This window comes from Enterobacter sp. BWH64 (assembly GCF_001037645.1).
Classification (GTDB): Bacteria; Pseudomonadota; Gammaproteobacteria; order Enterobacterales; family Enterobacteriaceae; genus Enterobacter; species Enterobacter hormaechei_C.
Map to the genome: position 1 here is coordinate 1,993,776 of NZ_KQ089922.1, position 115,343 is coordinate 2,109,118.

Here is a 115,343-nt window from a genome sequence, read left to right on the forward strand (position 1 = left end):
AAACGGCACGCTGACCGTGCGGGAGTCGGTCCGGCGGATACGTCAGGGGAAACGACGTACCGCCGTAGAGCGGGAAGGGCTGTACGACGGTTAAGCCATGCCCAGCGCGCGCCTGCCGTGGATGTTGAGATCGGCCACGGTAAAGCGGCCCTGCCAGCTTTTCTCATAATCCTCGCGCGGGAAATCGCCCGGTGACGCGCCGGTTTCCAGCGCTTCCTTGACCTTTTTCGCATAGGCGAGATTCTTCTCGCACATTGGCGCGGCAGGAATATACATCACGTTGCCCCAGCCCTGCTGATTTTCCACCGGCGCGACGGAGTGGATCACATCGCAGTGCCACCACACGGAATCACCGGCTTCCAGCGCCGGAATGCTGGTTAACGCTTCGATCAGCAGCGGATGCCACTTCTCAGAAATCGGCAGCACGCGCCCCGGCGCCACGCCGCACAGCTCGTCTTCCGGCACGTCGTTCAGCAGCGGACGCAGCAGAATATAGGCCATTGCCTCCGGGATCGGCACCACGTGCAGCAAGCCCTGTCCGGGGATCATGTCCGACAGCGCCGTCCAGCCCTGGAAGGTGCGGAACACCGAGCATTTGGTGGTATTATCGACGGTGTACTCTTCCACTTCGGTACGATGCGCGGCATTCCACGGATCGTATTTCTCGACGTTGCCGTCAAACACGCGGGCAAAGACCTGCTGATAAGCGGGCAGCAGCCAGCGCTCCAGCGCGCCAGAATCGGTGTGTGCGCCAAGTCCTTTCGAGGTGGTTCCCGGCGGGCGGCGGCGGATGCGGTCAGGGTAAATCACGCTCACGTCCGGGTCGAACCACTGTTTACCGTTGCTCTCAAATGTCCATAAACGGTTCAGGAATGACTGTACCTGCGCCATCTCTTCACTCTGGCGCGCCTGCATTTGCGCCTGAGACCAGTAGATCGGATAAATCTCCGGACGAGAGGCCGTTAAGGTGCCGAAGAAGTTATCGCCGGGTCCTTTGTACACCTCGTCAAATTTGTTCAGATCGAGGTAGTCGAGCATCGACTGATCCCACGCCAGCGCCTGCTCGCGCGGGAAGTGGCCTTTGATTACCGCGCAGCCGCGACGTTTAACGGCTTCGCGCTGTTCGGTGGTGATCGTGCCGTTTTTCACGTCGGCAAAAGGGATCACTGGCCAGACGGTTTCGCCTTTGTTTTTGAGAGCGTTGATTTCCGCCACGCGGGTGGCGATTTTATCGCTGAGCCGGTCGAACAGCGCCTGCACGTCGCCGATCTGCGCGCGTAATTCACGTTTCATCTGACGGATTGCCGCTTTATGGTCCGCTGGCAACGTTTCGCTGGTAAAGGTCATAACTGCCTCGCATCTTTCATTCGAAAGTAAAAGTGTCTACAAGTGATACTTTAAGTTAAAAAAAAGTTAATGCAAGTTTAAAACCTTGACGGGTGCCACAGGATGGGAAAAGAGTGAGAGGCCGGAGCGAGGCTCCGGCAGGTAGGGGGATCAGGCGTCGAACGGGGAGTGCGCGTCGAGCACGGCCTGAATCACATTCAGCGCGCCCTGATGGTTGTTATCGTCGGTAGTGTAACGGCTGACCTCTTTAATGCTGTCCGCCGCGTTGCCCATCGCAAAGGAGTATTTCACCAGCTTCAGCATTTCCGCATCGTTGCCGCTGTCGCCAATGCCGACGCACGCCTGAGGTGAGACTTTCCAGCGTTTAAGCAGGCGGCTGATGCCGTTGGCCTTGTGCAGGCCGGGGATAATCAAATCGACAAAACCGAAGCCGCTGGTGACCGGCTTCATGATGCCGTCCAGGGAGACATGCAGTTTATCAACCAGATTCGGGATATCGCTGTCCGGCAGGTTCAGGGAGAATTTAAACAGCACGTCGTCAATTTCGCGGTAATCGCTGATGGGTTTTAAGCGATGGTAGTGTTTCGACATCAGCTTCACGAACGCTTCTGGTGCTTTATCGCTGACGTACGCGCTCTCCAGCCCGCAGGCCACAAAGTTCAGCCCTTTGTCTTTCAGCAACTCGCCAATGACGATCTGCGACTCATGACGCGTCAGTTCGCCGTGGAAAATCTGTTCGCCGTGATCGAAGACCAGCGCGCCGTTTTCCGCGACGAAGGAGATCTGATCTTTCAGCTCCGGGAAGAAGGAGATGAGCTGGTAATACTGGTTGCCGCTGGCGACAACAAATTCAATGTCGCGGGCTTTAAGCTGCTCAAACTGTGCCTGGAAGCGGTCACGATCGTACTGCTTGGCATCATCAAGGAAAGTTCCGTCCATATCGGTGACGATAACTTTTACGGTCATACTGTGCTCCTGGGTCACTGCGTTTGAAACATTCTAATAACAAGGTGACGGGGAGCACAAATTTAATTTCGAATGAAAGTCAGAAAGCCGGGTGGCGGCTTCGCCTTACCCGGCCTACGGGGGGACAATGTAGGCCCGGTAAGCGAAGCGCCACCGGGCGTTTTTTTACAGCGTATGCTCAGTACGGGCGATAATATCGTCCTGCGCATCCGGCGACAGGGCGGTGAAGAACGCCGAGTAACCCGCGACGCGCACCACCAGGTCACGATACTGATCCGGGTGTTTCTTCGCTTCCAGCAGCGTTTCGCGGGAGACGATGTTGTACTGAATATGCCAGCCTTTATGCACCTCGAAGAAGGTGCGCAGCAGCACCATCAGCTTCTGGCGATCGCTGTCGTTTTCCAGCGTCGACGGGTTCAGCTTCTGGTTTAGCAGCACGCCGCCGAGAATCGCTTCCGTCGGCAGTTTACCCACGGAGCCAATCACCGCCGTCGGGCCGAGGTGGTCGGTACCGGAGGCCGGGCTTGCCCCTTCCGCCAGCGGGGTGTGGGCTTTACGGCCGTCCGGCGTTGCCATGGTTGCTGCGCCAAACGGCACGTTTGCGGAGATAGACGACGTGCCCGCATAGTAGTTACCCCCAATCGGGCCGCGGCCGTAGCGTGGATTATGGTACTGCTTCAGCTCTTCAATGTAGGTTTCGTAGGCACGGGTCAGCAGCAGGTCCACGCTGTCGTCGTCGTTGCCGTACTTCGGCGCGCCGTTGATCAGGCGCTGGCGCAGCTGCTCGTGGGTCAGCCCCTCGAAGTCATCCGCCAGCGCCGCCGCCAGCTGTTGCTGACCGATAACGCCCTGGTCAAACACCAGCTTCTTCACCGCTGCCAGGCTGTTGCCGAGGTTGGCGATCCCCACCTGTAGGCCGGAAACCCAGTCATACTTCGCGCCGCCCTGCTTAATGCTTTTCGCGCGTTCGATACAGTCGTCCACCAGCGCCGAGCAGAGAATATCGTGGACGTTCTCTTCCAGCATGGTGTCCACCACGTACTCGATCTCAATGGATTTGCGGGTGTAGTAGCGGATCTGGTTATCCCACGCCGCCATGACCTCATCGAAATTCCCGAAGTTACCGGCAGAAAGCGCTTTTTCCTGCGGCAGGAACACCTGGCCGCTGGTGGCGTCGCGACCGCCTTCCAGCGCCGCCAGCATCACGCGGGCGAAGTTGATAAAGCTCATGCCGGTGCAGCGATAGCCCCACTTGCCGCCGACGGCGGTTTCGATGCAGCCAATCGCCGCATAGTCATACGCGTCCTCTCGTTCCACGCCGAGCTTGATAAATTCCGGGATCACGATTTCATCGTTGTTAAACGCCGGCATCCCGAAGCCGCAGCGGATCACCTGCACGCAGGCGTCGAGGAAGTCGTTGCTCATGCCCGCGTGGTAGCGCACGCTCAGGTTCGGCTGGGTGGAGCGCAGACGGCCGCAGGATTCGAGAATGGCGTAAGAGAGCGGGTTGACCGCGTCCATCGGTTCACCGTTGACCAGCTTCTGGCCGCCGATGGTGACGTTCTGATACAGCGGGCTGCCCGCAGAGGCTTTGGAGTGCGAGCCGGAGCGGATTTTGTTCACTTCCAGCAGCTTCAGCCAGCAGCTGTGCAGCAGCTCAATGGCGTGCTCGCGATCCAGACTCTGGTCCAGCTCCACGTCGCGGCGGTAGTACGGGTAAAGGTACTGGTCCATACGGGCAAAGGAGACGGAGTGACCGTTGGACTCAATTTGCAGGATCAGCTGAATGAAGTAGCACAGCTGTAGCGCCTGCCAGAAGGTTTTTGGCGGTTGGTGGGCGATGATGTCGCAGTTTTCCGCCATGGCCAGCAGCTCGTCGCGGCGGCTGTCGCGGGTTTCTGTTGCGGCCATTTCACGCGCCAGGTCGGCAAAGCGTTTGATGTGCAGGCTTACGGCTTCCAGCACGATATCAATGGCTTTCAGGAACTGGTCGCCGTGCAGATCGTCCAGCACCGTCAGGTTGATGCGCGACCGGCGCTCGGCCACTTTCGCGCGCAGGCCGTCGAGACCTTTCTCCAGCACCAGCGGGAAATTCACCGCCAGGTGTGCGTCACCGGAGGTCATGTTGCCTTCCGCTTTGATGATGCCGGTTTCCAGCAGGCCTTTCTGCTCGTCGGTAAACATACCGTAGCAGCGATCCTGCACCGTCTGGCCGCGCCACCACGGGCAGATCGCATGCAGGACGCGCTTGTTCTCTTCGCTCACCGCAAAGCCCGCGCCCGGACGGTCCGCCAGATCGTCAATCTCTTTCTCAATCCAGGAGACGGTATATTCCGGGAAAATCGGCGCGGCGCGCACTTCGCTTGCCTGGTTACCGATAATCAGCTCGTCGTGTTTGATCCAGATGGTGCGTTTTGCCAGGTGATGCGCCAGCGCCAGCGCGCGACGTACCGGGATCGGCTTGTCCAGATGCTGCTGATACATTTCGGTATAGTGCTGCGCGCGCTCGGTACAGACCGGCGGCTTAACGATATGTACCAGCGCCGTTTTGTGCGCCTTGATGCGCTCGCTGAGGGTGTTGAGATTCAGGGTGGTCATAAGTTTATCCTCGTAAGGTCGCGGTTAACCCTTTCTGGCAGGCATACTGCTGTGCGAAGTCCAGCAGGGCAGGGTTATCCAGCGGTTTGTCAGGGGCAGAGTAGGGTTGGCCGAGCAGGGTGTATTTGTTCATGCCCAGCGTGTGATACGGCAGAAAATGAATATCGTGAACGCCGAGTTCGTCGGCGGCGAAATTGGTAATGGCGGTAACCGACGCTTCATCGGCGTTAAAGCCCTGGATCAGCGGCACGCGAATGGTGATTTTTTTCCCGGCGGCAGCCAGGCGCTTCAGGTTGTCCAGGATCCGTCTGGCTGAGCCATTGGTCCACTGTTTGAATACGTCACTATCCACATGCTTCAGGTCCGCCAGGAACAGATCGACATACGGCAGTGACGGCTCGATATAATGCCAGGGCACGTGAAGGCAGGTTTCAACGGCGGTATGAATGCCTTGTTCATGGCTGGCTTTAAACAGGGCATGTGCCAGCGCCGGGTTCATGAACGGCTCGCCGCCGGAGAGGGTGATCCCGCCGCCGCTGCGGTCGTAGAAGGGCTTGTCGCGCAGCACGGTGGCCATAATCTCCTCCACCTGCTTCTCTTCACCGCAGACGGTAAGCGCCTGGGTCGGGCAGCAGTCGGTAAGGGCAGTGAGCGTCTCGTCGTTAAGCTTCTCACGATGAATGACCAGCCCGTTCAGCGCGCGTTCAACACACCCCGGCGCGGCCTGCTGACAGAGGTCACAGCCGTCCAGGCACAGGCGGGCATCAAACAGGACGTCCCGCGTGCGGGAGCGGCTTTCCGGGTTCTGACACCAGCGACAGCCCAGCGAGCAGCCTTTCAGGAATACCACGGTTCGAATACCGGGACCGTCGTGGGTGGAGTAACGCTGTATATTGAAGATCATTTTCTTGCCCTCGAATTACATATGAAGATTAAATTACTTTCGAATGAAAGTTATCTTGATATGGGTCAATTCCTGAGCAGGTTTTGCTGTGATAGGGTAAGTGCAGGCTAATTTTGAGGGTGACATCATGGAACTTTATCTCGACACATCTGACGTTGCGGCAGTCAAAAAGCTGGCGCGTATCTTCCCGCTGGCGGGCGTGACCACTAACCCAAGCATTGTGGCGGCGGGTAAAACGCCTCTGGAAGAGCTGCTGCCCGCGCTGCACGACGCGCTGGGCGGCAAGGGCCGGCTGTTCGCTCAGGTGATGGCGAAGACCGCCGAGGGAATGGTGGAAGACGCACGTAAGCTGCGCGCGATAATCAATGACCTGGTGGTGAAAGTGCCCGTGACCGCTGAAGGGCTGGCGGCGATCAAAATGCTGAAAGCAGAAGGGATCCCGACGCTGGGTACGGCGGTGTACGGCGCAGCACAGGGGTTGCTCTCCGCACTGGCGGGGGCTGAGTATGTGGCTCCTTATGTGAACCGCGTGGACGCGCAGGGCGGGGACGGGATCCAGACGGTAGTCGAACTGCAACAGCTGCTGACCCTGCATGCCCCGCAGTCAAAAGTGCTGGCGGCGAGCTTTAAAACCCCGCGCCAGGCGCTGGACTGCCTGCTGGCAGGGTGCGAGTCCATCACGCTGCCGCTGGACGTGGCGCAGCAGTTTATTACCTCTCCGGCCGTGGATGCGGCAATTGTGAAGTTTGAGCAGGACTGGCAGGGGGCGTTTGGACGGACGTCTGTCTGATGCGGTTGCCGGGTGGCGCTAACGCTTACCCGGCCTACGTTTGCATCGCTGTTGCCGGGTGGCGCTGACGCTTACCCGGCCTACGTTGCATCGCTGTTGCCGGGTGGCGCTGACGCTTACCCGGCCTACGTTTGCATCGCTGTTGCCGGGTGGCGCTAACGCTTACCCGGCCTACGTTTGCATCGCTGTTGCCGGGTGGCGCCGTTCGAGCCGTTGTAGGTCGGGTAAGGCAAAGCCGCCACCCGACTTTTTTATTTGCTGCACACCTCACACCCCGGATTACGCATCAGCTTCATCTCGCGGAACTGGCAGGTCATCGCGTCATACATCACGATTTTACCCGCTGCGGGCGTGCCGTAGTGTGCCAGCACTTTGATCGCCTCCATCGCCTGCAAGGAACCGATAACGCCAACCAGTGGCGCCATCACGCCCGCCTCGACGCAGGTCAGCGCATTCTCGCCAAACAGACGGCTCAGGCAGCGGTAGCAGGGCTCTCCTTCAGCGTAGGTGAAGACGGTGATTTGCCCCTCCATGCGGATGGCCGCGCCGGAAATCAGCGGCGTTTTATGGGCAAAGCAACCCGCATTGAGCTGGTTGCGAATGGCGACGTTATCGGTGCAGTCCAGCACCAGGTCATGCCGTGCAATCTGCGCAAACAGCGCGTCGTCATCCAGCATCGCGTCAATCAGGGTGAACTGAACGTTGGGGTTAATGCGCGCCAGCGCCGTGCGTGCTGATTCCACTTTAGGCTGACCGACCGTCGCGTCGCTGTGCAGCGTCTGGCGTTGCAGGTTGGACACCGACACGGTGTCGAAATCCAGCAGCGTCATGCTGCCGACGCCCGCCGCAGCCAGATATTGCGCCGCCGCGCAGCCCAGCCCGCCCAGACCCACAACCAGCACGCTGGCCGCCTTGAGCGCTTCCTGGCCCTCGAAATCAAACCCGCGCAGCACGATCTGGCGGTTATAGCGCATCATCTCCGGGTCGCTCAGTTCCACCGTCATGTCAGCCTCCGAACAGGTGGTTAAAGCGTTCCACTTCAACCCATTCGCCCGCCTCAACGTGGCCGCGATCGCGCTCCAGTACGATAAAGCAGTTCCCCTGACTGAAGGAGCTAAAGATGTGCGAACCCTGATGCCCGGTGGTGCTCACCTCCAGCTCGCCGTCGGCGTTGCGCGCCAGAATGCCGCGCTGGAAATCGAGACGGCCCGGTGATTTTTTGAGGCGCGTTGCCGCCCGCACGCGCACACGCTCCGGCAGCGGGCTGGCATTGTTGCCTGAAAGCTTCGCCAGCAGCGGGATCACCAGCTGGTAGAAGGTCAGCGCGGCAGAGACCGGGTTACCCGGCAGGCCACAGAACCAGCTGTGCGGAAGTTTGCCAAACGCGAACGGTTTGCCCGGTTTAATCGCCAGCTTCCAGAAGGCGATTTCGCCCAGCTCTTCAAGCAGGGTTTTGGTGTAATCCGCTTCGCCAACCGATACGCCGCCGGAGCTGATCACCACGTCGGCAGAGGCGTCAGCGTCGATAAACGCCGCGCGCAGTTTTTGCGGATCGTCAGGAATGATACCGAGGTTAATCACCTCACAGCCCAGCTGCTCAAGCATCAGGTGCACCGCCAGACGGTTGGTGTCGTAAATCTGCCCCTCGTTCAGCGGCTGACCCGGAAGCTGTAGCTCATCTCCCGTGGAGAACACCGCCACGCGCACTTTGCGGACCACGTCAATCTCCGCGATGCCAAGCGATGCCAGCACCGGCAGTTCGGCGACCGTCAGCTTTTGCCCGGCGGCAAAGACCGTTGCGCCCAGGGTAATGTCTTCCCCGATGTGGCGGATATTCTGTCCCGCTTTGACGCTGGCGGTAAAGCGCACGCCGTCGTCCGTTTGTTCGGTCTCTTCCTGCATCACCACGGCTTCACAGCCCTTTGGCACCGGTGCCCCGGTCATAATGCGCACGCAGGTGCCCGCTGGCCACTCACCGTTAAACGGCTGCCCGGCAAACGCTTTACCTGTCACCGGCAGCGGCTGACCCGTTTGCAGATCCGCCAGACGTACGGCATAGCCGTCCATCGCCGCGTTATCGAACCCCGGCACGTTCAGCGGCGAGACGATATCGCGCGCGGCAATACGGCCAAAACAGCGCACAAGCGGCAGTGTCTCAACGTCGTGCAGTGGAGTAATACGATCAAGCATCTGCGAGAGTGCCGTCTCAAGCGGCATCAGTCCGGCGGTAAAATCCATGGTGGGCTCCTGCGGAGTAACAACGAAAGCGCTCATTATGGCAGAAAAGTGCGGCTAACTGTATGACCCGATGGGTGTACGCTTTACATCACAGTTGCGTCTTTCTATATTCAAAAATCATCTGAAGATTCGTCGACGATAATGATATTTATAGAAAAAGCAGCCAGCCAGGCTGATGGGTGATGCGAAATGAGTAAAGCGGTTATCGCAATTCATGGCGGTGCCGGGGCAATCACCCGTGCACAGCTCAGTCCCGAGCAGGAGAAGCGTTATATTGATGCGCTGAACGCCATTGTGGAAACAGGCCAGCGGATGCTGGAAGCGGGCGACAGCGCGCTGGACGTGGTGACCGAAGCAGTACGTCTGCTGGAGGAGTGCCCGCTGTTTAATGCCGGTATTGGCTCGGTCTTTACGCGCGATGAAACGCACGAGCTGGATGCCTGCGTGATGGACGGCGTCACCCTGAAGGCGGGCGCGGTAGCGGGCGTCAGCCGTCTGCGTAATCCGGTGCTGGCCGCGCGTTTGGTGATGGAACAAAGCCCGCATGTGCTGCTGGCCGGGGCGGGGGCGGAAAAATTTGCCGTTGAGCACGGGATGGACACGGTCTCGCCCGATCTTTTTTCCACCGAGGAGCGTTACCGGCAACTGCTGGACGCCCGTACAGCGGGGATGACGCAGCTGGACCATGCCGCGCCGCTCGATGAACGCAGCAAAATGGGCACGGTAGGCGCGGTGGCGCTGGATAAAGCCGGTAATCTCGCCGCCGCGACGTCGACAGGCGGTATGACCAACAAACTTCCCGGTCGCGTCGGCGACAGCCCGCTGCCGGGGGCCGGGTGTTACGCCAATAACGCCACCGCGGCGGTGTCATGCACCGGCACCGGCGAAGTGTTTATCCGCGCGCTGGCGGCCTACGACATTACCGCGCTAATGGATTACGGCGGATTAAGCCTGAGTGAGGCCTGCGAGCGGGTAGTGATGGAGAAACTGCCGGCGCTGGGCGGGATTGGCGGCTTAATTGCGGTGGATCGGGAGGGCAACGTGGCTCTGCCGTTCAACAGTGAAGGGATGTACCGGGCGTGGGGGTATGCCGGCGATGCGCCCAGCACAGGCATTTATCGTGAATAAGGGGGCATTGCGTGCCGCACCGTGAAGAGCTGGACAACTGCGAAGTGCTGGCTGTCCACCAACTGAATATTGCGTTTCAGGAAGAGCGGCAGTTCATCCCCGCAGTACAGAATTTATCGTTTTCGCTCAGGCGCGGCGAGACGCTGGCGATTGTTGGCGAATCAGGTTCCGGTAAATCCGTTACCGCGCTGGCGCTGATGCGTCTGCTTGAGCAGACGGGCGGGCAGGTCACCAGCGAGCGGATGCTGTTGCGCCGTCGCAACCGTCAGGTTATCGATCTCAACGAGCTGAGTGCGTCCCAGATGCAGGGGGTGCGCGGGGCAGATATTGCGATGATTTTTCAGGAGCCGATGACCTCCCTGAACCCGGTTTTTCCGGTGGGCGAGCAGATTGCCGAATCTATCCGCCTGCATCAGGGACTGAGCGGTGATGAGGCGCTCAATGAAGCAAAACGGATGCTGGAGCTGGTGCGTATCCCTGAGGCGCACGCGATTTTGTCCCGCTATCCGCATCAGCTTTCCGGCGGCATGCGCCAGCGGGTGATGATTGCGATGGCGCTGTCGTGCCGTCCGGCGGTGCTCATTGCGGACGAACCCACCACGGCGCTGGATGTCACCATTCAGGCCCAGATCCTGCAATTGATTAAGGTATTGCAGCAGGAGATGGAGATGGGGGTGATTTTCATCACCCACGATATGGGGGTGGTGGCGGATATTGCCGATCGGGTGCTGGTTATGCATCAGGGCAATGCCGTGGAAACCGGCACGGTGGAGCAGGTCTTTCATGCGCCGGTGCATCCTTATACCAAAGCGCTGCTGGCGGCGGTCCCGCGTCTGGGGGCCATGAATGGCAGTGATTTTCCGCGCCGTTTTCCGCTGTTCTCACAGACCGAACAGGGCCAGCAGGAAGACGAAACCGAACAGGATACGGTGGTTCCCGGCAGGCCAATTCTCGAAGTGCGTGACCTGGTGACCCGTTTCCCGCTGCGTAGCGGGATCCTCAATCGCGTGAAGCGCGAAGTGCATGCGGTTGAAAACGTCAGTTTTGATCTCTGGCCGGGCGAAACGCTGGCGCTGGTGGGGGAGTCCGGCTGCGGTAAATCCACCACCGGACGGGCGCTGCTCAGGCTGGTGGCGTCGCAGGAGGGGAGCATCACCTTCAACGGTGAGCGCATCGACACGCTCCCTAACAGTAAATTGCAGGCGGTGCGCCGGGATATTCAGTTTATATTCCAGGATCCTTATGCGTCGCTCGATCCGCGCCATACGGTGGGGTACTCGATTATGGAGCCGCTGCGGGTGCATAACCTGCTCGACGGTGAAGCCGCGCAGCGCCGCGTCGCATGGCTGCTGGAGCGCGTGGGCCTGAAGTCGGAGCATGCCTGGCGTTATCCGCACGAATTTTCTGGCGGTCAGCGTCAGCGTATCTGCATTGCGAGGGCATTGGCCCTCAATCCGAAAGTGGTGATTGCGGATGAGTCCGTGTCAGCGCTGGATGTCTCTATCCGCGCGCAAATTATCAATCTCCTGCTCGATTTACAGCGGGATTTGGGCATTGCGTTTCTGTTTATCTCCCACGATATGGCGGTGGTGGAGCGGATCAGCCATCGCGTGGCGGTGATGTACATGGGGCAAATTGTTGAAATCGGCCCCCGTCGGGCGGTGTTTGAAAACCCGCAGCACCCTTACACCCGCAAGCTGATGGCTGCCGTACCGGTTGCCGATCCTGAGCATCGTCACGCCCAGCGCGTGCTGTTGCAGGACGAAATGCCGAGCAATATTCGTAAACGGGGCGAAACCCTGGAGCGCGTGGCGCTGCGTGAGGTGGGACCCGGTCATTTTGTCGCACCACCGCGTCAGGGCAATGCATTCTCGCGGTTATAACTTACAACAGGCAGGAGAACACAATGGTTCCTTTTGTTGCTCGTAAATGGCTGCTGGCCGCGAGCGTGACGGCTGCGCTGGCCGCCGCCCCCGCGTTCGCGGCGAAAGATGTGGTGGTGGCTGTGGGGTCTAACTTCACGACCCTGGATCCGTATGATGCCAACGACACTCTTTCTCAGGCGGTGGCAAAATCCTTCTACCAGGGGCTGTTCGGCCTGGACCGCGAAATGAAGCTGAAAAACGTGCTGGCGGAAGGCTATACCGTGTCGGACGACGGGCTGGTCTATACCGTTAAGCTCCGTACCGGCGTGAAGTTCCAGGATGGCACCGACTTCAACGCCGAGGCGGTTAAGGTCAACCTGGATCGTGCCAGCAATCCGGAAAACGGTCTTAAACGCTACAACCTGTATAAAAATATCGCCCAAACCGAGGTGGTTGATCCGGCAACGGTGAAGATCACCCTCAAAGAGCCGTTCTCGGCGTTTATCAATATCCTGGCGCATCCCGCGACGGCGATGATTTCGCCCGCCGCCCTGAAAAAATACGGCAAAGAGATTGGATTCCACCCGGTGGGGACCGGACCGTACGAACTGCTCACCTGGAACCAGACCGATTTTGTGAAGGTGAAAAAATTCGCCGGATACTGGCAGCAGGGGCTGCCGAAGCTGGATACCATCACCTGGCGGCCGGTAGTGGACAATAATACCCGCGCCGCAATGCTGCAAACCGGCGAAGCGCAGTTTGCCTTCCCGATCCCGTACGAACAGGCGGCGCTGCTGGCGAAAAACAGCAAGCTGGAACTGGTGGCCAGCCCGTCGATCATGCAGCGCTACATCAGCATGAACGTTACGCAGAAACCGTTTGATAACCCGAAGGTGCGTGAAGCCATCAACTACGCCATTAACCGCCAGGCGCTGGTGAAGGTGGCCTTTGCCGGCTACGCCACCCCGGCGACGGGCGTGATGCCGCCAACCATTGAGTACGCGCAAAGCTATCAGCCGTGGCCTTACGATCCGGCGAAAGCGCGGGAACTGCTGAAAGAGGCGGGCTATACGAACGGCTTTAGCACTACGCTGTGGTCGTCGCATAACCACAGTACCGCGCAGAAGGTGCTGCAATTTACCCAGCAGCAGTTGGCGCAGGTGGGCATTAAAGCCAGGGTTACGGCGATGGATGCCGGACAGCGAGCGGCGGAAGTGGAAGGCAAAGGACAGAAAGAGAGCGGCGTGCGGATGTTCTACACCGGCTGGACGGCTTCAACCGGAGAAGCGGACTGGTCCCTGTCGCCGCTGTTTGCTTCCCAGAACTGGCCGCCAACGCTGTTCAATACCGCGTTCTACAGTAATCCGCAGGTGGATAAAGATCTGGCCGATGCCCTGAAAACCACCAAACCGGAAGAGAAAGCACGCCTGTACAAAGAGGCGCAGGACATTATCTGGAAAGAGTCGCCGTGGGTGCCGCTGGTGGTGGAAAAACTGGTCTCAGCCCACAACAAAGCGCTGACCGGTTTTTACATCATGCCGGATACGGGCTTTAGCTTTGATGACGCGGATTTGAAATAAAACTCATGCTGAATTATGTGTGTAAACGCCTGCTGGGGCTTATCCCGACGCTGCTGATTGTGGCCGTGCTGGTGTTTTTGTTTGTCCATATGCTGCCCGGCGATCCGGCGCGTTTGATTGCCGGACCGGAAGCGGATGCGACGGTTATTGAACTGGTGCGTAAACAGCTCGGTCTTGACCAGCCGCTGTACAGGCAATTTCTGCGTTACATTGGCAATGTCCTTCAGGGCGATTTCGGCATCTCAATGGTGTCGCGTCGTCCGGTGTCGGAGGAGATTGCCAGCCGCTTTATGCCTACCTTCTGGTTAACGATTGCCAGTATGAGCTGGGCGGTTGTCTTTGGCCTGGGCGCGGGGATTGTCGCCGCCGTCTGGCGCAACCGCTGGCCGGATAAGCTCGGTATGGCGCTGGCGGTCACCGGCATCTCTTTCCCGGCGTTTGCGCTGGGCATGCTGCTGATGCAGATTTTCTCCGTCGAGCTGGGCTGGTTGCCGACCGTCGGGGCCGACACCTGGAAGCACTACATTCTGCCCTCTATGACGCTAGGCGCGGCCGTTGCGGCGGTTATGGCCCGATTTACCCGCGCCTCGTTTGTCGACGTGCTGAGCGAAGATTACATTCGCACCGCGCGGGCAAAAGGGGTGAGTGAGAAATGGGTCATTCTGAAGCATGGTTTTCGTAATGCGATGATCCCGGTGGTCACGATGATGGGGCTACAGTTCGGCTTCCTGCTGGGGGGCTCTATCGTGGTTGAGAAGGTCTTTAACTGGCCGGGGCTGGGGCGCCTGCTGGTCGACTCGGTCGATATGCGTGACTATCCGGTTATTCAGGCTGAAGTCCTGCTTTTCTCGCTGGAGTTTATTCTTATCAACTTAGTGGTGGATGTGCTGTACGCCGCCATTAACCCGGCCATCAGGTATAAGTAAGATGCGATTACTGAACTGGCGTCGCCAGGCCATTTTAAACGCTATGCCGGGGATCAGGCCGGACCATATTCGCACCCCGTGGGTTGAGTTCTGGCGTCGATTCCGTCGTCAGCCCGTCGCTATGGTCGCCGGGTTGTTTGTGTTACTGCTGATCCTGGTGGCGATTATCGCCCCCTGGATAGCCCCGTTTGATGCGGAAAACTACTTCGACTACGACCGGCTGAACGATGGTCCGTCGATGATGCACTGGTTTGGCGTGGACTCGCTCGGGCGCGATATTTTTAGCCGCGTGCTGGTAGGGGCGCAGATCTCACTGGCGGCCGGGGTCTTCGCGGTGCTGATGGGCGCAGCAATTGGCACCGTGCTGGGGCTGGTGGCCGGGTACTACGAAGGCTGGTGGGACCGCATCATCATGCGTATCTGCGACGTGCTGTTTGCCTTTCCCGGTATTCTGCTGGCGATTGCCGTGGTGGCGGTGATGGGCAGCGGCATGGCGAACGTCATTATCGCCGTGGCGGTATTCTCGATTCCCGCTTTCGCGCGTCTGGTACGTGGCAACACGCTGGTGCTGAAGCAGCAGACCTTTATCGAGTCGGCGCGCAGCATGGGAGCCAGCGATGCCACCATCCTGTTCAGCCATATTCTGCCGGGAACGGTCTCGTCTATCGTGGTCTATTTCACCATGCGCATAGGCGTGTCGATTATCTCGGCGGCCAGCCTGTCGTTTCTGGGGTTAGGGGCACAGCCGCCGACGCCGGAGTGGGGGGCGATGCTGAACGAGGCGCGGGCGGATATGGTGATTGCGCCACACGTGGCGATCTTCCCGAGCCTGGCGATTTTCCTGACCGTGCTGGCGTTTAACCTGCTGGGGGATGGGCTGCGCGACGCGCTGGATCCGAGGATTAAGGGGTAGTGCAGTGAAATGTGCCGGGTGGCGGCTACGCCTTACCCGGCCTACAAAAGGGAAGCAGGGTGTTTAAACCCGGCTACCCCACAGGTCATACTCATCCGCGTTTTCAACCTTCACGCGAATAATATCACCCGGCTTAACCTGTGTTTCGCCGTTCAGGTACACCGCGCCGTCGATTTCAGGCGCATCCGCCATGCTGCGGCCAATCGCGCCTTCTTCGTCCACTTCGTCGATAATCACCAGAATTTCGCGGCCCACTTTCTCCTGCAAGCGTTCAGCCGAGATCTGCTGTTGCAGCTGCATAAAGCGGTTCCAGCGCTCCTCTTTTACCTCTTCCGGCACCTGGTCCGCCAGCTCGTTGGCGGTTGCGCCTTCAACCGGGCTGTACTTGAAGCAGCCGACGCGATCCAGACGCGCCTCTTTCAGGAAGTCGAGCAGCATCTGGAAATCTTCTTCGGTTTCACCCGGGAAGCCGACAATAAAGGTGGAGCGCAGGGTCAGATCCGGGCAGATCTCACGCCACTGCTTGATGCGCGCCAGTTGGCGATCCACGGAGCCAGGACGTTTCATCAGCTTCAGAATACGCGGGCTGGCGTGCTGTAGCGGGATATCCAGATACGGCAGGATTTTGCCTTCCGCCATCAGCGGGATCACATCGTCAACGTGCGGGTAAGGATAGACGTAGTGCAGGCGCGTCCAGATCCCGAGCTTAGCCAGCTGCTCGCACAGGCCGACCATGCTGGTTTTCACCGGCTCGCCGTTGTGGAAACCGGAGCGGTGTTTGACGTCCACACCGTAGGCGGAGGTGTCCTGGGAGATGACCAGCAGCTCCTTCACGCCCGCGTCGGCCAGGCGTTTGGCTTCTGCCAGCACCTCGCCAATCGGACGGCTCACCAGATCGCCACGCATCGACGGGATGATGCAGAAGGTACAGCGGTGGTTGCAGCCTTCGGAAATTTTCAGGTAGGCGTAGTGGCGCGGCGTCAGCTTCACGCCCTGTTCCGGCACCAGGCTCAGGAACGGGTTGTGCTTTGGTTTGGGGACGTAGTGATGAACATGTTCCAGCACCTGCTCGTAGCTGTGCGGGCCTGTGATCTCAAGCACTTTCGGGTGCACTTCGCGGATCTGATCCACCTTCGCGCCCAGGCAGCCGGTGACAATCACTTTGCCGTTTTCCGTCAGGGCTTCACCAATGGCTTCCAGTGACTCCTGGACCGCGCTGTCGATGAACCCGCAGGTGTTGACGATCACCATGTCGGCGTTGTCGTAGCTTGGCACCACGTCATAGCCTTCAGTGCGAAGTTCAGTCAGGATGCGTTCGGAGTCCACCAGGTTCTTCGGGCAGCCGAGGGAGACAAAGCCGATTTTCGGCGGGTGCGTAACATTGCTCATAGGTTAAAAATTCATCAATTATGGAGTTATCAGGGCGGGATTTTACAGCGTATCGCGGGGGATTTATACACTCTTGATGGCGCAGTTGAGGCGGGCAATCGTTGTAACATTGTAAAGAATGTTAATCAGTTATCGTTTATTGATCTCAGGCATTACATTGTACAAAAAATGACCTTATCCTTAATAAGGTAACATGGCTGACAGGGGAGGAAGTAGCATGTCCGTTGACAGACTGAAACGCGATCTGCTTAACAAGCTGATCAACGCCCGAATCGACCTGGCCGCATATCTGCAACTCCGCAAGGCGAAAGGGTATATGTCAGTCAGCGAAAGCGAAAATCTGCGTGATAACTTCTTTGAACTTTGCAATTTCATGCGTGAAAAAGCACCCATCCTGAAAGCGCACTGCGCTGAAAGCGAATTAGTGGCGCTGCGCCGCGCCGCCGAGGTGCTCTCCATCGCCGGAGTCTGTTTGATGAACGGACGTCACGACTGCCCGAATTTTATTGCCGTTAACGCGGAGAAGCTTGAAAACTGCCTGACCACGCTCGCGCTTTGCATCATGTGTCTGAACAAGCCGGAAACGCTTGCCCGGCACTGAACCCGGGGGAGGCAACTCCCCCTTCTGATTAAGCTTTTGTAAAAGTGGTAACGCACCCGGGAACAGTGGCTAATCTTTAAGCCATATGTCGATAAAGGAGTGCGTTATGCCTCGATCCTCGTTGATTTTCCTTCCAGTCTTGTTATTCCCGCTTTCACTGCTTGCAGCGCCTGAGACGGTTAAAGTCGACGTGCTACAGACAAAACTGGATCACCCCTGGTCGCTGGCGTTTTTGCCAGATAACAAGGGGCTGCTCATCACGCTCAAAGACGGGCAGCTTAAGCACTGGCAGGCTGGAAAAGGGCTCTCCGATCCGATTGTCGGCGTGCCGAAAGTGTGGGCGAGCGGCCAGGGCGGACTGCTGGACGTCGCGCTGGCCCCGGATTTTGCACAGTCACGGCGGGTCTGGCTCAGCTTCGCCGAGGCAGGTAATGATGGCAAAGCGGGTACCGCCGTGGGCTACGGGCGGTTGAGCGATGACATTTCGCGCATTGAGGGCTTCCAGGTGGTGTTCCGACAGATGCCGAAGCTCTCTACCGGCAACCACTTTGGCGGACGGCTGGTGTTCGACGGCAAAGGCTATCTCTTTATTGGCCTGGGTGAAAACAACCAGCGCCCGACGGCGCAGGAGCTGGACAAGCTTCAGGGCAAGGTGGTGCGCCTGACGGAGGACGGAAAAGTGCCGCCGGATAATCCGTTTGTGAACACCGCCGGTGCGCGCCCTGAAATCTGGTCCTATGGCATTCGCAACCCGCAGGGGATGGCGATGAATCCGTGGAGCGACACGCTGTGGCTCAACGAACACGGACCACGCGGTGGGGATGAGATTAACATTCCTGAGAAGGGCAAAAACTACGGCTGGCCCCGGCGACGCACGGGATTAATTACAGCGGCCTGAAAATCCCGGAAGCGAAAGGCGAGCACGTTGAGGGCACCGAAAAACCGCTGTTTGTCTGGAAAGTATCGCCCGCCGTCAGCGGCATGGCGTTCTACAACAGCGACGTCTTCCCGCAGTGGAAAAACAAGCTGTTTATCGGCGCGTTGAAGGAGAAAGACGTCATTGTGCTGAGCGTGAAGGGCAATACCGTGACGGAGGACGGACGCATTCTGGGCGATAAAGATCAGCGTATTCGCGATGTGCGCGTCGGGCCGGATGGCTATCTGTACGTGCTGACTGACGAGACGGACGGGCAGCTGCTGAAAGTCAGCCCGTCCGGGTCGTAATCAGGTCACCGGGATCATCACCACGTTGCGATACGCCGGGCGCTCGCTAAGCTGCTGGATCCAGCGCTCCAGGTGAGGGCGCGGGGTCCAGTTGAGACCCATGTTAGTGAGGTTCCAGACGAAGGGGGCGACGGCGATATCACCCACGCCGAAGGTGTCGCCGGAGAACCAGGTGTGCTTCGCCAGTTCGTCGTCCATCATCGCGAACAGGGATTCGCAGGCGTCCTGGGCGGCATGAATGGCGGGATAATCACGTTCGGCTTCCGGCGTGCGGATCAGCCCCATCAGGATCACCCGGTGCGTGGGGGAAAGCGTCTGGTTTGCCCAGTCCATCCATTTTTCGCCCTGCGCGCGCCGGGCCGGATTTTCCACCCACAGGCGACCCTGGCCGTATTGCGCGGCGAGATAACGCACGATGGTGTTGGACTCCCACAGCGTGGCGTCTGTCTCGTCATCGCGCAGCAACGGCACCAGTCCGTTTGGGTTCATCGCCAGATAGTCGGCGTCTTTATTCACCCCGAACGCCATGCCAGCCATGATTTGGTTGAACGGTAAATCCAGTTCCTCCAGCGTCCAGAGCACTTTCTTCACGTTAGTCGAATTGTTCCTGCCCCACAGCGTAATCATATTTACTCCCGATGAGATGTGAATCCGAGTCAGCTTTTCGCCATGGTGAGATAAACCTAACAATTACGCAACAGATGCTAAAAAAAACGCCGCAATCAAAGCGTATCTGAATGTTATTGCATAAACTTTAAAAACTTTACCTGGAACAGGTTTCTTTGAACGCTGTAGTGCGCTATTACTCATCGCTTCTTGCGACACGGTGATTGTGACGTGATTTTTAGAATGGACACTCGGGTGGCATTTATGACGCAAAAAACTTCTTCTCTGCGCAGCCTGGCGGCAGGCTCGGCGCTGCTTTTCCTTTTTGCCCCAACGCTCCATGCGGCGGAACAGACGGCGCCCGAAGCGCCGCCTGTCGATGCGCGCGCCTGGATCCTGATGGATTACGCCAGCGGGAAAGTGCTGGCGGAAGGTAACGCCGACGAAAAACTCGACCCGGCGAGCCTGACGAAAATTATGACCAGCTATGTTGTCGGCCAGGCGTTGAAAGCGGGCAAGATCAAGCTGGATGACATGGTCACCGTCGGCAAAGATGCCTGGGCGACGGGTAACCCGGCGCTGCGCGGCTCGTCCGTCATGTTCCTGAAGCCCGGCGATCAGGTCTCCGTTTCCGATCTGAATAAAGGGGTCATTATTCAGTCGGGAAATGATGCCTGTATTGCGCTGGCCGATTACGTCGCAGGCAGTCAGGACTCATTCATTGGGTTGATGAATGGCTACGCGCAAAAACTGGGTCTGACCAACACCACCTTTAAAACCGTTCACGGCCTGGATGCGCCCGGTCAGTTCAGTACCGCGCGCGATATGGCGCTGCTGGGCAAAGCGCTGATCCATGACGTGCCGGATGAGTACGCCATCCATAAAGAGAAAGAGTTTACCTTCAACAATATCCGCCAGCCTAACCGTAACCGTCTGCTCTGGAGCAGTAACGTTAACGTGGACGGCATGAAAACGGGGACGACCGCCGGGGCCGGATACAACCTGGTGGCTTCTGCGACGCAGGGCGACATGCGCCTGATCTCGGTGGTGCTGGGGACGAAAACCGACCGCATTCGTTTTAATGAATCCGAAAAACTGCTGACCTGGGGTTTCCGCTTCTTTGAAACCGTCACGCCGATTAAGCCGGACGCCACCTTCGTCAGCCAGCGCGTCTGGTTTGGGGATAAAAGTGAAGTGAACCTGGGGGCAGGTGAAGCGGGGTCCGTCACCATTCCACGCGGTCAGCTGAAAAACCTGAAAGCCAGCTATACCCTGACCGAGCCACAGCTGACCGCGCCGTTGAAAAAAGGCCAGGTGGTCGGGACGATAGATTTCCAGCTTAACGGCAAATCCATTGAGCAGCGTCCGCTGGTGGTGATGGAAGCGGTGGAAGAGGGGGGCTTCTTCAGCCGGATGTGGGACTTTGTGTTAATGAAGTTCCACGGCTGGTTTGGCAGCTGGTTCAGCTAGGTTTTTGCCGGGTGGCGCTGCGCTTACCCGGCCTTCGTTCGAGCTGTTGTAGGCCGGGTAAGCGAAGCGCCACCCGGCATAACCTCAATACATCAACTTCACCTGCTGCGCCTTTGCATACGACACCAGCTCGTCATCCGGGCGGCAATCACTGACGATGGCGTCAAAGCGCGACAGTTCCCCCATCCTTGCCGGACGAACCTTGCCAAATTTACTGTGATCAACCACCAGCACATGCTGCTGTGCGGCGTTGAGCGCCCACTGTTTCACCGGTAACTCTTCAAGATTAAAACAGGTTGCCCCCTGTTTCACATTCACACCCGCCGCAGAGTAAAAGGCGATATCCGGACATACATTGCTCAGCGTGTCCTGAATATTCAGCGGCTTGAAGATGGCGTTGCTGGCATGAAACTCGCCGCCGCACAAAATCACCCGGCACGCCGGTTTCTCCTGCAAGGCCAGGAAGGTGTTTAGCGAATAACAGACGGCGGTAAAGGGAACGGTGCTGTCGATGGCCTCGATGATCCACGGGGTTGTCGTACCGCAGTCAAAAAACAGCGTTTGATGCGGCTGCACCAGCGAGGCGGCGAGCCGCGCGGCTTTGCGCTTCTCTTCCACCAGGCGTGTTTTTTGATCGCTTAACAGATAATGGCTGGCGCTACGCGGCTCCAGAACAATATACCCGCCAAGCAGCACAACGGGGGCGCTGTCGCTGTTCAGATCGCGACGAATGGTCATTTCAGACACGCCAAGCAGGGTAGCGGCTTCCTTAAGATGCAGCTTATCGCTGCGCTTCAGCGCCTGAAGCAGCTGAGCAATGCGGTCATCGCGACGTGTTTCCATAGATCCTCGGGCTAAAAAAGTGAGCCCCCGCAGGGCGGGGGCTCAAGTGTAACCTGACGGACCGGGGTTAGTCACGTATCCAGCCTTTGCGGATCGGAAGGGCAAACAGAACGCGATAGGCCTGTGATAATCCACGATAAAGCGCCGGACCAAAGAGGCTCCACAGGATGGCTGCGCTGACGCAGCCCATCAGCCCCACCAGGAAACCGCCGACCATATCCAGCGGCCAGTGCACGCCCAGGTAGACGCGGGACCAGGCGATGGCGACCGCCACCCCCATCAGCACCATGCCAGACCACAGGCGATGCCAGAACAGGAAGGCCAGCGCAAAGGTGAAGATCACCGTGCCGTGATCGCTCGGGAACGAGTCATCCGGCGCATGGTGCAGGAAGTTGTAGCCGACGCGATCGACAAACGGACGATCGTGCGGAAAGGCGTGGCCCAGCACGTAGCTTGCCAGCACGCTCACGCCGATCGCCATCGCCATTTTGATCACCAGATGGCGCTGGGCGGTGACCTGTGTACGAGGTCCCCATAACCAGAGGATCACCGCCAGCGCCGGTACAATGCTGATCACATCTTTCGCAATGAAGGTGGCGAGATCGATCATCCATTCCGGTGATGCTGGCGTGGCGTTGAGCAGGTAAAACAGTTCGTAGTTCAGATTTTCTAACATAATCTCGTTACTCTTTAGCAAACCAGGTGGAAACCAGCCCGTAAACCAGCACCTGGGAAAACCAGACCCACCACCCGGCCCACAGGTTGTGAGAGAAAAAATGCGCGCCGCGCATGACCTGCCCGAATCCCATCAGCAGCCCCATAACAACGCCTAACGCGACAAAGGACCATGCCAGGCGCGGACGTTCACGCCAGAAGGCAAAAAACAACCCCATCACCATAAACCCGCTTGAGGCGTGGCCGCCGGGAAAGCAGCGTCCCGGTCCGCTGTCTGCCGGAACGGCGCTGAACAGGGGATACGAGACGGCTTTGCCGCCATACTCCACCAGATCCCACGGACAGCTGTGGTGGCTTATGCTTTTCAGCACCCCAACTACCAGCGCCCCCAGCCCCATCAGAAGCGCGGCCGTCACCAGCCGGGCATTGCGTTTGTAAGCGCCGTAAATCAGCGATGCGGCAGCCAGCGCAATGGTCACATATTTCGCCAGCCGATGGTTCAGCAGATCCAGCAGCGGGTTTTGCTGTAGCGGGAAATGGTGCGTCGCCGCGTCATACCAGAAGCCGGTTATCCATCGGTCAAGCGATTCATCGCGCGAAAGCCAGGTAAAAAGCAGCGCAAGGACGATCAGCCCGAAAAGCTGATAACCATAAAAGCGGGCAGACAAACGGTAAAGGCTTTTTGTCTTATTTGTCGGTAACTTAGATAATTCTGAAGGGCTGACGGCGTGTGTCATAGTTTCGGTCAATAACGTGAAATAGCACTATCATAGGGAGGGCAACTTAAGGAAACCTTAAACAACAACGATAAGTGCCTTATTTCTGTGTTTTCACGTGATTATGCTATCTCAGACAGCGGCAATTCATTACACTCATCGCGATTTTTTCATACTAAAGAGATTGCATGATAAACCGTTCTTCTTCCGGTAATCGTCTGGGTCGTCAGGCGTTACTTTTTCCTCTGTGTCTGGTGCTTTACGAATTCTCTACCTACATCGGCAACGACATGATCCAGCCAGGCATGCTGGCTGTGGTTGAGCAGTACAACGCAGGTATTGAGTGGGTACCTACATCCATGACCGCCTATCTGGCGGGCGGCATGTTTTTACAGTGGCTTTTAGGGCCGCTGTCGGATCGTATTGGCCGCCGCCCGGTGATGCTGACGGGCGTGGTGTGGTTTATCGTCACCTGTCTCGCCACGCTGCTGGCGCAGAACATTGAGCAATTCACGCTGCTGCGTTTCCTTCAGGGCGTGAGCCTGTGCTTTATTGGCGCCGTGGGCTACGCCGCTATTCAGGAGTCGTTTGAGGAGGCGGTATGTATCAAAATAACCGCGCTGATGGCGAACGTGGCGCTGATTGCGCCGCTTCTGGGGCCGCTGGTCGGAGCCGCATGGGTCCACGTTGCGCCGTGGGAAGGGATGTTCGTCCTCTTTGCCGCGCTTGCGGCCATCTCTTTCTTTGGGCTGCACCGTGCGATGCCGGAGACCGCCACCCGCCTGGGCGAAAAGCTCTCGCTTAAAGAGCTGGGGCGTGATTATAAGGCGGTGCTGAAAAACGGCCGTTTTGTCGCGGGCGCGCTGGCGACGGGCTTTGTCAGCCTGCCGCTGCTGGCGTGGATTGCCCAGTCGCCGGTTATTATCATCAGCGGCGAGCAGCTTAGCAGCTATGAGTATGGCCTGTTACAGGTGCCGATTTTTGGCGCGTTGATTATCGGTAACCTGGTGCTGGCGCGTCTGACGTCGCGTCGTACCGTGCGTTCGCTGATTATTATGGGTGGCTGGCCCATACCGGCAGGGCTGATTATCGCGGCGGTGGCGACCGTAGTCTCGTCCCATGCGTACCTGTGGATGACGGCGGGGCTGAGCGTTTATGCGTTTGGTATTGGCGTGGCGAATGCTGGCCTGGTGCGCCTGACGCTGTTCGCCAGTGAAATGAGTAAAGGCACGGTGTCTGCCGCGATGGGGATGCTGCAAATGCTGATTTTCACCGTCGGTATTGAGGTGAGCAAGCATGCCTATGCTTTCGGCGGTAACGGACTGTTCAACCTGTTTAACCTCGCCAACGGCGTGCTGTGGATTGCCCTGATGGTGGTATTCCTGAAAGACAAACGCGTCGGAAACGCCCTGCAACCGTAATCCTTATTCCCTCTCCCTCAAGGGAGAGGGGGCCGTCTGTGCAGGCATTATTTTGTGGGGAACCCTCAGCCCTGTGTGGGAGGGTAGGATGAGGGCACCAGAGCGCACGGAATCAATTAAACGGCGCCTCCCCGTCCAGCACCCTATCAATTACGTCCAGCACCCCTTCGTCATTATTGTTCGGCGCTTCATAGCGGGCCACCGCCTTAATGTGCGGTCTGGCATTGGCCATCGCGAAGCCAAACCCAGCCTGGCGCAACATCTCCACGTCGTTACCGCTGTCGCCAAAGGCCACCACTTCACTGTCCTCAATGCCCCAGCGCGCTTGCAGGATCCGCAGGCCGTTAGCTTTGTGTACGCCGGGGATAATCAGGTCGATACTACCGTGTCCCGTGGTCACCGGCACCATGATGTCGCCAAGCTTCTCATGCAGCAGCGCCTGAATGCGCGGAATTTCGTCGTCAGAGACGTTTAGCCCGAATTTGAAGAAAATATCGTTGAGGTTGTCAAAGCTGCTGACGCTTTCAAGGCGGTGATAGTATTTCGCAGCAATCTCTTTGAAGAGGTCGTTATACGTTTTCAGCGTGTAGGCGCTGTTTTTTCCGCAGGCAATTATCTCAATGCCGGGCACGTCGTTTAACAGGGTGGCGACGGTCAGGAAGTGCTCTTTCGACAGTTCGCCGTTAAACACATCTTCGCCCGCATCCACCACCCAGCCGCCGTTTTCGGCAACGAAGGCAATTTCATGGGCGATCTCCGGGAAAAATGAGATCAGCTGGTAGTACTGGTTTCCGCTGGCGACCACAAAACGGATGCCTTGCGCTTTCATGCGCGCGTACTGCGCCAGAAAACGCGCGCGGTTATAGGTTTTCGCATCGCTCAGGAAGGAGCCATCCATGTCGACTGCAATCAGTTTAACGCTCATATCCCTTCTCCATTGACGTTGTTTCTGCTTCCGGTTTTGCCACCGCTCGCGCCACCAGGGCGGCAATAATGACTAACCCTAATACCACCAGCATCGCGCTGCGTAACCCGTAGTGCTCACCGAGGAATCCAAGCAGCGGCGGGCCCACCAGGAAAGCGAGGTAGCCCGTGGTCGCCACGACGCTCACGCGCGTCGGCGCGTCGGGGCCGGTATCGCTGGCAGCGGAAATGGTCAGCGGGAAGCCAAGGGAGGCGCCCAGTCCCCACAGGATCACCGACACGCCGGCAATCCAGTCCACATCCACAAAGATAATCATCGCGATGCCCAGCCCACCCAGCAGGGCGCTGGCACGGACGACAGCCACGCGGCTGTAACGGTCGATAAACCAGCCCCCGGTAAAGCGTCCGACGGTCATGCCGAGCGTAAACCCGGCGTAAATCAGCGAGCCGGAGGTGGGGCTAAATCCGTGCCCGTCCACCATCAGCAACGGTAGCCAGTCGTTGGCGGAGCCTTCAGCAAACGCCATCGCCAGTACCACCACGCCAATCAGCATCAGCTGGAAATCGCGATAGAAGGGCAACCCTTTTGCCGCAGACTTCTGTTCGTCCGAGGCATTTTGTCCTGTGCCAGCGGGAATAGCCCTGATGCCGGTGAGGATCGGGATAATACAGACCAGCGCCGCGAGTAAAATGTGCACATTGGCCGCAATGCCCAGCGCCGTCAGCGCCATCCCTATGCCCGCGCCCGCCAGCGTGCCGAGGCTGTAAAAGCCATGCATCATCGGCAGCACCGTTTTGTTCATCGCCTGTTCAACGGCGGCCCCCTCGACGTTAATGGCCACTTCCGCCGCACCAAAGCTGCCGCCAAATACCATCAGCCCAAGGGCAAACATCAGCGGCGAGGCGAACCACAGCGCCACGCTCAGACCGAGCATTCCCACCACGGCGCAGCACATGGTGGTGCGGATCACCGCGCGCGTGCCAAAGCGTTTCACCAGCCAGGCCGAGCAGAGGATGCCGCTCATCGAGCCAATCGACAGGCCAAACAGCACGATCCCCATCTCCGCCGTCGAAACGGATAGCGTATCGCGGATTGCCGGGGTGCGCGTTGCCCAGGAAGCCATCAGCAGCCCGGGGATGAAGAAGAACATAAATAGCGCCCACATGCGCAGATGCAGGGCTTTGCGAGGAGAAGTTAGCGTCATTGGGATCAGCACCAGAAGTACAACAATAGCGACAACACTAGCAACTTTGTGTACATTTGTACATAAACCGGATGAGGATTTTATGAGCAGACCACCGAACGACCCTAACCGCCGCGAGAAGATACTCCAGGCGACGCTGGACACCATTGCTGAGCACGGTATTCATGCCGTCACGCACCGCAAAATTGCCACCTGCGCAGGCGTGCCGCTGGGGTCGATGACCTACTATTTCGACGGGATGGAGTCGCTTCTGGAGGAGGCATTCACGTGGTTTACGCAGCAGATGTCTCAGCAGTACCGGGATTTCTTCGCGGGGGTTACGGGGCGCGAGAGGGCGTGCGAGGCCATTACCACGCTGATCCACAGTTCAGCCGTGACCACGCCACACAATATGGCGCTGATGTATCAGCTGTACGCGTTTATGCACCGCAGCGCCGCGCTGAAAACGGTGATGCAGGACTGGATGAAGATGAGCCAGGCTACGCTGGAGCAGTGGTTTGATCCGGCCACCGCCCGCGCGCTGGATGCGTTTATCGAGGGGATGACGCTGCATTTTGTGACCGATCGGTCGCCGTTAACCCGGGAGGAGATCCGGGTGATGGTGGGGCGGATTGCAGGCGAGGATACCGTCTGATAGCACTCGCCCCGGCTACGCTTATTGTCGGGAGATTTTTTTCCCGCTGGCGTCAACGACGACTTCGCCATCTTCCTTTGTAAATGCCCCTTTTTGCGCGTCCGGAAGGATGTCGAGAACGACTTCAGAAGGACGGCACAGACGGGTGCCCAGCGGTGTCACCACAATCGGACGGTTAATCAGGATGGGGTATTGCAGCATGAAATCGATAAGCTGGTCATCGGTGAAATTTCCCCCGGCAAGGCCCAGTTGCTCATAAGGCTCGACGTTTTTGCGCAGCAGATCGCACACGGAAATCCCCATGTCTGCAATCAGCCTGGTCAGTTGATCGCGTGACGGCGGGTTTTCCAGATAGAGGACAATCTCTGGTTCCGTACCGCTGTTGCGGATCATCTCCAGCGTATTGCGCGACGTGCCGCAGGCGGGGTTGTGATAAATGGTGATGTAGCTCATATCAGTGACTCATTATGGTGTGAAGGAGAGACGTAGCGCGAGTGCGGCGAGCGTCACAAAGAGAACCGGCAGGGTCATTATGATGCCCGTCCTGAAGTAGTAGCCCCAGGTAACAGTCATGTTTTTCTGTGCCAGCACATGGAGCCAGAGCAGGGTAGCCAGACTTCCTATGGGGGTAATTTTCGGCCCCAAATCGCAGCCAATCACGTTAGCGTAAATCATTGCCTCTTTAACCAACCCTGTTGCAGCACTACCCTCAATGGAGAGCGCGCCAATCAGCACCGTTGGCATATTGTTCATTATGGATGACAGGAAGGCGGTGATAAATCCGGTTCCCAGCGTGGTGATCCAGAGTCCGTATCCGGCTAAGTGATCAAGAACGCCTGAAAGAGACTCCGTCAGCCCGGCGTTGCGCAGGCCATACACCACCAGATACATCCCCAGCGAGAAGATAACAATTTGCCACGGCGCGCCGCGCAGCACTTTTCCAGTGTTAATGGCGTGCCCGCGTTTAGCAACGGCAAACAAAATCAGCGCGCCAGTTGTTGCGATAGCGCTGACCGGGATACCCAGAGGTTCAAGCACAAAGAAACCGACAAGCAGTAGCAGCAGCACGATCCAGCCCGTTCTGAACGTTGGCAGGTCGTGAATGGCCCGTGCGGGCTCGCGGAGTTTTGCCTGGTCATATTCGTGGGGAATTTCTTTTCGGAAGAACAGATGCAGCATCACCAGCGTTGCGGCAATCGCAGCGATATCAACCGGGATCATCACCGAGGCGTATTCGCTGAAGCCCAGCTTAAAGAAGTCCGCCGACACAATGTTGACCAGGTTGGAGACAATCAGCGGCAGGCTGGCGGTATCGGCGATAAATCCCGCCGCCATCACGAACGCCAGCGTAGCCTGCTTGCTGAACCCCAGCGCCAGCAGCATAGCGATGACGATAGGGGTGAGGATCAGCGCCGCGCCGTCATTGGCAAACAGCGCCGCCACGGCTGCGCCCAGCAGCACGATCCAGGTAAACAGCAATCGCCCGCGACCGTTTCCCCAGCGGGCAACGTGCAGCGCGGCCCACTCGAAAAAGCCGGACTCATCCAGAAGCAGGCTGATAATGATGACGGCGATGAACGTTGCCGTCGCATTCCAGACGATATTCCATACCACAGGGATATCGTTGATGTGGATCACGCCGCTCATCAGCGCCAGCACGGCGCCAATGGTGGCGCTCCAGCCGATACTGAGCCCTTTGGGCTGCCAGATAACCAGTACCAGCGTAAACAGAAAAATAGCCCCTGCCAGAAACATCTTTTACTCCGTTATATCTGTTATTGTGAATGTGTTTTGGTCAGCACGAGCCCGGAAGTCGGTTTTTCAGCTTCATACGCGTCTCTTCCCGCAGGCAGTTCCAGCTGGTGTCGATAACGGTTGCCGCCCATGCAGGCATGTTGGGAGAGAGACGGTAGTAGATCCACTTACCCTCGCGACGGTCGATGGCCAGCCCGGCCTCGCGCAGTAAGGCCATGTGGCGGGAGACTTTCGGCTGCGGCTCGTTGGTAGCGGAGCAGAGATCGCAGACGCACAGCTCGCCCGCTTCACGCAGAAGCATGACGATGGAGAGGCGCGTTTCGTCGGAGAGGGTTTTGAAGAGCTGAACGGGGTGAAGCATCGGATGATCCTGCGTATATTCATATGTGTTAAATCATATATGTTTGCAGGGCGAGGAGAAAGCGAAAATGGCAAAATGAGCAAGTTTCAGGCAACAAAAAACCCATCAACCTTGAACCAAAACGGCGGGGTTGATGGGCTCCACAAATTGGGGACATCAAAGAAAAGCAGTGGCACTAGTTATGACTGCACCCTGCGTAAAAAGTTCTGCGCGTAACGAAAATTTTTTCAGCTACACGCAAACTTGAGATTTATCCGAGTCCTGGCCAGATAATGATGATCAGCGTACCCGCCAGCGTCAGCAGCACGTTGGCGATGGCGTACGTGCCTGCATAGCCCAGCGCCGGGATATTGCTGCGCGCAGTGTCGCTGATGATCTCCATCGCCGGTGCGCAGGTGCGCGCGCCCATCATCGCGCCGAAGAGCAGGGCGCGGTTCATGCGCAGCACGTAGGCGCCGAACAGGAAACAGATCACCACCGGTACCAGGCTGACGATAAGTCCGGAAACCAACATTTGCCAGCCGACCGCGCCCAGGCCGTTGCCAATGCCGCTCCCGGCGCTTAAGCCGACACCCGCCATAAAGACCATCAGACCGAACTCTTTCACCATATTCAGCGCCCCCTGAGGGATATAGCCGAAGGTGGGATGGTTCGCTCGCAGGAAGCCCAGCATGATCCCGGCGAACAGCAGACCGGCTGCGTTACCAATGCCGAAGCTAAAGTTGCTGAACTGGAAGGTTATCATCCCGATCATCAGGCCGACAATGAAGAAGGCGCAGAAGGCTAACAGGTCCGTCACCTGGCTGTGGATCGAGATAAAGCCGATACGGTCGGCAACGGTTTTAACACGTCGGGCATCGCCGCTGACCTGCAACACATCGCCTTTATTGAGCACCACGTTATCGTCGATAGGCATTTCAATCTGGCTGCGGATCACGCGGTTGAGGAAACAACCGTGGTCGGTCAGCTTCAGCTGTGCCAGACGGCGGCCCACGGCGTTGTGGTTTTTCACCACAATCTCTTCGGTGACGATACGCATGTCCAGCAGGTCGCGGTCAAACACCTCTTTCCCGTTGCGGAAGCTCGGATCGAGACGCGCGTGGGCGTCCGGGTAGCCAACAAGGGCGATGTCATCGCCCATCTGGAGCACCGCGTCACCGTCCGGGTTTGCCAGAATGCCGTTACGACGGATACGTTCGATGTAGCAGCCGGTCTGACGGTAGATCCCCAGCTCGCGCAGGTTTTTCCCGTCGGTCCAGGCAACCAGCTCCGGCCCGACGCGGTAGGCGCGGATCACCGGCAGGTAAACTTTACGTTTGGAGTCCGTGTCCAGGCCGCGCTCGCGGGCGATGGTCTGGGCGCTGGTCTGAAGATCCTGATGCTGAAGTTTTGGCAGATAGCGCGCGCCAACAATCAGGCTCACCAGACCAATCAGATAGGTCAGGGCATAGCCCAGACTCAGGTTGTCTAGCGCGGAGGAAAGCTGCGTGCCTGCCATGCCAGAATGACGAAGCGTATCCCCCGCGCCAACAAGCACCGGCGTGGAGGTCATCGAGCCTGCCAGCATACCGGCCGTTAAGCCGATGTCCCAGCCAAACAGTTTGCCCAGCCCTAACGCAATCAGCAGGGCGCTACCGACCATCACCAGCGCCAGCATCAGGTAATTTTTGCCGTCTCGGAAGAAAATGGAAAAAAAGTTCGGACCGGCTTCCACGCCTACGCAAAAAATAAACAGCATGAAACCTAAGTTAAGCGCGTCCGTGTTAATACTGAAATGTTGTTGACCTAATAACAGGGAGACGACTAAAACGCCAATGGAATTACCAAGTTGAACTGAACCCAGGCGTAATTTACCCAGACAAAGGCCCAGCGCCAGTACCACAAATAATAACAGGATGTAATTCCCATTTAACAAGTCTGCGACGTTTATATTCACGGAGGCTAACTTCTTGTTTACCAGTAAGTTGTTGAATGAAAGGACTATTTGGGCTACTGTTTTCAGAGTCAGGGAATCACTTTGCATCTCCCTGCTTCCTGATAAATACCCTAAACACTAGCAGTCGGTTAGTTTAATCGTAATAGCTACCGACAGCCACCTATTATCGCACGACTTTTGTGCGTGCTTTGGCAAGGATTGCCGCATTGCTTTATCTGACTGGGCGTCCACCGGACGATTTTTGTATTTGATAGAGATAAGTCAGGAGGATAGTTTGAACTTTAAACGAAACTGGGCTGGCGTAATCAGCTGTTTTTTGCTGTTTACGGTCGTTTGCATGTCGCTCGCTTTTAACGTGAAAGGCGCCTTCAGAGCGTCCGGTCATCCCGAGCTGGGCCTGTTGTTCTTCATCCTGCCGGGGGTAGTCGCCGGTTTTCTCTCGCGTAAAGGCGAGGTGGTGATGCCGCTTATTGGGGCAATGCTTGCGGCCCCGCTCTGCCTGCTTCTGATGCGCGTGCTGTTTCTCTCGTCGAGAAGCGTCTGGCAGGAAGTGGCGTGGCTACTGAGTGGCGTTTTCTGGTGTGCGCTGGGCGCGCTCTGTTTCTTATTTACGCGCAGCCTGCTGCAACAGAGGAAGCACCGTAAATAAAAACGCCCTCAGGGTGAGGGCGTCTTCGCATTACTGAGCCGCAAACAGGCCCAGGTGTTCTTTGGCGTAGGCCTCAAAATCAGTGCAGCCGCCGATGTGTTTCTGATCGAGGAAGATCTGCGGCACGGTTTCAACCGGTTTACCCACGGTTTTTTCCAGATCGGCTTTAGTGATGCCTTCCGCGTGGATATCCACGTAACGGAAGTTGAAATCATCACGTTCTTCAGTCAGTTTCTCTGCCAGCTCTTTCGCGCGTACACAGTAAGGGCATCCTGGACGACCAAAAATTACTGCAAACATTTCTCTCTCCTCAAAAAACAAGCCTGACGGCGAATGGCGCCTATAGTGCACGATAACCTGCCGTCATGGAAAGAAGGTTTCACCTGTCACTTTGATACAGTCAGGCTATGTTTCGCCAATTACATCAGGTGGATCATTGCCTATACTGGCTGCCATACGTTTTACGCAACACAAAGAGAGACAAAATGACGCCAACCATTGACCTGCTTCGTTCCCACCGTTCCATTCGCCATTTCACCGATGAGCCGATTACCCAGGCGCAGCGGGAAGCGATCATCGACAGCGCAAGAGGCACCTCCAGCTCCAGCTTTTTGCAGTGCAGCTCCATTATCCGCATCACCGATCCGGCGATGCGTGAGCAGCTGGTAACGCTGACGGGCGGACAAAAGCACGTTGCCCAGGCGGCTGAGTTCTGGGTGTTCTGCGCCGATTTTAACCGTCATCTGCAAATCTGCCCCGAGGCCGAGCTGGGGCTGGCGGAACAGCTGCTGCTGGGCGTGGTGGATACGGCGCTGATGGCGCAAAACGCGTTCACGGCGGCGGAATCGCTGGGGCTTGGCGGCGTCTATATTGGCGGGCTGCGTAACAACATCGAAAGCGTGACGGAACTGCTGAAGCTGCCGAAACACGTGCTGCCGCTGTTTGGTCTGTGCCTCGGCTGGCCGGCGGATAACCCGGATCTGAAGCCGCGCATTCCTGCTGCGATGCTGGTGCATGAAAACCACTACCAGCCGGTCGACCAGGACGTTCTGCATCAATACGATGAAGAGCTGGCGAACTACTATCTGACGCGCGACAGCAACAACCGCCGCGACACCTGGAGCGACCATATTCGTCGCACCATCATCAAGGAGAACCGCCCGTTCATTCTTGATTACCTGCACAAACAGGGCTGGGCAACGCGGTAGTCCATTCCTCCTGCGCCTCGTGTATGATAGGCAGGCTTTTACCATGTCTTTAGAGAGGTGCAGGGTGAAAATTGCCATATTGTCCCGGGATGGAACGCTCTATTCATGTAAACGCCTGCGAGAAGCGGCGGCGAAACGCGGACATCAGATTGAGATCCTCGATCCGATGTCCTGCTATATGAACATCGACCCTGCGGCATCGTCGATTCATTACAAAGGCCGCAAACTCCCGCATTTTGATGCGGTGATCCCCCGCATTGGCTCCCAGATCACCTATTACGGTACGGCTGCGCTGCGCCAGTTTGAAATGCTGGGAAGCTATCCGCTCAACGAGTCCGTGGCGATCTCACGCGCCCGCGATAAGCTGCGCTCGCTGCAACTGCTGGCGCGCCAGGGGATCGATCTGCCCGTCACCGGGATTGCCCACTCCCCGGACGACACCAGCGATTTAATCGACATGGTGGGCGGTGCGCCGCTGGTTATTAAGCTGGTGGAAGGTACGCAGGGTATTGGGGTGGTACTGGCGGAGACGCGTCAGGCGGCGGAAAGCGTGATCGACGCGTTTCGCGGTCTGAATGCCCATATTCTGGTGCAGGAGTATATTAAAGAGGCCAACGGGTGCGACATTCGCTGCTTTGTGGTGGGCGATGAAGTGGTGGCCGCCATAGAGCGGCAGGCAAAAGAGGGCGACTTCCGCTCTAACCTGCACCGCGGCGGTATCGCGCGGGTGGCCCTTATTAGCGAGCGCGAGCGCGAGATTGCTGTGAAAGCAGCGCAGACGCTGGGCCTGGACGTGGCGGGGGTCGATCTGCTGCGTGCCGGGCGCGGGCCGCTGGTGATGGAAGTCAACGCCTCGCCGGGGCTGGAAGGGGTGGAAAAAACCACAGGCGTCGATATTGCAGGTAAAATGATCGCATGGATTGAACGCCATGCGACGCCGGGATTTTGCCTGAAAACGGGCGGTTAAATGGATCGGCGCGCACTTTTTGCGTAATCTGGACAACGTTTTTATTTAAGAGGCTGCACAGCGATGGATTTACAGGTCGTACCTACACTGGATACGTTACGTCAATGGCTCGATGATGCCGGTATTACTTTCTTCGAATGCGACTCCTGCCAGGCGCTGCATCTGCCTCACATGCAAAATTTCGATGGCATTTTCGATGCCAAAATCGATCTGATTAACGACGTGATCCTGTTCTCGGCGCTGGCTGAAGTAAAGCCTTCTGCGCTGCTGGCGCTGGCGTCTGATCTGTCAGCGATCAACGCCAGTTCTTTGACGGTGAAAGCGTTTCTCGACATACAGGATGATAATCTGCCAAAGCTGGTGGTTTGCCAGTCTTTATTCTCCGGCGCGGGGCTCTCCTTCAAGCAATTCGCCTGGTTTATGCGCCTGAGCGAAGAGCAAATTTCAATGGTAATGATGGAAGCCAACGCACATCACCTGCTGTATAGCGCGGAAGATGATGCCGAGAATAATGATGCATCTCCCAATTTTCTCCACTAAGCCTGTCTGACTTTTGCGCAGTCGCTGCCAGAGCGGCTGCATAACACCGTTTTTTCTGCTGCTTTTAACCTTTCTTTAAAGAGTTTTTCACCTCCTCTCCGGCCGTTTCGGCTTATCACGTAGACATAATCTGCATAAAAAATTGATAAAAGGCGTTTTTTCGTCTGGGCTATAGCCGGAGACACGGGCTACAGTTATTCTTGCGGTGCTTAAAAAAGCGAGCGGAACCTGCCGGGAAGAGGGGGGTATTTTATTTCGGGCAGAGCGACAAACTATGCATGATTATTGCATATCTTCAAGCTGCACAGTTTTGGTTCGTTTGTTAACGAACTTTCAGAAGGAATAACAATATGATCGCCTTGAATAAAAAATGGTTATCGGGTCTGGTTGCGGGTGCTCTGATGGCCGTCTCTGCCGGCACGCTCGCTGCGGAACAAAAAACGCTGCACGTCTATAACTGGTCTGACTATATTGCGCCGGACACCGTCGCGAATTTTGAAAAAGAGACCGGCATTAAGGTTGTCTACGACGTATTCGATTCCAACGAAGTGCTGGAAGGCAAACTGATGGCGGGCAGCACCGGTTTCGATCTGGTGGTGCCGTCGGCAAGCTTCCTGGAGCGTCAGCTGACCGCCGGTGTCTTCCAGCCGCTGGACAAGAGCAAATTACCGAACTGGAAAAACCTCGATCCGGACGTGCTGAAGCTGGTGGCGAAGCACGATCCGGAGAATAAATACGCGATGCCTTACCTGTGGGCGACCACCGGTATTGGCTATAACGTGGATAAAGTCAAAGCGGCGCTGGGCCCGGACGTCAAGCTGGACAGCTGGGACGTGGTGCTGAAGCCGGAAAACCTCGAGAAGCTGAAAAGCTGCGGCGTCTCTTTCCTCGATGCGCCGGAAGAGATTTTCGCCACCGTGCTTAACTATCTCGGCAAAGATCCTAACAGCAGCAAGGCCGACGACTACACCGGTCCGGCAACCGACCTGCTCCTGAAGCTGCGTCCGAATATTCGCTACTTCCACTCCTCTCAGTACATCAACGACCTGGCTAACGGGGATATCTGCGTGGCCATCGGCTGGGCGGGCGATGTCTGGCAGGCGGCGAACCGCGCGAAAGAGGCCAAAAACGGCGTAAATGTTTCCTACTTCATTCCGAAGGAGGGGGCGCTGGCGTTCTTCGACGTCTTCGCGATGCCGGCTGATGCGAAAAATAAAGAGGAAGCGTATCAATTCCTCAACTACCTGATGCGTCCGGAGGTGATTGCCCACATCAGCGACCATGTCTACTACGCCAACGGTAACAAGGCCTCCGTGCCGCTGGTGAGCGAAGAAATCCGCAATAATCCGGCGATCTATCCGCCAGCCGATGTGTTTGCCAAGCTCTTCACCCTGAAAGTGCAGGAACCGAAAATTGACCGTGTGCGTACCCGCGCGTGGACCAAGGTGAAAAGCGGTAAGTAACGGCGTTTGATATCGTTGCCCGGTGGCGCTGTCGCTTACCGGGCCGACAGATCCCGTAGGCCGGGCAAGCGTTAGCGCCGCCCGGCGATGCGCACCCTGACGGTGCGTTTGCACCAGTGTTGATCTATGCCGGAGAGCACCCCGTGAATGACGCTATCCCCCGCCCGCAGGCGAAAGTCCGTAAAGCGCTGACCCCGCTTCTTGAAATTCGTAACCTCACCAAATCCTTCGACGGCCAGCATGCCGTGGACGATGTCAGCCTGACGATCTACAAAGGTGAAATTTTTGCTTTGCTCGGCGCATCGGGCTGCGGCAAATCAACACTGCTGCGTATGCTGGCAGGCTTTGAACATCCTACCGCCGGGCAGATCGTGCTGGATGGGGTAGACCTCTCCAGCGTGCCGCCGTACCAGCGGCCCATAAACATGATGTTCCAGTCCTATGCCCTGTTCCCGCACATGACCGTTGAGCAGAACATCGCCTTCGGCCTGAAGCAGGACAAACTGCCGAAAGCCGAAATCACCGCGCGCGTGGCAGAGATGCTGAGCCTGGTGCATATGCAGGAGTTTGCGAAGCGTAAGCCGCATCAGCTTTCCGGCGGCCAGCGTCAGCGCGTGGCGCTGGCAAGAAGTCTGGCGAAGCGACCAAAATTATTACTGCTCGACGAGCCGATGGGCGCGCTGGATAAAAAGCTGCGCGACCGGATGCAGCTGGAAGTGGTGGATATCCTCGAGCGCGTGGGGGTGACCTGCGTGATGGTGACCCACGATCAGGAAGAGGCGATGACCATGGCCGGGCGCATTGCGATCATGAATCGCGGTAAGTTCGTGCAGATCGGCGAGCCGGAAGAGATCTATGAACACCCGACAACCCGCTACAGCGCGGAGTTCATCGGCTCGGTGAACGTCTTCGAAGGGCTACTGAAGGAACGCCAGGACGACGGTCTGGTGATTGAATCGCCGGGGCTGGTGCACCCGCTGAAGGTTGATTCTGATAACTCCGTGGTGGACAACGTGCCGGTTTACGTTGCCCTGCGCCCGGAAAAAATCATGCTTTGCGATGAGCCGCCCGCCGATGGCTATAACTTTGCCGTGGGCGAAGTGGTGCACATTGCCTATCTCGGCGATCTGTCGATTTACCATGTGCGCCTGAAAAGCGGCCAGATGCTCAGCGCCCAGTTACAGAACGAACACCGGTATCGCAAGGGACAGCCAACCTGGGGCGACGAAGTGAGCCTCTGCTGGGATGCGGACAGTTGCGTAGTCCTGACGGTATAAGGAGCGGTCATGAGCACACTTGAACCTCCAGCCCGCGTCAAAAAACCGGGCGGTTTCGCGCTCTGGCTGGCGCGCATGCAGATGGCGCATGGCCGCAAGCTGGTCATCGCCATGCCCTATATCTGGCTGATCCTGCTGTTTCTGCTGCCGTTCCTGATCGTCTTTAAGATCAGCCTGGCGGAGATGGCGCGGGCGATCCCACCGTATACCGATCTGTGGGAGTGGGCCGACGGGCAGCTGACGCTGACCTTAAACCTCGGTAATTTCCTGCAACTGACCGACGATCCGCTCTATTTCGAAGCCTATTTGCAGTCGTTACAGGTTGCGGCCATTTCTACGATTTGCTGCTTGTTGATGGGCTACCCGCTGGCGTGGGCAGTGGCGCACAGCAAGCCGTCGACGCGAAATATTTTACTGCTGTTGGTCATTTTACCGTCGTGGACGTCGTTCCTGATCCGCGTGTACGCGTGGATGGGGATCCTGAAGAATAACGGCATACTGAATAATTTCCTGCTGTGGCTTGGGGTCATCGACCAGCCGCTGACGATCCTGCACACCAACCTTGCGGTGTATATCGGGATTGTCTATGCCTATCTGCCGTTTATGGTGCTGCCGATCTATACGGCGCTGACGCGAATCGATTACTCGCTGGTGGAAGCCTCGCTGGATCTCGGCGCACGCCCGTTGAAGACTTTCTTCAGCGTCATTGTGCCGCTCACCAAAGGCGGGATCATCGCCGGATCGATGCTGGTGTTTATCCCGGCGGTCGGGGAGTTTGTGATCCCGGAACTGCTCGGCGGCCCGGACAGTATCATGATTGGCCGCGTGCTGTGGCAGGAGTTCTTCAATAACCGCGACTGGCCGGTGGCCTCGGCGGTGGCGATCGTCATGTTACTGCTGCTGATCGTGCCGATCATGTGGTTCCACAAACATCAGCAGAAACAGATGGGAGACCACGGATGAACAACTTACCGGTAGTACGCTCCCCGTGGCGAATTGCGATCCTGATTATCGGCTTTACCTTCCTGTATGCGCCAATGCTGATGCTGGTGATCTACTCGTTCAACAGCTCTAAGCTGGTCACCGTCTGGGCGGGCTGGTCCACGCGCTGGTACAGCGAGCTGTTCCATGATGATGCGATGATGAGCGCGGTGGGGCTGAGCCTGACCATTGCGGCGCTGGCGGCGACGATGGCCTGCGTGCTGGGCACTATCGCCGCGCTGGTGATGGTGCGCTTTGGCCGTTTCCGCGGGGCGAATGGTTTCGCGTTTATGATCACCGCCCCGCTGGTTATGCCGGACGTCATCACCGGCCTGTCGCTACTGCTGCTGTTTGTCGCGCTGGCGCACGCCATCGGCTGGCCAGCGGATCGCGGGATGCTCACCATCTGGCTGGCACATGTCACCTTCTGTACGGCGTATGTGGCGGTGGTGATCTCCTCGCGACTGCGCGAGCTGGATCGCTCCATTGAAGAGGCGGCGATGGATCTCGGCGCAACGCCGCTGAAGGTCTTTTTCATCATCACGCTGCCGATGATTATGCCGGCGGTGATCTCCGGCTGGCTGCTGGCGTTCACGCTCTCGCTCGACGATCTGGTTATCGCCAGCTTTGTGTCGGGGCCGGGCGCGACGACGCTGCCGATGCTGGTCTTCTCCAGCGTGCGGATGGGGGTGAATCCGGAGATCAACGCCCTGGCGTCCATCATCCTTGGCGTGGTCGGAATTGTCGGATTTATCGCCTGGTATTTGATGGCGCGCGCGGAAAAACAGCGTGTGCGCGATATCCAGCGTGCAAGACGCGGCTGAAGGAATTACTATTTTCAATGATGTGCCGCGTATGACGCGGCACTGTTTTTCAGGGAAGTAAAAACATTGGGATTCTTACAAAAAACACGTCATTCGCACGCTCGTCCGAACGTCCCTGCACTGGTGCAGGTGGCGGCGCTCGCCATTATTATGATCCGCTGCCTGGATGTGCTGATGATAATGAACACGCTGGGTCCGCGCGGAATGGGGGAATTTATTCACCGCAGCGCGCAGACGTGGAATCTGACGCTGGTGTTTCTCAGCAGCCTGATGCTGGTGTTTATTGAGATCTACTGTGCGTTCTCGCTGGTGAAAGGACGTAACTGGGCGCGCTGGGTGTATCTGCTTACGCAGATCACCGCCGCAGGCTACCTGTGGGCCGCCTCGCTGGGCTATGGCTATCCGGAGCTGTTCAGCATACCCGGTGAGTCGCGACGCGAGATTTTCCATTCACTGGTGATGCAAAAACTGCCGGATATGCTGGTGCTCTGCCTGCTTTATCTCCCGGCTTCCAGTCGGCGGTTCTTCCGCCTGCAATAATGTGTATAATCGCAGCCCTCGTGTTTCTTAAGGTTTTCATATGCAGTGCGCACTCTATGACGCCGGACGCTGCCGCTCCTGTCAGTGGATAGAACAGCCGGTCTCTCAACAACTCACCGCCAAAATGGCCGACCTGCAACAGCTGCTGACAGCACATGCGGTGGGCGAGTGGTGCGCACCCGTAAGTGGCCCGGAACAGGGCTTTCGCAATAAAGCCAAAATGGTGGTCAGCGGCAGCGTTGAAAAGCCGCTGCTGGGGATGCTGCACCGCGACGGCACCCCGGAAGATTTAACCGACTGCCCGCTATATCCCGCCTCGTTTGAGCCGGTGTTTAGCGCGCTGAAACCGTTTATCGCCCGGGCGGGGTTAACGCCCTATAACGTTGCCCGCAGGCGCGGCGAGCTGAAATACCTTTTGCTGACCGAAAGCCAGATCGACGGCGGGATGATGCTGCGCTTTGTGCTGCGTTCGGAAAACAAGCTGGAGCAGCTGCGCGCGGCGCTTCCGGGGTTGCAGGAACAGCTTCCGCAGCTCAAGGTTATCACCGCGAATATTCAGCCGGTGCATATGGCGATCATGGAAGGGGAGAAAGAGATTTTCTTCACCGAACAGCATGCGCTGGCGGAGAGCTTTAACGGCGTGCCGCTGTGGATCCGTCCGCAAAGCTTCTTTCAAACTAACCCCACCGTCGCCAGCGCGCTGTATGCCACCGCGCGCGACTGGGTGCGTGCGTTACAGGTTCATCACATGTGGGATCTGTTCTGCGGCGTCGGCGGCTTTGGCCTGCACTGTGCCACGCCAGACATGCAGCTCACCGGAATTGAGATCTCCGCCGAAGCGATTGCCTGCGCGAAGCAGTCCGCCGCAGAGCTGGGGCTGACGAATCTGCACTTCCAGGCGCTGGACTCGACCCGGTTCGCCACCGGACAGGGCAACGTGCCGGAGCTGGTGCTGGTGAACCCGCCGCGCCGGGGTATCGGCCAGGCGCTCTGCGACTACCTGAGCCAGATGGCGCCGGAGTACATTGTCTACTCCAGCTGTAACGCGCAGACCATGGCGAAGGATATCGCTCATCTACCGGGCTACCGCATTGAACGCGTGCAGCTTTTCGATATGTTCCCGCATACCGCCCATTATGAAGTGCTGACGTTGTTGGTGAAAACGCGCTAATCCTCAACATCGCCCGGTGGCGCTGCGCTTACCGGGCCTACGATCCGGAGTAGGCCGGGTAAGGCGTAGCCGCCACCCGGCTTTGTTTGCTCAACCCAGTAATGCGACTCCCGTCTCTGTTTTAAGCCAGCGTGGCGCTTTCAACTGGTCGGCAAAATAGCCTGTCAGCTCACGTTGTTAACCAAAGCGCAGGCCGGGTAAGGCGAAGCCGTCACCCGGCATAAACCCCGCACAATGTTCAACAAAATGTGAACTCTTCCCCCGCTCGAAATCAGGTAAGCTTACGTCATAACAAATGATTGAAGGCTTACCCATGAAGCAGATCCTGCTGGTAGAAGATGACCACGATATCGCGGCACTCCTGCGTCTTAACCTGGAAGATGAAGGCTATGCCATTACCCACGAGCCCGACGGGGGCAACGCCTTACAGCGTCTTGAAACACAGCCGTGGGACGCGGTGATCCTCGATCTGATGCTGCCGAATGTCGATGGTCTGGAGATTTGCCGCCGTATCCGCCAGATGACCCGCTACCTGCCCATTATCATCATTAGCGCCCGCAGCAGTGAAACTGACCGTATTACCGGCCTGGAAACCGGGGCGGATGATTATCTGGCAAAACCTTTCTCGGTGCAGGAGCTGATTGCCCGCATTAAGGCGCTGTTTCGCCGTCAGCAGGCGATGGGCCAGGCGCAGACGGACGGCATTATTCAGGCGCACGGACTGACTATCGATCCGCTGGCGCGCACCGTGCGCCTTAACGGCCAACACGTCGATCTCACCCCGCGCGAATTTGAACTGCTCTATTTCTTTGCCCGCCATCCCGGAGAGGTCTTTTCGCGGCTGGCACTGCTGGAGCAGGTATGGGGGTATCAGCACGAAGGCTACGAACACACCGTCAATACCCACATTAACCGCCTGCGCATTAAAATAGAGAAAGATGCCGCCGAGCCGGAGATCGTTCGCACCGTCTGGGGCAAAGGCTACAAATTTGCGGAGCAGAATCATGATGCGTCGCTTTAGCCTGAGCCAGCGCCTGACGCTGCTGTTTACGGCGTTACTGCTGCTCTGCGCCACCGTCGCCTGTGCGGTGCAGCTCTACAGTAGCATGCAGTACGGCAATGCGATGGTGCAGCGGCTCTCCGGCGGGCTGGCGCAGCAGATTGTGCAGCGGGAAGCGATTGTGGATGCGCAGGGCAGGGTGGATCGCAGCGCCTTAAAACCGCTGTTCGACCGGCTGATGACCTTTAATCCGAGCGTCGAGCTGTATGTTGTCTCGCCAGATGGCGATATCCTGGCCGATGCCGCCCCGCCAGGGCACATTCAGCGGCAAAAAATTGACCTCGTGCCGATACAGAATTTCCTCAGCGGGACGGTGATGCCGGTGTTTGGCGACGATCCCCGAAGCCAGAATAAGAAAGTCTTCAGCGCCACCCCGCTGCGGCAGGACGGTGAGCTGAAGGGGTATCTGTACATTATTTTGCAGGGGGAGGAGTCCAACGCGCTGGCGGAGATGGCCTGGCACAAAGCGCTCTGGAGTACGGCGCTGTGGTCGATGCTGCTGGTGGCGCTGTTTGGTCTGCTGGCGGGGTTGCTGCTCTGGTACTGGGTGACGCGCCCGGTTAAAGAGCTCACGCTGGACGTGGCCGGGCTGGAGCAGGACAGCATCAGCGCGATTAAGCAGCTGGCGGCCCAGCCGCTTGAGCCTGCCGGCCAGGATGAAGTGGCGATCCTGCGCAATACCTTTATCGAGCTGGCGCGCAAAATCACCTCTCAGTGGGATCGGCTGGCCGACAGCGACCGCCAGCGCCGGGAGTTTATCGCCAACATTTCGCACGACTTACGCACCCCGCTGACGTCGCTGCTGGGTTATCTGGAAACGCTGTCGCTGAAATCCGCAACGCTGTCGCCGCAGGAGCATCAGCAGTACCTCGCTACCGCGCTGCGTCAGGGGCAAAAGGTACGCCATCTGTCGCAGCAGCTGTTCGAGCTGGCGCGTCTTGAGCACGGCGGCATCAAGCCCCAGCGCGAGCGTTTTGCCATGGCTGAACTGATTTCCGACGTGGCGCAAAAGTTTGAACTCGCTGCCCGCACGCGTGAGTTAAATCTGCACATTGACGTCCCGGGTCCGCTGCCGCAGGTGTTGGCCGATGTTTCCATGATTGAACGGGTGGTGACGAATCTGCTGGATAATGCGATACGCCATACCCCAGCAGGTGGAGACATTCGTCTGGCGGTGTGGCAGGAGAACGACCGGTTACAGGTTGAAGTGGCCGACAGCGGAACGGGTGTTGATGCCGCATTACGGGACGATCTGTTCCAGCGTCCGTCAGCGTTAAATCCACAGGCCTCGCGGGAGCACCGGGGCGGGTTAGGGCTGTTAATCGTGAAAAGAATGCTGGAGCTGCACGGCGGGGGGATCAGGCTGATGGAGTCCGTGAGCGGGGCACGGTTCAGGTTCTTTGTGCCGCTTTAAGAAATTGCCGGGTGGCGGCTTCGCCTTACCCGGCCTACAGACCACCCCCGTAGGCCAGGTCACCCGGCAAAAAAGGTTATTGCGGGAACCACTGCTCGCTGATTTTCTGGTATGTGCCGTCAGCTTTGATCGCTTTCAGCGCGCCGTTCAGTTTCTCAAGCAGAGCCTTGTTATCCGGACGCACGGCAATACCGAGGCCAGTGCCGAAATACTGCGGATCGGTCACTTTCTCCGTCGCTGTACCCAGCTGCGGGTTGGTTTTCAGCCACTCATTCACGACCGCGGTGTCGCCAAATACGCCATCAATACGGCCATTTTTCAGGTCGATAATGGCGTTCTGGTAGCTGTCGTAGGCCACGGTTTTCACTTCAGGATGCTTGTCCTGGAGGTATTTCTGGTGCGTGGTGCCGTTCTCCATGCCGATGCGCTTGCCTTTCAGCTCGTCGAAAGATTTATAAGCCCCTTTCTTCGCAATCACCACCGCAGAGTTCGCGTAGTACGGGTCGGTGAACGCGACCTGCTTGCTGCGCTCTGGCGTGATGTCCATGCCGGAGATCACCGCGTCGTACTTTTTAAATTTCAGGGACGGGATCAGGCTGTCAAATGCGTGGTTAGTAAAGGTGCAGTCGGCCTGCATCTGCTTGCACAGCGCTTTCGCCAGGTCGATGTCGAAGCCGACGATCTGGTTGCTGGCATCCAGCGATTCAAACGGCGGATAGGTGGCAGAAACGCCGAAATTGATTTTATCGGCGGCGGATGCGCCAGCGGCGAAGGTTGCGAGTAATGCGGCCAGAACTAACTTTTTCATTGTAATGCTCCCGTCTGTCAATCTTGTCATTATGCGCCGTGTCTGCGGCATGGATGTACAATGCCACTCAATGAATTTATATGCAATAAATATGATTAAATATTATTTAATGCATAAAAAAATGCGGGTAACCCATCAGGTTACCCGCACTACGAAAACAGCTTTATGCATTAAGTCGATTAATTTCTGCGCTCAAACGCCAGCGCCTTACGCTCGATAAGACGCATCATCAGGGTCAGCAGACCGTTGACCACCAGATAGACCAGACCCGCCGCACCGAACACCATCACGTCGTAGGTGCGTCCGTACAGCAGCTGTCCGTGGCCCATCACTTCCATCAGGGTGATGGTGTAGGCCAGAGAGGTACTTTTGAACACCAGCACGACTTCGTTGGAATAGGAAGAGAGGGCGCGCTTAAAGGCATAAGGCAGCAGGATCGCCAGCGTATCCTTCTTGCTCATGCCCAGCGCCCCGCAGGACTGCCACTGGCCTTCCGGGATCGCGCGAATGGCGCCGTAGAACAGCTGCGTGGTATAGGCCGCGCTGTTCAGGGAGAGGGCAATCAGGGCGCAGAGCCATGGCTCAGAGAGCAGATGCCAGATAACCGGATATTCCTGTAACGACGGGAACTGGCCCGGGCCGTAGTAAATCAGGAAGATCTGCACCAGCAGCGGCGTTCCGGTGAAGAGCGTAATGTAGCCACGTACAATCCACACCAGCACCGGCGTTTTCAGCGTCAGGACGATGGTGAAGATCAGCGCCAGGATCAGCGCCACGATGATAGACGCGACGGTCAGCGTCAGGCTGGTGTGCAGCCCTTTCATCAGTTCGGGTAAATAATCCAGCATCAGCCTGGTCTCCGTTCAAAACGCGTTGCGCGCAGATCAATACGCTTCAGAACGTACTGGCTCAGCAACGTGATCACCAGGTAGATAGCCGCCGCGACGATGTACCAGGTAAACGGCTCCTGCGTACGGGTGGCGATACTTTTTGTTTGCAACATCAAATCGTTCACGCTGATCAGGCTCACCAGCGCGGTATCTTTCAGCAGTACCAGCCACTGGTTACCCAGCCCTGGCAGGGCATGACGCCACATCTGCGGCATCACCAGGCGGAAGAAGATCGCCGCTTTCGACAGACCCAGCGCCTGGCCGGATTCCCATTGACCCTGCGGTACCGCTTTCAGCGCGCCGCGCAGCGTTTGTGACGCATAGGCCGAATAGAGCAGGGAGAGCGCAATCACGCCGCACAGGAACGGGCTGACGTCGAAGTTCTCAATCTGCATCTGCACCGGGATCTGCGCAAAGCCGAGATTAATCGTGAAGCCGTCCGACAGCGTTAACAGCAGCTGTGAGGAGCCGAAATAGATAAACAGGACCACCAGAATTTCCGGCAGTCCACGCAGCACAGTCACCAGCGCTGAACCGAGCCATGCGACAGGGCGCCACTTAACGGACTCCCACACCGCAAAGAACATCGCCAGTACGAGGCCGATAATCAGTGCACAAACGGCAAGGCCGACGGTCATCCCGGCGGCGCTTGCTAAAGGAAAAATTTCATTCATCAGGAATTACTTCTGGAACCATTTTTTGTAGATGGTTTCGTAGGTGCCGTCTTTCTTCACTTTTTCCAGCGCAGCGTTGAATTTCTGCTGCAACTCGGTATTGCCCTGACGTACGGCAATACCCAGACCTGTACCGAAGTAGTCTTTATCGGTCACCTTGTCACCCACGGCGGCCAGCTTGTCGTTCGCTTTCAGCCATTCGGTCACGACAGCCGTGTCCCCGAACACCGCATCGATACGACCGTTTTGCAGGTCCAGCTTCGCATTCTGGTAGCTGTCATACGGCACGGTGGTGATTTCCGGATGCTTATCCATGATGAATTTCTGGTGCGTGGTGCCGTTCTGCACGCCGACTTTCTTGCCTTTCAGCAGGTCAACGGAGGCGTATTTACCTTTCTGACCGATGAACAGGGCCGAGTTGTCATAGTAAGGGGTGGTGAACAGAACCTGCTTTTCACGCTCCGGAGTGATGTCCATTCCGGCCATTACGGCGTCGATACGGCGGAACTTCAGGCTTGGGATCAGGCTGTCGAACGCCTGGTTGCTGAAGGTACAGGTCGCGTCGATCTCTTTACACAGGGCGTTTGCCAGGTCCACGTCGAAGCCAACAATCTTGTTGTTCGCATCAATGGATTCAAACGGAGGGTAGGACGCTTCAGTGGCGAAACGGATGGTCTGGGCTGCGGTAGCGGAAAGGCTGACGCTAGCAAGCAGCGCGGCAATCAATACTTTTTTCATTATAATTTCCCTAACACATTAGTGTGATAAGTAGTTTTTGAAGGCATCGGTTTGCGGGTTAGTGAAGCAGCTCGCGTCACCCTGCTCAACGATATACCCGTTTTCCATATAGACCACGCGGCTGGCGGTTTTGCGCGCCACTTCCACCTCGTGGGTCACGATGACCTGGGTAATGTTGGTTTCCGCCAGCTCACGAATAATGCTCACGATCTGGGCGGTAATTTCCGGGTCCAGCGCCGCGGTTGGCTCGTCAAACAGCAGCACCGCCGGCTCCATCATCAGCGCACGGGCGATCGCCACACGCTGTTGCTGACCACCAGAGAGGTGTAAAGGATACCGGTCGCTGTACGGTTTCAGACGCAGACGTTCCAGCAGCTTTTCCGCACGCGCCATCGCCTGGTCTTTGCTTAAGCCAAGCACGCGGCACGGGGCTTCAATCAGGTTTTGCACCACCGTCAGATGCGGCCAGAGATTGTATTGCTGGAAAACCATGCCCACGTTTTGACGCAGTTCACGAATCGCTTTATCAGACGGGGTTTTCGCGAAGTCAAAATGGTTACCGGCGATGGCCAGCGTCCCCGAACGGGGCATTTCAAGCAGATTAAGAACACGCAGAAGGGAGCTTTTTCCCGCGCCGCTTGGGCCGAGCAAAACCAGCGTTTCGCCCTCCGGGCAACTCAGCGTAATGTCGAACAGCGCCTGGTGTGCGCCGTAGAAGCAGTTAATGCCGTTTAGTTTAATACTCATCGGGGCAGTCTTTACTCATCCAGGCAATCTATAGCAATTGAGGCCGCAGATAGTACCGTTGACAGAATAGTTATGCAATATTTCTGCGTTAAAAGTTAAATATAACCCGTATTTACTCTTAAACATAGCACAAAATAGCGACGGGAATGGGGGGCGAGTATAAATGTCGGCATTCCGCAGGAAATGCCGGACATTTTACGGGGTTAACGTTTATTTAACGGAGGCGTTAGCGGTTCTCAATCGACTGGCGAAGGGTGCCCGCCGGGGCATGAACGCTGCCGCCAATGTAGCGCACATCGTCTATTGCCCAGCACTGGCCTTCACGGATCATCAGAACCTCATCCTGCCATGTTTGCGTCCCCTGGGTGAGCTTTACGCGCAGGGGAATATTGCGTGCGTCGGTATTCGGTATGGTGGACGCGCTGGCAACGTCGGCGCTGTCCGGCAGCGTGGCGCGGCTGGAGAACGGATCGGATGACAGCAGGGCGTTGTGCTGCGGATCGCGCGAAGCGTCGGTGAGCAGTTTCGCCAGATTATCGCTCAGGTACGGGCGCAGGGCGGTCAGGTCATTACCGCGATGCTGAATACGGTAATCATAAAATTGTTGCGCCACGGCATCCGGGCCACCCTCAATACAAGGGCCGCTGCGGGTTCCGATATCCTTAAAGGCTGGCGTGACCGGCGTTGTGCAGGCGCTGAGCACCAGCGCGCATGGCACTAAAAGCGTTAAAGCAGAGTAGCGCATGTTGATTTCCTTATTTATTAACTATCCTTTCAATCATAGCGTAACGAACCGATAATGCTGTCGCTAACGCATTGAACGCTAAAGAAGGAGAGAAAGTATGCAATTTTCAACAACGCCAACCCTGGAAGGTCAACCGATTACCGAGTACTGCGGCGTGGTCACCGGTGAGGCGATTCTGGGCGCAAACATTTTCCGCGATTTCTTTGCCGGCATTCGGGATATCGTCGGGGGTCGCTCCGGCGCGTACGAGAAAGAGCTGCGTAAGGCGCGCGAGATTGCTTTTAAGGAGCTGGGCGAGCAGGCCAAAGCGCTGGGCGCGGATGCGGTGGTAGGCATTGATATCGACTACGAAACGGTCGGGAAAGATGCCAGCATGCTAATGGTGAGCGTAAGCGGCACGGCGGTGAAGACCCGTCGATGAAGCGTTCGCTCTCAACCCTCCTGCTGGCGATGTTGCTGGCAGGATGCGCCTCGGAAGAGGGCATTGTTGATAAAGGCGCGTACGAGCTGGATACGCGCCATCAGGCGCAGGCGGCCTACCCGCGTATAAAGGTGCTGGTTATTCACTACACCGCCGATGATTTCGACACCTCGCTTGCGACCCTGACCGATAAAAACGTCAGCTCTCACTATCTCATCCCCGCAAAGCCGCCAGCTCCGCAGGGCAAACCGCGTATCTGGCAGCTGGTCCCGGAGAGCGAACTGGCCTGGCATGCGGGCATCAGCTTCTGGCGTGGCACCAACCGCATAAATGATACCTCCGTCGGCATTGAGCTGGAAAACCGCGGCTGGCGGAAAACCGGTGACGTGAAAACCTTTACCCCCTTCGAACCGGGGCAAATTGCGGCGCTGATCCCGCTTGCCAGAGACATCATCGCCCGCTACGACATTAAACCGCAGAACGTGGTGGCACACTCGGATATCGCCCCGCAGCGTAAAGACGATCCTGGGCCACTGTTTCCGTGGCGCGAACTGGCGCAGCAGGGTATCGGAGCCTGGCCCGATCCGGGGCGCGTGAATTTTTATATCAACGGGCGACCGCATTATCAGCAGGTTGATACCGCAGCACTGCTCGATTTGCTGGCGCGCTACGGTTACGAGGTGCCAGAAAACAGTACGCCCGAACAGCAAAAACGCATCATCATGGTTTTCCAGATGCATTTCCGTCCGCAGTTATGGAATGGCGTAGCGGATGTGGAAACCATGGCGATTGCCGAAGCACTTTTAGAGAAATACGGACAGGGGTAAACCTTCGGATTACCCCCGAATGAGTATATTTTCGTAAGTTCCTATCAGATTAATCCTAAGTACAAACTCATTTCATTTTTAGTTAATTGACTTAAAATTATCCCGATTTAAGATGGACACATAGCGCGCTAAGTAATTTGGCGAATTAATAAAAAGCTTCACTCTTTTTTTGTTTATTCTTGACGTTTTCATCAGGAAAAATATTTATGGCTCGGTAACAACACCGTGGCCATGCTTTTTAAAAATCACATCTTAAATCGGGTATAACAATGTTAAGCATCTATGGAAAAAAATTACGTCCGCAACATGAAATGGAAAAGATCATTTCTGCAACCTCAGGCGTTGAAGAAAGAACGTTAAAAAAATGGCAGAAAATTTCCACCTCTGATTCCGGCTATATTCATATTATCGTCAGCGGTGAAGTCGAATTTCGACGTGAATCTGACGAACTGTGCATGTTCACCGTCACCGGGCAATGCATTTTCGGCCTGTCGTCAATGTATTACAATGCCACCCATATGTACGGCCTTGTTCGGACGAATACGGTTGTTCGCTCGATCAAGAAAGAGGTCTTCGCTCAGCTGATGACCGAAAAAAATCTGTGGCCAGAACTGACCAAAGTCCTTTCCTGGTACATCTGCATGCTGAGCAAACGTGATGATGTTCTGGTTGCCCGCAGTGCGTATTCCGTTGTCCGCGAATTTTTATATGAGATTAACGACCTGATTGTTCAACAACAGCGTGATATTAACGTTTATGATTACATTCAGGAATACACTAACCTGGCACGTAGCACTATTATTAAAATCCTCTCCGATCTGAAAAAGGGTCAATATATTGTGGTGGAAAAAGGTCGACTGCTTAACCTTACCGCACTGCCTGAAAAATATTAATACCTGCTCCCGCCGTCTCCTTTTTCACTGAAAGGAGAACGGCTATTTCCACTGTTTTTTACACTGGCTTGTGAATTATCCTGCGTTTCGTCAACCGGCGGCGCGGGAATTTTTCCTTGAGAATAATCCTGCTCCTGCTCTTTTAGCGCCTGCTTAAATAATTCCGTTAATGATGACTCTTCACTGCCCGTGCTGGCGGGAGCGTTATCGTGCTCATGCGCTTCGGTCCCGGGTAAGGTATCCCGCGAGGCGTCGTGTGGCACCGCTCCGTCGGGCGCCTGCTGCCAGTCGCCATCATCACTGTTGATCGGCAGATCCTGCATCGATGGAACATCAACTGGCACTGGCGCAGCTTTAGGCTGCGGATGCGGGAACGGTTTACTCACGTACACGTAATGCATATCCGAAAGTTGCGTTTCCGGTTTCGCAACGCTGGCGTTGACCGGTTCAGGCGCCGGGTGGCGCAGGTTCCAGTAGACGTGCATATACAGGCCGACAACCAGCATGGCGCAAAGCCCGACCAGCCATAACGCTGTTTTGCCGAATATGTTTTTCAGGCTGGGGAGACGGTACGAAAACCAGACCGCTTCCCCGGTTGTATAGCTGCGCTGGGCCGCAAGACAGATGGTCGACATTAGGCTTTCTTCTCCTGCATTTTCGCGTCCGGGGTGGTGCGGGTGGTCTGAATCAGTACGCCCGGCGTGCTGTTGGTCACGCGCATCAGCTGCATCAGCGTATCTTCACCGGGGATACCATCCACGTGCAGATGCATTTTTTGCTGGAACTCGCGGGTGCGTTTCATCATCTCTGTGGTCCAGATCCGGGCATGCGTTTCGGGCTGGCTCAGCGCCAGGCTTAATTGCTGATCCAGCCAGGCCATATCTTTGCTGTCGCTGGCCGCGCCGATCGCGTCTTTACCTTCCGGTGTCAGGCGGTGCAGCTGGGTAAAGTTGCCGGTCGCGTGCCGGTTAAACCAGCTGCGGCTCACCTGCCAGGTCCGGTTATTCATTAACAGGTCAATGGACGTGTCCCCGACCCTGGCGACCACCGCATAGTTAAGATGGCCGCTGGTTTTCAGTTCACTGACCCATGGATATCCTTGCTGCGCCAGCGCCTCCGGCGACGCGTTCCCCTGTTTACACATCAGGTTCACTTTGGCGGCGTTCTGGCACAGCGCATCGTCGGCCGAGGCGTCATACCCCCACATGAGATAAAGCTGATGCATCGCATCCGGCTGATTAACCATTTCGTTGTCGATAACCGGCACCACGGCTGCCTCAGGTTTTGGCGTCTGCTGTTTCCAGCTGACGGGCACCGGCAGCTGGATCGGCAGGCGCGCGCCGATCGACGAGGTTAAATACCAGCCGCAGGCGGCAAACAGCACGGACGCAAACAGCCCCACGGTCGCCAGGCGCTTACCATGTTTTTGGGCGGGCAGGATCTCTCCCGCCGCCAGACGTAAATGACGTGGGCTGACCTGCGCCGCGCGTTCCGTCCAGGCGGCGAGCATTGACAGGTGCGCCAGCGCGTTCAGTTTGCTGATGTTGCCTTTGGTTAGCGTGTGCATTTTGCGCACGCGGGCAGGCGGCAACGGCGAGTTTTCGCAGCCGTGTTCTTCGCACTGGGCCTGTACATAGCTCAGGTATTCGCGGCAGGTCAGGGGGCGCAGGGCATGATGCGTGTGCGTATATTCGCGCAGTTCAGGTTGCTTTAGCAGGATCTCCTGATCCGCATTGCCCGTCAGTACCACGGCGAGCCGGAAGTTCAGCTCCTGGGCGCGCGTGAGCAGCGTTCCCAGGACTTCACGGCAGCTCTCCTTCATGGCTTCGGCATGGGCGATCGTCACTACTCTGGATTTCGCTTTCCCCTCCTGCCACTGGCGCAGGACGGCATCCACCGCCTGCATGCGATCTTTAATCGCTTTCGTTCCCGGGTTGAGTTTGTACAGCAGGCTACTGGCACTCAGTTTGGGAAACGCGTTGATGGCAAGAACGGTATGGTTGCTGGCTTTCAGCGCGTCGATGAACAGACCCAGAAGCGGAGCGTCGTCGCAAAAAAGCCCGATAATTCCCGCCAGCTGGGTTTTCTCTTTCAGCAGGTTGAACACGTCCTGATGATAAGGCACCAGAAAATCACCGGATAAACGGGTGATTGTCCTGAATGGCGGATTTTTAAAATTAAAGTGGCTCTGATACATAACGACTTACCGTCTCTGATTAGGAATAGCAACAGCAGCAGAAAGTAAGGTAATGCCCCTGAGCGGTCAATTTGCAGACAGAGTAAAAATATCCAGCCGGCTGCGCCTAACATCTGGAATTTATACGGTCAATATTTTTCTTTATGAAAGTTGGTGGCGAAGTCAGTGGTCGTGTTTGCAACAGCTTATTACTATTTTCCTCCATATTGGCGCAGTATGACGCTGCTCATTTTTTGTGGCCAGCAAGGCTATCTCACCTTTAAAGATTATAAAAAAGTTATGAATAAGTTTGCTAATTCTGACCTACAGCCGCTGAAAAAAACGCGCGAAGACAAACCCTTCACGCTTTTTACGGCTGCCGTCCGTCAGGAGAACTTATCGGCTGCGGCAAAACCCCCGCTGGCGGCGGAGATTGAAGGCATTGTGCGCAGTGATGACGCCTGGCTCTCCTTCGCTGTCATCAAAACCCCGGGCGGCCAGCGAAGCTACCGCGAGGGTGAACCGCTCGCCGGGTTTAACGACGCATTTATTCAGGAAATAAACAAAGATAATGTGGTGGTTAATTATGAAGGTGCTACGCAGGTACTGGCGTTAAATAAACCGGACTATTTTAAGGGGGGCGTGGAGAGCGGCCCGGTTACAAAATCGACGAAAGATGCTGGCGCAGAGAGTGTGCATCTTGATGATTATCTGGTGTTAAAACCCATCATTGAAAAAGGCCGACTGGAAGGCTACAGGATAAACCCAAGGAATGCCTCCGCCTTTTACAGTCAGTCAGGTCTGGAAAAAGGCGATGTGGCGATTCAGGTTAACTCTGTCGATATGACCGATGAAGCAAAAGCGAAAAGCATTATTGCCAACTGGTCGAAAATGAAAGAAGCGGAGGTCATCGTACGACGTCACGCTCACCTTGAAAATATTCGGGTTAATGTTCTAAATAATTAATAAGTGTGCAGACATGAAAAAATTTCCCTGGGCGTGCGTGGCGCTGACCGCATTGTCGTTATATTCCAGTTCGCTGCTTGCAGCTAACTTTAGCGCAAGTTTTAAAAATACTGATATTCGCGAGTTTATCGATACGGTAGGTCGCAATCTCAACAAAACTATTCTGGTCGATCCGTCCGTCCAGGGAACCGTCTCGGTCAGAACCTACAACGTGCTGACGGAGGATGAGTATTACCAGTTCTTCCTGAGCGTGCTGGATCTCTACGGCCTGTCGGTGATCCCGATGGACAACGGCATGGTCAAAGTGGTGCGCTCAAGCGTAGCGCGTACCGCCGGTGCGCCGCTGGCAGACAGCAAAAACCCGGGCAAAGGTGACGAGATTATCACCCGCGTGGTGCGTATGGAAAACGTACCCGTTCGCGAGCTGGCCCCGCTGCTGCGTCAGCTCAACGATGCCACCGGCATCGGGAATGTGGTCCACTTTGAGCCGTCCAACGTCCTGCTGTTAACCGGTAAAGCCTCGGTGGTGAACCGCCTGGTGGATCTGGTTCAGCGCGTCGATAAAGACGGTATTCAGCGCCGCGAAATCATCCCGCTGCGCTTTGCCTCTGCCAAAGAGCTTTCGGATATGTTGAATAACCTCAACAACGAAGAGCAGAAGGGGCAGAATGCGCCGCAGCTGGCGACCAAGGTGGTGGCGGATGACGAAACCAATAGCCTGGTGATCAGCGGCTCGGAAGATGCGCGGGCGCGTACCCGTTCCCTTATCCATCAGCTGGATCGCGAGCAGAATAACGAGGGGAACACCCGCGTCTTCTACCTCAAATATGCCAGCGCCACCAAAGTGGTACCGGTGCTGACGGGAATTGGCGAGCAGCTGAAAGACAAGCCGGGCGCGGCCAAAGCGAAAACCGCGAGCGCCTCAACCGACCTGAATATTACCGCCGACGAGTCGACCAACTCCCTGGTGATCACCGCGCAGCCTAACGTGATGAACTCCCTGGAGAAGGTGATCGACAAGCTGGATATTCGCCGTCCGCAGGTGCTGGTGGAAGCGATCATTGCCGAAGTGCAGGACGGCAACGGCCTGGATCTTGGCGTGCAGTGGACGAGCAAGCACGGCGGCGTGCAGTTTGGCGCTACCGGCCTGCCAATCAGCCAGATTAAAAATGGCACCATGAAAGGGGCGAGCTTCACGGGCCTTGCGACCGGCTTCTTTAACGGTGATTTCGGTGCGCTGGTGACCGCGCTCTCCACCGACGGTAAAAACGACATCCTCTCCACGCCAAGCGTGGTCACGCTGGATAATAAAGAAGCGTCGTTCAACGTCGGTCAGGATGTGCCGGTGCTTTCCGGTTCGCAAACCACCAGCGGCGACAACGTCTTTAACTCGGTTGAGCGTAAAACCGTGGGGACCAAGCTGAAGATTGTGCCGCAAATCAACGATGGCGACATGATCCACCTGAAGATTGAGCAGGAAGTATCCAGCGTCGACAACAGCGCAACGGAAGATTCCAGCCTCGGCCCAACCTTCAACACGCGCACGATTAATAACGAAGTGATGGTCCACAGTGGCCAGACGGTGGTGCTCGGCGGCCTGATGGAAAATGTGACCAAACAGTCGGTCTCCAAAGTGCCGCTGCTCGGCGATATCCCGCTGGTCGGGCAGCTGTTCCGCTACACCTCGCAGGATACCTCTAAACGCAACCTGATGGTGTTTATTCATACCACCGTCCTGCGTGACGACGACAACTACAGCGCAGCCTCGAAAGAGAAATACGACCAGATCCGGGTGCGCCAGATGCAGCGCGTGGAAGAGAAAAAGCTCGGTATTGTCGAGCCGAGCGACAACGCCGTACTGCCAGCGTTTCCTGCCGCCAGCACTGCACCCGTGAAAACCCACGCGGCACGCAATCCGTTTAAAGAGTAAGGCGGAGGGGAAACGTGGACGAACTGACTAAAACCCTGTGTAGCAGCAACTACGCAAAAGAAAACGGCGTTCTGCTTTACAACAATGACGTCTATATCCGTGAGGACACCCCGGCGTTAGCGCTGCTGGAGGTGCGTCGGGTGCTGGGACGCGCGTTTGTCCCGGTTACCCTGGCGCCGGAAGCGTTTGACGAGATGCTGGCCAAAATCTGGCAGCAGAGCAGCGGCGTGTCGCAGCAGCTGGTGGACGATATGGACGCGGATATCGATCTGATGGCGTTAACCGAGGAGATCCCGGATAACGAAGATCTGCTCGATAACGATGAAAACTCGCCGGTGATCCGCCTGATCAACGCCATTCTCGGCGAGGCGGTGAAGGACGGCGCGTCGGATATTCATATCGAAACCTTCGAGCGCACCCTGAGCATACGCTTTCGCGTTGACGGCGTGCTGCGCCCGGTGCTGCAACCGGCGCGTAAGCTCGCCCCGCTGCTGGTGTCGCGTATCAAGGTGATGTCGAAACTCGACATCGCCGAGAAACGCCTCCCGCAGGATGGCCGTATCTCCCTGCGCATCGGTCGCAAGGCCATCGACGTGCGCGTCTCGACCATTCCGTCCCAGTACGGCGAGCGCGTGGTGATGCGCCTGCTCGATAAAAGCAATCTCAAGCCCGACATCAACAAGCTGGGGCTGATTGATGAAGAACTGGAGAAGCTGAAAGGGCTGATCGACCGCCCGCACGGGATCATCCTCGTTACCGGCCCGACGGGTTCCGGTAAAAGTACCACGCTGTACGCCATTCTTTCGGCGCTGAACGGCCACGAACGCAACATTCTGACCGTGGAAGATCCGATTGAGTACGAGCTGGAAGGGGTGGGGCAGACGCAGGTTAACCCGCGCGTGGACATGACCTTTGCCCGCGGGCTGCGCGCCATTCTGCGTCAGGACCCGGACGTGGTGATGATCGGGGAAATTCGCGACGGTGAGACCGCCCAGATTGCGGTGCAGGCGTCGCTGACCGGTCACCTGGTGATGTCGACGCTGCACACCAACAGTGCCGCAGGGGCGATAACCCGTCTGCGGGATATGGGGCTGGAGTCCTTCTTAATCGGTTCATCGCTGCTCGGTGTCATTGCCCAGCGTCTGGTGCGTCGGCTGTGTACGCACTGCCGGACCACCAGTCCGCTGGACGCCAATGAAAAAGCGCTGTTCAGCTTTATGGCCGCGCCGCCAGACGCGATTTACCGCGCGGTGGGGTGCGAACACTGCCGTCAGAGCGGCTATCAGGGCCGCGCCGGTATCCATGAATTCCTGGTGGTGGACAGCGCCATGCGCCGCGCCATCCATGAAGATAAGGACGAAATGTCCCTCGAAACGCAGCTTTTTAAGCATGCCTACAGCCTGCGTGAAAACGGGCTGCTGAAGGTGATCGGCGGCGTGACGTCTCTGGAAGAGGTCATGCGCGTCACCGCCGAACGTGGAGGGGATGCGTAATGGCTTTCTACGCCTGGACGGCAACGGATGCCGCGGGGAAAACACAGCGCGGGACGTTACAGGCCGAGGGGCAGAAGCAGGTTCGCCAGTGGCTTCGCGAGCAAAAGCTGATGCCCGTCAGCATCACCGAAACCCGCGAAACGGCGGCTGGCGGGAAAGCGAAAACCGGGGTGAAGCTCTCCACTCCGGTGCTGTCGATGTTTACCCGTCAGCTTTCGACGCTGGTCAACGCCGCGCTGCCGCTGGAGAGCGCGCTGAAAGCGATCTCGAAGCAGACGGAAGACAAAAAGCTGGCGGCGATGGTGGTGGAGATCCGCGAGAAGGTGGTGGAAGGCCACACCCTGTTCGATGCCTTCAGCCAGTTTCCGCGCACCTTCGACAAGCTTTACTGCACGCTGGTGATGGCCGGGGAGAAAACCGGTCACCTGGGCGACGTGCTGGAAAAGCTGGCGGAGTACAACGAGCAGCGCCAGAAGATGAAAAGCAAGCTGACGCAGGCAATGGTCTACCCGATAACCCTCACCGTGGTCGCCATCGCGGTCATCAGCATCCTGCTGGTGGCGGTGGTACCGCAGGTGATCGAGCAGTTTACCCACATGAAGCAGCAGCTGCCGATCACCACCCGGACGCTGATTGCGGTCAGTGATTTCCTGCAAGCCTGGGGCATTTATATTGTGGGCATTCTGGGGGGCGGCTTTATCGGCTTCAAAACCTGGCTGAGGAATGCCAAAAACCGTTTTCGCTGGCACAGCTGGCTGGTGAACGGCTCGCCGATTAAAAAGCTGGTCTGCGCCATCAACAGTGCCCGCTATATCCGTACCCTGAGCATTTTGCAGGCCAGTAGCGTGCCGCTGCTGGAGGGAATGTATATCGCGATGGACGGTATTGAAAACCGCTATGCCCGGCAGGTGCTGGAGCAGGCCGCCGACACCGTGCGCCAGGGGGCGTCGCTGTATGCGGCGCTGGAACAGGCGAAATTATTCCCGCCCACCATGCTGTATATGATTGCCTCCGGTGAAGAGAGCGGGGAATTAGGTAATTTAATGGATCGCGCGGCGGAAAATCAGGAATCGGCCTTACAACATCGAATTACATTAACGCTGTCGGTCTTTGAACCGGCGCTGGTGGTATCCATGGCGACGATTGTTTTATTCATCGTTCTGTCAATATTACAACCGCTTCTGCAACTTAATAATATGGTAGGTTAAATCATGGTTTTAAAACGTAAAAACCTGGCTCGCCAGGCGGGCTTTACATTGCTCGAATTAATGGTGGTCATTGTTATTCTCGGCGTACTGGCGAGTATGGTGGTGCCAAATTTAATGGGCAATAAGGAAAAAGCCGATACGCAAAAAGCAACCAGCGATATTGTCGCGCTCGAAGGCTCGCTGGATATGTACAAGCTGGATAACCACCGCTACCCGACCACAGAGCAGGGTTTGCAGGCGCTGGTGACCAAACCTGAAATCGCGCCAATCCCGAACGGCTACCGCACGGACGGCTATATCCGTCGCCTGCCGCAGGACCCCTGGGGCAATGATTATCTTCTGGTGAGCCCGGGTGAACACGGCGCGGTGGACGTCTTCTCAGCCGGTCCGGACGGCGAAGCCAATACCGCCGATGACATTACAAACTGGTCTCTGGATAAGAAAGAGAAATAATGAAAAATCAACGCGGCTTTACGTTGCTGGAAATTATTCTGGCGCTGGTGATATTTGCCAGCTGCGCCATGATGGTGGTGTCCACCATTCCTTCGCGCAGCGGCGCGGATATATTTGGCCAGCAATTAAAAGCGCTCGTTGATTATGGTTCAGACCGTGCGGTGATGGACGGAAATATTGTCGGGCTGGTGATCGCCACCGATAAATATCAGCTGGTGACGATCGCCGATAAAAATGGCGAGCGGCACTGGATGCCATTATCTGCCGGACGCATTAACACCAAAGGTGATTTTCCGGAAGAGATGCATGTGTCGCTTTCGCCGCAGCGTCTGGCCGCGACGGTGACCTCCGAGCCGCAGGTGATCTTTTTACCGGACGGTGAAATCAGCCGCTTTACGCTGACGCTGCAAAGTTACGACAAACAGCACCATTTCCGCGTGGTGTCGCACGGTGCGGCGCCGGTATCGGTAGAAAACGATGGCTAACGGCAACAAAAAGCAAAAGGGGATGACGCTGCTGGAGGTGATGGTCGCTCTGGTGATTTTCTCCACCGCCGCGCTGGAACTGATGAACTCGGTCTCCCTGAACGTGCGTTTTACCCATGGCCTGGCCGATACCTTGCAGGCCAGTTGGGTGGCGGAAAATCAGCTGGCGGAAGCACAGCTCACCCGAACCGACTTCCCGGATGCTGAACAGCAGGGGACGGAAATCATGGGCGGGCGCAGCTGGAACTGGCGTAAGCAGCGGGTGAAAACCGCCGACAACGTCTGGGCGAATACCCTACGCGTGTATGCGGAAAGCGATGAGAGCCAGCCGGTTATCTCCCTGCGCATCATTCCGCCGGGAGAGAGCAAGTGAAGAAAACGCGACGCCAGCGCGGATTTACCCTGCTGGAGATCATGATTGCGCTGACTATCTTCGCGGTGATCAGCACCCTGGCCTGGCAAATTCTGGACGGCGCGATGCGTACCAGCTCGGCCACCGATGCCAGCGCCGCAAAGCTCAACCAGCTTCAGCGCGCCTGGAGTCTGATGGAGCGTGATTTTTTCCAGCTTCAGGCGCGCGCCCCGCGTAATGAGCCGGAGCTGTTTCGTCAGGAGGGCGATGCTCTTGAACTGACCACCCTGAATGGCGTGAGCGGAACGGTCCAGCTGGAGCGCGTGCGCTGGCGGCTGGAAGAGGGGCGTTTGTATCGCGACGTCTGGCCGGTCATTGACGCTCCGGCGGACGTTAAGCCTGACGAAGTGCCCATTGTCAGCGGCGTAAAATCATTGCAGTGGCGGTTTTATCGTCAGGGCTGGCAGACAGCCTGGCACGACGCTGCCCATCTGCCGGACGGCGTGGAGGTTACGTTGACGATGGAAAGCGGGGATACCTGGCGCTGGGTGTTCACTACACCGGGTGATATGCCGGAGGTGGCCGCTGCCGCAGCGCCAGCGCCTTCGCCGGAGACCAGACCATGAAACGGATCCGTCAACAACAGGGCGTCGCCCTGCTGGTGGTGCTGATTTTGCTGGTGATGATGTCGGCGCTGGCCGCCAAAATCAGCCAGCAGTTCTGCCGTAATTTGCAGAAAACGCATTATCAGGTAAGCCAGCAGCAGCTGCGCTGGGCGATGCAGACCCAGGAAAAAGTGGTGAAGGACCGGTTACAGACCGACGCCAGCGGCGAGAGCAAGCCGCTGGCCCTGGACGGCGACTGGCATCAGCCGCTGGAGACGCAGGGTGAGGACTATACGGTCGTGAGCCAGGTGGAAGATGCGCAGGACTGCTTTAACGTCAATAACCTGTTGACCGCCGACATCGCACCCCAGGGGCAAAGCGCTCCCGCGGTGGCGGAAAAACCGCGTAAAGCGCGGATTGTTGAACAACTTCTGACGGAAAGCGGCCTCAGCCCGGGCACGGCGGAGGCGGTCTATTTCCAGCTGGTGGATTATCTCGATGGTGACAGCACCACGGCGAAGGAGGGGGCCGAAAGCGATGCGTGGGCTGGCGTCGTGCCCGCGCGGCAACCGGCAAATCAGATGATGCGCAGCATCGCGGAAATCAAACTGCTGCCTGCGTTCCCTGTTACGGCGTATCCGAAGGTGAGCAAGCTGTTATGCGCGCTGCCGGACGCTGCCAGCAAGGTTGATGTCAACACCCTGCAACCGGAACAGGCCGCCGTGCTGGCGGCCATGTTCCCCGGAAAACTGACGCGGGATGACGTCGTTCGCCTGTTGGATGCGCGTCCGGAATCGGGCTGGGAAAATATGGAAGCGTTCAGCAAAGCGCTGGAGCAGGCCTTCCCGCAGTTAAAAGACGATCTCCCGCAGGTGGCGGATCAATTTTCTATAAACAGCCGGTACTTCCGCGTGAATTACACCGGCAATACCGATGAATTAACGCTTCGCGTGGTCAGCCAGCTTCAGGTGAATAACGAAGCCGGTGAGATCGTGACGTGGCAGCGTCGTTACCGAATGATTGAATAAGAAAAGTAGAACGTTATGAAACAGGTACTTTTTGTTCGTCCCGACAGCCGCGAGGGCGGGAAAATAATGTGGTGTGAGTCCGGCAGCGAGCGCGTCGAGGTGGTCGACAGCCTGGAGATGCTGGCCGAACACCCCCTGGCTACGCGCGTTTGTCTCCTGTTGCCCGCCAGCGACATGATTTTCCGCCATTTTACGCTGCCGAAAAAGATGGCTTCTCAGGCGATGGCCTTCTCGTGGATGGCGGAAGAGACGCTGATTGGCGACGTGGACAACCTCCACTGGACGGTACTCCACAAAAAAGGCGCCGACGTCGACGCCGTGGCCATTGACGCCGACCGCCTGCGCGCGGCATTAACCCGCTGTCAGGAGGCCGGATTAAACGTGATTCAGGCCCTGCCTGATGCCTGGCTGCTGCCCGTGACGACAGGGGGCAGCACGCTGGTCGCACAGGATGATAGCTACTGGCTGCGTTTATCGCCCCATGTGGCGGGTGAAATGGAGGCAACCCTGCTGTCGCTGTTAATGCAGAAAGCCGGGGTCGGGGAAGTGTGGTGTTACGGCGATGCGCCTGCGAAGGTGCACGTTGACGTGCAGCATGCCTGGCAGCATCCGCTGGCACTGATTCAGCCGCAGTGGCAAACCTGCCGCGTTAACCTGCTTCACGGTGAATTCAGCCTTAAGGCCGGTAATGGGCGGGCGGCGAAAAGTATGAAAGCCGCGATGGTGGCGGCGGGCGTGCTGTCTGTTGCTCTGCTGCTGGGGCCACGCATTGCAATGGCCTGGATGCTTGTGCAGCAGGAAAATCGGGTGCAGGAGGAGATCGTCCAGGTTTATCAGCACCATTTCCCCAGCATGCGCCAGCAGACCAATATCAAATATCACTTTGGTCAAAGCCTGAAAAAACAGAGCAAGGGATTCTTTCTTCAGCTTGATGAGCTGGAGAAAGCCCGGCAGTCAGTCCCTGCGATGGAGATCGAACTGCTGGAGTACGATGCGCAGCAAAACACCCTGACGCTGAGCGTCAGCGCGCAAAACCAGCCCGCGTTGCAGGCGTTTGTTAACCAGACCAGTGAGAATTTTGATTTTACCTTACAGCCTGTTTCAACAACCGAACCGTATACCGCCATGATCGCAGGGAAACATAAATGAAAGAGCGAATCGCGCAGCTGAAGTCACGCTATCAGAATTACAGCACCCGGGAAAAAATTATTTTAAAAATATGTGCCGTTGCTATTGTGGGGGCAGCGGTGTATTACACAGGAGTGATCCCCCTGGATAATATGATTCAAAATAGTAAATCGACGCTTAAAAGACAAAAAGAGACCCTTAACTGGATGCGCAGTGAAATTGATAAAAATCATCTTCAGGTCCAGATAGTCAAAACGAATAATCCGCGTACGGTGGTCGAGAACAGCGCCCATGAAATTAACCTTTCACTGACGGATATGCGCCAGGAGGGACAAACTTTATCGTTCGTGGTGAATCGGGTGAATGTTTATGAATTAAAAAGCTGGCTGCGTGAAATTAATCAGACCTCCGGCGTGAGACTGCAAAAAATAAACCTCACGCCGGTGGACCACCTCAGCGACGTAAAAGCGCAGGTGCAGCTCACCTGGTCAAAAAACGCATGAATACCTTTTCGCTGATGAGGGACGCCTGCCCGGTAGGGTTCCCGATAATGAGTGCGATCCTGGGCGGCATTGTGGGCAGTTTTCTTGGCGTTGTCGCCGAGCGCGTACCGGGGATGGTGATGGATGAGGAGGGGAGTGGCAATCTGCTCTTTCCGGCCTCGCACTGTCCGGTGTGCCAGCACGCGCTTGCCGCGTGGGAAAACATCCCGCTGCTCAGCTGGCTGTTATTACGGGGGCGCTGCCACCAGTGCGGCAGCGCGATCCCGCTGCGACTCTTTCTGGTCGAACTGATCTCCGCCTTGTTTTTTGGCATTACGGCCTGGTGCATGCCGGACGTTCAGGCGCTGTTCTCTTTGTGGTTACTGGCGGCTTTTTTACTGCCGCTGGCCATGATCGACTGGCAGCATCAGCTGCTTCCGGACTGCCTGACCCAGCCGCTGCTGTGGGCGGGGTTAGTGCTCCATGCGTTTGACCACACGTTGCCGCTACGCGATGCGCTGTTCGGCGCGGTGGCGGGCTATCTGTCGCTCTGGCTGCTCTACTGGGCTTTTCGTCTGATCACGGGACGAGAAGGTCTGGGTTACGGGGATTTTAAGCTACTGGCGGCGCTGGGCGCCTGGTGCGGCTGGCAGGCGTTGCCCTCCATTGAACTGGCGGCAGCGTTAAGCGGTATTGTCGGTTATTTCGCCGTAAATAATTTAAATAAAAATAACCTCACTATTTCTTTTGGTCCTTATCTCGCCTTTGCTGGAATAGGGGTGTTTATGAGTCAGCAATTTGCTTTCACATTTTAAATATACAGGTCAAGATTTTTTATGAGTTTTTTCGATGGTAGAAGAGAAGGACGTCTCTTTATGCTCAGTGTATTGTAAAGGATATAAGCTAGACGGAATTTGGGCTTGTATCTTTTAATGGAGGAATACAACGCAGCAACAATTTTTTTGTTCACGACACTCACGTTGGTTAAATACGCATTACGCGAAACGCATCCATGATCTCACGGAAGACATGGGTTATTACGTTACGAATAAATTTATCAGGAAATAAAAATGAAATTTATGAAGCCAAAATATCTGGCGCTCTTTATTGCGGCGGCAACCAGCTCCGCATTTGCAGCAGCGCCAGGTGCACCGACGATCGGCTATGGCAATGACAAATTTGCCCTGGTGGAAGTGGATCAGGCTGCCCAGGATTATAACAATCTTGTCAAAGTGCATAACGATGGCGTGGATGTAAAAGTTGAGTGGAACGTCTGGAGTGGTGATGCGCCAACTTCAGCGAAAGTTCTGCTGGACGGACAAACCGTATGGACCGGCGCAGCCGGCGCGACGGGCTCTGCAACGTTTAAAGTGAAAAAAGGCGGGCGTTATCAGGAACAGGTTGAAGTCTGTAACGCCAGCGGCTGTGCGAAAAGCGCCAGCAAGCTGATTATTGTGGCAGACACCGACGGTAGCCACCTGCTGCCGCTGAATACGTCTCTCAAAGAGAATAACAAAGCGTTTGCGAAGCATACCGATAAAGTGGTTGCGGCCTACTTCCCGGAGTGGGGCGTTTATGACCGTAACTTCCCGGTTGATAAGATCCCTGCGGCAAACCTCAACCACATTCTTTACGGCTTCATTCCAATCTGTGGCGGTGACGGCATCAACGACGGCCTGAAAACCATTGAAGGCGGCAACAGCTTCCGCGTGCTCCAGAACGACTGTAAGGGCCGACCTGACTATACCGTGGCGATCCACGACCCATGGGCTGCGCTGCAAAAACCACAGGCTGGCGTCTCCGGCTGGGACGACCCGTATAAAGGTAACTTTGGCCAGCTGATGGCGCTGAAAAAAGCGCATCCGGACCTGAAAGTGCTGCCATCTATCGGCGGCTGGACGCTCTCCGATCCCTTCTTCCACATGGGTGACCCGGCTATCCGCGCACGCTTTGTCTCTTCTGTGAAAGAGTTCCTCCAGACCTGGAAAATCTTTGACGGCGTGGATATCGACTGGGAATTCCCTGGCGGCGGCGGTGTGAGCGAAAACCTGGGCAATCCGCAGCAGGATAAAGCGACCTATACCGCGCTGATGCACGACCTGCGCACCATGCTGAACGAGCTGTCTGCACAGACGGGCCGTACCTATGAACTGACCAGCGCCATCGGTGCAGGCCGCGATAAGATCGAAGACGTGGATTACACTGCCGCTCAGCAGTACCTCGACCACATCTTCCTGATGAGCTATGACTTCTACGGCGGCTGGAGCAACACCGTTCTCGGCCACCAGGCGGCGCTGCGCGCGCCAGCATGGCGTCCGGACACTGACTACACCACTGAAAATGGCGTTAACGCGCTGCTTTCCCAGGGCGTACAACCAGGCAAGATCGTGGTGGGTGCGGGAATGTATGGCCGCGGCTGGACCGGCGTGCATGGCTACACCGGTAACAATCCATTCACCGGCACCGCTACAGGTATGGTGAAAGGGACCTGGGAACCCGGCGTGGTTGACTATCGTCAGATCGTTAACGAATACAAAGGCAAACCAGGCTGGGAATACGGCTACGACGCTGATGCGGAAGCCCCTTACGTCTTCAACAAAACTACCGGCGACCTGATCACGTATGAAGATGCGCGTTCAACCACGGCGAAAGGTAAGTATGTTCTGGCGAATAAACTGGGTGGCCTGTTCGCATGGTCTATCGACTCTGACACCGGTGACATCCTGAACGCGATGAACGAAAGCCTGCTGGGCGGCGACGCTACGCCGGTTGATCCGGTGGTCACCAACCACGCGCCAATCGCGTCCTCTGCCGACCAGAACGTGTCTGGCCCGGTAACCGTCACGCTCGATGGCTCTGCTTCAAGCGATCCTGATGGCGATGCGATTACCTACAAATGGACTCAGGTCTCTGGTCCGTCGGTCACCATCACCAACAGCACCAAAGCGAAAGCGACCTTTAACGTTGCCGCCGCGACGTCCGACCAGACCATGGTGTTCCGCCTGACGGTGACCGATGCAAAAGGCCTGAGCAACGCGATTGATATCCAGGTGGTGAACAAGGCGCCGAAAGCTAACCAGGCACCGGTTTTAAACCCAATGGAAGCGATCACGCTTGAATCAGGTGAAACCTATGCGCTGCATGCCCAGGCCGCGGATCCAGACGGAGATGCGTTGACCTACGCCTGGAGTGTACCAGCAGATATGCACGCTACCGGGTCTGACTCCGCGAACGTGAACATCACTGCGCCGGAAGTGAGCTCGACGTCTACCTACACCCTGAGCGTGGTGGTGAGCGACGGTAAGACCAGCGTGCAGTCTAACGTCCAGGTCACCGTGAATCCGAAAGCGGCGCCTGCACCTGTGCCAGATGACGAAGACACTAACCCGGCGGATGACGTTACCCCTCCGGCTGATGATGTGACTCCACCGTCTGACAAAGGGAGCTGCGATGCACCTGTGGATGCTAACGCCAGCAAATATGCGGCGTGGGAATCCAGCAAAATCTACAACGGTGGCGATACCGTAAGCTTCGACCATCTGGTGTGGAAAGCGAAGTACTGGACTCAGGGCAATCAGCCTGGCTTCGGTGTGGATGCATGGGAGCTGGTAAGCAACGTGAAGATGAACTGGCGTTCTGACCTGGTCTACAACGGCGGCGACACCACCACCTATGAAGGAAACGTTTACCGTGCGAAATGGTGGACCCGTGGTGATAATCCAGCCAACAGCGACGTATGGGTAAAAGAAGGCGCATCAACAGACTGCAAATAATCTAACCCATTAATGACTCCCCCTTTTAGAGGGGGAGTGATTCAAAATTCATTTTACAGGATGTTGGTAAGGAGAAATAACCGAAACTGTCAGCAGGTAAAAATGAAAAAGTTGATTTTGTTGTTATTGATAATAAGCCAAAGCGCTCTGGCAAACTGTTGGAATAAAGCGGCGCATTATTATCATGTCGACCCTTATTTACTGTACGCGATAGCGAATGTGGAATCCGGAATGAACCCGTATGCGATTGGGCAAAACCGCGATGGCACGCGGGATGTCGGGCTGATGCAAATCAACAGTTCGCATTTTACAGCGCTGGAAAGCAGAGGAATCGACGAATACCGGTTAATCACGGAGCCGTGTACCTCGATCATGGTCGGGGCTTCTATCCTTGCCGGGATGATCAGGGTGTATGGCTATAACTGGGAAGCCGTTGGCGCGTATAACGCCGGACTGAAAAAAGAAAATTATCCGCAGAGGATGAAATATGCCCATAAGGTCTGGGCCAAATATCAGCAACTGAAATTAGCAGCACGTTATTAACGTTTTTTATTTTTGAAGAATTCCTGAAGGTGTTCTTCGAAAAGTGAAAACAGCTGAATGTGGTTTATGTATTAACGGAGTAATACCTAAGCCGGGATTTTAACATTTAATTTTAAACGAACAGGAAAACTGAAATGAACAAAAGGACGTTACTGAGTGTACTCATTGCGGGAGCCTGCGTGGCGCCACTCATGGCTCAGGCTGCTAACCTGAAGGAGACCAGCAGTGAGCCGTACACCATCAAAGCCAGCGATCTGGCGAAGAAAGAGAAGGAACTGACGGACTTCCCGCTGATGGCTTCGGTTAAAGAGACCATCCAGACGCTGGATAACGCGCAGGTTGAATTGATTGAGCCAGGCCGGGCGGCGAACCCGGACAACGTTAAGCGCGTTGAAGGGATTGTGAAAGCCAGCGACTGGGAATATCTCTTCCCGCTGCGCGCGCAGGCCTATACCTACAGCAACTTCCTGAAAGCCGTGGGTAAATTCCCGGCGCTGTGTAAGACCTACAATGACGGTCGTGACAGCGACGCCATCTGCCGCAAAGAGCTGGCCACCATGTTTGCCCACTTTGCCCAGGAGACCGGCGGCCACGAAAGCTGGCGTCCGGAAGCCGAATGGCGTCAGGCGCTGGTCCACGTACGTGAAATGGGCTGGAGCGAAGGGCAGAAGGGCGGTTATAACGGCGAATGTAACCCGGACGTCTGGCAGGGGCAGACCTGGCCTTGCGGTAAAGATAAAGACGGCGATTTCCTGAGCTACTTCGGTCGTGGTGCGAAACAGTTGTCCTACAATTACAACTACGGTCCATTCTCTGAAGCGATGTACGGTGACGTGCGTACGCTGCTCGACAAACCTGAGCTGGTGGCGGACACCTGGCTGAACCTGGCGAGTGCGATCTTCTTCTTCGCCTATCCGCAGCCGCCAAAACCAAGCATGTTGCAGGTGATCGACGGTACATGGCAGCCGAACGACCACGATAAAGCCAACGGTCTGGTTCCGGGCTTTGGTGTGACCACCCAGATCATCAACGGCGGCGTTGAGTGCGGCGGCCCGACTGAAATTGCGCAGTCTCAAAACCGTATCAAGTATTACAAAGAGTTCGCGAACTACCTGAAAGTGCCTGTTCCGGCGAACGAAGTGTTGGGTTGCGCCAACATGAAGCAGTTCGACGAAGGTGGCGCAGGCGCTCTGAAGATTTACTGGGAACAGGACTGGGGATGGAGCGCGGATACCCCGGACGGCAAAACCTACTCTTGCCAGCTGGTGGGTTACCAGACCCCGTTCAGCGCATTTAAAGACGGTGACTACAGCAAGTGCGTGCAGCACTTCTTTAACGTGAAAATTGTTAACGACGAGGGTTCTTCCGAGACCCCGGACGAAACGCCGGTCACGCCAACACCGACGCCATCTGGCGATGAAACGCCGGCACCAACCCCAACGCCGGATGAAACGCCGGTTGTGGTGAACCACGCGCCGGTTGCGCAGATTGCCGGTCCGATCGGTGCAGTGGAAGCGGGTGCGCAGGTTTCTCTGAGCGCCGAAGGCTCTACCGATCCAGATGGTAACACGCTGACGTATACCTGGCGTTCCCAGGATGGTCAGACTGTTACCGGTCAGGACAAAGCGGTTGTGACCTTTACAGCGCCAGAGTCTGCGACGGCGCAGCAGTATGAAGTGAGCCTGACCGTCAGCGATGGCGAACTGAGCAGCACCACGTCTTACCTGCTGAACGTGAAAGCGAAAGCGGCAACGCCATCCGGAGAAGATACGTCTTACCCGGCATGGAGCGCGAACAGCAAGTACAACGCCGGTGATATCGTGAACAACCACGGTAAACTGTTCCAGTGCAAACCGTTCCCGTACAGCGGCTGGTGTAACAATGCGCCGACGTACTATGAACCTGGCGCAGGTCTGGCATGGGCTGAAGCCTGGACGGCCTTATAAACAGCAAACGGCAACCCCCAGGGTTGCCGTTTTAGTGTCTGCACCCTCTCCCTGTGGGAGAGGGCCGGGGTGAAGGCATCAGTACGCACTCTCTGTTTTTTGCCGGGTGGCGCTGCGCTTACCCGGCCTACATGAGGCTGGAACGCTTACCGGTGCAACTTCCCGTGATCCCGTAACCACGCAGCCGTACGCACTATCCCTTCATCCAGCGATACAATCGGTTTATATCCCAGCTCGTTCTCCGCCCGCGAAATATCCAGCGTAAAATCAAAGTTGAGCTTCGACACACCGTAATGCGTCAGCGCAGGCTCTTTCGCCGATTTACTGCCAAAGCGCTCCATGCTGCGGGCAATCATGTCCAGCATCGGGTAAGGAACGGAACGGATCCGGCAGTCGATTTTTAACTCGTCAATCAGCCTTTGCACAATGCTGCGCAGGGTACAGGGTTCGCCGTTGGTGATGTTGTACGCGCGGCCCGACACCAGCTTATCGCATTCCGGCTGGCTCGCCAGCCACATGGCGTGAACGGCATTTTCGTAATAGGTCATGTCCACCAGCGCATCGCCGCCGCGCGGTAACAGCACGCTGCCGTAGTGGTGCATCATCTGGGCCAGTCGCGGGATAAAGACTTTGTCGTGCGGCCCAAACAGGCTCTGCGGACGCAGCACGGTAAAGCGGGTGTGCGGGTTTGACTGGGCCAGCAGGTCGATCACCTCTTCGCCCGCCGCTTTACTGCGGGCAAACTCACAGGCGAAGCGCGCCGGGCGGAAATCTTCCTGAATATCACGATGGTGGTGATAGTCGAAATAGAGCGACGGGGAGGAGATATGAATAAAGTTACGCACGCCCCAGGCGACGGCCCATTCGCCCAGACGGCGCGTGGCGCGCACGTTGGCGAGATCAAAGGCTTCCTGGGTACCCCACGGAGAGGTAAAACTGGAGCAGTGCCACAGCGTATCGATACCGGCGAGCATCACCTTGGCCTGAGAGGAGACCAGTTCCGTCAGATCGGCATGGACAAATTCAGCGCCCATTTTTTGCAGGAGCTTACCCATCGCCTCATTGCGACCGGTGGCCCTCACGCTGATGCCTTTGTTGCGCAGAAACTCGACCGCATTTCGGCCTAAGCCGCTGGTCGCCCCGGTAACCAGTACCTTCATAACAATCCACTGTGTTGAAAAGAATTTCGTGCGCATTCTTTCGTGAATTACGATGTGTTGCAATGGGAAAGGTGAAAGATTAAGAGTTTTATTTAGTTATTTTCCCGCTTTTCTTCTGCCAGTTGCGCAATCCGTTTCGCCATTCCGCGGAAGATAAACAGGTGTGCCGGGATCATCAGCAACCAGTAAAACAGACCCGGCATTCCGTGCGGATGCCACCATGCCCGAACGTCCAGTTCACGATGGTCGCCGTTGTCCTTGAGGGTGAAGCAGAGCCGCCCCAGCCCCGGCGCCTTCATGCCAAACAGCAGCGCCAGCTGTTTTTCCGGCTCAACAATAATCACTTTCCAGCTGTCGACGGTATCGCCCACCTTCAGCCAGGGATGGGCAGGGCGGCCTTTTGCCAGCCGGTGACCGACCAGCAGATCCAGCGCGCCGCGCGTTTGCCACAGAATATTGCCGAAGAAATAGCGCTCTTTGCCGCCGATCTGGTTCACAACTTCCCACAGCGCTGCCAGGCTGGCCGTGGTTTTTACCGTACAGCCCGCCTGTTTAGGATAATAGCCGTACTCGGGCCGCCAGCGGGCAAACGCCTGCGCGTCATAACCCCAGTCGCTGGAGTTCACCAGCTTCTCTTCCTCTTTCAGCGTATTGCGCACCGCGTCGTCAAAGCGGATCAATTCCTGAGGGATTAAGGCGCGCAGCGCGCGATCGTCCGCCAGCAGATCGTGCTTCAGCCCCTGGATCAGCGCTTTGGCGGTCGTCGGCGGCACGGAGGTGATCACATTCAAAAACCACACCGATATCCAGCGGGTCGGGAAAGGGATGGGGATCAGCCAGCGGCGGCGGCCGCTCACCCGCATAAAATGTTCGAACTGCGCCTGATAGCTCAGCACTTCCGGGCCTGCCGCCTCCAGCACGCGATGCTGCTCCGCCGGGTGATCCAGCAATGCCACCAGATAGTGGAGTAAATTCTCCAGCGCAATGGGCGTGGTGCGTGAGCGTACCCAGCGCGGCGGCGTCAGCACGGGCAGGTTGTAGACCATATCGCGCATCACTTCGAATGCGGCGGAACCCGCGCCGACGATGATCCCCGCCCGCAGTTCGGTGACGGGTATATGGGCGCTTCGCAGCGTTTCTGCCGTCAGTTGCCGGGCGCGCAGATGGTCTGACTGCTCGTGCTCAGGTGCCTGGAGCGAGCTTAAAAAAATCACCTGCTTCACCGGCGTTTGCCGCAGCGCATCACGAACGTTCATCGCCACCTGACGCTCGTGGGCGATAAAATCGCCGCCTTCGCCCATGCTGTGGACAAGGTAGTAAAGCGTATCGACCCCTTCCAGCAGCGCAGGAAGCGCTTTCGGCCAGTTAAGGTCAACGTTGTGACACGTCACGCCAGGCAAATGTAGCTTTTGCAGGCGTTCCGTGTTGCGTGCCGCTGCCAGCACCTGGTGCCCCTGCTGGCTTAACGCAGTGGTCAGATGCTGACCGATATACCCGCTGGCGCCGAGCACCAGAATACGTTGCGGCACGGTATGCTCCTTAACGCTGTAAAAATGCCTGCCAGTGTTTCACCACCTCGGTCAACTGCTCGCGGTTAACGTCAAGGTGCATCACCAGCCGCACGACCGGGGAGGCGTTAATCAGCACGCCACGGGCTTTCATAAAGTCGCCCAGCGCGGCAGCATGCTCATCGCCGACGCGGACAAACAGCATGTTGGTGTCGTGACGCATGACATCAGCGCCGATTTCACGCAGCTGCGCTGCCATCCACGCTGCATTGTCGTGATCGTTTTTCAGGCGTGACACGTTATTTTTCAGGGCGTACAGTCCGGCTGCCGCCAGAATACCCGCCTGACGCATCCCGCCGCCGGTCATTTTGCGCCAGCGGTTGGCGCGCCTGATGTAGTCCGCGCTGCCAACCAGCAGGGAACCTACCGGCGTACCCAGCCCTTTAGAGAGGCAAATGGTGAACGAGTCGCAATATTGGGTGATCGCTTTCAGCTCGCAGCCGTACTCCACCACGGCGTTGAAGATACGTGCGCCGTCAACGTGCAGGCCGAGCTTGCGCTCACGGGTAAAGTCCCATGCCGCTTTCAGGTATTCGCGCGGCAGGACTTTACCGTTATGGGTGTTTTCGAGGCTCAGCAGTTTAGTGCGGGCGAAGTGAATATCATCGGCTTTGATTTTCGCCGCGACCTTGTCCAGCGGCAGCGTACCGTCCGGCGCGGCGTCAATCGGCTGCGGCTGGATGCTGCCAAGCACCGCCGCACCGCCGGCTTCGTACAGGTAGTTATGCGCCCCCTGGCCGACGATATACTCCTCGCCGCGCTCGCAGTGGCTGAGCAGCGCCACCAGGTTAGCCTGCGTGCCGGTGGGCAGGAACAGGGCAGCCTCTTTACCGCTCAGCTCTGCCGCATAGCGCTGGAGTTCGTTGACCGTCGGGTCATCGCCGTAGACGTCGTCCCCGACCGGGGCGGCCATCATCTCTTCGAGCATGGCGCGGCTCGGACGGGTAACGGTATCACTACGTAAATCAATCATTTCACATCCCTTTAATCTAAGAGGTCTTGTGAAATGTTTTACCTGAGCCAGTTGGTTTTTGCCAGTTCGATCACTTCGTCACCGCGCCCGCTGATGATGGCGCGCAGCATGTAGAGGCTAAAACCTTTGGCCTGTTCCAGCTTGATTTGAGGCGGGATCGCCAGCTCTTCTTTGGCGACCACCACATCCACCAGCACCGGGCCGTCGATGGCGAAGGCGCGTTGCAGGGCGTCGTCCACCTCTGAGGCTTTCTCCACCCGAATACCGGTGATACCGCAGGCTTCGGCGATGCGGGCAAAGTTGGTGTCGTGCAGTTCGGTGCCGTCCGTGAGGTAGCCTCCGGCCTTCATCTCCATCGCCACGAAGCCCAGAACGCTGTTGTTAAAGACCACGATTTTCAGCGGAAGCTTCATCTGCGCCACCGACAGGAAATCCCCCATCAGCATACTGAACCCGCCGTCGCCGCACATCGCCACCACCTGACGTTCCGGTGCCGTCGCTTTTGCGCCCAGCGCCTGCGGCATGGCGTTGGCCATTGAGCCATGGTTGAACGACCCAAGCAGGCGACGTTTGCCGTTCATTTTCAGATAGCGCGCGGCCCAGACGGTGGGCGTTCCTACGTCGCAGGTGAAGATGGCATCGTCGTCGGCGAAGTGGCTGATCTGCTGCGCCAGATACTGCGGGTGGATCGCTTTTTCGCTCGGTTTGGCGAGATCGTCCAGCCCCTTGCGCGCATCGCGATAATCGCTCAGGGCTTTATCGAGGAATTTGCGGTCCGTTTTTTCTTCCAGCAGCGGCAGCAGGGCGGCGAGGGTGGATTTGATATCGCCGATAAGCGCCATATCCACCTTGCTGTGCGCGCCGATGCTGCCGGGATTAATGTCGATCTGGATAATTTTGGCATCCGTCGGGTAGAACGCGCGGTACGGGAACTGGGTGCCGAGCAGGATCAGCGTGTCGGCGTTCATCATGGTGTGGAAGCCGCTGGAAAAACCGATCAGCCCGGTCATGCCGACATCGTACGGGTTATCGTATTCAACGTGCTCTTTCCCGCGCAGGGCGTGCACAACTGGCGCCTTCAGCTTACCGGCAAATTCCACCAGCTCTTTATGCGCGCCGGCGCAGCCGCTGCCGCACATCAGGGCGATATTGCTGGAGTATCGCAGCAGCTGCGCCAGCTTTTTCAGCTCTTCATCGGCAGGGGTAATGGTTGGCTGGGGCGCAGAGTACCAGTGGGTGGTGGCGGTTTCAGGTGCGGCCTTCAGCGCCACGTCCCCCGGCAGCACAACCACCGAAACCCCGCGATTCAGGATCGCCTTACGCATGGCTATCGCCAGCACCTGTGGGATCTGCTCCGGCGATGAGACCAGCTCGCAATAGTGGCTGCATTCACGGAACAGCTCCTGCGGATGCGTCTCCTGAAAATAGCCGCTACCGATTTCAGATGACGGAATGTGAGCCGCAATCGCCAGCACCGGAACATGGTTGCGGTGACAGTCGAACAGACCGTTGATGAGGTGCAGGTTTCCCGGTCCGCAGGAACCTGCACAGACGGCGAGTTCACCCGTAAGCTGCGCTTCGGCACCGGCGGCAAAGGCGGCGACTTCTTCATGGCGGGTGGGCATCCACTCAATAGTTTTCATCTTGTTAAGGCTATCGCTGAGTCCGTTCAGAGAATCGCCAGTGACGCCCCAGATACGCTTTACGCCAGCCTGCTCAAGGGTTTTCGCTATGTATGCAGCCACAGTTTGTTTCATGGTTGTCCGTCTCCTTTTTGTGATATCGCTTACAAGCTTAGAAGAAAGTCGCTGTATTGCCTGCTCAGTATTCCTTAAGTACAGGTGGTTTTTCTGCGCGACGCGCCTGGCAAAGTCAAAAAAATAACGGGCTGCCGTACAGGCAGTAGGCACAATGTAGGCCGGGTAAACGTAGTGCCACCCGGAAAAAAGCCCGGTGGCGCTGACGCTTACCGGGCCTACAGGAGTCACAAAGGCAAATGAGCTGGCCTGCACGGACAAAAAAGCCCGGTGGCGCTGATGCTTACCGGGCCTACAGGTGAACCACGACAGATTATGCGAGCACAAGATCGCCCTGCGGATGGCACGAACATGCCAGCACATAGCCCTCCGCGATTTCCGCGTCGGTCAGCGTCATGGTGCTGGTGACCGTGTACTCACCGGAAACCACTTTGGTCTTACAGCAACCGCACACCCCGGCGCGACAGGCCGCTGCCACCGGTACGTTGTTGCTTTCCAGCGCTTCAAGCAGCGTGGTGCCCACGCGGCCAAAGAAGGTCTGCGCCGGTTGCAGCTTCGTGAACTTCATCCCGCTGGTCGCCGCTTCCGCTACAGGCGTGAAGAACTGCTCTTTGAAGAAGCGGGTCACGCCGAGCGCTTTCACTTCTTTCTCCACGATCTCCATGTACGGCGCCGGGCCGCAGGTCATCACGATACGGTTCGCAATATCCGGCACGCTTTGCAGCAGCTCTCGGCTCAGGCGCCCCGCGACAAAACCGTGCGTCGCGTTGTGCTCAGCCACCAGCGTCACCGGATAGTTGCGCCATTCTTCGGCAAAAATCACATCTTCCGGGGAACGAACGCTGAAAATCACCTGCACGTTGGCCTGAGGTCGGTATTTCGCCAGCCAGCGACGCATCGACATAATCGGCGTCACGCCACAACCCGCCGCCAGCAGCAGGAATTTATCTTCCGTCTTGTCGTCACAGGTAAACTCGCCCTGCGCGTCAGACAGCCAGATGTAATCCCCGCGCTTCACGTCCCGGGTCAGCCACTCGGATCCTGCGCCGTCATCAATACGACGAACGGTGAGCGTAATGTACTCGCTCACGCCCGGCGTGGAGGAGATCGTGTAGGCGCGCAGAGTATCCGCCGAATTACGCACGCTCACCAGCGCATACTGGCCCGCGCGGTACGGATAATAGTCATGGCACAGCAGCGACAGCGTCCACACATCCGGCGTCTCCTGATGGATGTGATGAACCTGCATCCGCCACGGACATTGTGAGGTTGGCATGGTCATGAGTTACTCCTTACGCGCTCAGCAGTTGCTTCATATCATCTTCAACGTTGGTCACAGAACGCAGACCAAATTTCTCGTTCAGGATGGCCAGCAGGTCCGGCGTCAGGAAGCCTGGCGCGGTCGGCCCGGTGACGATGTTGGTCACGCCGAGAGAGAGCAGGGTCAACAGGATAACGATCGCTTTCTGCTCGAACCAGGAGAGCACCAGCGACAGCGGCAGATCGTTCACGCCGCAGCCCAGTTTCTCTGCCAACGTGACCGCCAGAATGATGGCTGAATATGCATCGTTACACTGACCCGCATCCACCAGGCGCGGCAGACCTTCGATGTTGCCGAAGTCCAGCTTGTTGAAACGGTACTTACCGCAGGCCAGGGTCAGGATCAGACAGTCTTCCGGTACGCGGGTGGCGAAATCGGTGAAGTAGTTACGTTCCCCGCGCGCGCCGTCACAGCCGCCGATCAGGAAGATGTGACGCAGTTTTTCACGGCTGACGAGATCAATCAGGGAATCCGCCGCACCCAGCAGGGTTTCACGACCAAAACCGACGGTGATGAGGTGCGGAATTTCGCTGTACGGGAAGCCTGCCATCTGCTGCGCCTGAGCGATAACCGGACCGAAATCGTCGCCTTCAAGGTGGCTCACGCCCGGCCAGCCGACGATGCTGCGGGTCCAGATACGGTCGTCATACGCGCCGACGGTCGGGTCGATGATGCAGTTAGAGGTCATGACGATTGGGCCAGGGAAGCGGGCAAACTCCACCTGCTGGTTCTGCCAGCCGCTGCCGTAGTTACCGATCAGATGCTTAAATTTACGCAGCTCCGGGTAGCCGTGCGCGGGCAGCATTTCGCCGTGGGTATAAACGTTAACGCCGGTGCCTTCGGTCTGCTTCAGCAGGTTGTAGAGATCTTTCAGGTCATGACCGGAGATCAGGATGCATTTGCCTTCGGTCGCTTTGACGTTGACCTGCGTTGGCGTTGGGTGGCCGTAGGTGCTGGTTTCACCGGCATCCAGAATGCTCATCACTTTGAAGTTCATCTGGCCGATTTCCATCGAGCATTCCAGCAGGGCGTTCATATCGGAAGGCCAGGTGCCCAGCCAGGCCATGATTTTGTGGTACTGGGCGTAAATAGCGTTGTCGTACTGGCCGAGTACGTGCGCGTGTTCCATATAGGCCGCAGCACCTTTCAGACCGTACAGGCACAGCAGGCGCAGGCCGAGGATGTTTTCGCCAATCGCCGCTTTGTCTTTATTGGGAGTAAATTCTGCGGCCTGACGCTGTAGCTCGCCCAGGTCGTCGCTCACCAGCTGTAGCTCCGCCATCGGGTTGTCCACGCGGGCGCTGGCGTCGGCATTCAGGCACTGCGCTTTCAGGGCTTCACGCAGGGCAATCGCTTCGCGGGCATAGCCCACAATGCGTGGAGAATCGAAGTTAACGTTGGTCAGCGTGGAGAAAAATGCGCGCGGCGCAAAGCTGTCGACATAGTGATCAACAATGCCATATTCACGGGCTTTGAAGGCCCAGGCGGACAAGCCTTGCAGCGCCGCAATCAGCAGATCCTGGAGATCGGACGTTTCTGCGGTTTTGCCGCACATACCCTGCGCGTAAGAGCAGCCGTTGCCTGCTGGGGTACGGATGGTTTGTTCACATTGCACACAAAACATAATCACACCTGTTAAAGTTATATTTGAGATACATGTTTAAGGTTATGCCTGTGCCACAACGGAGAAAAGTGCTTTCTTATACTAAGTGGAGGGTTATTGATTTAGCGCAATTTTGGCGGCAGGTTCACTACCGCCAAAGCAGTATCAGGCTGAGAAGAACGCCATCAAAATGGGTACCAGCAGGCTCAGAATAAAACCGTGTACGATGGCGGCAGGAACCATCTCCAGCCCTCCCGAGCGCTGTAATACCGGCAGGGTAAAGTCCATTGAGGTGGCCCCGCACAGGCCCAGCGCGGTAGAGCGGCTGCGGCGTACCAGGCCGGGGATCAGCATGATGGCTATCAGCTCGCGCGCCAGATCGTTAAAGAAGGCGGCGCTGCCGATCACCGGACCAAACGATTCGGTCAGCAGAATACCGGAGAGCGAATACCAGCCGAAACCGGACGCCATCGCCAGGCTGGTTTTCAGCGGCAGATCGAGAATAAAGGCGTTAATCACTCCCCCCGCCAGTGAGCTGGCCACAACGATAACGGCAACCATCATGCCCCGGCGGTTAAGGACAATCTGTTTCAGCGTCATGCCATTATTTCGCAGCTGAATACCAATCAGGAAGAGCAGGAAAATAAGCGTATATTCGCTGGCTTCCGTTGCGTGCTGTAAAAATGCCCAGCCGGTCAGACCCAGTAAAAAACCGAGTACCACCACGCCGCACAGTTTTAATGATTCCAGCGCCATCGCAATACGGGAGGGAAGCTTTTCCTGATGGTGGTGATTTTTCCAGGGAATAGTGCGTTCCAGCCAGAACAGCGCAGCAATATTGCACAGCAGAATAACCACTACCGTAACCGCAGAATAATGCAGGATGGAAAGCAAGTTCGTCGCCAGATTATCCAGGAAGGCCAGGCTGATCCCCATAAAGAACAGAATGACGTAAACAATCCAGCTGAGAAAGCGATTAATAAGCTTTAAGGCCGATTCATGACGCAGCGGAATAAGGTAGCCCACAATCAGGGGCAGAAGAATGATGAGGAGTCCTGAGAACATGAACAGCCGGTCCTTTTGAGTATCAGTTAAGCGCCAGAGACACTACCCAATAAAGGCTGTGAGGTAAAGCTACAAAAAAAGCCGGGTGGTGGCTGCGCCTTACCCGGCCTACAAAGTGCACACTAACGTAGGTCGGGTAAGCTTTAGCGCTACCCGACATTACAGACCGCACTTAATTAATCGCGTTTTTCCAGCAGGGTGCGATACAGCACGCCGCCCAGAATACCGCCGATAATTGGCATCACCCAGAACAGCCACAGCTGTTCAAGCGCCCAGCCGCCCTGGAAAATAGCCACCGCGGTGCTGCGCGCCGGGTTAACGGAGGTGTTGGTCACCGGAATGGAGATGAGGTGGATCAGCGTCAACGCCAGACCAATAGCGATGGGGGCAAAGCCCGCAGGCGCGTATTTGTCCGTTGCGCCGTGGATCACCAACAGGAAGCCTGCGGTGAGCACAATTTCAATCACGATGGCAGACAGCATCGAGTAGCCGCCTGGAGAGTGTTCGCCGAAGCCGTTCGACGCAAATCCGCTGGCCGCGGCGTCAAATCCGGCTTTACCGCTGGCAATTACGTACAGCACCGCCGCGGCAATAATACCGCCAATAACCTGGGCAATAATATAGCCAATAATATCTTTCGCCGGGAAACGTCCGCCCGCCCATAATCCTAATGTGACGGCCGGGTTGAAATGACCGCCGGAAATATGCCCCACGGCGAATGCCATGGTTAATACAGTTAAGCCGAATGCCAGCGCGACGCCGACAAAGCCAATACCTAATTCCGGAAATGCGGCTGCCAGTACTGCGCTACCGCAGCCACCAAACACCAGCCAGAATGTACCAAAGCATTCTGCCGCTAATTTTCTGAACATAACCACCTCAATAATAAACGTCCGCGCCCATTCCTGCGCGAGGGTTATATCGCCATAAAGGGATGACGACTCAAAGAGCCAGTATTTTGAAACCATCAACATCCCTTCGCCACTCAAATAAATTCACTAAATTTGATTTAAGGCAATGTGATGTCAATCCTTGTTCAGATCGGAGGTAATAAGAGCATAGCCCAATAATTAAGGGGCGTATATTCTGCTGTCGTGACCCACAGCCTGCCGCTATACTGCTGATAACTTGAAGGAAAAAGTGGCCGAATTGCGGGGGATGTATGCTACTCGAACGTGTGGAGATTGTCGGGTTTCGCGGGATTAACCGCCTGTCGCTGCAACTGGAACAGAACAACGTCCTGATAGGCGAAAATGCCTGGGGTAAATCCAGCCTGCTGGATGCCCTGACGCTGCTACTTTCGCCCGAAGAGAACTTGTACCACTTCGTTCATGATGACTTCTGGTTTCCGCCGGGGGATGTCAACGGACGCGAGAAACACCTGCATATCATTCTGACCTTCCGCGAATCCGAGCCCGGTCGCCATCGCGTGCGTCGTTTTCGCCCTATGTCGCCCTGCTGGGTGCCCTGTGAAGATGGTTTCCAGCGTATTTTCTATCGCCTTGAGGGCGAAATGGCGCAAAACGACGGGGTGTTAACCCTGCGTGAATTTCTTGATGAGAAGGGAAATCCGATCCCGCTCGATAATATTGACGAGCTTGCCCGCCATCTTATCCGCCTCTCCCCCGTGCTGCGCTTACGAGACGCGCGCTTTATGCGGCGGATCCGTAACGGCACCGTGCCGAATATGCCCGAGGTGGAGGTGACCGCCCGCGAACTGGATTTCCTCGCCCGTGAACTGGTCTCACGGCCGCAGAACCTCACCGACGGCCAGATCCGTCAGGGACTGTCTGCCATGGTGCAACTGCTGGAGCACTATTTCTCCGAGCAGGGAACGGGGCAGGCGCGCCACCGTCTGATGCGTCGCCGCTCGCACGATGAACAACGAAGCTGGCGCTATCTCGATATTATCAACCGCATGATCGACCGCCCCGGCGGGCGCACGCATCGGGTGATCCTGCTGGGATTATTCTCCACGCTTTTACAGGCGAAAGGGACGGTGCGCCTGGATCGGGACGCGCGCCCGCTGCTGCTGGTGGAAGATCCGGAAACGCGGCTGCACCCGATTATGCTTTCCGTGGCGTGGCATCTTCTTAATTTGCTGCCGTTGCAGCGAGTCACCACCACGAATTCCGGAGAGCTGCTCTCTCTGACGCCGGTGGAGTATGTCTGCCGCCTGGTGCGTGAATCCTCGCGGGTCACCGCCTACCGGCTCGGGCCCGGCGGGTTAAATGCCGAAGATGGCCGACGAATTGCGTTTCATATCCGTTTTAACCGTGCCTCTTCCCTGTTTGCCCGCTGCTGGTTGCTGGTGGAAGGGGAAACGGAAACCTGGGTGATAAACGAGCTGGCTCGCCAGTGCGGACACCACTTTGATGCCGAAGGGATCAAAGTGATCGAATTTGCTCAGTCTGGCTTAAAACCGCTGATCAAATTTGCGCGCCGGATGGGGATAGAGTGGCACGTACTGGTGGATGGCGATGAGGCAGGTAAAAAATATGCGGCGACCGTGCGCAGCCTGCTCAATAACGATCGTGAAGAGGAGCGGGAACATCTGACCGCGCTGCCTGCGATGGACATGGAGCACTTTATGTACCGCCAGGGATTTGACGACGTCTTTCACCGCGTGGCGATGATCCCGGTAGATGTGCCCATGAATATGCGCCGGGTGATTGCCAAAGCTATCCATCGGTCGTCAAAACCGGATTTGGCCATTGAAGTTGCGACGGAAGCGGGCAGGCGAGGCGTGGAGTCGGTGCCCACGCTGCTGCGTAAAATGTTCTCCCGCGTCCTCTGGCTGGCTCGCGGGAGGGCCGATTAACGGGCAGTCGCCTGCGAAACCTGTTGGATCAGGCTATCAAGCAGGGCATAGCGGCGGCGGTATTCGGACCGTTTTTTACTCGCAATCTCTTCCATCGGTTTGCGTGGCATGGTCAGTGGCAGGGCAAAGTTGCCGTTATCCTGCTGCTGTCCGCCAAGGGAGCGCCAGAAGCTGTCATAGTCAGCCAGCAATTTTCCCTCTTTTTTCTTGCGATAGCGCCAGCTGCGGTAGATGTGGGTGGCGTTACTCACCGCGAGGATCTGCTCGACCGGGAAGGCGCCTGCCAGCGTCATGACCGCTTCAACCAGCAGACGTTTTGGGAACAGTCCGTGACAGGCTTTGGTCGCCAGCTGAATGTGCTCGTGCGGGACATGCGCTTTCGCCCCCTGCATTCCGCCGATGAAGAGCGTTGGCTTGCCCTGGTATGTGCACAGCGTAAAGGTCAGCTCGGCCAGCACCGTGTTCTGGTGGTCGCAAAAAGTGAGGGTCGCTTCCCCTTCTTTGTCCAGAAACGCATCCGCGCTCAGGCGAACGCTAAACTGCTGCTCCTCTTTGCCCGTTAACGTCACCAGCGTGATGCCCTGGCTGGAGAGGTAGCCGTTCAGCAGCGACGCCGGAAGATGGCGGCTCATCATCTCATAGTGATCGTTCAGTGCGTCCAGCGTAGTCTGGCGGCCCATATTGACGGTCAGCCACGGCCGGTGCAGGCGGCACGGCAGGCCGGGCTGCACGCGCAGGATCTGCATCAGACGGGGCTGTTTTGCAAGGTTTCCAAGCAGGCGCGCAGTGGTGAACGGCGTTGCCAGCGAGCGCAACATAAACTTACGTCGATAGGCCGGATTTTGCCACGCCAGCCCCGGCGTGAGGGAACCCGATGCCAGGCTTTTAAACAGTTGCCAGCCCGATTTAGGCTGGGGCAGCGTTGAATAAGGTGTATCGACGATGGAAGACATGTTAGATCCTGCTTCTGGTGGAATATCGCTATTTCAGCAGGCGCTTTATCAACATCGGGTAAACAATTCCCGACGATTACGGGGATCGGGGGTTTCGTTGAGGAGTGGTTTAGATAAAATCAACGGTGATGATAGCCAGAACAATTATTTGGAATATTTATGAACCTGAAGGGAAAACGCAGAAAGCTGTTTCTGCTGCTGGCGGTAGTGGTGTTAGCGGGCGGATTCTGGTTATGGAAGGTACTGAACGCGCCGGTACCACAGTATCAAACGCTGATTGTTCGTCCGGGCGAGCTGCAACAAAACGTGCTGGCGACGGGGAAACTGGATGCCCTGCGTAAGGTTGACGTGGGCGCGCAGGTCAGCGGTCAGCTTAAAACCCTGTCAGTTGAGATTGGCGATAAGGTTAAAAAAGGCCAGCTGCTGGGCGTGATCGATCCTGAGCAGGCGCAAAACCAAATCCGCGAAGTGGAAGCGACGCTGATGGAGCTGCGCGCGCAGCGCGCGCAGGCTCAGGCGGAGCGTAATCTCGCTCAGGTCACCCTGACGCGCCAGCAGGCGCTGGCGAAAACGCAGGCTATCTCGAAACAGGATCTGGACACAGCCGCCACGGAGCTGGCGGTGAAGCAGGCGCAGATTGGCACCATCGATGCGCAAATCAAACGGAATCAGGCCTCGCTGGATACGGCGAAAACCAACCTCGATTACACGCAAATCGTTGCGCCAATGGCCGGGGAAGTGACGCAGATAACCACCCTGCAAGGCCAGACGGTCATCGCCGCGCAGCAGGCGCCGAACATCCTGACCCTGGCGGATATGAGCACCATGCTGGTGAAAGCCCAGGTATCCGAAGCGGACGTCATTCACCTTAAGCCGGGGCAGAAAGCCTGGTTTACGGTGCTGGGCGATCCGCAAACCCGCTATGAAGGGGTGCTGAAAGATATCCTGCCGACGCCGGAGAAGGTCAACGACGCTATCTTCTACTATGCGCGTTTTGAGGTGCCAAACCCGCAGGGCGTGCTGCGTCTGGACATGACCGCCCAGGTGCATATCCAGCTGACCGGCGTGAAAAACGTGCTGACGGTTCCGCTCTCCGCGCTGGGTGAATCCGCCGGGGACAATCGCTACAAGGTGAAAGTGCTGCGCAACGGCGAAAGCCGCGAGCGGGAAGTGGTGATTGGCGCACGTAACGACACCGATGTGGTGGTGGTAAAAGGGCTGGAAGAGGGTGAGGAAGTGGTCACCAGCGAAACCCTGCCCGGAGCCGCGCAATGACGGCGCTGCTTGAGCTGAATGACATTCGTCGCAGCTATCCGTCCGGCGACGGGCCGGTGGAGGTGCTGAAGGGCATCTCCCTGCGCGTTGAAGCCGGTGAGATGGTGGCGATTGTCGGGGCGTCGGGCTCGGGTAAATCAACGCTGATGAACATTCTTGGCTGTCTGGATAAGCCCACCAGCGGCACCTATCGCGTGGCCGGGACGGATGTTTCCACCCTGGACGGCGACGCGCTGGCGAAGCTGCGTCGCGAGCATTTTGGCTTTATTTTTCAGCGTTACCATCTGCTTTCACACCTGAGCGCGGCGCAGAACGTGGAGGTGCCAGCGGTGTATGCGGGCGTCGAGCGCAAAAAACGCCTTGAACGCGCGAAGGCGCTGTTAACGCGTCTTGGGCTGGCGGAGCGTGTTGATTATCAGCCTTCGCAGCTTTCAGGCGGTCAGCAGCAGCGCGTGAGTATTGCCCGCGCGCTGATGAACGGCGGACAGGTGATCCTCGCTGATGAGCCAACCGGTGCGCTCGACAGCCATTCCGGTGAAGAGGTGATGGCGATCCTGCATCAGCTGCGCGATCAGGGGCATACGGTGATTATTGTCACCCACGATCCGCAGGTGGCAGCGCAGGCGGAACGCATCATTGAGATCCACGACGGCGAGCTGGTCAGCAACCCGCCGCCACGTCAGTCCAGAGCGGCGGCGCCGAAAGAAGCCTTACCTGCGTCCACCGGCTGGGGACAGTTCTCCAGCGGCTTTCGTGAAGCGCTGACCATGGCCTGGCTGGCGATGGCGGCCAACAAAATGCGCACCCTGCTGACCATGCTCGGCATCATTATCGGTATTGCCTCGGTGGTGTCGATTGTGGTGGTGGGCGATGCGGCGAAACAGCTGGTGCTGGCGGATATTCGCGCCATCGGGACTAACACCATCGACGTTTACCCCGGCAAAGATTTTGGCGACGACGAGCCGCAGTATCAGCAGGCGCTGAAATACGACGATCTGGCGGCTATTCAGAAGCAGCCGTGGGTGAACTCCGCCACGCCTGCCGTGTCGCAAAACCTGCGTCTGCGCTACGGCAACATCGACGTGGCGGCCAGCGCTAACGGCGTCAGCGGAGATTACTTCAACGTCTACGGCATGACCTTCAGCGAAGGGGCGACCTTCAACGCGGAACAGCTGGCGGGCAGGGCGCAGGTGGTGGTGTTAGACGCTAACTCGCGCAGACAGCTTTTCCCCAATAAAACCCGTGTGGTGGGGGAAGTGATCCTGGTGGGTAACATGCCCGCCACGGTGATTGGTGTGGCGGAAGAGAAACAGTCCATGTTTGGCAGCAGCAAGATCCTGCGCGTCTGGCTGCCGTACAGCACCATTTCCGGGCGCATTATGGGACAGTCCTGGCTCAACTCCATTACCGTGCGAGTGAAAGAGGGCTACGACAGCGCGCTGGCGGAACAGCAGCTCGAGCGGCTGTTAACGTTGCGCCACGGGAAAAAGGATTTCTTCACCTGGAACATGGACGGCCTCTTGAAAACGGCCGAAAAGACCACACGTACTCTTCAGCTGTTCCTGACGCTGGTGGCGGTGATTTCGCTGGTCGTCGGCGGGATAGGGGTGATGAACATTATGCTGGTGTCGGTGACCGAACGTACGCGGGAGATCGGCATTCGCATGGCGGTCGGGGCCAGAGCCAGCGATGTGCTCCAGCAATTTTTGATTGAAGCGGTGCTGGTGTGTCTGGTGGGAGGCGCGATGGGGATTGCGCTCTCGATGATGATCGCCTTCGCGCTCCAGCTCTTTTTACCGGGGTGGGAGATTGGCTTCTCACCGATGGCGATCCTCACCGCGTTTTTGTGCTCCACCTTTACCGGCATTTTGTTTGGCTGGCTGCCGGCACGAAACGCGGCGCGGCTGGATCCGGTGGATGCGCTGGCGCGGGAATAACCCGAAAATAAAAATGCCAGCCGATCGGGCTGGCATTTTGCCTGCGGGGTGTACACAATGAATCAGAGAGCTATGCAACCGTTTCTGCTTCAACGGGCACGATAAGACTGGCGTGATTGCCTTTTGGCCCCTGGTGTACATCGAACCGGACGGACTGCCCGGCTTTGAGCGTCCTGTAACCATCCATCTGAATGGTGGAATAGTGAGCGAAGATATCCTCGCCGCCGCCTTCGGGGCAAATGAAGCCAAACCCCTTGGCGTTGTTGAACCACTTAACAGTACCCATTTCCATGCTTCGACATCCTTCGTAAATCTTATAAATTAAGATGGAATGAACCGGTGGTGGAGTGGGGGCTGTTCAAAACCTCGCCAACTCACGCTTGTACAATTTAGAGAAACGGAAGAAGCCGTCAAGCGTTTGGCGCTGGAGTTGGGACAATAATCAACCAAAATTTGAGGCAGTTAACGCTATTGCAACAGTTTGTGACAGACATCGCGGATGACAGTAATAGATGATTGTTATCTAACATCTGAGGTAGATTCAAAGTGGTTATGCATAATGGGTAAGACCAACGATTGGCTGGATTTTGACCAGCTGGCGGAAGATAAAGTGCGCGACGCGCTAAAACCGCCATCTATGTATAAAGTTATGTTAATGAACGATGATTACACGCCGATGGAATTTGTTATTGACGTGCTACAAAAGTTCTTTTCTTATGATGTTGAACGTGCAACGCAACTGATGCTTACCGTTCATTATCGTGGCAAAGCGATCTGCGGCATCTTTACTGCCGAGGTTGCGGAAACCAAAGTAGCGATGGTGAACGACTATGCAAGGGAGAACGAGCATCCGTTGCTGTGTACGCTGGAAAAGGCCTGATAAGGCATAAAATTGGGGGAGGTGCCTATGCTCAATCAAGAACTGGAACTCAGTTTAAACATGGCTTTCGCCAGAGCGCGTGAGCACCGACATGAGTTTATGACCGTCGAGCACCTGCTGCTCGCACTGCTTAGCAACCCATCTGCCCGCGAAGCGCTGGAAGCCTGCTCCGTGGATCTGGTGGCGCTACGTCAGGAACTCGAAGCCTTCATCGAACAAACTACACCGGTGCTGCCAGCCAGTGAAGAAGAGCGCGACACGCAGCCGACGCTCAGCTTCCAGCGCGTGTTGCAGCGCGCGGTTTTCCACGTCCAGTCTTCCGGACGTAGCGAAGTGACTGGCGCCAATGTCCTGGTCGCCATCTTCAGCGAGCAGGAGTCCCAGGCGGCCTACCTGCTGCGTAAACACGAAGTCAGCCGGCTCGACGTGGTCAACTTCATCTCTCACGGAACGCGAAAAGACGAGCCTAACCAGGCATCGGATCCCAGCGGACAGATCAACAGCAATGAAGAGCAAGCAGGCGGGGAGGATCGTATGGAAAACTTCACCACCAACCTTAACCAGCTTGCTCGCGTTGGCGGTATCGACCCGCTGATTGGCCGCGACAAAGAGCTGGAGCGTGCCATCCAGGTGCTGTGCCGTCGCCGTAAGAACAACCCGCTGCTGGTGGGGGAATCTGGCGTGGGTAAAACCGCGATTGCCGAAGGGCTGGCCTGGCGCATTGTGCAGGGCGACGTGCCGGAAGTGATTGCCGACTGCACCATCTACTCGCTGGATATTGGCTCGCTGCTGGCGGGCACCAAATACCGCGGTGATTTCGAAAAACGTTTCAAAGCGCTGTTAAAACAGCTGGAGCAGGACACCAACAGCATCCTGTTTATCGATGAGATCCACACCATCATCGGCGCAGGTGCGGCCTCCGGTGGCCAGGTGGATGCCGCTAACCTGATCAAACCGCTGCTCTCCAGCGGCAAGATCCGCGTGATGGGCTCCACGACGTACCAGGAGTTCAGCAACATCTTTGAGAAGGATCGTGCGCTGGCGCGTCGTTTCCAGAAAATCGACGTTACCGAGCCGTCGGTTGACGAAACGGTGCAGATCATCAACGGCCTGAAAACCAAGTACGAAGCACACCACGACGTGCGTTACACCGCGAAAGCGGTCCGTGCGGCGGTGGAACTGGCGGTGAAATACATCAACGATCGTCATCTGCCGGATAAAGCGATCGACGTGATTGATGAGGCGGGTGCGCGTGCACGCCTGATGCCAGCCAGCAAGCGTAAGAAAACTGTGAACGTGGCGGATATCGAGTCCGTGGTGGCCCGCATCGCGCGTATTCCTGAGAAGAGCGTTTCTCAGAGCGACCGTGATACGCTGCGCACCCTCGGCAATCGCCTGAAAATGCTGGTCTTTGGTCAGGATAAAGCCATTGAGGCCTTAACCGAAGCGATCAAGATGGCCCGTGCTGGTCTTGGGCATGACCACAAGCCTGTCGGTTCCTTCCTGTTCGCCGGCCCGACCGGGGTGGGTAAAACCGAGGTGACGGTTCAGCTCTCCAAAGCGCTGGGCATTGAGCTGCTGCGCTTTGATATGTCCGAGTATATGGAGCGTCATACCGTCAGCCGTTTGATTGGTGCGCCTCCGGGATACGTGGGCTTTGACCAGGGCGGCCTGCTTACGGACGCGGTTATCAAGCACCCGCACGCGGTACTGCTGCTCGATGAAATCGAGAAAGCGCACCCGGACGTATTCAACATCCTGTTGCAGGTGATGGACAACGGGACGCTGACCGATAACAACGGGCGCAAGGCCGATTTCCGCAACGTGGTGCTGGTGATGACCACCAACGCCGGGGTGCGGGAAACCGAGCGTAAATCCATCGGCCTGATCCACCAGGATAACAGCACCGATGCGATGGAAGAGATCAAGAAGATCTTCACGCCGGAGTTCCGTAACCGTCTGGACAACATTATCTGGTTCGATCATCTGTCTACCGAGGTGATTCATCAGGTGGTGGACAAGTTCATCGTCGAGTTGCAGGTTCAGCTGGATCAGAAAGGCGTGTCGCTGGAAGTGAGCCAGGAGGCCCGCAACTGGCTGGCTGAGAAAGGCTACGACCGTGCGATGGGCGCCCGTCCGATGGCGCGCGTGATTCAGGACAACCTGAAGAAACCGCTGGCAAACGAGCTGCTGTTTGGCTCGCTGGTGGACGGCGGCCAGGTAACGGTGGGGCTGGATCAGGCGAAGAACGAACTGACGTACGATTTCCAGAGTGCGGCGAAGCACAAGCCGGAAGCGGCTCACTGATTTTCTTTAGTGTAAAAGCCGGGTTTTTAACCCGGCTTTTTTGTGTCCGCTTTTCTCCCTCTCCCTGTGGGAGAGGGTCAGGGTGAGGGCATCAGACCGCACTAAAATACCTCTTCCTGAACAGCCACACTAAAGCCATAAATAAAAAAGGCCGGGATTGTCCCGACCTTTTAAATATTCATCTGCCATTACAGGCGAAAACAATTAGCGACTACGGAAGACAATGCGGCCTTTGCTCAGGTCGTACGGGGTCAGCTCAACAGTCACTTTGTCGCCCGTCAAAATGCGGATATAGTTTTTGCGCATTTTACCGGAGATGTGCGCAGTTACCACGTGACCGTTTTCCAGTTCTACGCGAAACATGGTATTAGGCAACGTATCAAGTACGGTACCCTGCATTTCAATATTGTCTTCTTTGGCCATCTAATCCTCTGGGGTATCACTACCAAGTTTTGAACCGGCAAGATAATGCCGAAATTCCTCAATTAAGTAAAGAATTGCGCGTTTAAAACGCAGCAAAACAGTCTCAGCGTATTGCCCAAGCGTCACGGTACAACCGAACGGAAAGCGCATTCGTAAAGGGGAGACGACAGGATAAACGTAAGGACGTTATCTGAAGCGAGGGTCCCAAACGGCGGCGGGGCAACAGGCAGAAGCTACTCTGCGGCGTAATTATAACACCCTCATAAAAAATATGCGGAAAACATTTAGGCATTGGGTATAAAGAGCGTTCTGGGAACCCAAAAATCGCGTGGTAGGGTCTCCTTTCGGCACTGTTCCAGGTGTTCGATATAGTGTCGGCGGGAGATTTCAACGGCGCCGAGCGAGGCGGTATGCTCATTCAGCACCTGACAATCCATTAACTGTCCTCCACGTCGGGCAAATTCCTGGCTAAAAACCAGCAGCGCGGTTTTCGACGCATTCGTGGAGCGGGAGAACATCGACTCGCCGCAGAACAGCGTACCCTGCGCCACGCCGTACATGCCACCGACGAGGTCGTCGCCGCTCCACACTTCGATCGAATGCGCGTAACCCAGCTCATGAAGCTGGTGATAGGCGATAATGATATCGCGGGTTATCCAGGTGCCTTCTAGACGATCTTCAGCGCAGCCTTCGATAACCTGGCCGAAGGCGTGATTAAGCGTGACGCGAAAGGGTGATTTTGCATGAAAACGCTTCATGCTGCGGCTCAGGTGAAACTGCCCAGGCCACAGTACGGCTCGCGGGTCAGGAGACCACCATAAGATCGGGTCGCCAGGAGAAAACCACGGAAAGATGCCGCGCTGGTAAGCCATTAAGAGCCGTGCCGGGCTGAGATCGCCGCCCAGAGCCAGCAAGCCGTTAGGTTCACGCAGCGCCCCCTCCGGAGAAGGGAACGCAATATTATGGCGAGAAAGCTGCACCAGGCGCATGACAACAGAACTCCAGTACGCGAGAGAGGACGCTACAAATATAGTCTACAGGCGCTGTTTAAACTGGTAGTAGCGACCTTGTTTTGCCAGCAGCTCTGCGTGACTACCTTGCTCAATTATGTGTCCGTTGTCCATCACAATTATCTGATCGAAATTCACCAGCCCTCGCAGACGGTGCGTGACCATCAGCACGGTTTTACCTTTCATCACATTCGCCAGTAAATCAAGGATTTGGCTCTCTGTCGTGGCATCCAGTCCTTCTGTCGGTTCATCCAGCAGCATCAGCGGCGCATCGTGCAGCAGCGCACGCGCAATGGCCAGACGACGCAGTTCGCCGCCGGAAAGCTGTCGACCCCCTTCACCCAGCCAGCTGTTCAACCCGTCGTCTTCAAGCAGCTTGTGCAGCCCAACCTGCTCCAGCATTGCCCGCAGCGTATCGTCGGAGGCGTCTGGTGCCGCCAGAAGAAGATTATCGCGCAGCGTAGCGCTGAACAGATGCACCCGCTGGGGCACGACGCTGACCGTTTTACGCAAGGCCGCTTCGCTAAAACCAGACAGCGGAACGTCGTTAAACAGAATCTCGCCCTGCTGTGGGTCCCACGCGCGCGTGAGAAGTTGCAGAAGTGTCGATTTCCCACATCCCGTACGGCCAAGGATCGCAATGCGCTGCCCGGCATCAACAGAAAGGGTGATGTCTTCCAGCGCGTTTTGCGCCTGCTTGTCGTAGGCGAAAGTGACATTGCTGAGCGTCAGCGCGACCTGCTCTGGCACAGCGGTTTGAACCGCGCTGAACTTCACTTCCGGCTCCTGCTCGGCAATATCCGTAATGCGCAGCGCAGAGGCAATCACCTGGCCGAGATGCTGAAAAGCGCCCGTGACCGGGGCTAAGGCTTCAAAGGCTGCCAGGGCACAGAAAACAAACAGCGCAATCAGCGGGCCAGGCTGCGCGTTACCGCCCACGCCACCGGAGGCCATCCAGAGCATGGCGATGACGGCAATCCCACCAATTAACATCATCAGCGCCTGGGAGAACGCGGTCAGTTCAGACTGGCGCCGCTGGGCTTCATGCCAGTTCAGCTCCGTATTTTCCATGCGGGCGCGGTACCGTTTGCTGGCACCAAAAAGGGTGAGCTCGGCCTGTCCCTGCAACCAGGCGGTGAGCTGCTGGCGATATTCCCCTCGCAGGCGCGTCAGGTTTTCCCCGGTGGTTTTACCTGCACGATAAAACAGGGGCGGCAGAATAATCAGCGTCATCAGCATGATGCCGCCGAGCGTCAGTGCGATGGGAACATCCAGGAAACTCAACCCCAGCGTGACCACGACAATCACTACAAACGCGCCCACCATAGGTGAAATGACGCGCAGATAGAGGTGATCCAGCGTATCCACATCTGCGACCACGCGGTTGAGTAATTCGCCCTGTCGAAAACGTGCCAGCCCGGCAGGGGAGAGGGGCAGCAGTTTGCTGAAGGTGTAAATACGCAGGTGTTGCAGCACGCGGAAGGTCGCGTCGTGGCTGACCAGACGTTCGAAGTAGCGTCCGGCAGTTCGCGTAATGGCCGTGCCGCGCACCCCGGCGGCAGGCAGCATGTAGTTAAAGCTGTACAGCCCGGCAAAGCCTGCGGCCGCAGACGCGGAGAGGAACCAGCCGGAAAGCGTAAGCAGACCGATGCTGGCCAGCAGAGTAACGATCGCCAGCACGATCCCGAGCGTCAGCATCCATTTGTGGCGTTTATACAGTGCAAGATACGGAAGCAGGGCGCGCATCAGATATCCTCCTGACGGTTCGCCAGCAGGGTCGCAAACGGCCCCTGCGCGGCAACAAGCGCGGCGTAATCGCCTTGTTCAACAATGTGTCCGTTTTCCATCACCCAGATCTGATCCCAGTCGGCAATACCTTCCAGCTGGTGAGTCACCATCAGGGTGGTTTGCTGGCGTGAGGCTGCGTTAAGCGCATCCATCACGCGCTGCTCGCTGTGAGCGTCCAGGCTGGCCGCAGGTTCGTCCAGCAGCATTAGCGAAGAGGGATTGAGCAGCGCACGGGCGACCGCGACGCGCTGTGCCTGGCCAACTGACAGCCCGGCAGACTGATCGCCAATGACGGTATCGACACCCTGCGCAAGCAGCGGCAGAAACTCGCTGACCCAGGCGCGGTCGAGGACCGATTGCAGCTCATCTTCACGCGCATCCGGGCGTGCCAGCAGCACATTCTCGCGCAGCGTCGGAGCTGGCAGCTGAGGGTTTTGCCCCACCCAACTCAGCTGTTTACGCCAGGCATCAGGATCGAGCTCGCGCAGCTCCGTTTTGTTGATACGCAGCGATCCGGTGTACGCCATAAAACCTGACAGCGCATTCAACAATGAGCTTTTACCTGAGCCGCTGGTACCCACCAGCACCACACGTTGCCCGGCAGGCAGGGTAAAGTTCAGCGGACCGGCCAGCACTTTGCCTTCAGGCGACAGAACAGAAAAATCCTGTGCTTCAATGGTCACCGGATCGTTCGTATTCAGCGTTACCTCACCACGCTCCGGATTCGCCAGCGGCGTTTCCATGAAGGTTTTCAGGCTGTCGGCAGCACCCACCGCCTGCGCTTTGGCATGGTAAAAGGTGCCGAGATCGCGAAGCGGCTGGAAAAATTCCGGGGCCAGGATCAGCGCCAGGAACCCGGCGGAAAGCGTGACCGCCGTACCGTAGTGGCCAAAGTCCAGTGCGCCGAGGTAGGAGAAGCCAAAGTAAACCGCCACCAGCGCAATCGACAGGGAGGTGAAAAATTCGAGTACGCCAGAAGAGAGAAAGGCCATGCGCAACACTTCCATGGTGCGCTGACGGAAATCCTGCGATGCCAGACGAATGTTTTCGGTTTCCGCTTCACCACGACCGAAGATCCGCAGGGTTTCCATTCCGCGCAGACGGTCCAGGAAATGACCGCTCAACCGACCCAGCGCCAGGAAGTTACGACGGTTAGCATCTGCCGCGCCCATGCCGACCATCGCCATAAACAGCGGGATGAGCGGGGCGGTGCCCAGCAGGATCAACGCCGCCACCCAGTTAACAGGGAAGAGGGCGATAACAATCATCAGGGGCACAAATACTGCCAGCGCCATCTGGGGAAGATAACGCGCGTAGTAATCGTGCATATCGTCGATTTGCTCAAGGATCAGCGTCGCCCAGCTACCAGCCGGTTTGCCCTGGATCCACGCAGGTCCGGCTTCCGAAAGCCGGTCGAGCACCTTGCGGCGGATCTCATAGCGAATGTGCTGCCCGGCATGGAATCCAACCCGCTCGCGCAGCCAGACCACCCACGCACGCAGAACGAAAACCAGCACCAGAACGATAAACGGCAACAGCAGCGCTTCGCGCGGGATGTTCTCCATGATCATATGGTTGAGAATGCGGGCCAGCAGCCATGCCTGGGCAACAATCAACAGACCGCTGATAAATCCCAGAACGCGGGAAATCATAAGCCAGCGGCGGGACAGGACGCTTTGCTGTTTCAGCCAGCGGGTTAACTCTTGTTGACGGGTTTTTTCCATTGCGTACTTTGCAGGTGACGTTATAAGAAATTAGACCTCTGCATGTTACACGCGAGCAAAAATAAAGGCGACCAGTGGCCGCCTTTATTTACGTTTGTTACTGACTTGTAAAGATTATTTGCCTTGTTCAGCCAGCCCGTCCAGGTAGCGTTCTGCGTCCAGCGCGGCCATACAACCGGTGCCCGCAGAGGTGATCGCCTGACGATAAATATGGTCCATCACGTCGCCAGCTGCGAAGACACCCGGAACGCTGGTCTGGGTGGCGTTGCCGTGAATGCCAGACTGCACTTTGATGTAGCCGTTCTCCAGCTCCAGCTGGCCTTCAAAGATAGCCGTGTTCGGGCTGTGACCGATTGCCACAAACAGGCCTGCCACTTCCAGCGTTTCGACGTTATCGGTGTTCTGGGTATCACGGATACGCAGTCCCGCCACGCCCATCTGATCGCCAGTCACTTCTTCCAGCGTACGGTTGGTATGCAGCACAATGTTGCCGCTCGCCACTTTGTCCATCAGGCGTTTAATCAGGATCTTCTCCGCGCGGAAGGTGTCGCGACGGTGAATCAGGTGTACTTCTGAGGCAATATTTGCCAGATACAGCGCTTCTTCCACAGCGGTGTTGCCGCCGCCGATAACCGCAACTTTCTGGTTGCGATAGAAGAAACCGTCGCAGGTCGCGCAGGCTGACACGCCGCGGCCTTTGAACGCTTCTTCAGACGGCAGGCCGAGATAGCGGGCAGAGGCGCCGGTGGCGATGATCAGCGCATCGCAGGTGTATTCGCCGCTGTCACCCGTCAGGCGGAACGGACGGTTCTGCAAATCCACTTTATTGATGTGGTCGAACAGGATTTCGGTTTCGAATTTGGCGGCATGCTCGTGCATGCGCTCCATCAGCAGCGGCCCGGTCAGGTCGTTCGGGTCGCCAGGCCAGTTTTCCACTTCCGTGGTGGTGGTCAGCTGACCGCCTTTTTCCATCCCGGTGATCAGTACCGGTTGCAGGTTAGCGCGTGCAGCATAGACCGCTGCGGTATATCCCGCAGGTCCAGAACCAAGGATTAGCAGCTTACTGTGTTTGGTCGTGCCCATGAGATCCCCATTGTTGTTGGCAGGCAATGGGCTGGATTGTAGGGAATTTGTTGCCGTAAAAAAAGAGCAGGAGAGTTTTGCTTCCGATATATGCAATAGACGCGCCCTATGGGTCAGAGGCGGTCACATCACTTCTGCTACTGAAAACCGCGCGTTTATAAGGCAATAAAATGAGGATTAATACCCCTCCGTAATGAATATCCGGCATGTTGTACTAAAAATCGATGTTTTGCTTTGACAATCCCCTGCGCTTTTGCGAAAACATTCAAGGAAGAAAAAAAGACGCACGAACTGCATGCCGCATAGACATGCACGGAAATGCCATTTTTACCGGGTCAGTGAAATCTACGCATGGTGTGGACAGACGCCATACGTGATGTCTGTGACTGCTTTCGGGCAACGGTCTTCTTACCGCAGAACCCGAATCTACATCGCGTCTAATACATAACCAGGCGATGTGATGAATAACGGGTCCAGGCTCTGAACAGTGATGTGCACAGGGTCCAGGCAGGAGTAGGGAAGGAATACAGAGAGACAATAATAATGGTAGATAGCAAGAAGCGCCCTGGCAAAGATCTCGACCGTATCGATCGTAACATTCTTAATGAATTGCAAAAGGATGGGCGTATTTCCAACGTCGAGCTTTCAAAACGTGTGGGACTTTCCCCGACGCCGTGCCTTGAGCGTGTGCGTCGACTGGAAAGACAGGGTTTTATTCAGGGCTATACGGCTCTGCTGAACCCGCATTATCTGGATGCCTCACTTCTGGTATTTGTTGAGATTACTCTGAATCGTGGTGCACCAGATGTGTTTGAGCAATTTAACGCCGCTGTGCAAAAACTTGAAGAAATTCAAGAGTGTCATCTGGTTTCCGGTGATTTTGACTACCTGTTGAAAACCCGTGTGCCTGATATGTCCGCCTACCGTAAGCTGCTGGGTGAAACCCTGCTGCGTCTGCCAGGCGTGAACGACACCCGTACTTATGTGGTGATGGAAGAGGTCAAACAGAGCAATCGTCTGGTTATTAAGACGCGCTAACACGGAACAGGTGCAAAATCAGTGTAGTTTGATTACACTCCTGTTAATCCATACAGCAACAGTGCCGGGGAGTCCCGGCGCTGTTGTCCGTTTTAGCACACAGGCAGGACATGCCTGATACCTGGAGAGCCTTTCTTGAGCCAGGAATACACTGAAGACAAAGAAGTCACATTATCTAAGCTAAGCAGCGGACGTCGTCTCCTTGAGGCGTTACTGATTGTTATTGCCCTTTTTGCCGTCTGGCTGATGGCTGCCTTACTCAGTTTCAACCCCTCAGACCCCAGCTGGTCGCAAACCGCATGGCATGAGCCTATCCATAATTTAGGTGGCGTTCCCGGCGCCTGGCTTGCGGACACACTCTTCTTCATTTTCGGTGTGATGGCCTATACCCTTCCCGTCATCATTATTGGCGGATGCTGGTTTGCCTGGCGTCATCGACAGAACGACGACTACATCGATTATTTTGCCGTTTCGCTGCGCCTGATTGGCGCCCTGGCGCTGATCCTCACCTCCTGCGGACTGGCGGCGATCAACGCCGATGACATCTGGTACTTCGCCTCCGGCGGGGTGATTGGCAGCCTGTTGAGCTCCGCGCTGCAACCGATGCTTCACAGCAGCGGCGGCACGCTGGCGCTGCTTTGTATCTGGGCAGCGGGCCTGACGCTGTTTACCGGCTGGTCCTGGGTGAGCATTGCCGAAAAAATCGGCAGCTTTATTCTGACTCTGCTGACGTTTGCCAGCAATCGCACCCGTCGTGATGATACGTGGGTCGATGAAGACGAATATGAAGATGAGTACGAAGAGGAAGACGAGGCACCCGTGCAGCGTCGTGAATCCCGCCGTGCCCGTATTCTGCGCGGTGCTCTGGCACGCCGCCAGCGCGTTGCTGAAAAATTTGCTAACCCGTTAGGCCGTAAAACGGATGCCGCGCTTTTCTCCGGCAAACGTATGGATGAAGAGGAGCAGATTGAGTATCGCGGCGCGGCCGTCGATCCTGATGATGTGTTGTTCTCTGGTCATCGAGCTACGCCGGGTGAGTATGATGAATACGATCCGCTGTTGCATGGTCATTCCGTGACTGAACCGGTAGCCGCTGCTGCTGCCGCAACGACGGCTGCGCAGGCCCATGTTGCGCCTGTTGAAGCCGTGATGCCGTCCTCGCCTGTTCCGGCACCGGAGTCCGCGATCCAGCAACCGCAGGTGGACTGGCAGACTGCGCCAGGTGTCCATACGCCTGAACCGACCATTGCGCCGGAGCCTGAAAGCTATATTCCTGTGCAGCAGGAACAGTGGCAGCAACCGTATCAGCCGCCTGAGCCTGCCAGCGAGCCGCAACAGCCGTATCAGGCTTATACGCCCGAACCTGCTGAACCTGAACAGCCATACGTTGCGCCGGTGTCTGAACCCGAAGTGGTGGAGGAAGCGAAGCCATCCCGTCCGCCATTGTACTATTTTGAAGAGGTGGAAGAGCGCCGTGCCCGAGAGCGCGAGCAGCTTGCCGCCTGGTATCAGCCCGTGCCTGAGCCGGTGCAGGAGCCTGTTGTAAAAGCGCCTTCTGCAAGCGTTGCACCTGTAGATCCAGCGCCAGCCGTTGCGTCAGGAGCGGAAACCGTGAAGCAGGCAACGGCAGCCGCTGCCGCGTCCGCTCCGCTATTCAGCCCGGCAACCGATGGTGCGCCGCGTCCTCAGGTAAAAGAGGGCATTGGTCCACAATTGCCGCGTCCTAATCGCGTGCGCGTACCGACGCGCCGGGAGCTGGCCTCTTATGGCATTAAACTGCCTTCCCAGCGTATGGCGGAAGAAAAAGCCCGTGAGTCCGACTACGAAGATGATGCCGACGAACTGCATCAGGATGAGCTGGCGCGTCAGTTTGCCGCCCAGCAGACTCAACGCTACGGGAATGAGTACCAACACGATGTTCATTCTCAGCAGGATGAAGATGATGCTGCCGAAGCGGAATTAGCGCGTCAGTTTGCGGCCACGCTGCAGCAACGTTATTCCGGTGAGCAGCCTTCGGGGGCAAACCCGTTCTCGCTCTCGGATTTTGAATTTTCACCGATGAAAGATCTGGTGGATGACGGTCCGAGCGAACCGCTGTTCACGCCGAGCGTGATGCCAGAAGCGGAACCGGTGCGTCAGGCGCCAGCGCCGCAGGTTAATGCGCAACCACAACAGCCAGTGCCGCAGGCTTATGCGCAGCCGCATACACCGCCGGCCCAACCGCCGCAGCCGCAGTTCCAGCAGCCAGCACCACAGCCGCAGGAAAGCCTGATTCACCCGCTGTTGATGCGTAACGGAGACAGCCGTCCGCTGCAACGACCAAGTACGCCGTTGCCGTCGCTGGATCTGTTAACGCCGCCGCCAGCGGAAGTCGAACCGGTGGATACTTTTGCTCTTGAGCAGATGGCCCGTCTGGTGGAAGCGCGTCTGGCTGACTTCCGTATTAAAGCGGACGTGGTGAACTACTCCCCTGGCCCGGTGATCACCCGTTTCGAACTGAACCTGGCGCCAGGCGTAAAAGCGGCGCGTATTTCTAACCTGTCCCGTGACCTGGCGCGTTCTCTGTCGACCGTGGCGGTTCGCGTGGTGGAAGTGATCCCAGGTAAGCCTTACGTTGGCCTTGAGCTGCCAAACAAGAAACGCCAGACCGTTTATCTGCGTGAAGTTCTGGATAACACCAAATTCCGCGACAACCCGTCCCCGCTGACCGTGGTGCTGGGTAAAGATATCGCTGGCGATCCGGTGGTTGCCGATCTCGCGAAGATGCCGCACCTGCTGGTTGCGGGTACCACCGGCTCCGGTAAATCGGTCGGGGTGAACGCCATGATCCTCAGTATGCTCTACAAAGCGCAGCCTGAAGATGTGCGTTTCATCATGATCGACCCGAAAATGCTTGAACTGTCCGTCTACGAAGGCATTCCGCACCTGTTAACGGAAGTGGTGACCGACATGAAGGACGCCGCCAACGCATTGCGCTGGAGCGTCAATGAAATGGAGCGTCGCTATAAGCTGATGTCTGCGCTGGGCGTGCGTAACCTGGCCGGTTATAACGAGAAAATCGCTGAGGCGGCACGTATGGGCCGTCCGATTCCGGACCCATACTGGAAGCCGGGTGACAGCATGGATGCCCAGCATCCGGTGCTGGAAAAACTGCCTTACATCGTGGTGCTGGTGGATGAATTCGCCGACCTGATGATGACCGTTGGCAAGAAAGTGGAAGAGCTGATTGCGCGTCTGGCACAGAAAGCGCGTGCGGCGGGCATCCACCTGGTGCTTGCAACGCAGCGTCCGTCCGTAGACGTTATCACCGGACTTATTAAGGCAAACATCCCGACCCGTATCGCGTTTACCGTGTCGAGTAAAATTGACTCGCGTACTATCCTGGACCAGGGTGGTGCAGAGTCGCTGCTGGGGATGGGTGATATGCTCTATTCCGGCCCGAACTCCACCTCGCCGGTGCGTGTCCACGGTGCATTTGTTCGCGACCAGGAAGTGCACGCGGTGGTGCAGGACTGGAAAGCGCGCGGTCGGCCGCAATACGTTGACGGCATCACCTCCGACAGTGAAAGCGAAGGTGGCGGCGGTGGTTTTGACGGTGGCGAAGAGCTGGATCCGTTATTTGACCAGGCGGTTAATTTCGTTACCGAAAAACGTAAGGCGTCCATCTCCGGCGTCCAGCGCCAGTTCCGTATTGGCTACAACCGCGCGGCGCGTATTATCGAGCAGATGGAAGCCCAGGGTATTGTGAGCGAACAGGGGCATAACGGTAACCGTGAGGTGCTGGCGCCACCGCCGTTTGATTAACCTTCAGCGATTGCAAAGAAGGGTAAATCAGCAAAAATTAAGCATATTCTTCTGTCGCCTGCCTTCGGGCAGGTCCAGAATAGAAACGGAACCCCATATCGGGAAGACGTATTTTAAGGAATAACAATGAAAAAAATCGCCATCGTCTGTGCATTACTCTCCAGTTTTGTTGCCAGCAGCGTCTGGGCTGATGCAGCCAGCGACCTTAAAAGCCGACTGGATAAAGTGAGCAGCTTCCACGCCAGCTTCACGCAAAAAGTGACTGACGGCAGTGGCAACGCGGTGCAGGAAGGTCAGGGGGATTTGTGGGTGAAACGCCCGAATCTCTTCAACTGGCACATGACCCAGCCGGATGAAAGCGTGCTGGTGTCCGACGGGAAAACCTTATGGTTCTACAACCCGTTTGTTGAGCAGGCGACCGCCACCTGGTTGAAAGACGCGACCAGCAATACGCCGTTTATGCTCATTGCCCGTAACCAGTCCAGCGACTGGCAGCAGTACAACATTAAACAAAACGGTGATGAGTTCGTCCTGACGCCAAAAGGCAGCAACGGTAACCTGAAGCAGTTCACCATTAACGTGAGCAGCAACGGTACCATCAATCAGTTCGGTGCGGTTGAGCAGGACGATCAGCGCAGTAGCTATCAGCTTAAGTCTCAGCAAAACGGCGCCGTAGATGCTTCGAAATTCACCTTTACCCCGCCGCAGGGCGTAACGGTGGACGACCAACGTAATAAGTAAGAGGCATGAGTGAGCAACCTGTCGCTCGATTTTTCAGATAATGCGTTTCAACCTCTGGCCGCCCGTATGCGGCCAGAAAATTTAGCGCAGTACATCGGCCAGCAACACCTGCTGGCTGCGGGGAAACCCTTGCCGCGCGCCATAGAGGCGGGGCATCTGCACTCCATGATCCTCTGGGGGCCACCCGGCACCGGCAAAACAACCCTCGCTGAAGTGATCGCCCGCTATGCTAACGCGGACGTTGAGCGCATCTCGGCGGTTACCTCCGGCGTGAAGGAGATTCGTGAGGCGATCGAGCGCGCGCGGCAAAACCGTAATGCCGGGCGCCGCACCATTCTGTTTGTCGATGAAGTCCACCGTTTCAATAAAAGCCAGCAGGATGCGTTTCTGCCGCACATTGAAGACGGCACGATTTTCTTCATCGGCGCAACCACGGAAAACCCGTCGTTTGAACTCAACTCCGCGCTGCTTTCCCGCGCCCGCGTTTACCTGCTTAAATCCCTGACCACAGAGGATATCGAAAAGGTTCTGACCCAGGCGATGGAGGATAAGGCGCGCGGCTACGGCGGGCAGGATATCGTTCTGCCGGACGACACGCGTCGGGCGATTGCGGAACTGGTCAACGGCGATGCGCGCCGCGCGCTGAACACGCTGGAAATGATGGCCGATATGGCCGAAGTGGACGATGCGGGCAAGCGGGTACTTAAACCTGAGTTGCTCACCGAAATAGCCGGTGAACGCAGCGCACGCTTCGATAATAAAGGCGATCGTTTTTACGATCTGATCTCGGCATTACATAAGTCCGTGCGCGGCAGCGCCCCGGATGCGGCGCTCTACTGGTACGCGCGGATCATTACCGCCGGTGGCGATCCGTTATATGTCGCGCGTCGCTGCCTGGCCATCGCGTCAGAAGATGTCGGTAATGCCGATCCACGCGCCATGCAGGTCGCTATTTCCGCCTGGGACTGCTTTACCCGCGTCGGACCCGCGGAAGGTGAGCGTGCCATTGCGCAGGCAATTGTCTATCTGGCCTGCGCGCCGAAAAGTAACGCGGTGTATACCGCCTTCAAAGCGGCGATGTCAGATGCACGTGAACGTCCGGACTACGATGTGCCGGTTCATCTGCGCAATGCGCCAACCAAATTGATGAAAGAGATGGGTTACGGGCAGGAGTATCGCTACGCCCATGATGAACCCAATGCCTACGCCGCCGGGGAAGAGTATTTTCCACAGGAGATGGCACAAACCCGCTATTATCATCCCACAAACAGAGGTCTTGAGGGTAAGATTGGCGAAAAGCTCGCCTGGCTTGCCGGACAGGATCAAAATAGCCCTATAAAACGCTACCGTTAGTTCAATCGTTGCGGTAATGTTGGCAATATATCTCTGTGGCCGCAGGCTGTGGTCACTTTTTCCTTTTTTAATTCGATAAGCACAGGATAAGCATGCTCGATCCCAATCTGCTGCGTAATGAGCCAGACGCAGTCGCTGAAAAACTGGCACGCCGGGGCTTTAAGCTGGATGTAGATAAGCTGCGCGCTCTTGAAGAGCGTCGTAAAGTTTTGCAGGTACAAACTGAAAATCTGCAAGCAGAGCGTAATTCTCGATCGAAATCCATTGGCCAGGCGAAAGCGCGCGGGGAAGATATTGAGCCATTACGCCTGGAAGTGAACAAACTGGGTGAAGAGCTGGATCAGGCGAAAGCTGAACTAGACGTTCTTCAGGCTGAAATTCGTGATATCGCTCTGGCGATCCCGAACATTCCTGACGACAGCGTGCCTGTCGGCAAAGACGAAAACGACAACGTTGAAGTGAAACGCTGGGGCACGCCTCGCGAGTTTGACTTTGAGGTGCGCGATCACGTCACGCTGGGCGAAATGCACGCGGGCCTGGACTTTGCGGCTGCGGTTAAGCTGACGGGTTCTCGCTTTGTGGTCATGAAAGGTCAAATTGCCCATCTGCACCGCGCTCTGGCGCAGTTCATGCTGGATCTGCACACCGAGCAGCACGGCTACAGCGAAACCTACGTTCCGTATCTGGTTAACCACGATACGCTGTACGGTACCGGCCAGTTGCCGAAATTTGCCGGCGATCTGTTCCACACCCGTCCGCTGGACGAGGAAGCAGACAGCAGCAACTACGCGCTGATCCCAACCGCGGAAGTGCCGCTGACCAACCTCGTGCGTGATGAGATCATCGACGAAGACGATCTGCCAATCAAACTGACCGCGCACTCTCCATGTTTCCGTTCTGAAGCCGGTTCTTACGGTCGCGATACGCGCGGTCTGATCCGTATGCACCAGTTCGATAAAGTTGAGATGGTGCAGATCGTTCGTCCGGAAGAGTCTATGGACGCGCTGGAAGAGATGACCGGTCATGCTGAGAAAGTGCTGGAGCTGCTGGGCCTGCCGTACCGCCGTATGGCGCTTTGCACCGGCGACATGGGCTTCGGTGCCTGCAAAACCTTCGACCTTGAAGTCTGGGTGCCTGCGCAGAACACCTACCGTGAAATCTCCTCCTGCTCCAACGTCTGGGATTTCCAGGCGCGTCGTATGCAGGCGCGTTGCCGCAGCAAATCTGACAAGAAAACCCGTCTGGTTCATACCCTGAACGGTTCTGGTCTGGCAGTAGGCCGTACGCTGGTTGCTGTGCTGGAAAACTACCAGCAGGCTGACGGACGCATTGAGATCCCTGAAGTGCTGCGCCCTTACATGAAAGGCCAGCAGTTCATCGGCTAATTATTTGCTCTAAGACAAAAAAGCGCCTCAGGGCGCTTTTTTTATGCCTCTGATTTGATACGAAGCAATAACCCCTCCCTCTAAAGTAGTAATACTCCTCCGAACGAAAGTCAGCATAAAACACTGATAACCAAAAATATCGTTATACATAAAACTATATAGCGGTATATGCCGCCCTTTATTTCTTTGTGAGCAACCAAAGTGAGTCTTTATGAAAATCAAAGCGCCTGAAGCGTTAATGGCTGCCGAGGTCACTCGCCGTGGGTTGATGAAAACCACGGCAATAGGCGGTCTGGCGGTTGCCAGCAGCGCCTTTACGCTCCCTTTTACCCGTCTGGCGTCGGCGGCGGAGGCTCTGTCTCCCGCTTCAGCCCCGGAAAAAGTGGTGTGGAGTGCCTGTACCGTTAACTGTGGTAGCCGTTGTCCTCTGCGTATGCATGTTGTGGACGGTGAAATCAAATATGTCGAAACAGACAATACCGGCGATGATAACTACGAAGGGTTACATCAGGTTCGTGCCTGTCTGCGTGGCCGTTCAATGCGCCGTCGCGTTTATAACCCGGATCGTCTGAAATACCCAATGAAGCGCGTCGGTAAGCGTGGGGAAGGGAAGTTCGAGCGTATTAGCTGGGACGAAGCCTACGATATTATCGCGACTAACATGCAGCGCCTGATCAAAGAGTATGGCAACGAATCCATCTACCTCAACTACGGCACCGGGACGCTGGGCGGTACCATGACCCGCTCCTGGCCGCCGGGTAAAACGTTGGTGGCGCGCCTGATGAACTGCTGCGGCGGCTATCTCAATCATTACGGCGACTACTCTTCCGCACAGATTGCTGCGGGGCTGAACTACACCTACGGCGGCTGGGCAGACGGTAACAGCCCGTCGGATATCGAAAACAGTAAACTGGTGGTGTTGTTCGGTAACAACCCAGGCGAAACCCGGATGAGCGGCGGTGGGGTAACCTATTATCTTGAGCAGGCGCGCGCCAAATCCAACGCACGTATGATCATCGTCGATCCGCGCTATACCGATACCGGCGCGGGACGTGAAGACGAGTGGATCCCTATTCGCCCTGGTACCGATGCGGCGCTGGTCAATGCGCTGGCGTATGTGATGATCACTGAAAACCTCGTCGATCAGCCGTTCCTTGATAAATACTGCGTGGGTTATGACGAGAAGACCCTGCCAGCCAGCGCACCGGCTAACGGGCATTACAAAGCGTACATTCTTGGTCAGGGCAGCGACGGGGTAGCGAAAACCCCTGAGTGGGCATCCACCATTACCGGCATTCCAGTCGAGCGTATTGTTCAGCTGGCCCGTGAAATTGGTTCAGCAAAACCGGCTTATATCAGCCAGGGATGGGGACCACAGCGTCACGCGAACGGCGAAATTGCCACCCGCGCTATTTCTATGCTCTCGATTCTGACTGGCAACGTTGGTATTCACGGCGGTAATAGCGGGGCGCGTGAAGGCTCGTATGAAGTCCCGTTTGAACGTATGCCAACGCTGGATAACCCGGTTCAGACCAGCATCTCCATGTTTATGTGGACGGACGCGATCGAGCGCGGCCCGGAAATGACCGCGCTGCGTGACGGTGTTCGGGGCAAAGATAAGCTGGACGTGCCGATCAAAATGATCTGGAACTACGCCGGTAACTGCCTGATCAACCAGCACTCTGAAATCAACCGCACCCATGAAATTTTGCAGGACGACAAGAAGTGCGAAATGATTGTGGTGATCGACTGCCACATGACCTCATCGGCGAAGTATGCCGATATTCTGCTCCCAGACTGCACTGCGTCTGAGCAGATGGATTTCGCGCTGGACGCCTCCTGCGGCAACATGTCCTATGTGATCTTCACTGACCAGGCCATCAAACCGCGCTTCGAGTGCAAAACCATCTATGAGATGACTTCCGAGCTGGCGAAACGTCTTGGCGTTGAGCAGCAGTTCACTGAAGGACGTACTCAGGAAGGGTGGATGCGCCATCTGCACGAGCTCTCACGCAAAGCCATTCCTGACCTGCCGGACTTCGATACCTTCCGCAAGCAGGGCATGTACAAGCAGCGCGATCCCGAAGGACATCACGTGGCGTATAAAGCCTTCCGCGACGATCCGCAGGCCAATCCGCTGACCACGCCGTCGGGCAAAATCGAGATCTACTCCGAAGAGCTGGCAAAAATTGCCGCAACGTGGGAATTGCCGGAAGGGGATGTAATCGATCCGCTACCGATTTATACGCCAGGCTTCGAAAACTACAACGATCCGCTGACGGCGAAATTCCCGCTTCAGTTGACCGGTTTCCACTACAAAGCGCGTGTTCACTCCACCTACGGCAACGTTGACGTACTGAAAGCGGCCTGCCGACAGGAGATGTGGATCAACCCGATGGATGCGAAAGCGCGCGGCATCAGTAATGGCGATCGCGTACGTATCTTCAACGGACGTGGCGAAGTGCATATCGAAGCTAAAGTGACTCCGCGTATGATGCCTGGCGTTGTCGCGCTGGGGGAAGGGGCCTGGTATAACCCGGATGCGAACCGTATCGATCAGGCGGGCTGCATCAATGTTCTCACTACGCAGCGTCCGTCGCCGCTGGCGAAGGGCAACCCATCCCACACAAACCTCGTTCAGGTTGAAAAGGCGTAAGGAGTAACCGATGACAACCCAGTATGGATTTTTTATTGATTCCAGCCGCTGCACCGGGTGCAAAACCTGCGAGCTGGCCTGCAAGGATTACAAAGACCTGACCCCGGACGTTAGCTTCCGTCGTATTTATGAATACGCGGGCGGCGACTGGCAGGAGGACAACGGCGTCTGGCATCAGGATGTCTTCGCCTATTACCTGTCGATTGCCTGCAACCACTGCGAAGATCCGGCCTGCACCAAGGTCTGCCCGAGCGGGGCAATGCACAAGCGCGACGACGGTTTTGTGGTGGTGGACGAGGATGTCTGCATCGGCTGTCGCTACTGCCACATGGCCTGTCCGTACGGCGCGCCGCAGTACAATGCCGCCAAAGGCCACATGACCAAGTGCGACGGCTGCCACAGCCGCGTGGCGGACGGCAAAAAGCCCATCTGCGTCGAGTCCTGCCCGCTGCGCGCGCTGGACTTTGGCCCGATTGAGGAGCTGCGCAAAAAACACGGTCAGCTTGCTGCCGTCGCGCCGCTGCCGTCTGCGCACTTCACGAAGCCGAGTATTGTGATTAAACCTAACGCCAACAGCCGTCCGACGGGTGACACCACCGGCTACCTGGCAAACCCGAAGGAGGTGTGAGATGGGAAGTGGATGGCATGAATGGCCGCTGATGATCTTCACGGTCTTTGGGCAGTGCGTGGCGGGCGGGTTTATCGTCCTTGCGCTGGCGCTGTTAAAAGGGAACCTCAATGCTGAACAGCAGCAGCGTTTGGTGTTAAGCATGTTTGGCCTGTGGGTGTTGATGGGCATTGGGTTTATCGCCTCTACGCTGCACCTGGGCTCACCGATGCGCGCGTTCAACTCCCTGAACCGCGTAGGTGCCTCTTCGCTGAGTAACGAGATTGCCAGCGGGGCAATCTTCTTTGCCGTTGGCGGGCTGGGGTGGTTACTGGCAGCGGTGAAAAAGCTGCCGTCAGGGTTACGCGCGTTGTGGCTCATCGTCACCATGGTACTGGGCGTTGTCTTCGTCTGGATGATGGTCCGGGTGTACAACACCATCGATACCGTTCCGACCTGGTACAGCGTCTGGACGCCGATGAGCTTCTTCCTGACCATGTTTATTGGCGGGCCGCTGCTGGGTTATCTGCTGCTGCGTGTGGCTGGCATTAATGGTTGGGCGATGCGCCTGCTGCCCGCGGTCTCGCTGCTGGCGCTGGTAATCAGTACCGTTGTCGCGCTCATGCAGGGAGCGGAGCTGGCGACCATTCACAGCTCTATCCAGCAGGCTTCGGCGCTGGTGCCGGATTACGGTTCGCTGATGGCCTGGCGTGTGGTGCTGCTGACGGCGGCGCTGGTGTGCTGGATTGCCCCTCAGCTTAAAGGTTACTCGCCTGCGCTGCCGTTACTGTCCCTGGCCTTTGTGCTGGTGCTGGCAGGGGAGTTAATTGGTCGCGGCGTATTTTACGGTCTGCATATGACGGTCGGTATGGCTATCGCCAGCTAATTTTAGATTTTGTTATAAAAAGCCGGGACATAGCGCCCGGCTTTTCTTTTTTCATTCATGAAATTTTTCGACTGATGTTTCGTTGTAAAAATTCCCGGAAATAAATAAAAACAAATAGATAATTAATATCAGTAGCAGGCTTTGCATTAGCAGGATGAGTTTTTTAAATCGACAAGGCGCATAACGTGCGTGACGCCTGAATCGGTGGATTGACTTTGTTTTTGCCAGTGGCATGATGCGCACGAAATCTGAACTTCCTCACGGTTTTTAATCCATGACCACCTATACCCGCCCGGTGCTTTTGTTGCTCTGTGGCCTGCTTTTGCTGACCCTGGCGATCGCGGTGTTAAACACACTCGTCCCGCTATGGCTCGCCCATGAAAACTTACCGACCTGGCAGGTGGGTATGGTTAGCTCGTCCTTTTTTACGGGCAATCTGCTGGGCACCTTATTAACGGGCAGCCTTATTAAGCGCTTTGGTTTTAACCGCAGTTATTATCTGGCGTCGCTGATCTTTGCCGTCGGCTGCGCCGGTTTAGGCCTCATGGTCGGCTTCTGGAGCTGGATGGTCTGGCGCTTTATTGCGGGCGTCGGCTGCGCCATGATCTGGGTGGTGGTTGAAAGTGCGCTAATGTGCAGCGGAACGTCCCGTAATCGCGGGCGTCTGCTGGCGGCCTATATGATGGTTTACTACGTCGGTACCGTTCTGGGACAGCTGATGGTCAGCAAACTGCCAACCGACCTGATGAGCGTGCTGCCGTGGGTGACGGGCATGGTTCTGGCGGCGATCCTGCCGCTGCTCTTTACCCGCATTGTGAATCAAAACAGCGAGCATCAGGAAGCTACCCACGTCTGGCCGATGCTGAGACTGCGCCAGGCGCGTCTGGGGGTTAACGGCTGCATTATTTCCGGGATTGTGCTGGGCTCGCTCTATGGCCTGATGCCGCTCTATCTTAACCATCAGGGCGTCAGTGATTCCGGGATCGGTTTCTGGATGGCGGTGATGGTCAGCGCGGGGATTGTCGGGCAGTGGCCGATTGGCCGCCTGGCGGACCGCTTTGGTCGTCTGCTGGTGCTGCGCGTCCAGGTTTTCGTGGTCATCATGGGCTGTCTCGCCATGCTCAGCAACGCCGCAATGGCGCCTGCGCTGTTCATTCTGGGAGCTGCGGGCTTTACGCTCTATCCGGTCGCGATGGCCTGGGCCTGTGAGAAAGTTGAGCATCACCAGTTGGTTGCAATGAACCAGGCTTTGTTGCTGAGTTACACCATCGGCAGTTTACTGGGGCCGACTTTTACCGCTATGCTCATGCAAAATTATTCTGACAATCTGCTGTTTATTATGATCGCCAGCGTGTCGTTTATTTATCTGTTAATGCTGCTGCGCAAAGTGGGCGAACATCCAACGCCAGTGGCCCATGCATGACTTATTAAAAGCCTGTCGATGACAGGCTTTTTTGTCCCTGTCACATATAAGACTTTTACTTATTGTGAGTTTTTACTGCCTGGCGATAATTCAAATGAGTTTACCACTATAAGGCAGCAATCATGTCTACTCGTCGTTTTTCCACTACCGCACTTGCCGTAGTGTTGGCTTTAACGTTTGCAACGGTTCCGGCCATGGCTAATCCAGGAAACGGGAATGGCGGTGGTTACGGAAACGGTGGCGGACAAGGTAATAGCGGCAATCATGGTAACGGGAACGCTGGTAACCATGGTAATAAACACAATAACGGTCAGGATAACCCTGGGAAATCGGATAAGAGCTTTAAAAACAGCAAAGATGTCGGTAATGATGTGGATGCTCGCGTGAGCTTCGATCATGCCCGCCATCTGGCACTGAATTACGGCTTAACAGGCTACGACTCTCTGCCTCCGGGAATTGCGAAAAACCTGGCGCGCGGTAAGCCACTGCCTCCGGGCATTGCGAAGAAAACCGTGCCAGCCGATATGCTGGGTCAGCTTCCTTCCTATCCGGGCTATGAATGGCGCGTGGTAGGTGACGACCTGGTCTTAATTGCGCTGAGTACGGCGATTGTGACTTCCGTTATTAATGGCGTCTTTAAATAGAATATAAAAAGGCCCGGTTTTCACCGGGCCTTTTCGTTAATACATGACCTTGTGGCCATACTGCTCAAGAATACCTTTGACGCGCTCCATCGTCTCTTTTTTCGGCGGCTTCACGCCATCGAGTTTGTACTCTTCACCCATCGCCACCCATTTATGTTTACCCAGTTCGTGATAGGGCAGGAGTTCAATTTTCTCCACGTTACCCATATCCCGGGTAAATTCACCCAGACGATGTGCAGAGTCATCATCATCTGACCAGCCCGGCACCACCACGTAGCGGATCCAGGTCTTGACGCCTTTATTGGCAATGTATTTGGCAAATTCCAGCGTACGGTGGTTTGAAACGCCAACCAGATTCTGGTGGATCTCATCGTTCATCTGCTTGAGATCGAGCATCACCAGATCGGTCACTTCAAGCAGTTCATCAATAACCGGATCGTAACGGCGCACAAAGCCGTTGGTGTCGAGGCAGGTATGAATGCCTTCTTTGTGGCAGGCGCGGAACCAGTCGCGCACAAATTCAGCCTGAAGAATGGCTTCACCGCCGGATGCCGTCACGCCACCGCCGGACGCGTTCATGAAGTGGCGATAGGTCACCACCTCTTTCATCAGATCCTCAACGGTGACTTCTTTACCGCCATGGGTGTCCCAGGTGTCACGGTTATGGCAGTACAGGCAGCGCATCAGGCAGCCCTGGAAGAAAGTGATAAAGCGGATCCCCGGGCCATCGACGGTGCCACAGGATTCAAAGGAGTGAATGCGACCAATAATTGACATTGCGGTGATATCTCCGAATTTGGCCCATCCGGGGGCCTATGTAGATGCACAGCTCAAAGGCTATGTCGAGTCTGTTTTGGCTGTTATCCATTAAGTATAGATAGCGGACAAAAGAGACTGATGAAGCGAGGGTGTTAAAAAGGCCCCACTTGCGTGGAGCCTTTATTGTACGCTTTTTAACGCGTGATTTCAGTCAATTCCACTTACATGGACTGAGTGAAAGTACGGGTAATAACGTCCTGCTGCTGTTCTTTCGTCAGGGAGTTAAAACGTACTGCGTAGCCAGATACGCGGATGGTCAGCTGAGGATATTTCTCAGGATGTTCCATCGCGTCGAGCAGCATTTCACGGTTCATCACGTTCACGTTCAGGTGCTGACCACCTTCGATGGACGCTTCGTGGTGGAAGTAACCATCCATCAGACCCGCCAGGTTAGTTTTACGCACTTCGTCGTCTTTACCCAGCGCGTTTGGCACGATAGAGAAGGTGTAAGAGATACCATCTTTCGCGTAAGCAAACGGCAGTTTAGCAACGGAGGTCAGAGAGGCAACCGCACCTTTCTGGTCACGACCGTGCATTGGGTTAGCACCTGGGCCGAATGGCGCGCCAGCACGACGACCGTCTGGGGTGTTACCGGTTTTCTTACCATACACAACGTTAGAGGTGATGGTCAGAACAGACTGAGTCGGGATAGCGTTACGATAGGTAGTGAGTTTCTGAATTTTCTTCATGAAACGTTCTACCAGGTCAACCGCCATGTCATCAACGCGAGCGTCGTTGTTACCAAACTGCGGATATTCGCCTTCGATTTCGAAGTCGATAGCCAGACCATCTTCGTCCCGAATTGGTTTAACTTTCGCATATTTGATTGCAGACAGGGAGTCAGCAGCAACGGACAGACCTGCGATACCACACGCCATGGTGCGAACGACGTCACGGTCGTGCAGCGCCATCAGAGAGGCTTCGTAGCTGTACTTGTCGTGCATGTAGTGGATAACGTTCAGCGCGGTCACGTACTGTTTAGCCAGCCAGTCCATGAAGTGGTCCATGCGCTCCATGACTTCGTCATAGTTCAGCACGTCGCCTTTGATCGGTTCAGACTTAGGACCAACCTGCATTTTCAGTTTTTCATCAACGCCGCCGTTGATTGCGTACAGCATGGTTTTCGCCAGGTTTGCACGCGCACCGAAGAACTGCATTTGCTTACCAACAACCATTGGACTTACGCAGCAAGCGATAGCGTAGTCATCGTTGTTGAAGTCAGGACGCATCAGGTCATCGTTCTCGTATTGCAGAGAAGAGGTGTCGATGGACACTTTAGCGGCGAATTTCTTGAAGTTCAGAGGCAGTTTTTCAGACCACAGAACGGTGATGTTCGGCTCCGGAGAAGGACCCATGGTGTACAGGGTGTTCAGGAAGCGGAAGCTGTTTTTGGTTACCAGAGTACGGCCGTCTACGCCCATACCGCCGATAGATTCGGTTGCCCAGATTGGGTCACCAGAGAACAGCTCATCATATTCTGGGGTACGCAGGAAGCGAACCATACGCAGTTTCATGACCAAGTGGTCAATCATTTCCTGAGCGTCTTGTTCGGTGATTTTGCCTGCTTTCAGGTCACGTTCGATGTACGCATCCAGGAAGGTGGATACGCGGCCGAAGGACATTGCTGCACCGTTCTGAGACTTAACAGCGGCCAGGTAGCCGAAGTAGGTCCACTGGATAGCTTCCTGAGCGTTGGTTGCAGGACCAGAGATATCGCAGCCGTATTTAGCCGCCATCTCTTTGATCTGACCCAGCGCACGGTGCTGTTCAGCGATCTCTTCACGCAGACGGATAGTCGCTTCCAGGTTTACGCCGTTTTCCAGGTCAGACTGGAGAGAGACGAACTGTGCGTATTTGTCTTTCATCAGGAAGTCGATACCGTACAGCGCAACGCGACGGTAGTCACCGATGATACGGCCACGGCCATAGGCATCTGGCAGACCGGTCAGAACGCCAGATTTACGGCAGTTCAGAATGTCTTTGGTGTAAACATCGAATACGCCCTGGTTATGGGTTTTACGGTATTCGGTGAAGATTTTTTTCAGCATTGGGTCCAGCTCGCGGTTATACGCTTTGCAGGAACCTTCAACCATTTTGATACCACCGAACGGGATGATTGCGCGTTTCAGTGGTGCTTCAGTTTGCAGACCAACGATTTTCTCAAGGGCTTTGTTGATGTAGCCAGCATCGTGAGAAGTGATGGTAGAAGCAACGGAGGTGTCAAAATCAACTGGCGCGTGAGTGCGGTTTTCCAGTTTAACGCCTTCCATTACGCTGTCCCACAGCTTGGTGGTTGCGTCAGTCGCACCAGCCAGGAAGGATTCGTCACCTTCATACGGGGTATAGTTTTTCTGAATGAAGTCACGGACGTTGACTTCATTCTGCCAGTCACCTTTCGTAAAACCTTCCCAGGCTGTGGCTAACTTTTCATTAAGCTCGGACATGTAACACCTACCTTCTTAAGTGGATTTTTTATTTACTGCCTGAGACAACCATTAATGATGATCGCCGCCACGCAGGTAAATGACCCAGTATGTCAACCCAACTAACAGACCCCCACCGATAATGTTCCCGATAGTGACGGGGATCAGGTTATCAGTAATGAAGTTCATAATAGTCAGGTGTGAAAAACTTTCCGGGGTTGAACCTACAGCAGTCCAGAACTCCGGGCTTGCAAAGTTGCGGATAACAATCCCCATCGGGATCATGAACATATTCGCAATACTGTGCTCAAAGCCGCTGGCAACAAACATCGCAACCGGCAGAACCATAATCATGGCTTTATCCATCAGGCTACGACCAGAGTAGCTCATCCAGACCGCCAGGCAGACCATCAGGTTTGCGAGGATGCCGAGAGCAACAGCTTCGATAAATGTATGGTGCATTTTGTGGTCGGCGGTTTGCAGGACGTTAAGCCCCCAGCCGCCGTTGGCGGTCATATACTCGCCAGAGAGCCACATCAACAGAACAAAGAGCAGACAGCCAATCAGGTTGCCAACGTAAACGTTGAGCCAGTTGCGCCCCAGTTGACCCCAGGTAATTCTTCCGCTGGCTTTTGCCACCACAATCAGCACCGTTGAGGTGAAGAGGTCGGCGCCGCAGATGACGCAGAGAATCAGGCCCAGTGAGAAGCAAATACCACCAATCAGTTTCGCTATGCCGAAAGGCATCCCGGCAGTGCCGGTGGTGGCTGTGATATAGAAGACGAAAGCGATGGAGATGAACACCCCAGCCGTAATGGCCAGAAAGAACGTCGTCATCGGATGTTTCGTGGCTTTGTAGACACCCGCTTCTTCGGCAACTTTCGCCATCGCAGCGGGGAGTAATAGATCAAAAGGGTTGTCAGCTTTCACACTAACTCTCTCTTTATTAAGTCGGCGACGAGATACTAACAAAGCATTATAGAAGAGAAATTGATATAGATCATATCTCGCCTGGCTTATAGGCCCGCAGTGTGTATGGTTTTACAGCAAAAGCGGAGTAAGTATTTGATTATCCGTATAAAAATAAATTTTAAAAGTTATGAAAAGAGTTGAATTTTTTCCTTCAGCCTCCCGTGGAACAGTTAATTAAAATGGAGTATTTATTATAATTAGTAACAGTAAAGCTCAGGTAAGCGTTTTTATATTTACCCGTGGTTAACTTAATTATTACAATTAAACGTCATTGCGGAAAAATAAAAAAAAAAGGGGCAATGAAATTGCCCCGTAATATAGCTCAGGCGATTGAATACGCCTACAGCCATTAATGTTATATGCGCTTATTTTGACCAGTAAGCGGCTTTTGCCTTCTGCAATTTTTCATACGCATTCAGCAGTGACTGATGCGCCGGGAAGGCTTTCAGATCGTTGTCAACCGCTTGCAGGCCGTAGAATGGTTCTTCACCGCTCAGCGCCGCGCTGGCAGCTTCAACGGCATCCGCACCGTACATACGTACAAAGGCGTTCAGATACTGCAATGGCTCGCGGTCGTCTTCCTGAGAAAGCAGGAGCAGCGTTTGCAGGCAACGGTAATAGTTAGTGCGCTCGGCGGAGAAGACGGACTGGTTAAACTCCATCGTCCACTCGGTCCAGGCCAAAGCCTGATCCAGATCGCCGCCCGCCAGCGCCAGCATCGCTTTCAGCTCGCCGATGCGCAGGGTGTACCAGCCGTTATCTTTTCCGGTCGCCAGACCCAGCAGTTCGCGCACGCGGGTGAAATCATCGTGTCCTTCTTCGTCCAGCTGGGCGATCAGGTTCAGATAATCTTCTTTATCCCACTCGCTGCCTGGCAGGGCCAGCAGGGTTTCACGCAGATGCGCGCCCATGCTGTTGTTCGCCAGCCACAGATCTTCTGCCGGATAAATGTCCGACATACCTGGCACAATAATACGGCACGCGTAAACGCCGAGGTGTTCATAGTCGGCAATGTAAACTTCCTGATCTTCCGCGTTGAAGATCGCCATCAGGGTGGCGAATTCTTCTTCCGTCGTACCGGCAAAGCTCCAGTCCACGAACGGATAGTCCGCGTCCTGTTTGAACATATCCCAGGAGATCAAACCGCTGGAGTCGATGAAGTGTGTTTCGAGGTTGGTGTGCTCGGCGACTTCTTCGTCATCAAAGGTTGGCGGAGTAAAGACATCGAGATCTTTCAGGCTACGACCTTGCAGCAGTTCGGTTACGGTACGCTCCAGCGCCACGCCGAAGTCCGGGTGCGCGCCGAAGGAGGCGAAGCAGGTGCCATTTGCCGGGTTGAACAGTACCACGCAGATAACCGGATATTTGCCGCCCAGAGAGCCGTCATAAGCAAAGATTGGGAAACCTTCTGCTTCCAGTTTGGCGATGGATTCCACCACGCCCGGGTAGCGCGCCAGCACGTCAGCCGGGATCTCCGGCAGGCTGATGGATTCAGCAATAATGCGGTTTTTGATATGACGCTCGAAAACTTCAGACAATCCCTGCACGCGCGCTTCGTTGCGGGTATTACCGGCAGACATGCCGTTAGACACATACAGGTTGCCGACGATGTTCATCGGGATATAAACGGTCTGCTCGTCAGACTGACGGGTGAACGGCAGGGCGCAGATCCCACGATCCTCATTGCCGGATTGCAGGTCGATCAACATGCTGCCGGTCAGTTCGTTTTCCGGATCGTAGAACGCGCGCAGGCGGGCATCGAGAATGCCTTCCGGCAGTTCATCGTTTTCGGTCAGCGGGAACCATTTTTCGTTCGGATAGTGAACGAACGGACCGTTGGCAATAGTTTCGCCCAGCCAGAAGTCGGCGAAGAAGTAGTTGGTGGACAGACGCTCAAAATACTCACCCAGCGCAGAGGCCAGTGCCGCTTTTTTGGTCGCGCCTTTACCGTTGGTAAAGCACAGCGCACAGTCTTTGTCGCGAATATGCACGGACCAGACGTGAGGCACCGGATTCAGCCAGGAGGCTTCTTCGATATTAAAGCCCAGGTCGGTCAGTTTCTGCTGGAAGCGAGCGATGGAATCTTCCAGAGCGGCGTCTTTGCCGGGGATAAACGTTTGAGTCATGGCGTTCACTTTTATCGTACGTAAAGCGCGCAATGATACGGGTTTTGCGTGACGGGTGCTATCTCCGGCGAAAATAAATGGCTGGACTATGCTTATAAGCAGTAACCTACTGTTAAGGCATAAAAAAATGAAAGCTTTCGATCTCCAGCGGATGGCGTTTGATAAAGTCCCTCCTGAGTTTTTAGGCGAAGTAGCGCTGCGCAGCCTGTACACCTTTGTACTCGTTTTCCTGTTTCTGAAAATCACCGGACGTCGCGGCGTGCGGCAGATGTCGCTGTTTGAAGTGCTGATCATCCTGACGCTGGGGTCGGCGGCAGGGGACGTTGCCTTTTATGACGATGTGCCGATGGTGCCGGTCTTTATCGTCTTCGTGACGCTTGCACTGCTGTACCGGCTGG

At 56.4% G+C, this 115,343-nt stretch carries 103 protein-coding genes and 1 pseudogene (2 of these 104 cut by a window edge); 59 read left to right on the forward strand and 45 right to left on the reverse strand.

Translation table 11 applies throughout. From position 1 onward, the window contains the following. A protein-coding gene (locus SK50_RS09425) for a LacI family DNA-binding transcriptional regulator (RefSeq protein ID WP_017693751.1) crosses the window boundary here: on the forward strand, positions 1 to 94 show its end. 980 nt of this gene lie to the left of the window's left edge; only the last 94 of its 1,074 coding nucleotides appear in the window; its start codon lies beyond the left edge, outside the window; its stop codon occupies positions 92 to 94. Here the strand turns inward: SK50_RS09425 and SK50_RS09430 are convergent. From SK50_RS09430 to SK50_RS09445, 4 genes are all read right to left on the reverse strand, one after another. Continuing rightward, positions 91 to 1,347, reverse strand: a complete 1,257-nt coding sequence (locus tag SK50_RS09430) for a DUF1479 domain-containing protein (RefSeq protein ID WP_017693750.1) — start codon at positions 1,345 to 1,347, stop codon at positions 91 to 93. The genes SK50_RS09425 and SK50_RS09430 overlap by 4 nt on opposite strands. A 150-nt stretch (positions 1,348 to 1,497) precedes the next feature. Then, the gene (locus SK50_RS09435; protein WP_017693749.1) at positions 1,498 to 2,313 is read right to left on the reverse strand and encodes a Cof-type HAD-IIB family hydrolase; all 816 of its coding nucleotides are present in this window, start codon (positions 2,311 to 2,313) and stop codon (positions 1,498 to 1,500) included. Between the two features lie 165 nt (positions 2,314 to 2,478). Next, entirely contained in the window at positions 2,479 to 4,911 is a 2,433-nt protein-coding gene (locus SK50_RS09440; RefSeq protein WP_015571035.1) for a formate C-acetyltransferase/glycerol dehydratase family glycyl radical enzyme, read from the reverse strand. Between the two features lie 4 nt (positions 4,912 to 4,915). Further along, positions 4,916 to 5,815: a glycyl-radical enzyme activating protein gene (locus SK50_RS09445; protein WP_017693748.1), complete on the reverse strand. Its 900-nt coding sequence runs from the start codon at positions 5,813 to 5,815 to the stop codon at positions 4,916 to 4,918. Between the two features lie 127 nt (positions 5,816 to 5,942). Here SK50_RS09445 and fsa point away from each other — a divergent pair, with 127 nt between their 5' ends. Further along, positions 5,943 to 6,605 (forward strand): fructose-6-phosphate aldolase, encoded by a 663-nt coding sequence (fsa, locus tag SK50_RS09450; protein ID WP_048229336.1) that lies wholly within the window; start codon positions 5,943 to 5,945, stop codon positions 6,603 to 6,605. Between the two features lie 12 nt (positions 6,606 to 6,617). After that, entirely contained in the window at positions 6,618 to 6,764 is a 147-nt protein-coding gene (locus tag SK50_RS23830; protein WP_154816688.1) for a hypothetical protein, read from the forward strand. Between the two features lie 92 nt (positions 6,765 to 6,856). On the opposite strand, the gene moeB is transcribed toward SK50_RS23830, so the two are convergent. Together moeB and moeA are read right to left on the reverse strand one after the other, a co-directional pair. After that, positions 6,857 to 7,609, reverse strand: coding sequence for a molybdopterin-synthase adenylyltransferase MoeB (gene moeB / locus SK50_RS09455; protein WP_017693746.1), 753 nt, complete (start codon positions 7,607 to 7,609; stop codon positions 6,857 to 6,859). A gap of 1 nt (position 7,610) precedes the next feature. Beyond that, positions 7,611 to 8,843: a molybdopterin molybdotransferase MoeA gene (gene moeA / locus SK50_RS09460; RefSeq protein WP_017693745.1), complete on the reverse strand. Its 1,233-nt coding sequence runs from the start codon at positions 8,841 to 8,843 to the stop codon at positions 7,611 to 7,613. Between the two features lie 189 nt (positions 8,844 to 9,032). Between moeA and iaaA the strand changes: the two genes are divergently transcribed. Genes iaaA through gsiD form a run of 5 tightly spaced genes read left to right on the forward strand, consistent with a single transcriptional unit; the run spans position 9,033 to position 15,255 of the window. Next, entirely contained in the window at positions 9,033 to 9,971 is a 939-nt protein-coding gene (iaaA, locus tag SK50_RS09465; protein WP_017384893.1) for a beta-aspartyl-peptidase, read from the forward strand. 11 nt (positions 9,972 to 9,982) lie between these two features. Then, positions 9,983 to 11,854 carry a glutathione ABC transporter ATP-binding protein GsiA gene (gsiA, locus tag SK50_RS09470; protein ID WP_017693744.1) on the forward strand — a complete coding sequence of 624 codons (1,872 nt, stop codon included), beginning with the start codon at positions 9,983 to 9,985 and terminating at the stop codon, positions 11,852 to 11,854. A 23-nt stretch (positions 11,855 to 11,877) separates the two neighbouring features. Beyond that, positions 11,878 to 13,416 (forward strand): glutathione ABC transporter substrate-binding protein GsiB, encoded by a 1,539-nt coding sequence (gene gsiB, locus SK50_RS09475; RefSeq protein WP_032634035.1) that lies wholly within the window; start codon positions 11,878 to 11,880, stop codon positions 13,414 to 13,416. A 5-nt stretch (positions 13,417 to 13,421) separates the two neighbouring features. Further along, positions 13,422 to 14,342, forward strand: coding sequence for a glutathione ABC transporter permease GsiC (gene gsiC, locus SK50_RS09480; protein WP_006809475.1), 921 nt, complete (start codon positions 13,422 to 13,424; stop codon positions 14,340 to 14,342). A gap of 1 nt (position 14,343) precedes the next feature. Continuing rightward, positions 14,344 to 15,255: a glutathione ABC transporter permease GsiD gene (gene gsiD, locus SK50_RS09485; RefSeq protein ID WP_015571027.1), complete on the forward strand. Its 912-nt coding sequence runs from the start codon at positions 14,344 to 14,346 to the stop codon at positions 15,253 to 15,255. A gap of 63 nt (positions 15,256 to 15,318) precedes the next feature. Here gsiD and rimO read toward each other — a convergent pair whose 3' ends face one another. Then, positions 15,319 to 16,644 carry a 30S ribosomal protein S12 methylthiotransferase RimO gene (gene rimO / locus SK50_RS09490; RefSeq protein WP_017693743.1) on the reverse strand — a complete coding sequence of 442 codons (1,326 nt, stop codon included), beginning with the start codon at positions 16,642 to 16,644 and terminating at the stop codon, positions 15,319 to 15,321. Positions 16,645 to 16,861: 217 nt separating this feature from the next. Here rimO and bssR point away from each other — a divergent pair, with 217 nt between their 5' ends. Further along, the gene (gene bssR / locus SK50_RS09495; RefSeq protein ID WP_032620009.1) at positions 16,862 to 17,245 is read left to right on the forward strand and encodes a biofilm formation regulator BssR; all 384 of its coding nucleotides are present in this window, start codon (positions 16,862 to 16,864) and stop codon (positions 17,243 to 17,245) included. A 106-nt stretch (positions 17,246 to 17,351) separates the two neighbouring features. Continuing rightward, positions 17,352 to 18,469 (forward strand): annotated as a pseudogene (locus SK50_RS09500) (PQQ-dependent sugar dehydrogenase). Here SK50_RS09500 and SK50_RS09505 read toward each other — a convergent pair. Next, positions 18,470 to 19,096 (reverse strand): glutathione S-transferase family protein, encoded by a 627-nt coding sequence (locus SK50_RS09505; RefSeq protein WP_015571026.1) that lies wholly within the window; start codon positions 19,094 to 19,096, stop codon positions 18,470 to 18,472. A 243-nt stretch (positions 19,097 to 19,339) separates the two neighbouring features. Between SK50_RS09505 and dacC the strand changes: the two genes are divergently transcribed. Then, complete coding sequence (dacC, locus tag SK50_RS09510; protein ID WP_023296184.1) at positions 19,340 to 20,545, forward strand: serine-type D-Ala-D-Ala carboxypeptidase; 1,206 nt, start codon at positions 19,340 to 19,342, stop codon at positions 20,543 to 20,545. Positions 20,546 to 20,629: 84 nt separating this feature from the next. On the opposite strand, the gene deoR is transcribed toward dacC, so the two are convergent. The 3 genes from deoR to SK50_RS09525 form a co-directional block, all read right to left on the reverse strand. Next, entirely contained in the window at positions 20,630 to 21,388 is a 759-nt protein-coding gene (gene deoR / locus SK50_RS09515; protein WP_017384886.1) for a DNA-binding transcriptional repressor DeoR, read from the reverse strand. A gap of 67 nt (positions 21,389 to 21,455) precedes the next feature. Beyond that, positions 21,456 to 22,064: an undecaprenyl-diphosphate phosphatase gene (ybjG, locus tag SK50_RS09520; RefSeq protein ID WP_015571025.1), complete on the reverse strand. Its 609-nt coding sequence runs from the start codon at positions 22,062 to 22,064 to the stop codon at positions 21,456 to 21,458. 7 nt (positions 22,065 to 22,071) lie between these two features. After that, positions 22,072 to 22,800, reverse strand: a complete 729-nt coding sequence (locus SK50_RS09525) for a phosphatase PAP2 family protein (protein ID WP_045343709.1) — start codon at positions 22,798 to 22,800, stop codon at positions 22,072 to 22,074. 167 nt (positions 22,801 to 22,967) lie between these two features. On the opposite strand from SK50_RS09525, the gene SK50_RS09530 reads away from it, so the two are divergent. Then, a complete protein-coding gene (locus tag SK50_RS09530; RefSeq protein ID WP_045343707.1) occupies positions 22,968 to 24,200 on the forward strand; it encodes an MFS transporter in 1,233 nt (410 codons plus the stop codon). Positions 24,201 to 24,312: 112 nt separating this feature from the next. Here SK50_RS09530 and SK50_RS09535 read toward each other — a convergent pair whose 3' ends face one another. Together SK50_RS09535 and SK50_RS09540 are read right to left on the reverse strand one after the other, a co-directional pair. Further along, positions 24,313 to 25,125: a Cof-type HAD-IIB family hydrolase gene (locus tag SK50_RS09535; RefSeq protein ID WP_022650681.1), complete on the reverse strand. Its 813-nt coding sequence runs from the start codon at positions 25,123 to 25,125 to the stop codon at positions 24,313 to 24,315. Further along, positions 25,115 to 26,329, reverse strand: coding sequence for an MFS transporter (locus tag SK50_RS09540; RefSeq protein WP_017384883.1), 1,215 nt, complete (start codon positions 26,327 to 26,329; stop codon positions 25,115 to 25,117). The genes SK50_RS09535 and SK50_RS09540 overlap by 11 nt, the downstream gene beginning before the upstream one ends. An 82-nt stretch (positions 26,330 to 26,411) precedes the next feature. Here SK50_RS09540 and SK50_RS09545 point away from each other — a divergent pair, with 82 nt between their 5' ends. Beyond that, positions 26,412 to 26,963, forward strand: coding sequence for a TetR/AcrR family transcriptional regulator (locus SK50_RS09545; protein WP_015571021.1), 552 nt, complete (start codon positions 26,412 to 26,414; stop codon positions 26,961 to 26,963). Between the two features lie 21 nt (positions 26,964 to 26,984). On the opposite strand, the gene arsC is transcribed toward SK50_RS09545, so the two are convergent. From arsC to SK50_RS09565, 4 genes are all read right to left on the reverse strand, one after another. Next, positions 26,985 to 27,416 (reverse strand): glutaredoxin-dependent arsenate reductase, encoded by a 432-nt coding sequence (gene arsC, locus SK50_RS09550; RefSeq protein WP_015571020.1) that lies wholly within the window; start codon positions 27,414 to 27,416, stop codon positions 26,985 to 26,987. Between the two features lie 12 nt (positions 27,417 to 27,428). Beyond that, positions 27,429 to 28,718: an arsenic transporter gene (locus tag SK50_RS09555; RefSeq protein WP_045343706.1), complete on the reverse strand. Its 1,290-nt coding sequence runs from the start codon at positions 28,716 to 28,718 to the stop codon at positions 27,429 to 27,431. A gap of 40 nt (positions 28,719 to 28,758) precedes the next feature. After that, positions 28,759 to 29,079, reverse strand: coding sequence for a metalloregulator ArsR/SmtB family transcription factor (locus SK50_RS09560; RefSeq protein WP_015571018.1), 321 nt, complete (start codon positions 29,077 to 29,079; stop codon positions 28,759 to 28,761). A 250-nt stretch (positions 29,080 to 29,329) separates the two neighbouring features. Next, positions 29,330 to 31,015, reverse strand: coding sequence for an aspartate:alanine antiporter (locus SK50_RS09565; protein ID WP_026080732.1), 1,686 nt, complete (start codon positions 31,013 to 31,015; stop codon positions 29,330 to 29,332). A 274-nt stretch (positions 31,016 to 31,289) separates the two neighbouring features. Here SK50_RS09565 and SK50_RS09570 point away from each other — a divergent pair, with 274 nt between their 5' ends. Continuing rightward, positions 31,290 to 31,664 carry an inner membrane protein YbjM gene (locus SK50_RS09570; protein ID WP_017384878.1) on the forward strand — a complete coding sequence of 125 codons (375 nt, stop codon included), beginning with the start codon at positions 31,290 to 31,292 and terminating at the stop codon, positions 31,662 to 31,664. Between the two features lie 30 nt (positions 31,665 to 31,694). On the opposite strand, the gene SK50_RS09575 is transcribed toward SK50_RS09570, so the two are convergent. Continuing rightward, positions 31,695 to 31,964 carry a GrxA family glutaredoxin gene (locus SK50_RS09575; RefSeq protein ID WP_006809455.1) on the reverse strand — a complete coding sequence of 90 codons (270 nt, stop codon included), beginning with the start codon at positions 31,962 to 31,964 and terminating at the stop codon, positions 31,695 to 31,697. A 185-nt stretch (positions 31,965 to 32,149) separates the two neighbouring features. On the opposite strand from SK50_RS09575, the gene nfsA reads away from it, so the two are divergent. The 11 genes from nfsA (at position 32,150) to SK50_RS09635 (ending at position 43,109) form a co-directional block, all read left to right on the forward strand. Beyond that, positions 32,150 to 32,872, forward strand: coding sequence for a nitroreductase NfsA (gene nfsA, locus SK50_RS09580; RefSeq protein WP_015571015.1), 723 nt, complete (start codon positions 32,150 to 32,152; stop codon positions 32,870 to 32,872). 64 nt (positions 32,873 to 32,936) lie between these two features. After that, complete coding sequence (rimK, locus tag SK50_RS09585; protein WP_017693733.1) at positions 32,937 to 33,839, forward strand: 30S ribosomal protein S6--L-glutamate ligase; 903 nt, start codon at positions 32,937 to 32,939, stop codon at positions 33,837 to 33,839. Between the two features lie 63 nt (positions 33,840 to 33,902). Further along, entirely contained in the window at positions 33,903 to 34,379 is a 477-nt protein-coding gene (locus SK50_RS09590) for a YbjN domain-containing protein (RefSeq protein ID WP_003858385.1), read from the forward strand. Between the two features lie 350 nt (positions 34,380 to 34,729). Continuing rightward, positions 34,730 to 35,842, forward strand: a complete 1,113-nt coding sequence (gene potF / locus SK50_RS09595; protein ID WP_015571013.1) for a spermidine/putrescine ABC transporter substrate-binding protein PotF — start codon at positions 34,730 to 34,732, stop codon at positions 35,840 to 35,842. A 143-nt stretch (positions 35,843 to 35,985) separates the two neighbouring features. Continuing rightward, a complete protein-coding gene (gene potG / locus SK50_RS09600; protein ID WP_048229338.1) occupies positions 35,986 to 37,119 on the forward strand; it encodes a putrescine ABC transporter ATP-binding subunit PotG in 1,134 nt (377 codons plus the stop codon). A gap of 9 nt (positions 37,120 to 37,128) precedes the next feature. After that, entirely contained in the window at positions 37,129 to 38,082 is a 954-nt protein-coding gene (potH, locus tag SK50_RS09605; RefSeq protein ID WP_017693731.1) for a putrescine ABC transporter permease PotH, read from the forward strand. After that, positions 38,079 to 38,924, forward strand: a complete 846-nt coding sequence (potI, locus tag SK50_RS09610) for a putrescine ABC transporter permease PotI (RefSeq protein WP_003858378.1) — start codon at positions 38,079 to 38,081, stop codon at positions 38,922 to 38,924. Before potH ends, potI begins: the two co-directional genes overlap by 4 nt. A 42-nt stretch (positions 38,925 to 38,966) precedes the next feature. Continuing rightward, complete coding sequence (locus SK50_RS09615) at positions 38,967 to 39,464, forward strand: YbjO family protein (protein ID WP_085929694.1); 498 nt, start codon at positions 38,967 to 38,969, stop codon at positions 39,462 to 39,464. 40 nt (positions 39,465 to 39,504) lie between these two features. Beyond that, entirely contained in the window at positions 39,505 to 40,635 is a 1,131-nt protein-coding gene (gene rlmC, locus SK50_RS09620) for a 23S rRNA (uracil(747)-C(5))-methyltransferase RlmC (RefSeq protein WP_017693730.1), read from the forward strand. A gap of 313 nt (positions 40,636 to 40,948) precedes the next feature. Continuing rightward, positions 40,949 to 41,656: a response regulator transcription factor gene (locus SK50_RS09630; protein WP_022650690.1), complete on the forward strand. Its 708-nt coding sequence runs from the start codon at positions 40,949 to 40,951 to the stop codon at positions 41,654 to 41,656. Then, positions 41,640 to 43,109: a sensor histidine kinase gene (locus tag SK50_RS09635; RefSeq protein WP_045341375.1), complete on the forward strand. Its 1,470-nt coding sequence runs from the start codon at positions 41,640 to 41,642 to the stop codon at positions 43,107 to 43,109. The genes SK50_RS09630 and SK50_RS09635 overlap by 17 nt, the downstream gene beginning before the upstream one ends. Before the next feature lie 76 nt (positions 43,110 to 43,185). Here the strand turns inward: SK50_RS09635 and artJ are convergent, their stop codons facing one another. The 6 genes from artJ to SK50_RS09665 form a co-directional block, all read right to left on the reverse strand. After that, entirely contained in the window at positions 43,186 to 43,917 is a 732-nt protein-coding gene (artJ, locus tag SK50_RS09640) for an arginine ABC transporter substrate-binding protein ArtJ (protein WP_015571008.1), read from the reverse strand. Positions 43,918 to 44,096: 179 nt separating this feature from the next. Then, a complete protein-coding gene (gene artM, locus SK50_RS09645) occupies positions 44,097 to 44,765 on the reverse strand; it encodes an arginine ABC transporter permease ArtM (protein WP_003858369.1) in 669 nt (222 codons plus the stop codon). Then, entirely contained in the window at positions 44,765 to 45,481 is a 717-nt protein-coding gene (gene artQ / locus SK50_RS09650; protein ID WP_003858367.1) for an arginine ABC transporter permease ArtQ, read from the reverse strand. Before artQ ends, artM begins: the two co-directional genes overlap by 1 nt. A gap of 6 nt (positions 45,482 to 45,487) precedes the next feature. Then, on the reverse strand, positions 45,488 to 46,219 hold the full coding sequence (artI, locus tag SK50_RS09655) for an arginine ABC transporter substrate-binding protein ArtI (RefSeq protein ID WP_006174322.1): 732 nt from the start codon (positions 46,217 to 46,219) through the stop codon (positions 45,488 to 45,490). Between the two features lie 18 nt (positions 46,220 to 46,237). Next, positions 46,238 to 46,966, reverse strand: coding sequence for an arginine ABC transporter ATP-binding protein ArtP (gene artP / locus SK50_RS09660; RefSeq protein ID WP_006809439.1), 729 nt, complete (start codon positions 46,964 to 46,966; stop codon positions 46,238 to 46,240). Positions 46,967 to 47,192: 226 nt separating this feature from the next. Then, positions 47,193 to 47,711: a lipoprotein gene (locus SK50_RS09665; protein WP_015571007.1), complete on the reverse strand. Its 519-nt coding sequence runs from the start codon at positions 47,709 to 47,711 to the stop codon at positions 47,193 to 47,195. A 97-nt stretch (positions 47,712 to 47,808) separates the two neighbouring features. Here SK50_RS09665 and SK50_RS09670 point away from each other — a divergent pair, with 97 nt between their 5' ends. The 3 genes from SK50_RS09670 (at position 47,809) to SK50_RS09680 (ending at position 49,852) form a co-directional block, all read left to right on the forward strand. Continuing rightward, entirely contained in the window at positions 47,809 to 48,132 is a 324-nt protein-coding gene (locus tag SK50_RS09670; protein WP_006174327.1) for a heavy metal-binding domain-containing protein, read from the forward strand. Then, positions 48,129 to 48,959, forward strand: coding sequence for an N-acetylmuramoyl-L-alanine amidase (locus SK50_RS09675; protein WP_023296195.1), 831 nt, complete (start codon positions 48,129 to 48,131; stop codon positions 48,957 to 48,959). Before SK50_RS09670 ends, SK50_RS09675 begins: the two co-directional genes overlap by 4 nt. 269 nt (positions 48,960 to 49,228) lie before the next feature. Beyond that, positions 49,229 to 49,852 carry a helix-turn-helix domain-containing protein gene (locus SK50_RS09680; protein WP_017693726.1) on the forward strand — a complete coding sequence of 208 codons (624 nt, stop codon included), beginning with the start codon at positions 49,229 to 49,231 and terminating at the stop codon, positions 49,850 to 49,852. Here the strand turns inward: SK50_RS09680 and SK50_RS09685 are convergent. Then, a complete protein-coding gene (locus SK50_RS09685; protein ID WP_017693725.1) occupies positions 49,849 to 50,487 on the reverse strand; it encodes a hypothetical protein in 639 nt (212 codons plus the stop codon). The genes SK50_RS09680 and SK50_RS09685 overlap by 4 nt on opposite strands. Next, on the reverse strand, positions 50,487 to 52,049 hold the full coding sequence (locus tag SK50_RS09690) for an ExeA family protein (protein ID WP_017693724.1): 1,563 nt from the start codon (positions 52,047 to 52,049) through the stop codon (positions 50,487 to 50,489). The genes SK50_RS09685 and SK50_RS09690 overlap by 1 nt, the downstream gene beginning before the upstream one ends. A gap of 216 nt (positions 52,050 to 52,265) precedes the next feature. Between SK50_RS09690 and gspC the strand changes: the two genes are divergently transcribed. The 15 genes from gspC to SK50_RS09765 all read left to right on the forward strand — a co-directional run bounded on the left by gspC (position 52,266) and on the right by SK50_RS09765 (position 68,420). After that, on the forward strand, positions 52,266 to 52,994 hold the full coding sequence (gspC, locus tag SK50_RS09695; RefSeq protein ID WP_048229340.1) for a type II secretion system protein GspC: 729 nt from the start codon (positions 52,266 to 52,268) through the stop codon (positions 52,992 to 52,994). Between the two features lie 13 nt (positions 52,995 to 53,007). After that, positions 53,008 to 54,924, forward strand: a complete 1,917-nt coding sequence (gene gspD / locus SK50_RS09700; protein ID WP_015571003.1) for a type II secretion system secretin GspD — start codon at positions 53,008 to 53,010, stop codon at positions 54,922 to 54,924. Positions 54,925 to 54,938: 14 nt separating this feature from the next. Beyond that, complete coding sequence (gene gspE / locus SK50_RS09705; RefSeq protein WP_023296198.1) at positions 54,939 to 56,417, forward strand: type II secretion system ATPase GspE; 1,479 nt, start codon at positions 54,939 to 54,941, stop codon at positions 56,415 to 56,417. After that, positions 56,417 to 57,625, forward strand: a complete 1,209-nt coding sequence (gspF, locus tag SK50_RS09710) for a type II secretion system inner membrane protein GspF (protein WP_017384864.1) — start codon at positions 56,417 to 56,419, stop codon at positions 57,623 to 57,625. The genes gspE and gspF overlap by 1 nt, the downstream gene beginning before the upstream one ends. Positions 57,626 to 57,628: 3 nt before the next feature. Beyond that, a complete protein-coding gene (gspG, locus tag SK50_RS09715) occupies positions 57,629 to 58,078 on the forward strand; it encodes a type II secretion system major pseudopilin GspG (protein ID WP_045343702.1) in 450 nt (149 codons plus the stop codon). Further along, positions 58,078 to 58,563 carry a type II secretion system minor pseudopilin GspH gene (gene gspH / locus SK50_RS09720; RefSeq protein WP_023296201.1) on the forward strand — a complete coding sequence of 162 codons (486 nt, stop codon included), beginning with the start codon at positions 58,078 to 58,080 and terminating at the stop codon, positions 58,561 to 58,563. Before gspG ends, gspH begins: the two co-directional genes overlap by 1 nt. Next, complete coding sequence (gene gspI / locus SK50_RS09725; protein WP_048229342.1) at positions 58,556 to 58,936, forward strand: type II secretion system minor pseudopilin GspI; 381 nt, start codon at positions 58,556 to 58,558, stop codon at positions 58,934 to 58,936. The genes gspH and gspI overlap by 8 nt, the downstream gene beginning before the upstream one ends. Then, positions 58,933 to 59,541, forward strand: a complete 609-nt coding sequence (gspJ, locus tag SK50_RS09730; protein ID WP_023296202.1) for a type II secretion system minor pseudopilin GspJ — start codon at positions 58,933 to 58,935, stop codon at positions 59,539 to 59,541. Before gspI ends, gspJ begins: the two co-directional genes overlap by 4 nt. Beyond that, positions 59,538 to 60,548 carry a type II secretion system minor pseudopilin GspK gene (gene gspK, locus SK50_RS09735; RefSeq protein ID WP_023296203.1) on the forward strand — a complete coding sequence of 337 codons (1,011 nt, stop codon included), beginning with the start codon at positions 59,538 to 59,540 and terminating at the stop codon, positions 60,546 to 60,548. The genes gspJ and gspK overlap by 4 nt, the downstream gene beginning before the upstream one ends. A gap of 15 nt (positions 60,549 to 60,563) precedes the next feature. Further along, entirely contained in the window at positions 60,564 to 61,697 is a 1,134-nt protein-coding gene (gene gspL, locus SK50_RS09740) for a type II secretion system protein GspL (protein WP_045343700.1), read from the forward strand. Then, positions 61,694 to 62,179: a type II secretion system protein GspM gene (gene gspM / locus SK50_RS09745; protein ID WP_015570998.1), complete on the forward strand. Its 486-nt coding sequence runs from the start codon at positions 61,694 to 61,696 to the stop codon at positions 62,177 to 62,179. The genes gspL and gspM overlap by 4 nt, the downstream gene beginning before the upstream one ends. Further along, a complete protein-coding gene (locus tag SK50_RS09750; protein ID WP_015570997.1) occupies positions 62,176 to 62,973 on the forward strand; it encodes a prepilin peptidase in 798 nt (265 codons plus the stop codon). The genes gspM and SK50_RS09750 overlap by 4 nt, the downstream gene beginning before the upstream one ends. 255 nt (positions 62,974 to 63,228) lie before the next feature. Continuing rightward, positions 63,229 to 65,931, forward strand: coding sequence for a glycosyl hydrolase family 18 protein (locus SK50_RS09755; protein WP_048229343.1), 2,703 nt, complete (start codon positions 63,229 to 63,231; stop codon positions 65,929 to 65,931). Positions 65,932 to 66,033: 102 nt separating this feature from the next. Beyond that, entirely contained in the window at positions 66,034 to 66,474 is a 441-nt protein-coding gene (gene iagB, locus SK50_RS09760; protein ID WP_045339555.1) for a type III secretion system invasion protein IagB, read from the forward strand. Positions 66,475 to 66,608: 134 nt separating this feature from the next. Next, complete coding sequence (locus SK50_RS09765) at positions 66,609 to 68,420, forward strand: glycoside hydrolase family 19 protein (protein ID WP_045343698.1); 1,812 nt, start codon at positions 66,609 to 66,611, stop codon at positions 68,418 to 68,420. A 146-nt stretch (positions 68,421 to 68,566) separates the two neighbouring features. Here the strand turns inward: SK50_RS09765 and SK50_RS09770 are convergent, their stop codons facing one another. From SK50_RS09770 to aqpZ, 8 genes are all read right to left on the reverse strand, one after another. Further along, positions 68,567 to 69,580: an NAD-dependent epimerase/dehydratase family protein gene (locus tag SK50_RS09770; RefSeq protein ID WP_017384852.1), complete on the reverse strand. Its 1,014-nt coding sequence runs from the start codon at positions 69,578 to 69,580 to the stop codon at positions 68,567 to 68,569. 92 nt (positions 69,581 to 69,672) lie between these two features. Continuing rightward, a complete protein-coding gene (locus tag SK50_RS09775) occupies positions 69,673 to 71,109 on the reverse strand; it encodes an SDR family oxidoreductase (RefSeq protein WP_039271219.1) in 1,437 nt (478 codons plus the stop codon). Positions 71,110 to 71,119: 10 nt separating this feature from the next. After that, a complete protein-coding gene (gene ltaE / locus SK50_RS09780) occupies positions 71,120 to 72,121 on the reverse strand; it encodes a low-specificity L-threonine aldolase (protein WP_032670227.1) in 1,002 nt (333 codons plus the stop codon). Positions 72,122 to 72,159: 38 nt separating this feature from the next. Further along, positions 72,160 to 73,878 carry a ubiquinone-dependent pyruvate dehydrogenase gene (poxB, locus tag SK50_RS09785; RefSeq protein ID WP_032653119.1) on the reverse strand — a complete coding sequence of 573 codons (1,719 nt, stop codon included), beginning with the start codon at positions 73,876 to 73,878 and terminating at the stop codon, positions 72,160 to 72,162. A 313-nt stretch (positions 73,879 to 74,191) separates the two neighbouring features. Further along, positions 74,192 to 75,160: an NADH oxidoreductase gene (gene hcr, locus SK50_RS09790; RefSeq protein WP_017693710.1), complete on the reverse strand. Its 969-nt coding sequence runs from the start codon at positions 75,158 to 75,160 to the stop codon at positions 74,192 to 74,194. A gap of 10 nt (positions 75,161 to 75,170) precedes the next feature. Continuing rightward, on the reverse strand, positions 75,171 to 76,823 hold the full coding sequence (gene hcp, locus SK50_RS09795) for a hydroxylamine reductase (protein ID WP_017384847.1): 1,653 nt from the start codon (positions 76,821 to 76,823) through the stop codon (positions 75,171 to 75,173). A gap of 144 nt (positions 76,824 to 76,967) precedes the next feature. Beyond that, positions 76,968 to 77,867, reverse strand: coding sequence for a LysO family transporter (locus tag SK50_RS09800; RefSeq protein WP_015570988.1), 900 nt, complete (start codon positions 77,865 to 77,867; stop codon positions 76,968 to 76,970). A 176-nt stretch (positions 77,868 to 78,043) separates the two neighbouring features. Beyond that, entirely contained in the window at positions 78,044 to 78,739 is a 696-nt protein-coding gene (gene aqpZ, locus SK50_RS09805; protein ID WP_026080729.1) for an aquaporin Z, read from the reverse strand. A gap of 290 nt (positions 78,740 to 79,029) precedes the next feature. Between aqpZ and SK50_RS09810 the strand changes: the two genes are divergently transcribed. Beyond that, a complete protein-coding gene (locus tag SK50_RS09810; RefSeq protein ID WP_017693708.1) occupies positions 79,030 to 80,688 on the forward strand; it encodes an ATP-dependent endonuclease in 1,659 nt (552 codons plus the stop codon). Here SK50_RS09810 and SK50_RS09815 read toward each other — a convergent pair. Next, the gene (locus tag SK50_RS09815; protein WP_017693707.1) at positions 80,685 to 81,641 is read right to left on the reverse strand and encodes a VirK/YbjX family protein; all 957 of its coding nucleotides are present in this window, start codon (positions 81,639 to 81,641) and stop codon (positions 80,685 to 80,687) included. The genes SK50_RS09810 and SK50_RS09815 overlap by 4 nt on opposite strands. A 159-nt stretch (positions 81,642 to 81,800) precedes the next feature. On the opposite strand from SK50_RS09815, the gene macA reads away from it, so the two are divergent. Next, the gene (gene macA, locus SK50_RS09820) at positions 81,801 to 82,916 is read left to right on the forward strand and encodes a macrolide transporter subunit MacA (protein WP_015570985.1); all 1,116 of its coding nucleotides are present in this window, start codon (positions 81,801 to 81,803) and stop codon (positions 82,914 to 82,916) included. Then, complete coding sequence (gene macB, locus SK50_RS09825; RefSeq protein WP_015570984.1) at positions 82,913 to 84,853, forward strand: macrolide ABC transporter ATP-binding protein/permease MacB; 1,941 nt, start codon at positions 82,913 to 82,915, stop codon at positions 84,851 to 84,853. The genes macA and macB overlap by 4 nt, the downstream gene beginning before the upstream one ends. 70 nt (positions 84,854 to 84,923) lie before the next feature. On the opposite strand, the gene cspD is transcribed toward macB, so the two are convergent. Next, positions 84,924 to 85,145 (reverse strand): cold shock-like protein CspD, encoded by a 222-nt coding sequence (gene cspD / locus SK50_RS09830; RefSeq protein WP_006809408.1) that lies wholly within the window; start codon positions 85,143 to 85,145, stop codon positions 84,924 to 84,926. A 267-nt stretch (positions 85,146 to 85,412) separates the two neighbouring features. On the opposite strand from cspD, the gene clpS reads away from it, so the two are divergent. Both clpS and clpA read left to right on the forward strand, forming a co-directional pair. Beyond that, positions 85,413 to 85,733, forward strand: a complete 321-nt coding sequence (gene clpS, locus SK50_RS09835; RefSeq protein ID WP_006174393.1) for an ATP-dependent Clp protease adapter ClpS — start codon at positions 85,413 to 85,415, stop codon at positions 85,731 to 85,733. A gap of 27 nt (positions 85,734 to 85,760) precedes the next feature. Further along, complete coding sequence (gene clpA, locus SK50_RS09840) at positions 85,761 to 88,040, forward strand: ATP-dependent Clp protease ATP-binding subunit ClpA (protein ID WP_006809407.1); 2,280 nt, start codon at positions 85,761 to 85,763, stop codon at positions 88,038 to 88,040. Positions 88,041 to 88,244: 204 nt separating this feature from the next. On the opposite strand, the gene infA is transcribed toward clpA, so the two are convergent. The 5 genes from infA to trxB all read right to left on the reverse strand — a co-directional run bounded on the left by infA (position 88,245) and on the right by trxB (position 94,068). Continuing rightward, positions 88,245 to 88,463 carry a translation initiation factor IF-1 gene (gene infA / locus SK50_RS09845; protein ID WP_002211347.1) on the reverse strand — a complete coding sequence of 73 codons (219 nt, stop codon included), beginning with the start codon at positions 88,461 to 88,463 and terminating at the stop codon, positions 88,245 to 88,247. Between the two features lie 284 nt (positions 88,464 to 88,747). After that, positions 88,748 to 89,452 carry a leucyl/phenylalanyl-tRNA--protein transferase gene (gene aat, locus SK50_RS09850; protein WP_017693706.1) on the reverse strand — a complete coding sequence of 235 codons (705 nt, stop codon included), beginning with the start codon at positions 89,450 to 89,452 and terminating at the stop codon, positions 88,748 to 88,750. A 45-nt stretch (positions 89,453 to 89,497) separates the two neighbouring features. After that, positions 89,498 to 91,219 (reverse strand): heme ABC transporter ATP-binding protein/permease CydC, encoded by a 1,722-nt coding sequence (gene cydC, locus SK50_RS09855; RefSeq protein WP_045343696.1) that lies wholly within the window; start codon positions 91,217 to 91,219, stop codon positions 89,498 to 89,500. After that, positions 91,219 to 92,985 carry a heme ABC transporter permease/ATP-binding protein CydD gene (gene cydD, locus SK50_RS09860; RefSeq protein WP_045343694.1) on the reverse strand — a complete coding sequence of 589 codons (1,767 nt, stop codon included), beginning with the start codon at positions 92,983 to 92,985 and terminating at the stop codon, positions 91,219 to 91,221. The genes cydC and cydD overlap by 1 nt, the downstream gene beginning before the upstream one ends. Before the next feature lie 114 nt (positions 92,986 to 93,099). After that, the gene (gene trxB, locus SK50_RS09865) at positions 93,100 to 94,068 is read right to left on the reverse strand and encodes a thioredoxin-disulfide reductase (protein WP_003858303.1); all 969 of its coding nucleotides are present in this window, start codon (positions 94,066 to 94,068) and stop codon (positions 93,100 to 93,102) included. A gap of 543 nt (positions 94,069 to 94,611) precedes the next feature. Between trxB and lrp the strand changes: the two genes are divergently transcribed. The 10 genes from lrp (at position 94,612) to SK50_RS09915 (ending at position 108,605) form a co-directional block, all read left to right on the forward strand. Continuing rightward, positions 94,612 to 95,106, forward strand: a complete 495-nt coding sequence (gene lrp, locus SK50_RS09870) for a leucine-responsive transcriptional regulator Lrp (protein ID WP_000228469.1) — start codon at positions 94,612 to 94,614, stop codon at positions 95,104 to 95,106. Positions 95,107 to 95,241: 135 nt separating this feature from the next. Next, positions 95,242 to 98,910, forward strand: coding sequence for a DNA translocase FtsK 4TM domain-containing protein (locus tag SK50_RS09875; RefSeq protein ID WP_045343692.1), 3,669 nt, complete (start codon positions 95,242 to 95,244; stop codon positions 98,908 to 98,910). A 126-nt stretch (positions 98,911 to 99,036) separates the two neighbouring features. Then, complete coding sequence (lolA, locus tag SK50_RS09880; RefSeq protein ID WP_017384837.1) at positions 99,037 to 99,651, forward strand: outer membrane lipoprotein periplasmic chaperone LolA; 615 nt, start codon at positions 99,037 to 99,039, stop codon at positions 99,649 to 99,651. A 9-nt stretch (positions 99,652 to 99,660) separates the two neighbouring features. Beyond that, positions 99,661 to 101,004, forward strand: coding sequence for a replication-associated recombination protein RarA (gene rarA / locus SK50_RS09885; protein WP_023296220.1), 1,344 nt, complete (start codon positions 99,661 to 99,663; stop codon positions 101,002 to 101,004). 92 nt (positions 101,005 to 101,096) lie between these two features. Next, a complete protein-coding gene (gene serS / locus SK50_RS09890) occupies positions 101,097 to 102,389 on the forward strand; it encodes a serine--tRNA ligase (RefSeq protein ID WP_003858266.1) in 1,293 nt (430 codons plus the stop codon). 211 nt (positions 102,390 to 102,600) lie between these two features. Next, the gene (gene dmsA, locus SK50_RS09895) at positions 102,601 to 105,045 is read left to right on the forward strand and encodes a dimethylsulfoxide reductase subunit A (RefSeq protein WP_015570977.1); all 2,445 of its coding nucleotides are present in this window, start codon (positions 102,601 to 102,603) and stop codon (positions 105,043 to 105,045) included. Between the two features lie 10 nt (positions 105,046 to 105,055). After that, the gene (locus SK50_RS09900; RefSeq protein WP_017384835.1) at positions 105,056 to 105,673 is read left to right on the forward strand and encodes a DMSO/selenate family reductase complex B subunit; all 618 of its coding nucleotides are present in this window, start codon (positions 105,056 to 105,058) and stop codon (positions 105,671 to 105,673) included. A gap of 1 nt (position 105,674) precedes the next feature. Next, positions 105,675 to 106,538: a dimethyl sulfoxide reductase anchor subunit family protein gene (locus tag SK50_RS09905; RefSeq protein ID WP_017693703.1), complete on the forward strand. Its 864-nt coding sequence runs from the start codon at positions 105,675 to 105,677 to the stop codon at positions 106,536 to 106,538. Between the two features lie 274 nt (positions 106,539 to 106,812). Then, positions 106,813 to 107,961 carry an MFS transporter gene (locus SK50_RS09910; protein WP_003858254.1) on the forward strand — a complete coding sequence of 383 codons (1,149 nt, stop codon included), beginning with the start codon at positions 106,813 to 106,815 and terminating at the stop codon, positions 107,959 to 107,961. 122 nt (positions 107,962 to 108,083) lie between these two features. Beyond that, positions 108,084 to 108,605 (forward strand): anti-virulence regulator CigR family protein, encoded by a 522-nt coding sequence (locus SK50_RS09915; protein WP_017693702.1) that lies wholly within the window; start codon positions 108,084 to 108,086, stop codon positions 108,603 to 108,605. Between the two features lie 36 nt (positions 108,606 to 108,641). Here the strand turns inward: SK50_RS09915 and pflA are convergent, their stop codons facing one another. From pflA to ycaO, 4 genes are all read right to left on the reverse strand, one after another. Further along, the gene (gene pflA / locus SK50_RS09920) at positions 108,642 to 109,382 is read right to left on the reverse strand and encodes a pyruvate formate lyase 1-activating protein (protein ID WP_003858250.1); all 741 of its coding nucleotides are present in this window, start codon (positions 109,380 to 109,382) and stop codon (positions 108,642 to 108,644) included. Positions 109,383 to 109,585: 203 nt separating this feature from the next. Then, positions 109,586 to 111,868: a formate C-acetyltransferase gene (gene pflB, locus SK50_RS09925; protein WP_015570975.1), complete on the reverse strand. Its 2,283-nt coding sequence runs from the start codon at positions 111,866 to 111,868 to the stop codon at positions 109,586 to 109,588. A 51-nt stretch (positions 111,869 to 111,919) separates the two neighbouring features. Beyond that, positions 111,920 to 112,777 (reverse strand): formate transporter FocA, encoded by an 858-nt coding sequence (focA, locus tag SK50_RS23835; protein WP_017384832.1) that lies wholly within the window; start codon positions 112,775 to 112,777, stop codon positions 111,920 to 111,922. Between the two features lie 407 nt (positions 112,778 to 113,184). After that, positions 113,185 to 114,945: a 30S ribosomal protein S12 methylthiotransferase accessory factor YcaO gene (gene ycaO / locus SK50_RS09935; RefSeq protein ID WP_015570974.1), complete on the reverse strand. Its 1,761-nt coding sequence runs from the start codon at positions 114,943 to 114,945 to the stop codon at positions 113,185 to 113,187. Positions 114,946 to 115,072: 127 nt separating this feature from the next. Here ycaO and SK50_RS09940 point away from each other — a divergent pair, with 127 nt between their 5' ends. Further along, on the forward strand, positions 115,073 to 115,343 hold the start of the coding sequence (locus SK50_RS09940) for a DUF421 domain-containing protein (RefSeq protein ID WP_048229346.1). Its footprint extends 422 nt past the window's final position; 271 of the gene's 693 nt are visible here — the first part of the coding sequence; it begins with the start codon at positions 115,073 to 115,075; its stop codon lies beyond the right edge, outside the window.

What these genes read in the sequence shown, in the direction of transcription:
- gsiB (WP_032634035.1), top strand. Translation starts at nt 11,878, where the DNA reads ATGGTTCCTTTTGTTGCTCGTAAATGGCTGCTGGCCGCGAGCGTGACG.
- rimO (WP_017693743.1), bottom strand. Translation starts at nt 16,644, where the DNA reads ATGAGCAATGTTACGCACCCGCCGAAAATCGGCTTTGTCTCCCTCGGC.
- SK50_RS09440 (WP_015571035.1), bottom strand. Translation starts at nt 4,911, where the DNA reads ATGACCACCCTGAATCTCAACACCCTCAGCGAGCGCATCAAGGCGCAC.
- SK50_RS09575 (WP_006809455.1), bottom strand. Translation starts at nt 31,964, where the DNA reads ATGTTTGCAGTAATTTTTGGTCGTCCAGGATGCCCTTACTGTGTACGC.
- hcp (WP_017384847.1), bottom strand. Translation starts at nt 76,823, where the DNA reads ATGTTTTGTGTGCAATGTGAACAAACCATCCGTACCCCAGCAGGCAAC.
- potH (WP_017693731.1), top strand. Translation starts at nt 37,129, where the DNA reads ATGAGCACACTTGAACCTCCAGCCCGCGTCAAAAAACCGGGCGGTTTC.
- SK50_RS09430 (WP_017693750.1), bottom strand. Translation starts at nt 1,347, where the DNA reads ATGACCTTTACCAGCGAAACGTTGCCAGCGGACCATAAAGCGGCAATC.
- gspG (WP_045343702.1), top strand. Translation starts at nt 57,629, where the DNA reads ATGGTTTTAAAACGTAAAAACCTGGCTCGCCAGGCGGGCTTTACATTG.
- SK50_RS09630 (WP_022650690.1), top strand. Translation starts at nt 40,949, where the DNA reads ATGAAGCAGATCCTGCTGGTAGAAGATGACCACGATATCGCGGCACTC.
- artM (WP_003858369.1), bottom strand. Translation starts at nt 44,765, where the DNA reads ATGCTGGATTATTTACCCGAACTGATGAAAGGGCTGCACACCAGCCTG.
- SK50_RS09800 (WP_015570988.1), bottom strand. Translation starts at nt 77,867, where the DNA reads ATGTTCTCAGGACTCCTCATCATTCTTCTGCCCCTGATTGTGGGCTAC.
- trxB (WP_003858303.1), bottom strand. Translation starts at nt 94,068, where the DNA reads ATGGGCACGACCAAACACAGTAAGCTGCTAATCCTTGGTTCTGGACCT.
- nfsA (WP_015571015.1), top strand. Translation starts at nt 32,150, where the DNA reads ATGACGCCAACCATTGACCTGCTTCGTTCCCACCGTTCCATTCGCCAT.
- iagB (WP_045339555.1), top strand. Translation starts at nt 66,034, where the DNA reads ATGAAAAAGTTGATTTTGTTGTTATTGATAATAAGCCAAAGCGCTCTG.
- gspI (WP_048229342.1), top strand. Translation starts at nt 58,556, where the DNA reads ATGGCTAACGGCAACAAAAAGCAAAAGGGGATGACGCTGCTGGAGGTG.
- gspC (WP_048229340.1), top strand. Translation starts at nt 52,266, where the DNA reads ATGACGCTGCTCATTTTTTGTGGCCAGCAAGGCTATCTCACCTTTAAA.
- pflA (WP_003858250.1), bottom strand. Translation starts at nt 109,382, where the DNA reads ATGTCAATTATTGGTCGCATTCACTCCTTTGAATCCTGTGGCACCGTC.
- gspK (WP_023296203.1), top strand. Translation starts at nt 59,538, where the DNA reads ATGAAACGGATCCGTCAACAACAGGGCGTCGCCCTGCTGGTGGTGCTG.
- artJ (WP_015571008.1), bottom strand. Translation starts at nt 43,917, where the DNA reads ATGAAAAAGTTAGTTCTGGCCGCATTACTCGCAACCTTCGCCGCTGGC.
- SK50_RS09555 (WP_045343706.1), bottom strand. Translation starts at nt 28,718, where the DNA reads ATGTTTCTGGCAGGGGCTATTTTTCTGTTTACGCTGGTACTGGTTATC.
- ybjG (WP_015571025.1), bottom strand. Translation starts at nt 22,064, where the DNA reads ATGTTAGAAAATCTGAACTACGAACTGTTTTACCTGCTCAACGCCACG.
- aat (WP_017693706.1), bottom strand. Translation starts at nt 89,452, where the DNA reads ATGCGCCTGGTGCAGCTTTCTCGCCATAATATTGCGTTCCCTTCTCCG.
- SK50_RS09560 (WP_015571018.1), bottom strand. Translation starts at nt 29,079, where the DNA reads ATGCTTCACCCCGTTCAGCTCTTCAAAACCCTCTCCGACGAAACGCGC.
- SK50_RS09540 (WP_017384883.1), bottom strand. Translation starts at nt 26,329, where the DNA reads ATGACGCTAACTTCTCCTCGCAAAGCCCTGCATCTGCGCATGTGGGCG.
- potF (WP_015571013.1), top strand. Translation starts at nt 34,730, where the DNA reads ATGATCGCCTTGAATAAAAAATGGTTATCGGGTCTGGTTGCGGGTGCT.
- ltaE (WP_032670227.1), bottom strand. Translation starts at nt 72,121, where the DNA reads ATGATTGATTTACGTAGTGATACCGTTACCCGTCCGAGCCGCGCCATG.
- rlmC (WP_017693730.1), top strand. Translation starts at nt 39,505, where the DNA reads ATGCAGTGCGCACTCTATGACGCCGGACGCTGCCGCTCCTGTCAGTGG.
- cspD (WP_006809408.1), bottom strand. Translation starts at nt 85,145, where the DNA reads ATGGAAATGGGTACTGTTAAGTGGTTCAACAACGCCAAGGGGTTTGGC.
- SK50_RS09900 (WP_017384835.1), top strand. Translation starts at nt 105,056, where the DNA reads ATGACAACCCAGTATGGATTTTTTATTGATTCCAGCCGCTGCACCGGG.
- macA (WP_015570985.1), top strand. Translation starts at nt 81,801, where the DNA reads ATGAACCTGAAGGGAAAACGCAGAAAGCTGTTTCTGCTGCTGGCGGTA.
- SK50_RS09690 (WP_017693724.1), bottom strand. Translation starts at nt 52,049, where the DNA reads ATGTATCAGAGCCACTTTAATTTTAAAAATCCGCCATTCAGGACAATC.
- dacC (WP_023296184.1), top strand. Translation starts at nt 19,340, where the DNA reads ATGACGCAAAAAACTTCTTCTCTGCGCAGCCTGGCGGCAGGCTCGGCG.
- SK50_RS09680 (WP_017693726.1), top strand. Translation starts at nt 49,229, where the DNA reads ATGTTAAGCATCTATGGAAAAAAATTACGTCCGCAACATGAAATGGAA.
- SK50_RS09665 (WP_015571007.1), bottom strand. Translation starts at nt 47,711, where the DNA reads ATGCGCTACTCTGCTTTAACGCTTTTAGTGCCATGCGCGCTGGTGCTC.
- SK50_RS09525 (WP_045343709.1), bottom strand. Translation starts at nt 22,800, where the DNA reads ATGACACACGCCGTCAGCCCTTCAGAATTATCTAAGTTACCGACAAAT.
- gspL (WP_045343700.1), top strand. Translation starts at nt 60,564, where the DNA reads ATGAAACAGGTACTTTTTGTTCGTCCCGACAGCCGCGAGGGCGGGAAA.
- gspH (WP_023296201.1), top strand. Translation starts at nt 58,078, where the DNA reads ATGAAAAATCAACGCGGCTTTACGTTGCTGGAAATTATTCTGGCGCTG.
- ycaO (WP_015570974.1), bottom strand. Translation starts at nt 114,945, where the DNA reads ATGACTCAAACGTTTATCCCCGGCAAAGACGCCGCTCTGGAAGATTCC.
- lrp (WP_000228469.1), top strand. Translation starts at nt 94,612, where the DNA reads ATGGTAGATAGCAAGAAGCGCCCTGGCAAAGATCTCGACCGTATCGAT.
- SK50_RS09905 (WP_017693703.1), top strand. Translation starts at nt 105,675, where the DNA reads ATGGGAAGTGGATGGCATGAATGGCCGCTGATGATCTTCACGGTCTTT.
- SK50_RS09590 (WP_003858385.1), top strand. Translation starts at nt 33,903, where the DNA reads ATGGATTTACAGGTCGTACCTACACTGGATACGTTACGTCAATGGCTC.
- artP (WP_006809439.1), bottom strand. Translation starts at nt 46,966, where the DNA reads ATGAGTATTAAACTAAACGGCATTAACTGCTTCTACGGCGCACACCAG.
- SK50_RS09670 (WP_006174327.1), top strand. Translation starts at nt 47,809, where the DNA reads ATGCAATTTTCAACAACGCCAACCCTGGAAGGTCAACCGATTACCGAG.
- hcr (WP_017693710.1), bottom strand. Translation starts at nt 75,160, where the DNA reads ATGACCATGCCAACCTCACAATGTCCGTGGCGGATGCAGGTTCATCAC.
- dmsA (WP_015570977.1), top strand. Translation starts at nt 102,601, where the DNA reads ATGAAAATCAAAGCGCCTGAAGCGTTAATGGCTGCCGAGGTCACTCGC.
- SK50_RS09530 (WP_045343707.1), top strand. Translation starts at nt 22,968, where the DNA reads ATGATAAACCGTTCTTCTTCCGGTAATCGTCTGGGTCGTCAGGCGTTA.
- SK50_RS09750 (WP_015570997.1), top strand. Translation starts at nt 62,176, where the DNA reads ATGAATACCTTTTCGCTGATGAGGGACGCCTGCCCGGTAGGGTTCCCG.
- gspD (WP_015571003.1), top strand. Translation starts at nt 53,008, where the DNA reads ATGAAAAAATTTCCCTGGGCGTGCGTGGCGCTGACCGCATTGTCGTTA.
- deoR (WP_017384886.1), bottom strand. Translation starts at nt 21,388, where the DNA reads ATGGAAACACGTCGCGATGACCGCATTGCTCAGCTGCTTCAGGCGCTG.
- SK50_RS09910 (WP_003858254.1), top strand. Translation starts at nt 106,813, where the DNA reads ATGACCACCTATACCCGCCCGGTGCTTTTGTTGCTCTGTGGCCTGCTT.
- SK50_RS09765 (WP_045343698.1), top strand. Translation starts at nt 66,609, where the DNA reads ATGAACAAAAGGACGTTACTGAGTGTACTCATTGCGGGAGCCTGCGTG.
- SK50_RS09435 (WP_017693749.1), bottom strand. Translation starts at nt 2,313, where the DNA reads ATGACCGTAAAAGTTATCGTCACCGATATGGACGGAACTTTCCTTGAT.
- SK50_RS09810 (WP_017693708.1), top strand. Translation starts at nt 79,030, where the DNA reads ATGCTACTCGAACGTGTGGAGATTGTCGGGTTTCGCGGGATTAACCGC.
- SK50_RS09445 (WP_017693748.1), bottom strand. Translation starts at nt 5,815, where the DNA reads ATGATCTTCAATATACAGCGTTACTCCACCCACGACGGTCCCGGTATT.
- gspF (WP_017384864.1), top strand. Translation starts at nt 56,417, where the DNA reads ATGGCTTTCTACGCCTGGACGGCAACGGATGCCGCGGGGAAAACACAG.
- potI (WP_003858378.1), top strand. Translation starts at nt 38,079, where the DNA reads ATGAACAACTTACCGGTAGTACGCTCCCCGTGGCGAATTGCGATCCTG.
- SK50_RS09535 (WP_022650681.1), bottom strand. Translation starts at nt 25,125, where the DNA reads ATGAGCGTTAAACTGATTGCAGTCGACATGGATGGCTCCTTCCTGAGC.
- serS (WP_003858266.1), top strand. Translation starts at nt 101,097, where the DNA reads ATGCTCGATCCCAATCTGCTGCGTAATGAGCCAGACGCAGTCGCTGAA.
- artQ (WP_003858367.1), bottom strand. Translation starts at nt 45,481, where the DNA reads ATGAATGAAATTTTTCCTTTAGCAAGCGCCGCCGGGATGACCGTCGGC.
- infA (WP_002211347.1), bottom strand. Translation starts at nt 88,463, where the DNA reads ATGGCCAAAGAAGACAATATTGAAATGCAGGGTACCGTACTTGATACG.
- SK50_RS09675 (WP_023296195.1), top strand. Translation starts at nt 48,129, where the DNA reads ATGAAGCGTTCGCTCTCAACCCTCCTGCTGGCGATGTTGCTGGCAGGA.
- SK50_RS09770 (WP_017384852.1), bottom strand. Translation starts at nt 69,580, where the DNA reads ATGAAGGTACTGGTTACCGGGGCGACCAGCGGCTTAGGCCGAAATGCG.
- SK50_RS09545 (WP_015571021.1), top strand. Translation starts at nt 26,412, where the DNA reads ATGAGCAGACCACCGAACGACCCTAACCGCCGCGAGAAGATACTCCAG.
- aqpZ (WP_026080729.1), bottom strand. Translation starts at nt 78,739, where the DNA reads ATGTTCAGAAAATTAGCGGCAGAATGCTTTGGTACATTCTGGCTGGTG.
- gspM (WP_015570998.1), top strand. Translation starts at nt 61,694, where the DNA reads ATGAAAGAGCGAATCGCGCAGCTGAAGTCACGCTATCAGAATTACAGC.
- clpA (WP_006809407.1), top strand. Translation starts at nt 85,761, where the DNA reads ATGCTCAATCAAGAACTGGAACTCAGTTTAAACATGGCTTTCGCCAGA.
- lolA (WP_017384837.1), top strand. Translation starts at nt 99,037, where the DNA reads ATGAAAAAAATCGCCATCGTCTGTGCATTACTCTCCAGTTTTGTTGCC.
- iaaA (WP_017384893.1), top strand. Translation starts at nt 9,033, where the DNA reads ATGAGTAAAGCGGTTATCGCAATTCATGGCGGTGCCGGGGCAATCACC.
- macB (WP_015570984.1), top strand. Translation starts at nt 82,913, where the DNA reads ATGACGGCGCTGCTTGAGCTGAATGACATTCGTCGCAGCTATCCGTCC.
- fsa (WP_048229336.1), top strand. Translation starts at nt 5,943, where the DNA reads ATGGAACTTTATCTCGACACATCTGACGTTGCGGCAGTCAAAAAGCTG.
- gsiD (WP_015571027.1), top strand. Translation starts at nt 14,344, where the DNA reads ATGCGATTACTGAACTGGCGTCGCCAGGCCATTTTAAACGCTATGCCG.
- SK50_RS09635 (WP_045341375.1), top strand. Translation starts at nt 41,640, where the DNA reads ATGATGCGTCGCTTTAGCCTGAGCCAGCGCCTGACGCTGCTGTTTACG.
- SK50_RS09815 (WP_017693707.1), bottom strand. Translation starts at nt 81,641, where the DNA reads ATGTCTTCCATCGTCGATACACCTTATTCAACGCTGCCCCAGCCTAAA.
- SK50_RS09685 (WP_017693725.1), bottom strand. Translation starts at nt 50,487, where the DNA reads ATGTCGACCATCTGTCTTGCGGCCCAGCGCAGCTATACAACCGGGGAA.
- moeB (WP_017693746.1), bottom strand. Translation starts at nt 7,609, where the DNA reads ATGACGGTGGAACTGAGCGACCCGGAGATGATGCGCTATAACCGCCAG.
- arsC (WP_015571020.1), bottom strand. Translation starts at nt 27,416, where the DNA reads ATGAGCTACATCACCATTTATCACAACCCCGCCTGCGGCACGTCGCGC.
- pflB (WP_015570975.1), bottom strand. Translation starts at nt 111,868, where the DNA reads ATGTCCGAGCTTAATGAAAAGTTAGCCACAGCCTGGGAAGGTTTTACG.
- SK50_RS09755 (WP_048229343.1), top strand. Translation starts at nt 63,229, where the DNA reads ATGAAATTTATGAAGCCAAAATATCTGGCGCTCTTTATTGCGGCGGCA.
- SK50_RS09915 (WP_017693702.1), top strand. Translation starts at nt 108,084, where the DNA reads ATGTCTACTCGTCGTTTTTCCACTACCGCACTTGCCGTAGTGTTGGCT.
- cydC (WP_045343696.1), bottom strand. Translation starts at nt 91,219, where the DNA reads ATGCGCGCCCTGCTTCCGTATCTTGCACTGTATAAACGCCACAAATGG.
- SK50_RS09505 (WP_015571026.1), bottom strand. Translation starts at nt 19,096, where the DNA reads ATGATTACGCTGTGGGGCAGGAACAATTCGACTAACGTGAAGAAAGTG.
- cydD (WP_045343694.1), bottom strand. Translation starts at nt 92,985, where the DNA reads ATGGAAAAAACCCGTCAACAAGAGTTAACCCGCTGGCTGAAACAGCAA.
- gsiC (WP_006809475.1), top strand. Translation starts at nt 13,422, where the DNA reads ATGCTGAATTATGTGTGTAAACGCCTGCTGGGGCTTATCCCGACGCTG.
- moeA (WP_017693745.1), bottom strand. Translation starts at nt 8,843, where the DNA reads ATGGATTTTACCGCCGGACTGATGCCGCTTGAGACGGCACTCTCGCAG.
- poxB (WP_032653119.1), bottom strand. Translation starts at nt 73,878, where the DNA reads ATGAAACAAACTGTGGCTGCATACATAGCGAAAACCCTTGAGCAGGCT.
- bssR (WP_032620009.1), top strand. Translation starts at nt 16,862, where the DNA reads ATGTCCGTTGACAGACTGAAACGCGATCTGCTTAACAAGCTGATCAAC.
- artI (WP_006174322.1), bottom strand. Translation starts at nt 46,219, where the DNA reads ATGAAAAAAGTATTGATTGCCGCGCTGCTTGCTAGCGTCAGCCTTTCC.
- clpS (WP_006174393.1), top strand. Translation starts at nt 85,413, where the DNA reads ATGGGTAAGACCAACGATTGGCTGGATTTTGACCAGCTGGCGGAAGAT.